The sequence below is a fragment of the Yoonia tamlensis genome, assembly GCF_900115105.1.
Classification (GTDB): Bacteria; Pseudomonadota; Alphaproteobacteria; order Rhodobacterales; family Rhodobacteraceae; genus Yoonia; species Yoonia tamlensis.
Map to the genome: position 1 here is coordinate 298,849 of NZ_FOYP01000001.1, position 110,873 is coordinate 409,721.

Sequence of the window (110,873 nt, forward strand, 5' to 3'; positions counted from 1 at the left end):
ACCGCGATCCGCGTCATCAATCCGGCGCCATAACTGTCGCTTTCGGCACCAAGCAGTGATGCATCCAGCGCGCGCGCCTCAAATCCGGCAAGTTCGAGCGTATCAATCAGCGCTTCGGTCGGGATCGGGGCATTCAGGCCGATAACCACCCGTTTCATCGACAGGTTCACCCGCGCATTGGCAACGCCGTCCATGCCACGCAAGGCCCGTTCAACCCCGTTGATACAGGCCACGCAGTGAATGGCCGGCAGCGCCAGCATCACTTCGCTGTTGCCGTTTGATGCGGCTTTTTCCAGCGTTGCTTCGGGCAGGCCGATACAGGCCGGACAGGCGGCGGCTTGGGTCATTTTGCGGTCAACTGTACCCGACGGCGAAACTGGGTGCCGTCTTCGGCCTCGAGCACGATGCGCAGGTTCCAATAGCCCGCGCCTGCATCGACATCGGCCCGCATCACGCCGTCAATGATCGTGAATTCCGGTGTCATGTCCTGCGCCACATTCGTGGCGCGGCCCAAGGTGGCGCTGATGATTTTGGGCGTCACGTGCGCACCTTGCGCGTCGGTGATCGCAAGCGACAATTGCGTATGTGTCAGTTGCGTGTCCAGCGTCCAACCCAGCGCATTTTGCGCCGCACGGTCGGCGTCAAAGCTTTGGCTGACGACATAGGAATTGCGGGTTTCCAGCCCGGGGAATGTTTTGACTGCATTATAGGCCAGCGTCAGGTTCACGGCGATAATTGTGCCAAACATCACAACCATAATCCCTAGCATGTGCCAGCCGGTAAATTCGCGCGTCATTGTGCTGCCCTTCCGTTAAAAATCGTATCTTTATAGGCGCGTTCGCCCGATGTCATGTCTTCGACCCAAAGCCGCAGGTCGGTCCGGTCAACGGTCGCAGCCGGATCGCTTGGCCGCGCGGATACATAGACCCGCTGCAGCAAGGTTTCATTGGCAGGCACGATGATCGTGCGCTCGGCTGTGCCTTCGAGTTCGATACGCAAGATTTCATCCGACACCAGTGACAGGTGAAACGTGCGGTCTTCGCCGTTTTTATTCAGCAGGCGCATATCATAGATATTGCGGATTGTCCCGTCAGAGAGGGTCACGAATGTCGGGTTGCGCACGGGCGACACCGTCATTTCGATGTCAGAGCGGATAAAGAGCGCAAAAACCAGACCGATCCCGATCAGCGCCCAAAGCGCCGTGTATATCACCGTGCGCAGGCGCAGCATGTGCTGCCAGACTTTCTTGGCGGGTTTGCCTTTTGATTCCGCTTCTTGGTCGGATAGCGCAAGATAGTCGATCAACCCGCGTGGTTTGCCGATCTTGGCCATGATGTCATCGCAGGCATCAATACAAAGCGCGCAAGTAATGCATTCCATCTGCTGGCCGTCACGGATGTCGATGCCTGCAGGGCAGACGTTCACGCAAGCCATGCAGTCGATACAGTCACCTGCATTGGCGTCGCGTTTCTTGCCGCGCGGCTCTCCGCGCCAGTCGCGGTAGGCAACGGTCAGGGTTTCGGGATCCATCATTGTGGCTTGGATGCGCGGCCAAGGGCACATGTAGTTGCAGACCTGTTCGCGCATGAACCCGCCAAAGATCATCGTTGTCGCAGCCAGCACCCCAATTGTGGCCCATGCGATTGATGGGGCCTCAAAGGTGACAAGTGCGACCGCAAGCGACGGCGCATCTGCAAAATAAAATACCCAAGCGCCGCCCGTTGCGACAGCGATCATAAACCACACCACCCATTTGATTATCCGAAGCCGCCATTTGCGCATATCCCATTTGGATTTCCACAGGCGCACACGCGCGTTGCGGTCGCCTTCGATCCAGCGTTCGACAAGGATAAACAGATCGGTCCAGACCGTTTGCGGGCAGGTGTAGCCACACCAGACCCGCCCCAGTGCCGAGGTGAACAAAAACAGCCCCAAGCCCGCCATGATCAGCAGACCCGCGACAAAATAGAATTCGTGCGACCAGATTTCGATCCAGAAGAAATAGAATCGGCGGTGTGCAAGATCGATCAATACGGCTTGGTCAGGCAGGTTCGGCCCGCGGTCCCATCTGATCCACGGTGTCAGGTAGTAAATTCCCAGCGTGACGGCCATCACCCACCATTTGAGCGTGCGATAATAACCTTTTACGCGCTTGGGAAAAATCGGTTCGCGCGCGGCATAAAGAGACTGCTGAGGTGTCGTTGACATGGGTTTTCCAATGAATTGGGTCTGTTCGCAGGGTCTCTTGTATGGCGTTTGCGAAATATATCCTTGATGTGGATCAAACACGAGCCTTGCGCCTGCGGTGGGGTGTCACAGCAACTGTGCGTCAACCGCGACTGATCTGTGCAAAGTGCTCTATCGCCAAAGCCTGTGATTGGGCGTAATGGTTTGCGCATGAAAATTATCCGTCTCGAAGATGCCCCCGCGTTGCCGGTCTGGCGCCGCCCTGCCGCCCTGCTGTTTTTGATGGCAATGGCCATGCCTGTCGCGTTTTCGACATGGCTTGCCTTGCTGAATAACTTTGTCATTGATGTCGCCGAATTTGACGGAAGCGACATCGGCTGGCTGCATACGGTGCGCGAAATTCCGGGGTTTCTGGCAATTGGCGTGATCGCGATTATCATGTTCATGCGCGAACAGGTCTTGGGCATGGTGGCGCTGACGATGCTGGGCGTGGCGACTGCGCTGACTGCGCAGTTCCCTACCATGGGCGGGATTCTCACGCTGACGATGCTGTCATCAATCGGGTTCCATTACTATGAAACGGTGAACCAGTCCTTGCAGCTGCAATGGATCGACAAGAAACGTGCGCCGCAAACGATTGGCTGGCTTATGGCGGCGGGATCGGGGGCAACGCTGGTTGCCTATATTCTGATTATTTCGACATGGCGCAGCTATGACCTGAGCTATAATTTTGTCTATATGGTGTCAGGCGGGTTTACGGCCATTGTCGCGCTGTTTTGCCTGTTCGCCTATCCACAGTTCGAAGCCCCGCACCCGCAATTGAAAACATTTGTGCTGCGCAAACGCTATTGGCTTTACTATGCGCTGCAATTCATGGCGGGCGCGCGGCGGCAGATTTTTGTCGTGTTTGCGGGCTTTATGATGGTCGAAAAATTCGGCTTCAAAGTGCATGAAATCACGGCGCTTTATACGATCAACCTCGTCGTCAATATTATTGTCGCGCCGCTGATGGGGAGGATCGTGCAGATCTTTGGTGAACGCCGTGCGCTATTGTTTGAATATGCGGGGTTGGTTGCGGTTTTTGTTGCTTATGGCGGGCTGTATTTCTTTGGCTGGGGGGTGGTTATTGCGGCCGCGCTCTATGTGATCGACCATATGCTGTTTGCACTGGCGCTAGCGCTGAAAACCTATTTCCAGAAAATCGCTGATCCGCAGGATATCGCGCCGACGGCGGCGGTGGCCTTTACAATTAACCATATCGCGGCGGTGTTTTTGCCGGCAGGGCTGGGATATTTGTGGCTGGTCTCGCCCGCAGCTGTGTTTATTGTGGCGGCATGTATGGCAGGCACGTCATTTGCGCTTGCGTTATTGATCCCGCGCCATCCCGGGGCCGGTCACGAAACCGTGTTTCAGGGTCGTCTTTTGGCGCCCGCAGAATAGATACCCAATAACCCCGCGATAAAGGAGACAGCCGATGTTTTTTGCCAACCGCGCCAAATCAGAAATGGTCGTACGCGATGCGGCCTTGCCCGGGCGCGCAACCGCGATGCCGATCTCGGCACCGCATTTCACCTTTGGCACGCCGCTTGTCACGGATGTTCCCGCGGGTATGGAGGCCGCCGTTTTTGGCATGGGTTGTTTTTGGGGTGTCGAGCGGCTGTTCTGGACGCTTGATGGCGTGATATCCACGATGGTTGGCTATGCTGCGGGCTATACGCCAAATCCGACCTACGAAGAGGTCTGCACCGGCAAAACCGGCCACAACGAAGTTGTCCGCGTTGTTTTTGACCCTGCAATCATCAGCTATGACCAGCTGCTGCAGGTGTTTTGGGAAAACCACGACCCGACACAAGGCATGCGCCAAGGCAATGACGCGGGCACACAGTATCGGTCCGGAATCTATGTTGCGACTGCTGCGCAGGAAGCCGCGGCAAAAGCGACCAAAGCCGTCTATGCTGCGCGTCTTGCACAGGCGGGGATTGGCGAAATCACAACCGAAATTTCTGCCGCCGGTGCGTTTTATTTTGCTGAAACCTACCACCAGCAATATCTGGCAAAGAACCCTGACGGCTATTGCGGGATCGGCGGCACAGGGGTGAGCTGCCCGATAGGCACCGGCGCCTAAGCATTGCTTGACGCGGCGGGGCACTGTGCCTAACTCGGGGGATTACCGGCAAAAGGGCTGCGGATATGACCACGTTTACGGCGTTAACTACGATCATGGGCGAAGACGCCGCCTATCAATTGTCCGAGGCGATCGAAGATCTGAACCCCGAACCCACCGGCGTTGGTGTGTTCGAGATCGAAGACGGGTCAGGCCTGTGGGAGGTCGCCGCCTATTTCCTTGAGGCACCCGACGCGGGCGCATTGGCGGTCTATTCGGCGCTTTTTAACGCCAAACCGTTCAACATTTCCGAAATCCCCGATCAGGACTGGGTGTCAAAGGTCCAGCGTGAACTGGCGCCTGTCGCAGCGGGCCGGTTTTTTGTCTATGGCAGCCATGATGCGGATAAGGTTCCTGCGGATAAGATCCCGCTGTTGATTGATGCGGCAATGGCCTTTGGCACAGGGCACCACGGAACAACCCTGGGTTGCTTGCAGGCGTTCGATTCGCTATGTCTGGCCGGATTTTCCGGCGGGCGTGTGGTGGATGTGGGCTGTGGAACCGCCGTTTTGGCGATGGCTGCCGCCAAGGTTATTCCGCAGGTCGTATTGGCCAGCGACATTGATCCCGTCGCCGTCGAAGTCGCCGCGGCAAATGTGGCAGCAAATGGGCTATCGGGACAGGTGGAGTGCGTGGTCGCCGCAGGATTTGATGCGCCTGAACTGGCGGCCGGCGCGCCTTACGATCTGATCTTTGCCAATATTCTAAAGGGGCCGCTGATCGGGCTTGCCCCTGCGATGGGGCGTAATGTTGCCGATGGCGGGCATGTGATTCTCTCGGGGATCCTGAATGAACAGGCCGAAGAAGTCATCGCGGTTTATGTCGAAAACGGGTTCAATCTGATCAAAAACAGTAGTATTGTTGAATGGACAACGTTAACACTAAGCAAGAAAATTCCAATTTGACGAATCATTAACGTGTTTCTTGTAATACGTATTGTTTCTGATCACGTTGGTTGCGAACCTATACGGAGTTAATCCGTGTAATTTTAGTTGGAGTTTAAGTATGGCACAGGCACATGTCCCGTTTGACAAGCGACTAAAGCGCATTGTGCGCCGTCATGAACGTATGGCCAATGGTGTTGTAAAGACCGTGACGGCGGACGGTTTGATTGTTGCGCGACCACGCGTCTATCGTCCGCGCTTTCCACTCAAAGGACTGTTGGCGCTTGTCGTCACCGGATTTCTGTTCAAGGGATTTCTTCTTGCCGCCCTTGGCGCCGAAGCCTATGCCGACCGTGTTGCAGGTTTGCGCGACGGGTCGTTCGTTGAAAAAGCAGGCGCATGGGTGATGCAGCCGGACGTTGCAACGATGCTGATTGCCGAACAAGTAAAGGTCATCATGCCTTAGCTGTTATCCGGATGGACAAAACGAAAAGGCCGCGCAAAACATGCGCGGCCTTTCGTGTTTGTAATCTGCGGTTCAGACTAGCGTGTTTTATGCGATGCAACGTCGTTAATATCGCCGAATGTCAGCCCGATATCGTCCAGCTCGCGTGCTGACAGTTTGGACAGGGACTTGCGTGTGATACGTGCGGCGTTCCACTGAACGACATTGTTCAGGGTTTGGTGGCAAAATGATGCAACCCGGCCTGCAAGGATGCTGGAGGTTGCAAGGTTCGTATGGACATTGGCCATGGGGCGTTCCTTGATTTCTTCTGCAATGCAGAAATGACTTGATGGGCCGCATCTAGGGGGGATTCGCGCGTAGCGGTAGCCCATTTTTTGCATAGCTCATATGAGTTTTCAGAATGCCTCATTTTTGTGCAGGGTGGCGCGCAGGCGCTTTGTTTTTAAGGAATTCCTAGCGCCCTGATTCAGCACAATATTTGCGGGCTTTTGGCAGGTCGCATGCAAAGATTGCTTACGCGTGCCGGAATGCTGCTTGGTTTTTGTTCGCGTTTTGTGCTAACCATTTTAGATAAAAATAACAATGAGGCGAGCAATGCGCGTTTTGGGAATCGATCCGGGCCTGCGGAATATGGGCTGGGGCGTGATCGAGGTCAGCGGATCAAGGCTGTCACATATCGCCAATGGCATCTGCCATTCAAAGGGCACGGACCTTGGCGACCGGCTTTTGTCGCTTCATATGCAGTTGACGGATGTGATCCATGCGTGGACCCCTGATGTTGCGGCAGTCGAACAGACGTTTGTGAACAAGGATGGCGTTGGCACGCTGAAACTCGGTCAGGCGCGCGGCATTGCGATGCTGGTGCCCGCGCAGGCAGGATTGGCGATTGGCGAATATGCCCCGAATGCTGTGAAAAAGGCCGTTGTCGGGGTGGGGCATGCCGAGAAACATCAGGTTGAACATATGGTAAAACTGCAATTGCCTGGCGTGAAGATTGCGGGCGCGGATGCGGCCGATGCGCTTGCGATTGCGATCTGTCATGCGCATCATCTGCAATCGGCGGGCACATTGGCCAAAGCATTGGCGAGGGCAGGGGCATGATTGGTAAAATCGCAGGACGACTGGAATACCGCAGTGCCGATCATGTGCTGATAGATGTGCGCGGCGTGGGCTATATTGTCTATGTATCGGACCGCGTGATGGCGTCGCTGCCCCGCAACGGCGAGGCTGTCGCGCTTTATACCGATCTGCTGGTGCGCGAAGATAATTTGCAATTGTTCGGCTTTACCACGTTGGTCGAAAAGGAATGGCATCGCTTGTTAATGTCGGTGCAGGGGATCGGTGCAAAGGCGTCACTGTCGATTTTGGGAACCTTGGGCGAAGACGGGGTCAGCCGCGCGATTGCGCTGGGCGACTGGAATGCCGTTGCCAAGGCCAAAGGGGTCGGCCCCAAGACCGCGCAAAAGGTGATTCTTGATCTGAAAGACAAGGCCCCAGGCGTGATGGCAATGGGCGGCACAGTTGCCGAAGCCTACGGCGACGAGGTGATCGAACCCGCGCAAGCAGCGCCTGTAAAACGCGCGCCTGCCAAAAAGGCGAACCCCGCGCAGGCCGAAACCCTGTCGGCGCTGGCCAATCTTGGCTATGGTCCGGGTGATGCGGCAAGCGCCGTGGCAGAGGCTGCAGGGGCCGATCCGGATGCGGATACATCGGCCCTGATCCGTGCGACCTTGAAGCTCTTGGCCCCGAAAGGGTAGGGGTATCACATGCATGAACCCGACCCGACATTGCGCCCCGCGCCCCAACCCGAAGACGCGGACCGCGCGCTGCGCCCGCAAACGCTTGATGAATTTATCGGGCAGGCGGATGCGCGTGCGAACCTGAAGGTGTTTATCGAAAGCGCCCGCCGCCGTGGCGAGGCAATGGACCACGCGCTGTTTCACGGCCCGCCCGGATTGGGCAAGACCACGCTTGCACAGATCATGGCGCGTGAACTGGGCGTGAATTTTCGCATGACTTCGGGGCCGGTTCTGGCGAAGGCGGGCGATCTGGCCGCGATTCTGACCAATCTTGAGGCCCGCGATGTGCTGTTCATTGACGAAATCCACCGGTTGAATCCTGCGGTCGAAGAGGTGCTATATCCCGCGCTCGAGGATTTCGAACTGGATTTGGTGATCGGCGAAGGCCCCGCTGCGCGCACGGTGCGGATTGAATTGCAGCCCTTTACACTTGTGGGCGCGACAACCCGCATGGGTCTGTTGACGACCCCGCTGCGCGACCGGTTCGGGATACCGACGCGGCTGGAGTTCTACACCGAAGATGAATTGCACCTGATCGTTACGCGCGGTGCGCGGTTGATGGGGGCGCCCGCGTCTGACGGCGGGGCGCGCGAAATTGCCCGCCGCGCCCGTGGCACCCCGCGCATCGCAGGGCGTTTGCTGCGCCGCGTCGTTGATTTTGCCATTGTCGAGGGTGACGGTACCGTGACCAAGGAAATCGCCGACCGCGCGCTGACCCGTCTGGGCGTTGATCATCTGGGGCTGGACAATGCCGATCGCCGCTATCTGCGCCTGATCGCTGAAAGCTATGGCGGTGGTCCGGTGGGCGTGGAAACCATGTCGGCGGCCCTGTCTGAAAGCCGTGACAGTCTGGAAGATGTGATTGAACCCTATCTGCTGCAAAAAGGGCTGATACAGCGGACACCGCGCGGGCGGATGCTTGCGCAGGCGGCATGGGCGCATTTGGGGCTGGCGGAACCAAAATCACGAGACGATTTATTTGGCTGAGTGGATTAGATCAAATTTCGCGAAATTTGATGGCCTCCGGCGGGAGTATTTGGAGCAAGATGATGTATGATGTCGCACCTTTGTTTACGCGCGCAGACGGGGAATATGTGTTTGCCCGCTGGGGCCGCCCGATTGTGCCAGTCGTCTTTGGCGTTGATGACGCGACTTTGGCCGTATTCAAAGGCGCGATCGAGGCTGTTGTGACCTTGGCGGGGCACAAGATGGACGAGACCGACATGGAGCTTGGCGCAAATCTGATGGTATTTTTCTGCCGCGATTGGGACGAGCTTTTGGCGGTGCCGCATCTTGATAAGATGTTACCTGAGCTTGGTGCTTTGGTCGGGCGCCTGAAGGCGGCGGAAGCAAACCAGTACCGGATTTTCCGCTTTGATGCGGCGGGGGCAATTCAGGCGGCTTTTGTGTTTATGCGCATGGATGAACAGTTGGCGCAGGCGCCTGCGGATACGCTTGCCCTGTCGCAGGCTGCGCAGGTGATCTTACTGTGGTCGGACAGGGCATTTGCCGAAGTGCCGCCATTGGCGATGATTGACGGCAATGTTGTGCTGCGCCCCGAGATTGGTGATGTGATCCGCGCCGCATATGATCCGGTATTGCCGGTTGCTGCCCGCGACGCCAGCCATGCTTTGCGGATCGGGGCGCGCATGCCATGACCCATGAATTTCCTGTACGTGTCTATTATGAAGACACCGATCTGGCGGGGATCGTCTATTATGCAAATTACCTGAAATTTATCGAACGCGCCCGATCCGAATGGGTCCGTGCTTTGGGCATTGATCAGGTCGCAATGAAAGCGGACGGCAGGGTGTTTGCCGTGCGCCGCGTTGAGGCGGATTATCTGTCGCCTGCGCATTTTGACGATAATTTGATCGTCCAGACCCGCGTTGCCCCTAGTTCCGGCGTCCGTCTTAAAGTCGTTCAGGATGTGAAACGCGGCGATACCACGCTGTTTTCTGCCGTTGTTACCATTATTTGTATGGATGCGGCGGGAAAACCCCAGCGTTTGCCTGCGCAAATGCGTGAAATCGGCGTTTAGCCACAGGTTTCGTTGATGTCATGCGGGTTTGATTGGCATTTCGTTTCGGCATGGGGTATGACTTTGCCCAATCAGAGCCCGAAATCGGGCCGTTAGGCAGAGCAGGCACAATGGAAGCAGCAACCGACTTCACAATGTGGGCGCTATTTGCGCGCGCAACAATTACCGTAAAAATCGTTATGATCTTGTTGATCGCGGCCTCCGTCTGGTGTTGGGCTGTGATTGTCGACAAGATCGTGCAATATCGCAAAGCCCGCGCCGAGGCGGATATTTTCGACCGGCAGTTCTGGTCGGGAGAGCCGCTTGACGCGCTGTTCGACCAGATTGGCGCGGAACCGCAAGGTCCGAGCGAGAAGATTTTTGCCGCCGGTATGTTAGAGTGGCGCCGGTCGCATCGTCAGGACGGCGGGCTGATTGCAGGGGCGACTGCCCGCATTGACCGGTCCATGGATGTCGCTATCGCCAAAGAAGCTGCGCGCCTGCAAAAGGGTCTGCCTGTTTTGGCCACGGTTGGATCAACTGCGCCGTTTGTTGGCCTTTTCGGGACCGTTTGGGGCATCATGAACGCCTTTATCGAAATCGCAGAGGCGCAAAATACCAACCTTGCCGTCGTTGCCCCCGGTATCGCCGAGGCGCTGCTTGCCACTGGGCTGGGCCTTTTGGCCGCGATTCCGGCGGTGATATTCTATAACAAGCTTTCGGCTGATAGTGACCACATCATTGCAGGCTACGAGGCATTTGCGGATGAGTTCGCGACGATCCTTAGCCGCCAGTTGGATAGCTGATCATGGGCGCAGGTGTAATGAAATCAGGCGGTGGCAGCGGACGACGCAGACGCCGCCGCAGCGGCGGGGCCAAACCGATGGCCGAAATCAACATCACCCCGTTTGTGGATGTGATGCTGGTGCTTTTGATCATCTTTATGGTGGCTGCCCCGCTGATGACCGTCGGCGTACCTGTTGATCTGCCCAAAACCGCCGCTGACGCGCTGCCCGGTGATGACGAAGAGCCGCTGACAGTCACGATAACCGCCGACGGCGTCGTGATGATCCAGGAGACCGAAACCGCGCCTGACGAATTGGTTGCGAAATTGCAGGCGATTGCGGCCGAGCGCACCAGCGACCGGATCTTCTTGCGCGCGGATGGTGCAAACCAGTGGAATGCTGTCGCCGAAATTATGGGCGCCTTGAACGCAGGCGGGTTTTCCAACATTGGCCTTGTGACCGATGTGGGTGGCCCGTCCTTTGCGGGGTCGGACGGTTAAGCGATGCAAACGCCGGGCACGTATATCTCTGCCACAGGCCACATTCTATTGATTGGCTGGCTGTTCTTTGGCTGGGGGTTTGATGCGGACCCGCTGGAATTTGACGCGATGGACGTGTCGGTGATCAGCGGCGAAGCCTTTGAGGAAATGTTGGCCGCCCGGACACCGGTTCCGGGGGATGCAAGTCCGACTGCGCCAATGCTGCCCGAAATCGTTGACACCCCGCCGCCGTTGCCCCCCGTCGCAAGCCCGGTTGCTCCCGCGCTGCCGCCTGAAACGGTTGACCAACCGGATGTAGAGCTGCCGCCACCCGCTGCGCCCGCACCTTTGGTGACCGAAGCCGAACCGACGCCGCCCGAGGCACCGGATACACCTGACGCCCCGCCGCCTTCGCCCAATGTTGATATCAATGCGCCGCCCGCACCGACACAGGCCGACCGCGTGGCATCCACGCCGACCGCACCGCCGCCCCCCGATGCGCAGGTTGATGATATCGTGCGCGAAGAAGTCGTGCCCGATGCAACCACCACGGCCGAAGTGGTGACCGAAGAAACAACGCCAACGGCGCCCGAAGAGACCGCGACCGAAATCGCCATTGAAAACGTAAAACCCTCTGGTCTGGTCGACACATCCTTGCGTCCGGTTTCGCGGCCCAGCCGTCCGACCCCGCCCGCGCCAGAGCCCGCAACGCCGACCCAAACGGCAGAGACACCAGCCGCACCAGAGCCCCCGAGCGACGATGCAGTTGAAGCAGCGCTTGCGGCGGCTTTGGCCGTTGAAACGCCGGCAGCGCCCGCAACCGCGGCTGCACCCGCAGTTGCCGCTGGCCCGCCAATGACCGGTGCCGAGCGCGACAGCTTCCGCTTGTCGGTGAACCGCTGCTGGAACGTCGACCCGGGATCGGTGGCATCGCGGGTGACTGTCGAAGTCGCGTTCGAGTTGGACCGCAACGGTCAGGTAATCGGCCAGCCCCGCCTTGTCAGTTCCGACGGCGACCAAAGTGCGGTGAACATCGCGTTTGAGGCCGCACGCCGCGCAATCTTGCGGTGCCAATCGGGTGGCTATCCGCTGCCTGCGGACAAATACGAACAATGGAAAGATGTCGTTTTCACCTTTGATCCCAGTGGAATGCGGCTACGGTAAAAAGAACACGCGCAGGTGAGGTGAAATGGTTTCACCGATCTGCTATGAAGAACAAGAGAGACGCAGATTAGGGGTAACCTGACGATGCGAAATGAGGCGTAGAAGATGAAAAAATTTCTGACACTTTTTATAGCGCTGATATTGGCCGGGCCAGTCGCTGCGCAAAACGGGCCGCTGCGGCTGACCATTACCGATGGTGTGATCGAGCCAATCACATTCGCGGCGCCTGTGTTCGAGGCCGAAAACGCCGAAGCCGTGCAGGTTGTCAATAACCTCAACCGTCTTGTCGCGCAGGATCTTGCGGGCACGGGCTTGTTTCGCGAAATTCCCGCGAACGCATATATTTCGCAGATCAGCTCTTTTGCGCAGCCGATTGCCTTTGCCGATTGGCGCGCAATCAATGCGCAGGCCTTGATCACAGGCGCTGTCGCGGTAAGCGGCAACCAGATGACGGTGAAATTCCGGCTCTATGATATCTATTCCGGCCAGGAACTGGGCGGTGGGCTCCAGCTTGCCGGCACCACTGCAGGCTGGCGGCGCATGGGCCATAAGGTTGCCGATGCGGTCTATAGCAGGATTACGGGCGAAGGCGGCTATTTCGACAGCCGCGTTGTATTTGTCGCGGAAAGCGGCCCCAAGGATAACCGCCAGATGCGGCTTGCGGTGATGGATTTTGACGGTGAGAACACCCAATATCTGACCGACAGCAGCACGATCGTTCTTGCGCCGCGGTTTTCGCCCAGCGGTGACCGGATCCTTTACACAACCTACGAAAGCGGTTTTCCACGGATCAATCTGCTGAATGTATCGAATGTCGGACGCCAGCAATTGCAGACCGCACCTGGTGAAATGGCGTTCAGTCCGCGGTTTTCGCGCGATGGCGGTTCGGTGATCTATAGCCTGTCCACTGGCGGGAACACAGATATCTACCGTTCAGATCTGGCAACAGGCCAATTTACGCGGCTGACCTCGGCCCCGTCGATCGAAACCGCACCCAGCCTGTCGCCCGACGGTTCGCAGATCGTGTTTGAAAGCGACCGTTCCGGCACGCAGCAGTTGTATATCATGTCCGCAAATGGCGGCGATGCACGGCGCATTTCCTTTGGCGAAGGGCGCTACTCCACCCCTGTCTGGTCGCCACGCGGTGATCTGGTGGCCTTTACCAAACAAAACGCGGGCCGGTTTCATATTGGCGTGATGCGCACCGACGGTTCCGAAGAGCGCCTGTTGACCGCGTCATTTCTTGACGAAGGCCCGACATGGTCACCCAACGGGCGTGTGATCATGTTCAGCCGTGAAACCCAAGGCGAGGCAGGCACATCGGCGCTGTATTCGATTGATATTTCGGGCCGCAATCTAAAGGCTGTTGCAGTGGCAGGGGCGGCTTCCGACCCGTCGTGGGGGCCGTTGCAACCGTGACATATGTGACATTCCCAGAACCGATCAGCCATGCTATGCTGGCGCAAACGAGCAGATAAAAACAGGATTGAATCTATGAACATGATGACAAAAGCGACAATGCTGCTTTTGGTATTGGGCACCGCAGCCTGTACCAACCCCAACCGTTTGGGCGGTGCCGCAGGCGCGGGGGCCGGCGGTGCGGGCGCAGGTGCCGGTTTTGACGGCGGTCTTGCCGGCTCGGCCAGCGATCCGACCAGCCCAGCCTATTTCAGCCAGGCCATTGGCGACCGCGTGTTGTTTGCGGTTGATACGTCAACCCTGACCCCCGAAGGTCAGCGCATTCTGGACGGCCAAGCCCAATGGTTGCTGACCAATGCCGATTACCGCGCCGTTGTCGAAGGCCATGCGGACGAACAAGGCACCCGTGAATACAACCTCGCGCTTGGTGCGCGCCGCGCAAATGCGGTACGCGAATATCTGGTGTCACGCGGTGTGCAATCATCACGTCTTGAGGTGATCAGCTATGGTAAATTGCGGCCGATTGAAGTTTGTTCGAACGAGGCATGCTATGCCCAAAACCGCCGCGCAGTGACCGTGCTGTCGTTCTCTGCAATCACGAGCTAATCTACCCGAAGGACCCCAAATGTTGCACCGTATCGCTGTTCTTTGTGCCGTATTGTTGTTGCCCCTGCCTGCCGTTGCCCAAGAGGAAACACTGGCAGACATCAGGCAGCAGCTCACTGCGCTTTATGTGGATGTGCAACGTTTGCGCCGTGAATTGTCAACGACCGGCGGGCTTGAAAGCGGCGTTGCGGGAAACACGCCGCTTGACCGGCTCAATGCGATCGAGGCCGAACTGCAACGGCTGACGTCAAAGACCGAGCAGCTAGAATTTCGGGTGAACCGGATCACGGTGGATGGCACCAACCGCGTTGGCGATCTTGAATTCCGTCTGTGCGAGTTGGAAGCGCATTGCGATATCAGCACGCTTGGCGATACGCCAAGCCTTGGCGGGGTGGATAACGGGGCCGATGTGCCTGCGCCGAATCTGCCGCCCGCAACGGGCGGCCCTGCGCTTGCCATTGGTGAACAGACAGATTTCGAGCGGGCGCGGGAGGCGCTCGCCAATCGTGACTTTCGCGGCGCCGTGGACCAGCTTGCGTCCTTTAACGCGTCCTACCCGGGAAGCCCGCTAGCAGCCCAGGCCAATTACCTGCGCGGTGAGGCGCTTGAGGGGCTTGGCCAGCCGACCGACGCCGCGCGCGCATTCCTTGAAGCATTCTCTGCCGATGCGACCGGTACGGTTGCGCCCTCGGCCCTGTATAAGCTGGGTGCGTCACTGGGCGCGATCGGACAGACCCAAGACGCCTGCCTGACATTGGCCGAAGTCAACGTGCGCTTTCCAGGCAATCCTGCGGTGAACGATGCGCAGTTTGCGATGCAGAATCTGGGATGTCAGTAACCAAAGCTTCTGCTGATCTCGCCGAACAATTTTCGCGTGCCCTGCATGAATTGGGCGTCGTCAAACCGCAATCCGTGATCGGCTTGGCCGTGTCCGGCGGCGGCGATTCAATAGCCATGATGCATATGGCCGCCCGCGCGGTTGATCCAAAACGTCTGCGCGCGGTTTCCGTGGACCACGGTCTGCGCCCCGAAGCCAGTACAGAAATCGCATTGGTTGTCGGTCAGGCGCAGGAACTGGGGATAGCCCATACCGCGTTGGGCTGGGATTGGGACCGCAAGGGCAACCTGCAAGGTGCTGCACGCCAAGGGCGTTGGGCCGCCATGCATGACTGGGCCGCGCAAACCGGTATTGATGCGCTGCTGATCGGCCACACCGAGGACGACCAGTTGGAAACCCTGCTGATGCGGCTGGCGCGCGGGTCCGGCATTGACGGGTTAACAGCTATGGCGCGGGTAGACTTGCGCGACGGGCTACGGGTCGGGCGGCCGCTTTTGGGGTTTGCGCGCGACGCGCTGCGCGATTGGCTGCGGGCCGAACAAATCGGCTGGTGCGATGATCCCAGCAATGACGACCCCCGTTTTGACAGGGTGCGGGCGCGCCAGATGTATGCGCAGCTGGAAACGCTTGGGCTGACCCGCAAACGGCTTTTGCAAACGATTGATCACATGCAGGCGGCGCAACGGTCATTGCGCGTTGCCGCCCGCGATTTCGCGCGGCTGCATGTCCGCCAAGACGCAGGCGATCTGATCTTTGATCCGGTCGCACTGGATTTGTCGAAAGACGACGCACCCCGCCGCGTGATGGCCGCCGCGATCTCATGGGTGGCCAGCCGCACCTACAAGCCCCGCTTTGAAAGCCTGATCGCGCGCGTCGAACAGCTGCGTAAGGGGCAAAAGGTGACATTGGCCGGTTGCGTTTTGCTGCCTTTGCGCGGCGGGGGCGCGCGGATCTTGCGCGAAGCGGCCGCAACCTTGCCTTATACACGCCCTACCGGCTGCACGCTTGCGTCCATGGGGATTCGCTGGGATCAGCGCTGGCACCTTGACGGACCGGTGAAGGACGGGCTGCGCGTGCAGGCTTTGGGTGATGCCGGTCTGCGCGATTGCCCCGACTGGCGACAGTGCGCAATGCCGCAGGTGTCGCTTTTGGCATCGCCGTCGGTCTGGTTGGGTGACAGATTAATCGCCGCTCCGCTGGCTGGGCTTTCCAACGGATGGTCTGCACAGATTGTCGCGGATTTTCATTCTGGGGCGTTTGGCATTGAAGATTAGGGATTAGCCTCTATTTTAGTACTAACGCTTGAAACGACTCTGTCGCTTTCATTCCCCGACTTCAAAGGAGCTCCCCTTGGGCAACGCGCGAAATATGGTCTTTTGGATCGTCTTGTTTTTGATGGTTCTCGGACTTTTCCAGATCTTTAGCGGCTCACCGCCGACTGCCCGTGGAAACGGCCAAACATACACAGATTTTGTGACAGCGGTCGAGGCCGGACAAGTCACCGAGGCAACGATTGACGGCGAAAATGTCCGCTATAAAATCGGCACAACAACCTATGCCACGATCAAGCCAGAAGACGCTGAAATCACACAGCTTTTGATCGCGGCCGATGTGCCTGTCACCGCGATTGGTCAGGAAACATCCCTGCTGCAATCCTTCTTGCTAAGCCTGCTGCCGTTTGCGCTGTTGATTGGTGTCTGGATCTATTTCATGAACCGGATGCAAGGCGGCGGCAAAGGCGGGGCGATGGGCTTTGGCAAATCCAAAGCCAAGCTTTTGACCGAAAAAAACGGCCGCGTCACATTTGATGACGTGGCTGGCATTGACGAGGCCAAAGAAGAACTGGAAGAAATCGTCGAATTCCTGCGCAACCCGCAAAAATTCAGCCGCCTTGGCGGGAAAATCCCCAAAGGTGCGCTGCTTGTCGGCCCTCCGGGGACGGGTAAAACGCTGCTTGCGCGCGCAATCGCAGGCGAGGCGGGCGTGCCGTTCTTTACAATTTCAGGCTCCGACTTTGTTGAAATGTTTGTCGGTGTCGGCGCGTCACGCGTGCGCGACATGTTCGAACAGGCAAAAAAGAACGCGCCTTGTATTGTGTTTATTGACGAAATCGACGCCGTCGGTCGCGCCCGTGGTGCAGGCCATGGCGGCGGCAACGACGAACGCGAACAGACGTTGAACCAGTTGCTGGTTGAAATGGACGGGTTTGAAGCAAACGAAGGCGTGATCATCGTCGCCGCGACCAACCGTCGTGACGTGCTTGACCCTGCGCTGCTACGTCCAGGCCGTTTTGACCGTCAGGTCACCGTGCCGAACCCCGATATCAAAGGCCGCGAGAAGATTCTGGGCGTGCATGCGCGCAAAATTCCGCTGGGTCCCGATGTTGATCTGCGGATTATCGCGCGCGGCTCGCCCGGATTTTCCGGTGCCGATCTCGCGAACCTCGTGAACGAGGCCGCGTTGATGGCGGCACGCGTTGGCCGCCGCTTTGTCACGATGATCGATTTTGAAAGTGCCAAGGATAAGGTCATGATGGGCGCAGAGCGCCGGTCAATGGTGATGACCGCGGAGCAAAAGGAAATGACCGCCTATCACGAAGCGGGCCACGCGATTGTGGGCATCAGCCTGCCGAAATGTGATCCGGTTTATAAGGCCACGATCATTCCGCGCGGCAGCGCATTGGGCATGGTCATGAGCCTGCCTGAAATGGACCGCCTGAACATGTTCAAGGATGAATGCCACCAGCGGCTCGCCATGACGATGGCAGGCAAGGCGGCCGAGATCATCAAATACGGTGAAGATCAGGTGTCGAATGGCCCCGCAGGCGATATCCAGCAGGCCAGCCAATTGGCCCGCGCGATGATCCTGCGCTGGGGCATGTCCGATAAGGTCGGCAATATCGACTATTCCGAAGCTCACGAAGGTTATCAGGGTAACACCGCAGGTCTGTCGGTTTCTGCCAACACCAAAGAACTGATCGAAAGCGAAGTGCGTGACTTTATCCAAGCCGGATACGAGCGGGCGCGCGAAATCCTGATCGAAAAGAACGACGAGTTTGAACGGCTGGCCCAAGGGTTGCTGGAATATGAAACCCTGACCGGCGCCGAAATCAAACGCGTCATGGCAGGAGATCCACCGCAAGCGGGCGAGGATGACGACGGCGATGCACCGGAAACCGCGACAACTTCGGTCACGGCGATCCCCAAGACCAAGCCGAAAAAACCGAAAACCCCTGATGCCGGACTAGAGCCCGAGCCGTCAGCGTAGATCAAGAAACGCCGCTCCCTTGGTGGCGGCGTTTTTGCTTGATCACACATGTCATAAATGCTGCATTCGGCGCAGTTGCATTGACCAAAGGAAATCCTGATGCCTGCTCTCAAACCGACCGAAATCACGGGTGAAGTTGTCTGGATCGGCCATGTTACTGACCGTGACGTGTCGCTTGCCGCGACCAGCCAGAACGAGGCCGAATTGACATTCGCAGGCATCCCCGGTGAAGCCCACGGTGGCGCATTGCGCCCGTCGTGTTCGCGGGTGGTTAGCCAGTACCCGCGCGGCACTGAAATCCGCAACGTGCGGCAATTGACTGTCCTTTCGGCCGAAGAGCTTGCGCAGATTGCGGCAGATTGCGGCGTGGACCAGTTTGATCCGGCGCTGGTCGGTGCCTCGATGGTGGTCAAGGGGATCCCCGATTTCACCCATCTCCCGCCGTCGTCGCGGCTGCAATTTGCCGATGGCTCCGCGATTGTGGTGGATATGGAAAACCGCCCCTGCAATTTGCCTGCCAAGGTCATCGCGCAAGAAAATCCCGAGGCCGGTCGCAAATTCAAGGCTGCGGCCGAAAACAAGCGCGGCGTGACAGCATGGGTCGAGCGCGAGGGCCGCGTGCAGGTCGGCGACAGCGTGCGTTTACATGTGCCTGACCAGCGCGCATGGCAGCCATAGGTTTCTGATCCGAAACCTGTTGCAGGTGAATGGGCCAAAAATGCAGATAATTTTCGGATTATTTGCACGCTGCTGCGGCTAAGTTGCTCAGATAGACGCAAGCCATTTGCGCCGCGCCGCATTTGCGGGTAGGGCAGCGCTGCCTTTAATTGCAATTTAGTTCCGGGATGACAAAACATGACTGCAACCGTGATTGATGGAAAAGCCTTTGCGGCGGATGTGCGCGCCAAGGTCGCCGAACATGTCACCCGCCTGAAAGAAGTGCACGGGATCACGCCGGGGCTGGCGGTGGTCTTGGTCGGTGAAGATCCGGCAAGTCAGGTCTATGTCCGCTCAAAGGGGAAGATGACCGTCGAGGTCGGCATGAACAGTTATGAACATAAACTGGATGCCGATACGTCCGAAGAGGTGCTGCTTGCGCTGATCGCGCAATTGAATGCCGATCCTGCTGTGCATGGTATTCTGGTGCAACTGCCGCTGCCTGCGCATCTGGACAGTGATCTGGTGATCAACAGCATTGATCCGGCCAAAGATGTGGACGGTTTCCATATTTCTAACGTGGGGCTTTTGGGCACAGGGCAGAAAAGCATGGTGCCTTGCACGCCGCTTGGCTGTCTGATGATGCTGCGCGCGCACCACGGGTCGCTGTCGGGACTGAATGCGGTTGTTGTGGGGCGCTCGAACATTGTTGGAAAACCGATGGCGCAGCTGCTGCTTGGTGATAGCTGCACCGTGACAATCGCGCATAGCCGGACCAAAGACCTGCCCGCCGTTGTGCAACAGGCGGATATCGTGGTGGCCGCCGTAGGCCGCGCACAAATGATCCCCGGTGAATGGATCAAACCAGGGGCCACGGTGATTGATGTGGGAATCAACCGGATCGACAAGCCTGAGGGCGGCACGCGGCTTGTTGGGGATGCGGATTACGATAGCTGCGCTGCAGTCGCAGGCGCGATTACCCCGGTGCCGGGCGGGGTCGGGCCGATGACGATCGCCTGTTTGCTTGCCAATACCGTGACGGCCTGTAGCCGCGCCAACGGCCTGAAAGAACCCGAAGGGCTGACCGCCTGAGGCACCTTGTAGGGTGGATCCGGATCCACCCTACGTTTTGCGGCGCGGTTGCAACTGCCTGATCGCGTTTTGCACAGCTTCGGGCAGGGCCGTTTGACCGTCCGGCGCAATATCAAGCGCCGCGCCGACATCTTTGGCCAGAATACCGATGCTATTGTCATTGCTGAAACCGTCGCGCGCAAATTCGATCTCGTCAAAGCCGGAGGCAAGCCAGTTTTGCCCCGATGCGGTGCCGATCAGTGCGAGCAATGTCGTCTCATCCATGCCTTGGGCATCGCCCCAGTCCAGCACCAGCCGCGTCATCGCTGTATGCGAGGCCGCAAGCAGGTTGTTCAGCACCTTCCCCGTCATGCCCGCGCCATAGGCACCCATCGGGTGGATTGCATCACCCATTGCCTGCAACAGGGGCAGGATGGGGGCGGGATCGCCGCCCACCATGAATGTTAGGGTGCCTGCGCGGGCGCGGACCTGTGCGCCGGACATGGGCGCGTCGATCAGGGTGATATGGTCGGGGACACGCGCCCGAAGCGATTTCACGTAATTGGGCGAAAGGGTCGAACAGATCACGATCCGGTGCAAATCCTTTGCGCGGCTGACCACCGCCTGATCATCAAACAGCAGCGCGTCGGTTTCGGCGGCATCGCGCACCACGGTAATAAGTGTGTTCAGCCCCGCGCAAAATGCATCAATATCGGTGCCAACGCCGGCTGCGGGGTTCGGATCATAGCCGAATGCGGCAAACCCTGCCTTTTGTAGATTGGCCAGCATCGGCCCGCCCATACGGCCACAGCCTGCGACCCCGACTTTATCTGACATATGCACACCACCAAAAAGAAAAAGACTTCCCTTTGGTTAAAGGGAAGCCAGTTGCATGGGAAATCAAAACGTCACTAGTGAATGATTTCTTCTTCTCTTACGAACATATTGGCCCAAGCCCGATCAATCAGCTCGGGGGTCATTTGATAGGGAATGCCTTCGAATTCGCAGATTGAGATCATCTGGTCAATCAGGAAAATCGGCTGGTAGTTGGCATAGACGTTGTCAATCTCGGGGTAGCGCGTGTTCAGCAGGTGCACCAGCGTTTCCTCGTCCAGCGGCATCTTGCGCTTGCGCGCAACCATCGCGAAAATCTTGAGAAAGTCTTCTTGGTGCGGGCCGTCGATTTTGATCTTATAGAAAATCCGGCGCAAAGCCGCCTTATCGAAGATCGCGTTCGGGTGGAAGTTGGTCGAGAAAATGACCAGCGTGTCAAACGGCACTTCGAACTTTTCACCCGATTGCAGGGCAAGAATATCCTTGTTTTCTTCAAGCGGAACAATCCAGCGGTTCACAAGCGTCTGCGGCGGTTCAGCCTGACGGCCAAGGTCGTCCACGATGAAGATGCCGCCAGTTGATTTCAACTGCAAAGGCGCCTGATAGGTCCGCGCGGTGGGGTTATAGACAAGATCAAGCATCGACAGTGACAATTCACCACCCGTGATCACGGTTGGCCGTTCACAGCGCACATAGCGCGTATCAAAGCGGCCAGAGGTCCGGCGCAGGCTGTTGGGGTCGTCCACATCATCTTCGGCAGCGGAATGCACAATCGGGTCATAGACGGTGATCACCTGACCGGAATATTCAATCGCGCGTGGCACGTAAATCTTGTCACCCAGCGCGTCGCGGATCCCGTTCGAGATTGATGATTTCCCATTACCTGGTGGGCCGTACATCAGGATCGACCGGCCGGCGCTAACCGCAGGGCCGAGGTTTGACAATAGCTCTGGCGGCAACACAAGATGCCCCATCGCAGTTGATAGCTGTTCGCGTGTGATCTGGATGTTGCGGATCGACTGGCGCTGAATCTGTTCGCGGTAAATATCCAAAGGCACAGGCATCGCGCCGTAATATTCCGACTGGCTCAGTGCATCTAGCGACCGCGCGCGGCCTGAATCGGTCAGCTGATAGCCCATTTCGTTGCCGCTATTGGCGTTCAACGTGCCGCGCGCCTCGAGCAGGAGCTGCCCGCGCGCCATATCAACCAATTCTTGCGTGACAGGCACCGGCAGGCAAATCGCACGGCTGATTGTTGAAACCTGATCAAGGTTCATACGGAACATTGTCTTGATCAAAATATCTCGCATCATCGCCATTGGCAGCAACATGCCATCAAGACTACGCGGCGCCGGAGGGGCCATTACACCAGAAGATTGCACGTTCATGACATTCTTGCCTATCGATAAGGATTCGAAATCCGCAGAATCTGCGGCGGTTTTAACTAAGATTGCAGCCTATTGTGGCGAAATCGTGAACAAACATGTGCCAGTTGGCGGCGAAGTGCAGCGTTAACGTTGTTTAGCGTGTTATTGCAACACCGAACAAGTAAAACAAAAGCGTCCCGCTTAGCGCGAGCCCCTTTGGAAAGCGGGCATTGTCCCAGCTTGCCCAATCAGGGGCTATCTTGCGCAACGGGCTGTGTTTTGCCAAACGGTGCGTGACAAGCGCGCCCAAAAGGCACGACGCATAGATCAACAAAAAGACCCGCAAATCTGCAAGCGCAACCATCGGGGCCGCTGCGGCCATAAATTTGACATCGCCGCCGCCGATCACGCCGGACATCCAGAACAGGATACCCACGGCCAGCACCACAAAGAAATGGGTCCAGTGCCACAGGTACAGCTCGAATGATCCCAGCGCAAAATAGCCAAGCACTGCATAGCTGGCCAACAAAAGATAGTTGGCCGCATTCGGGATTTTCATGACCCGCATATCGTTCCACGCCACATAGATAGCGATCGGGATCACGGCGGGTAGGAACCAATATGCGGCCTGTGCAGTTAATCCCATAGCTAGTTGGTCGCGTTATTTTCAAGAGCCTGCAACGCGCGCACGGCTTCTTCAAAGTGGCGTGGGTGGGTTTCGATCGCATCCGCCAAAAGCGATTTCCCGATCGACACATCGTTTTGTTTGATGGCCGCCAGCGCAAGCGTATACAGCAGCTGCGCACGTTCGATCTGGGTCATATCGACAACGGGTAACACATAGTTGCGTTGCGCACCACGCGCGAGAACAAGGTTGTTCTTGGCGGTAAAGAGCGTTGGATCATGCCGCAACGCATCGCCAAACAGCCGCTCTGCGCCGCGATAATCGCCGCGGGTCAGCTTTGAAAAGCCCCAGTTGTTATAGACAGAGGCAGGGCGCGTCGTAAGGCCGATAGCGGTTTGATAGAAACTGTCCGCTTTGTCCCATTGCTGGCGGCTGTCGGCGACCATGGCCTCATAGCGGTAGCGTTTGAACGTTTCATAGGTGGGCGGCACCGTGTTCAACGTGGCTGCCGCGTTATCCCATTCGCTCGCGCGGATATAGGCGCCTGCCAGTTCGACACGGTCTTCGTTTGTGGCTTCGGGGTGGGCAATCACGGTGTTCCATGCGGTAATGCCTTCGGGCACACGGCTGGCACGCACCAATGAAATCGCAAGCCCGCGTTGCAATTCAATGCTCTCGGGGTTGGTCCCAAGAGCCGCACTGAAATGCTGAACCGCGTCATTGGGGTCGCCCATCGTCATCATGACCTGATTAAGATTGGCCGCATCGCTTGCGTGAATATCGTTGATCGCTGCCTGAATTTCTTCTTCGGTTGATCTTGCGCAGGCGGACAGCGTCAGCGACGCAACGCAGAGCGAAAGAATAATTTTGTGGCGCATTTTAGCGTCCTTTTGCTGCTCTTACTCAGAGATCCGACATCAGTACAAAGTCACCTGCGCCGCGACGGATCAAATTAAAGTTCTGGTAGTCTTGTAGCACAGTATTGTCGTTGTTTTCCAACATTGCGAGCGCTAAGCGTAAATTGTCGCGGATTTCGTCCGAATTCCCGTTATCTGCGGCATAAGCGCGGCGGAACACCTCGCTTGCTTCTGCGATTTTACCGCGTTCCATCAATACGACGCCCAGATTATTCCACGCAGGCGGAAAGCTGGGGTCAAGTTCGACAGCTTCGCGCAGCCAGCGTTCGGCCTGTCCCAAACGCCCGATGTGCAAATTGGCCGACCCGATGGCCGACAATGTATCCACGTTCAAACCATGCTGAAGCGCCGCGCGGTTATAAGCCTTGAGCGCAAGTTCGTATTCACCGGCGGCCATCAAACGGTGCCCAACAATAAGCCCGTCAACGTTTCCGGCAGCGGCAACGCCAGGCGCAAATACACCGTCGCCCTGCCGGTCAATCCCATCCGCGGCGCAGCCTGCCACCGCGACAAGCACGATGACGGATAGCATTAGTTTGTGCATCATTGTGCGATTAGCCTAGGTCAAGTTCTTTACGATGGCATAGATTGACGGCCCGATCAAAATAGCCATCAACGGCGGCACGGTCAGCATCATCGTGGCCAGCGTCATCTTGGTTGGCAGCTTGTTCGCTTTCTCTTCGGCCCGCATCACGCGCTTGTCGCGCATTTCAAGCGAATAGACCCGCAACGCATCCGAAATTGACGTACCAAATTGCTGCGATTGCACCAGCACGGTAACAAAGCTGGTAATATCCGGAACACCACAGCGTTCGGCCATATCCTTGAGAACGGTTGTTTTGTCTTTGCCGGCCTTGGTTTCCTGGCCAACCATTTCGAATTCGTCGGAAATATCCGGAAAGCCGGAACGGAGCTCTTTTGAGACGCGCATGATGGACTGGTCCAGCGATTGCCCAGCCTCCACGCAGACCAGCATCAGATCAAGCGCATCGGGAAAGCCGTTTGTGATCGCTTCTTGCCGTACGGCCTGTCTGCGCGTGACCCAATATTTGGGAAACATGTAGCCCGTTCCGGCAGGGATAAGGATGGTCAACGCAAGCTCTTGGGTTTCGACGGTCCCTTGCGACATCTTGAAAACCGCGTACATGCCGCCGATCGCAAGCCCCAAAATCCCAAGCGTGAGTTGCAAGAAATTGTAGGTCCGGATGGCCGTTTTCCCGCGGTAACCCGCCTGCAAAAGCTTTAGCTTGACGGCTGAATATTCTTCTTCGTTTTGTGGCTCAAGGAAGCTCGAGTATTTCTCGAGCTTGTCCTTGCTGCTGGCCTGCCGCAGTTTATCACCTTTGGCGGTCTTTTTGTCCGCGACGTGGCCGCTTGATTTAAGCCTGTTAAGCGGGTCGTCGTCCTTTTTGAGAAGGATAGGCAGTGTGACAAGGACCAGAAAGATCCCGATCAGGCCCACAAGGATGATCAACGCGTTTGGACCTAGAAATTCAGTCAGCTGGGCTTGAATGTTTTCCATCGTTTGATCCTAAACTTTGATATTCACAAGCGCACGCATCACGATCACGTTGAGTACAAGAAACGCGCTGATGACAAAACATGCGGGGATAAATGCGGCGCTTTCCATTACTTCGTCAAAGTAGTCGGGCTTAACAAGTGTAATCAGGATAAGCGCGAGAACCGGAAATACGGATAGCAGGTTGCCGGACCATTTCGCCTCGGCTGTGATGGCGCTTACACGGCGGAAAAGCCGGAAGCGGGCGCGAATAACTTTGGCAAGACCGTCAAGAATTTCCGCAAGGTTACCACCTGATGTTTGCTGGATGCTCACCGCGACGGCCAAAAACCGCATATCCTGGTTATCCAGACGTTCGGCGACAGCTTTAAGAGTTTCACCCATATCACGGCCATAGGCGGCCTCATCCGAGATCATCCCGAATTCGGTGCCCAGCGGATCGGCAATTTCTGTCGCAACAATCTGGAGCGAGTTTGAAAACGGGTGGCCAACACGCAAGGATCGCACCATCAGTTCGACTGCCTCCGGCAGTTGCTCGGCAATCATCGACATGCGTTTGTTGGCCTTGCGGTTGATCCAGACATAGACCCCACCAACGCCCATAAGCACGGCAACGGCGGCGCGCACCGGCGCACCAAGATCCGTCAGGAACGTGAGCATAACGAAAGCCACAGCGCTGATGACGGCCATCAACACCATGATTTGCGGCGGCGTGAAGACGATGTTGGCCTTTTGTGCCTTGTTCGCCAGAATGGAATAGATCGGGATGCTTTGCGAACGCATGTGCTGCGACATTTCTTTGCGCAGCTGTTCAAGAACCTGTTCGCGATTCCCACCTTTATCAAGCATTTCCAGACGGCGGTTAACCTTGCCGTCCATGCTGATCGATTTGCCGAAAATCACAAGGTAAACACCCTGCACCATCGCCACGACGGCGATAAAAATCAGGATGTAAATTACTGGGGCAGCCGAAATCATGCGTCTTTACTCCGCAACCATTGGTTCAAAGATAGCAGGCGGCAAATCATACCCCCACAGTTTGAAACGGTCCGAGAAGTGGCTGCGCACGCCCGTCGCCGTAAAGTGACCGATAATCTTGTTGTCAGGTGTCAGGCCGACGCGCTGATAGCGAAAGATTTCCTGCATGGAAATAACATCGCCTTCCATGCCGGTGATTTCGGTAATGGAGGTCATGCGCCGCGAGCCATCTTGCAGACGCGACGCCTGCACGATGAGGTTCACCGCCGATGCGATCTGGCTGCGCATCGCCTTGAGCGGCATTTCGATCCCTGCCATCGCGATCATGTTCTCAAGACGCGAGACACCGTCGCGCGCCGAGTTGGCGTGGATCGTGGTCATTGATCCGTCGTGGCCGGTGTTCATCGCTTGCAACATGTCGATAACTTCTTCGCCACGTGTTTCCCCCACGATAATGCGGTCAGGGCGCATCCGCAGGGCGTTTTTCAGACAGTCACGCTGTGAAACACCGCCTTTGCCTTCGACGTTTGGCGGGCGGCTTTCCATTCGGCCAACATGGGTTTGTTGCAGCTGAAGTTCGGCCGTGTCTTCGATTGTCAGGATGCGTTCTGCGTTATCGATAAAGCCGGAAAGCGCGTTCAATGTGGTTGTCTTACCAGAACCGGTACCGCCCGATACGATGATATTCAGTCGCGTAGATACGGCGGCCTGCAAATAGGCGGCCATTTCTTCGGTGAACGCGCCAAATTTGACAAGCTCTTCGATGCCAAGCTTGTCTTTCTTGAATTTACGAATTGAAACCAGCGATCCGTCCACGGCGATTGGCGGGACCATGGCGTTAAAACGTGACCCGTCGGCAAGGCGGGCATCGACGTAAGGGTTGCTTTCGTCGACACGGCGACCCACGGCGGAAACGATCTTGTCGATGATCCGCAAAAGGTGCTTTTCATCCTTAAACGTTATGTCGGTCAGTTGCAGCCTGCCGTCACGTTCGACAAAGATCTGTTGCGGGCCGTTAACAAGAATATCGTTCACAGAATCGTCTTTGAGCAGCGTTTCAAGCGGCCCAAGTCCGGTGACCTCAAAGAACAGATCCTGATTGAGCGACTGGCGTTCATCGCGGTTCAGCACGATGCCCATTTCTTCGAGCGATTCATTGGCGATCGCGTTGATTTCGTTGCGCAGTTCCGTTTCAGAAGCAGATTCAAGCGCGGCAAGGTTCAGGTTGTCAAGCAAGGCCTTGTGCAGCTCGAGCTTGATCTCGCCCAGACGCTGTTTGCGGCGCTTGTCTTTATCGGCCGGTCCGGCCTCTGCGGCACGCCGTTCGGGCATCGCTTTCATTAGCGATTGCCGCGCTTCATCAACCTTCGGGGCCACGGTCGGGGTTACGTTGACCTTTGGGCGCGCGGCTGATGCTGCGGTGTCTTTGGGGGCGGTTGGTTTTTTATACTTCGAAAACATATTGGTGCCTCTTAAGCCCGGGCTTCTGCCTCAGCTAGGTTGACGTCATGCATTGACTTCGCAAATTTGGTGATTTCTTTGCGCAGCGGGTTTTTCGGTATATTTACGGCCATTGGCGCACCGTGGTCGGAACTTTGCATGACGGGTTTGCCGCCGTCAGGCATTAGCACATCAATCGAAATCCCAAGACTATCTGCCAGCCGCTTGACGCGGCTCTTGCCGTTCAAATCAGTGAAACCGGGCGCGCGGTTCAGGATAAACCGGATTTTATCGAAGGGCAGGTCTTCGGACTGCAAAGCGCGTTTGAGGCGCAGCGTATTTTGTGCAGAGCGCATATCCAGTTCGATCATCGCAAGATAGATATGTGCAAGCTCCAGAACAGTTTGCGACCATTCGACCATAACGGTCGGCATATCAATGATGATGTAGTCGAAATTGACCCGCGCAACTTCGAGAACCCGCGCGATATCCTCGGGGCCGATCATATCAAGCGGGATCATGTCGGTTGGTGCTGTCAACACATGGAGCTTTTCTTCATATGTCAGCAAGGATTGCATAAATGCTTCTGAATCCATCGATTCCGTATCTGTCAGCATTTCCAGCACGGCCTCGCGGCGTGGCAGGTCGAGATAGGTCGAAACCGACCCGAATTGAAAATCGAGATCAATCAGGCAGACTTTGGGCGGGTCCGCCTTGTCGATATTGGCAAGTTCCCACGCAAGGTTGACGGCGAACATCGTTGCACCCGTGCCGCCCGCAACGCCCTGCACAGGGACAATAACGCCGGAATGGTTGCCGGACGCGTTGAATTTTTTGGTGCCCTCGACCGGTTCTTCGACTTCTTGGGCGGTCAGCACACGCTCAATTGCACGTGCGAGTTCGTTTTCAGGAAGCGGGTAGGGGACAAATTCGTCGCCGCCTTCGCGCAGCAACTGGTGCAATGCGGTCGGGCTTACGTCTTCGGCAATAAGAATAACTTTGATCTTGGCGGCCTTGGCAACGGCGATGACCTCGGAAACCAGCGGCAGGTTGTCTTCGTCGTTGACGTCCATTGCGATGGTCACAAACTGTAGGCTGCGTGCCTCTTTCTGGCCGAGGAAAGCGACAGCATCTTCAAAGCTCAGGTCACCCCAAGCGTCGCCAAGTGCGGCTTCCATGTCTTCGATCAACAGATCAAAAATCTGTACATCGCGGCTGATGGTGCACGCTACAATTGGTGGCGTATCGTGCTGTACGGCCGAAGTGTCAGTCATGCGTTCTTGTCCTCATCGGTGTTGTGATTCCATCTTAGTCTACCAACAAGCGTAAGCGCTAGTGAGATAGAACATAAGGTGCACTGCATTACGCGCGCACAGGGGTCACGGACATATTATTATGTGTAATCGTGTCGAATTTTGGACCAAAGGGCTGAAATTCAGATCAATGTTGCAAAATCAGGACTAAATAAGTGTATCCACGCCAAACTTAGTCCGGCGTGGATATTTTTTGATAGGCTGCTATTCGCCGCCCAGACCAGTGAGAGCAGTCAGCGAAGTTGGCGGTACTGCGCGTGCGATATACTCGCGGTAGATCACTTGCGCATATTTACCTTCAAGCACCAGCGGATTGGTTTCAACGAAACCGGATACCTCGGTGACTGTGCGGCGATTGCGACGTTCGCGGCCTTCTGTTGCGATCAGCGGCTGTGTTTCGCCAAATGATGCAACCGCTTCCAGACGCTCACGTCCGATTCCTTGCGAAGCCAGATACGCCACGACCGCCTGAGCACGGCGCAGGCCGAGACCACGGTTATAGGCTTGGCTGCCGACAAGATCGGTATGGCCGTAAACCCGGAAACGTACTTCTGGGAACTGGCGGATCCAATCGGCCTGACGTGCAAGAACACGCTGGGCGTCAGCATCAAGAACAGTCGAGTTAAATTCGAATGTGACTGTTGAATCAATCTCGGATGCAAAGCGACGTGCTAGGTTAACACGATACTCTTCCGGAGCCGACTGAACCATCACGTTGTTCATCGTCGCGTTGCCAAATCCACCGCCGTCGATGACCGCCCCAGCTTCGTAGCCAAGCTGTGGGAAATCATCTGTGGTTGTGTCGCAGCCCGCAAGAAGCGCAGCGGCCATTGCTGTTGTCATAAGTTTTTTCATTGACCTGTGCTCCTATTCATTCGTCCATGACGTAGCCGTAAGACCCGCTAAAGTCCTGACGTGCTACTTCACCGGCGGCGCCGGGGATTTGGGTGCCGGCGGATGTTTTGCCAAGCAAGAACAGATCGGCTTCGCTAGGTAGCTGCACACGATCAGTCGGAAGTGACAAAGCAGCACCGCGTGTTGGTGATACAAGGTGCGGTGTGACAATGATCACAAGCTCTGTTTGCTCGCGCTCATAAGCCGCAGAGCGGAACAACGCGCCCAAGATAGGCACATCGCCAATCCAAGGAACCTGTTCGCTCAGGTCGTTAAAGTCATCCTGCAACAGGCCCGCAATCGCAAAGCTTTCGCCGTCGCGCATTTCGACCGTGGTCGATGTTTCACGCCGCGAGAACGCATTGATCGTAAAGCCGCCACCAGAAAACGCGTTGGTCGTGTCGACTGATGACACAGCAGCATGCAGTTCAATGTTGATGATATCGTCATCAATCACTGTCGGGATAAAGTTCAGTTCAACACCGAAGGGTTTGAATTCAACGGTGATTGTGTTTTCGTCCTGTGCAACAGGGATAGGATATTCCCCACCAGCCAGGAATGTTGCTTCTTGACCGCTAAGCGCGGTCAGGTTCGGTTCCGCCAATGTGCGGACAAGGCCACGTGTTTCAAGCGCTTCGAGCGTAAGTTCGACGTTCATGCTACCTGCACCAAAGCCGAATGTAGCAAAACCGTTATTTCCGCCGCCGGCAGACGGTGTTGTGCCTGCGTTGGTGGTCAGACCGCCGCCGCTGCCGCCAACCGTAAAGTTGGTGCCAAAGGATTTGCGTACGGAACGGTTCATTTCCGAGAAGCGTACCTGCAACATGACTTGCTGTGTGCCGCCGACAACCATCAGATTCGAAACCCGATCAGGGGCGTAACGGTTTGCCAATTCAAGCGCACGTTCAAGCCGCGCAATAGAGCTGACCTGACCGGAAAGCACGATACCGTCGTTGGCGGTGCGCACTTCGATGTTTTCACCGGGTAGAATTTGGGCAAGACGTTCTTTGAACTCGCCCATATCAGGGGTGACGTGGATTTCGACGTTGGTAATCAAGCGCCCATCAGCGCCTAATAGGGTAAGTGTGGTGCGCCCTGGTTCTTTGCCCAGAACATACAATGTACGGTCTGAAAGCGAAGAAATATCCGCGATGCCGGGGTTGGCGATCGAGACGTTTGTATAGGGTACGTCGCTTTCGACAACTACGGCCCGGTTCATTGGGACGTTTAATGCACTGGATGCCGCGCCGCGCAAGACGCGCAACGTTTCAGCTGGTGCCATTGTTGGTGCTGCCGCGGTTAGCGACAACGTTAAGCCTGTTAGTGCGGCTTTAATAAATCTGTCATACTTCATAAGTGACCTGCCTCTCCGATCACGCCTCGTTGCTAGGGTCTTGATGCCCGTGATGGAGCGACCATGCGTCAGGTGTGCATTTATTGCAATAATCAATAGGTTGTAAGGTAATGTGAATGTGGACATCGGGCAACACTTAGCCGCAGAACGCAAAAACGCCCGGGGTCACCGGGCGCTTTATTAACTGATTTATGAGACTTAGCAATTCTAGTCGCAGGGAATAACCGTGTCGGTCTGCACGCGTTCGGTGCCGCGCAAGACAAAGCTATAGCAGATTTTCTCTTCGACCGGTGCCTCTTCGACAACGACCTCTTCGATAATCTCGCCGGTGACAGCAAGGTCGTCTGCGGAAATAGCTGTATCAACGACAATCGTGTCACCCGATCCAACCAGCGAGATAGTCAGGTTGCCGCTTGATTGGGCTTGGGTCAGCACAGCAACTTCTTGGGGTGTGACCTGCACAATCACATTGTTGATTCCGGTGTTAAGATCTTCGTCGGGAACCGCAATGATTTGCAGGCTTGATTTCAAAAGCTGTGTGACACTGCGGCCCGAGGCAAGCCGCCCGCTCCAGTACAGGTCGATGCGGTCGTCGGGGCGCAATGTGCCGAATCCGCCGGTTACACGTGCTTGAATGGGGAATGCGCGCATGCCTGGATCAACCAGCGCAGTTAGGCCACGGGTCGCGCCGGGGGCAGCAAGGCGGCCTTGGGTCAGCGGTTCGTTCGGAATGATCGGCAGGATAACAACGCGCGATTTGGCGGGTTGTTCTGGTGGGAAAAGCGTTTCTTCGTTGCGCACAATGCCTTCTGGCAGCGAATCGCGGGCATATTTCATCAAAACCACGTCATCCGCCGTCAGAACCTCACCATAGGTGAATGCTTTGTTCACGGTATAAACGTCAACGGTTTGCACAGCACCATCACGTTGCGCCTGGGCTGCGCGCAACTGGCTTTCTGTCTGTTCGATTTGTTGGTTCACCATATAGACGGCAAAGCCCGCGAGCCCCATGCCGATCAGTAAAACCAGTGCAAAAACTCCGCGCATCGTCGAATCCTTTAATTCTGGAACGTCATACAAGTTTAGGGCTACCTCTAACGGCAACCCATTCCCCTGCCAAGCCAATAGCTTTGCACAGTTTTAGACCAATATGATGAAGAACTTCAATGCACACGCTGCGCAATCAGAGATGCTTGCGTGCAACAGTGTTCAATTGTCACAGGTTGAGGCTGTGCGCCTATTCAGCGTTCACGTTATCCATGGACGCTTCAATGCGGTTTGCAAGCCCGGTCGCACCAGGAGCAAACGCAGTTACGACAACAAATCCAAGCATTGTTATCGCCGCAGTAAGAACGACAAAGTCAACCGTTACTGCACCATCTTCGTCAGTAATGAAATCTGTAAATGGATTTAACATCGCGTTCCCTTCAAGGATTCACCCAGCCAATTATCAGGTTCGGCTAGAGCTTGGACAATTCCAGGGACGCGATATGCGGCCTCGTGAATAGTCTTAAAAAAAACGCGCTGCATGAATGCAGCGCGTTTTTGCGTACGCAGGTCCGGCTTGCAGATCCCTGCGTACGGCTAATATTATGTACCGTCTGCGTTCATGCTGTCCAGTGAGTTTTCGATACGGTTGGCAAGGTCTTCTGCGCCTGAAGACACAGCAGCGCCAACAGCCAGACCCAGAACAACGATCGCAGCAGTCAGAACAACGAAGTCAACTGTTACAGCACCGTCTTCGTCGTTGCGGAAGTTTTTGATAAAGTTAAGCATTGAATTCCCTCCTCAGGGTATCGTGGGGTTAATTTCGTACCTCGCCAGACCAGCACTACAATGGTGTGTAGCAATGACCCCGCGTTGGATGACTCTATATAGCCAGCAGATTGGGGCGGGAGTTTGACATCATTGGTTTTTTTTCTGAGAGACCGCCTAATTCTAAGAAACATCACCTAAACACCTGTTTTTTAACGATATGTAAGTTTTGCATCGGTTGCGTCTTCCTGCCTTGCGTTGCTAAAAAGTCGGCAATGGGGCCTAAATGACATAATTGTTTTCTGTAAAATTGATTCTTGGCGGTTTTCTGCCATGGTGATTGCAATAAAAACACGTGTGGCAGGACAGTTCATGAATCGATTGATTCCACTTGTGGTGGTTTTTGGCCTTGCGGCGGGGGGATCGCCTGTTTCCGCAGAGGTTGAAAGGCTCCAGCCGGATTTTACGTTTCGCATGGTATCTGTTCCGGCAGCGGGAACGATCAATCTAGTGCAGATTGATCCAAACGCGCCGCGCCTTGGCCCTGTCTATGCCGAAGAACCCCCCGAAGAAGTGACCGCTGCCGCTATGGGCGTTCCGCAATCCGCGGGCACCGACTGGTTCTGGAATAATGTGTCTTTCGGGATCAATGATTCGTCGCCGGCGCGGCTGGAAACGGCCCTGCACCAAATAAATAACCCGCCAGCCGGTGAAGGTGTTTCCGCGCCGCGCCTGCAAAGCCTGCAAGACATCGCAAATGCGCATGGTCTGGCAATTCTGTCGGAAACGGTGGGAACAGATGTATCGCCTGCATTGGTTCTGGCTGTTATTTCCGTCGAAAGCGCTGGGCGCACGGATGCGGTCAGCAGTGCGGGTGCCACCGGATTGATGCAGCTTATGCCTGCGACCGCTGCGCGCTTTGGCGTCACAGACAGCACCGACGGCGCACAGAATATCAAAGGTGGCGTCGCCTATCTGGATTGGCTGCTGGACGAGTTCGGGCATGATCCGGTGCTGGCGCTTGCCGGCTATAATGCGGGCGAAGGCAATGTCTTGCGCTATGCAGGGGTGCCGCCGTTTTCGGAAACCCGCGCCTATGTGCCAAAAGTGCTGGCCGCGTGGCAGGTCGCAAAGGGTCTGTGCTCAACGCCGCCCGAACTGATCACGGATGGCTGCGTATTTAACGTAAACGGGATTTAGCAGGCAGGGCGACACCCGTAATCAAATATCGCCCCGATGATCAAACGATTGTTGCTTCGGTCGCGGCGCGCAGTTCTGCCTCGGTCACGCCATCAGCGCATTCGACGATTTTTAGCCCGCCCTCGACCACGTCAAGCACACCAAGGTTGGTGATAATCCGGTCGACCACGGCCTTGCCCGTTAGCGGCAAGGTGCAGGATTTGAGCAATTTGCTGTCGCCGTGTTTGGATGTGTGGTCCATCACAACGATCACGCGGCCAACGCCGGCCACCAGATCCATCGCGCCGCCCATGCCTTTGACAAGCTTGCCCGGAATCATCCAGTTCGCCAGATCGCCGTTTTCGGCAACTTCCATTGCGCCAAGAATCGCGGCTGCGATCTTGCCGCCGCGGATCATGCCAAATGACTGCGCAGAATCGAAATAGGCCGTTTGCGGCAGTTCGGTAATGGTCTGCTTGCCCGCGTTAATCAGATCGGCGTCAATCTTGTCTTCGGTCGGAAAGGGGCCCATGCCCAGCATGCCGTTTTCCGACTGCAGGGTCACTTCGACGCCTTCGGGTATATAGTTGGACACAAGTGTCGGGATGCCGATGCCCAGATTCACATATGTGCCGTCTTCAAGTTCAAGCGCCGCACGCGCGGCCATCTGATTGCGATCCCACATTATGTGCGCTCCCGTACTGTGCGTTGTTCAATGCGTTTTTCGTGATCGCCTTGAATGATGCGATGCACATAGATGCCAGGCAGGTGGATGTGATCGGGGTCAAGGCTGCCTGTCGGCACGATTTCTTCGACTTCGGCGATACAGATCTTGCCACACATCGCGGCGGGCGGGTTAAAGTTGCGGGCGGTCTTGCGGAAAATCAGGTTGCCGGTTTCATCGGCTTTCCACGCCTTTACAATGGCCATATCGGCAAAAATGCCTTCTTCCATAATATAGGTTTCGCCGTTGAAATCCTTGTGTTCTTTGCCTTCGGCAATCACGGTGCCCACACCGGTTTTTGTATAGAAACCGGGGATACCACAGCCGCCGGCACGCATACGTTCGGCCAATGTACCTTGGGGGTTGAATTCCAGTTCAAGCTCGCCAGACAAATACTGGCGCATGAATTCCGCGTTCTCGCCAACATAAGACGAGATCATCTTTTTGACCTGACGGGTCTGCAATAAAATCCCGATGCCAAAATCATCAACGCCCGCATTGTTAGAGGCAAACGTCAGATCCTTGGTGCCAGCATCCTTGATCGCGTCCAGCAACAATTCAGGGATACCGCAAAGGCCAAAGCCGCCGGCGGCAATAAACATGCCGTCAAACAGCAACCCGTCCAGGGCGGCGGCGGCATTCGGATAAATTTTCTTCATAGATAGGCTTCCCCCGTTTCGCGATTGGCAAAGCGTGACCCGCGAAACGGGGAAAGTCAACGAAATTGCTGCGCCGCAGCAGTGCTATTTCTTGGGCGCGGCTTTCTTCTTTGCAGCCGGTTTTTTGGCCGCGGGTTTCTTTTTCGCGGGCGCTTTTTTCTTGGCCGCCGGCTTTTTCTTGCCGGATTTTGCGGCGCGTTCATCAATCAGATGCACGGCTTGGGCCATTGTCAGTTCGGCGGGGGGGATGTCTTCGGGGATCGTGGCGTTGATCTTTTCCCATTTGACATAGGGGCCATATTTCCCGTCGTAGACATTGACGGGGCCGCCGGCTTCCGGGTGTTCGCCAAGCTCATGGATCGGAAGCGCCGCTTTGCCCCGTTGGCCACGGCTTGCGACCTTTTCGGCAAGCAATTGCACGGCGTGGTTCATGCCTACGGTCCAGACATCTTCGATATTTTCAAGGTTTGCGTTGGTGCCGCCCTTGAATGATGTGTTTTCAGCGTGCTTGAGATAGGGGCCATAGCGGCCAAGGTTTGCCCAGACGTTTATGCCATCTTCGGGATGCGTGCCGATCAGGCGGGGCAGTTCCAGCAGACGCAATGCATCCGCCAGCCCGATTTCTTCGGGGTTCCAGCCCTCGGGGACACCCTGACGGGGCGGTTTCTTGTTGTCCTCGGTCACTTCGCCGCGCTGCACATAAGGGCCAAAGCGCCCCTTGAAGACACGAATTTCATCGCCCGCATCATTGCCCAAAAGTTTCCCGTCGGGGGGAATTGCGGATGCTTCGGCCTCTGGATTTGGTGGGCCGAACGGGCGCGTGTATTTGCATTCCGGATAACTCGAGCATCCGATAAACGCGCCACCCGAACGGGCCGTGCGCATGGACAGGCGCCCCTTGCCGCAATTTGGGCAAAGGCGCGGGTCGCTGCCGTCCTCTGTGGGGGGGAATAGATGCGGTTCCAGCACTTCGTTAATTTTTTCAAGCACTTCGGTGATCCGCAGATCAGCCGTTTCCGCGATCGCCGCAGAAAAATCGCGCCAGAAACGTTCAAGAACCTTCTTGTATTCGGCGTCACCTGCGCTGACCGCGTCAAGCTGGTTTTCCAGATCGGCAGTGAAATCATAGCCGATATATTTCAGGAAATAATTCGTCAAAAACGCGGTGACCAAGCGGCCCTTGTCCTGCGGAATCAGGCGGTTTTTGTCTTTTTCGACATAGCCGCGGTCCTGAATTGTGGTCACGATGGACGCATAGGTTGACGGGCGGCCAATGCCCAATTCTTCCATGCGTTTGACCAGCGTCGCCTCGGTGTAGCGGGGCGGCGGCTGGGTGAAATGCTGTTCTGGCGTGACGGATTGTTTGGCGGCGGCTTCGCCCTCGGTCAGTTGTGGCAGGCGCTTGTCGTCCTCATCAACAACAGCGTCGTCTTTGCCTTCTTCATAGATCGCGATAAAGCCGTCAAAGACCATGACCTGCCCGTTGGCGCGCAAGATCACCTGTTCGTCCGCGCTGGCAATATCAACCGTAGTGCGTTCAAAACGGGCCGCAGACATCTGGCTGGCAAGGGTGCGTTTATAGATCAGATCATAAAGCTTGCGCTGATCGGCGTCTTTGATATCCGCCGTATCCGCGCCCAGCATCATATCCGTCGGGCGGATACATTCGTGGGCTTCTTGCGCGTTCTTGGCCTTGTTTTTATAGACGCGCGCGGATTCCGGCATGTATTTATCGCCGAATTTTGTCTTGATTGCGTCGCGCGCGCCGGTCACGGCTTCGGGGGCCATGTCGATGCCGTCAGTCCGCATATAGGTGATCAATCCGGCCTCGTACAAACGTTGTGCTACGCTCATGGTTTGGCGTGCGCCCATGCCGAATTTACGGCTGGCTTCTTGTTGCAGGGTCGATGTCATAAATGGTGGGGACGGGTTGCGGGTGCCGGGTTTTGCCTCGACCGATTTGATGGTCAGGTCGCGCGAATTGATTGCCTGCACGGCCATTTCGGCCTGCGTTTCATTGCCCAGATCGAATTTATCAAGCTTCTTGCCGGCAAGCGTGGTCAGCCGCGCCTCGAACGATTGGCCGCGCGGCGAATTCAAAAGCGCCTTGATGGTCCAGTATTCCTGATTGCGAAACGCTTCGATTTCCATTTCACGTTCGCAAATCAGGCGCAGGGTTACCGATTGCACGCGGCCTGCGGATTTTGCGCCTGGCAGTTTGCGCCACAAAACCGGCGACAGGTTGAAACCGACAAGATAATCCAGCGCGCGGCGGGCAAGGTAGGCTTCGACCAATGGCGCATCGACCTGGCGGGGGTGCTTCATCGCCTCGAGGATCGCGGTTTTGGTGATCGCGTTGAACACAACGCGGCTGACGGGCGTGTCCTCTTTGATCGCTTTGCGGGCGGTCAAGGCTTCGGTCAGGTGCCAGCTGATCGCTTCGCCCTCGCGGTCGGGGTCGGTCGCGAGGATCAGTTCGTTGTCGTTTTTGAGCGCGTCGATAATCGCTTTGATATGCTTTTTGCTATCGCTCGCGATCTCCCATTTCATGTCGAAATCTTCGTCGGGCAGGACCGATCCGTTCTTGGGCGGCAGGTCACGAACGTGCCCGTATGATGCCAGAACGGTATAGCCTTTACCAAGATAACCTTCGATTTTCTTGGCTTTGGCCGGTGATTCGACGACGACAACTGGCATGAGAATCCTTTGGGCGGATGGGCTGCGGTTTAGGTGCGCAAGATGTGGTGCGTCACGCCGGATTGTCAATGCGCCCATTACAAAGGATAGATTCCGACGCGTTTAGTTCACCACAGCCGCCCATAATCCGCCAGGCTGGCGCGTGATCCGCCCGTCAAGTTCGAGATCCACCAAAACCGGTGCCACCGCCGCCGCCGGAGAGGCCACATCGCGCAGCAACTGGTCCTCGGCAATCGGGGTTGGGCCAAGCCGCGCAAGGATTTCATCATGCAGCTTTGCGGTTTCGCGCAAGGGGCGCGGCGCGGGTGGCGGTGTCAGGTCCAGTTCGGGGGCTGCGGGTGTGACAGGGGTGATCGCCTCAATCACGTCATGCGCGTTGCGGATCAGCGTGGCCCCGTCGCGTAGCAACATGTTGCAGCCCGCCGCGCGCGCATCAAACGGATGGCCGGGCACTGCAAACACATCACGCGCCTGATCCAATGCATTGCGCGCGGTGATCAGACTGCCCGATTTTGCCGCCGCTTCGACAACAATCACGGCCTGCGCCATGCCCGAAATGATCCGGTTGCGCGCCGGAAAATGGCGCGCCTGCGGCTGCATACCCATCGGCATTTCGGACAGGCGCACGCCTTTTGCGGCGATATCATGGGCAAGTTGCGTGTTTTCAACCGGATAAATTGTATCAACCCCGCCAGCCTGCACCGCCGCTGTACCGCCGTCCAGTGCGGCCAGATGCGCGGCGGTGTCGATCCCGCGCGCAAGCCCAGAGACAATGACAAACCCCGCGTCGGTCAGATCGGCGGCCAGTTTTTTCGCCATACGGGTGCCCAGCGAAGACGCATTGCGTGCGCCCACAAGCGCGATCATCGGTCGCGCAAGCAGGGCTGCATCACCCAAAACCCACAAAAGCGGCGGCGCATCGTCGATGTCGCGCAGATTGGCCGGATAGCGTGGATCATCATCCGTGATCAGCAAAGCACCAGCAGCGTGACCCGCGCCAAGTTCCGCGCGCGCCACGCCAACTGGGCATGTTTCATATCCGTTTACACCCGCTTCACGGGCGATCTCGGGCAGGGCATCCAGCGCGTTTTGCGCGGTGCCGTTTTCGGCCATCAACCGCCGGTAGGTCGCAATGCCCACGCGGCGTGATCGCAATAGACGAAGCCGGTCAACCAGATCACCTTCCGTGGTGGGTAGGAGTGGGGGGTGATTGGAAGTTATGCGTTTTCCGGTCATCCTGATTCTCCGCCTATTGCACCGTCAGTTTTATGCCCGCGTAGTTAACGAGAAGTGAATCGCACTGCGGTTTCACAGTTTTCAAAGCCTAATCATCTTTTTCAGGCCGGCAAAGTTGCGCGCAATACCAAAGTGCCCCAGCGAAAATCATGCCTGGCAGTGATGTGATGACGGTTAAGCCGAGGTCATAGGCCGCCTCTTTCTGGCCAAAGGCCAGGAGAAAAATAGTATGGTTGACAATTGCGCCCGCGAAAAGCGCAAGCATCCAGCCGCCATACCCGATCATCAAAAGCCCCACCGCTAACGGAGACACAGCAATTGAGATTGCAAGCGCACTACCGAACACCATAATGACAGGCGCTTTGTCCGGTGAGACCGCAGTATTGCTTGGACCTAGCGACAAAAAGTAAGTTAGCAACGCCCATGTCGCGAGCAGGACCATTGGAAATATCAATTCGACGATGAGTATCGCAATCCCCACCATCTTGAGCGCTTCACGCAATCGGACAGGCGCGGAGCGAAACAAATTACGCTGCCGCCCCGCCAATCGTTAGCCCGCCGATTAGCAGGCTGGGTTGGCCGACGCCGACCGGCACCCATTGCCCGGCTTTGCCGCAATTGCCGATGCCCGGATCAAGCTGCATGTCGTTGCCGATTCCGCGGATTTGTTTCAGCGCGGTGGCGCCGTCCCCGATCAGGGTTGCCCCTTTGACAGGGGCACCGACCACGCCGTTTTTGACGCGGTAGGCCTCGGTGCAGGAAAACACGAATTTTCCGTTGGTAATGTCAACCTGACCGCCGCCAAACCCGACCGCATATATCCCGTCCTTGAGGTCCGCGACAAGGCTCTCGGGCGCGGTATCGCCGCCCAGCATATAGGTGTTGGTCATGCGCGGCATCGGCGCATGGGCATAGCTTTCGCGGCGCCCGTTGCCTGTGGGGGCAACTCCCATAAGGCGCGCATTTTGGCGGTCTTGCATATAGCCGACCAGCACGCCGTCCTCGATCAGGGTGTTCTTGGCACTGGGCGTACCTTCGTCATCAACGGTGATCGACCCGCGCCGATCGGGGATTGTGCCGTCATCCAATACGGTTACGCCTTTGGCGGCAATCTGCTGGCCCATCAGCCCCGCAAAAGCGGATGATCCCTTGCGGTTGAAATCGCCCTCAAGCCCGTGGCCGATAGCCTCGTGCAGCAAGATACCGGGCCAGCCGGGCCCAAGCACGACATCCATCACACCCGCGGGGGCAGGTTCAGCGTCAAGGTTGACCAGCGCGATGCGCAGGGCCTCTTTGACTACAGGTTCCCAATGGTCGCGGCCAATCAGGCCGATCAGCCCCGCGCGGCCTCCGCCGCCCATTGATCCGCTTTCGCGCTTGCCGTTTTCTTCAACGATGACGCTGATATTAAGCCGCGACATCGGGCGGGTATCGGTCACTAGCGTGCCTTCGGGGCGCAAGATCAGCACCTCTTGGTGCGATGCGGCAAGGGTGGCGGAAACCTGCACAACGCGCGAATCAAGCGCGCGGGCATATGCATCAATTTCGCGCAGCACGTCGATCTTAGCGGGGAATGTGGCCTGCAACATCGGGTCAGCATCTGAATAGAGCTTTTGATTGGTCCCCATCGGACCCGCGGCCATCACGCCGCCACCGTCACCCACGGCAAGGCGTGCCGTGGCCACCGCCCGCTGCAGCGCATGTTCATCAAGCGTGGTGGAATGCGCGTATCCGGCTGTTTCACCGCGCACCGCACGCAGGCCGAATCCTTCGGATGCGTCATAGCTGGCGGTCTTTACACGCCCGTCATCAAACGACAGAACCTCTGATTTGCGGCGTTCGAGAAAAAGTTCGCCGTCATCCGCGCCAAGGGTCGCGTCGCGTAGCAAAGCCAGCGCACGGTCCTGATCGAGGTTGGTTTCAAAGGGGCGAAATGGATCAGTGGACATGGGAAATTCCTTGGTCAGGCGCAAATTATCTGCAAAAGCGGCCCTTTGCCGCAACAGCAGTTCTTGAGTTGTGGATCAAGATATGGGACATGGACGGTCAGATACAACGGGAATCCAACGGATGCCCCGTTCCAGACGCGCCTGAGGCGCAACGATGTTAGGGTAGAATATGCGACTGAAAACCTTTGCGACCTCATTTTTGTCTAGCGCCGGCTTGCTCATGGCCGGAGCCGCTGCGACAGCGCAGGAAGTTAGCCAAGAGCTGGAAATTATCGGGATGCCGGTTGATGGCGCGACAGGGTTCCAACCCGCCGCGACCGAACTTGCACGTGACGTGCATGGGCTGGACCACCTTCTGCTTGTCATTATTACAGTGATCACGCTCTTTGTGACGGGGCTGCTGGCATGGGTCCTGATCCGCTATAACCAAAAACGCCAGCCGACACCTGCCGGGTTTACACATAATTCGCCGCTTGAAGTCGCCTGGACCGTGATCCCGATCATTATCCTTGTGGTTATCGGCTCTTTCTCGCTGCCAGTATTGTTCAAACAGCAGATCATCCCCGAAGGCGAGATTAACATCAAGGTAACCGGCTACCAATGGTACTGGGGCTATGAATATGTTGACGAAGGCGTGAGCTTTGACAGCTTTATGCTGGGCCGCGACGAGCTGGAAGAATTTGGCTATAGCCAGGACGAATACCTGCTTGCGACCAACACATCTGTTGTTGTGCCTGTGAACACCACCGTTGTGATGCAGCTGACCGGCGCTGATGTGATCCACTCGTGGACCGTGCCAGCCTTTGGCGTGAAGCAAGACGCCGTGCCTGGCCGTCTTTCACAGCTTTGGTTCTCGGCCGAGCGTGAGGGCATCTATTTCGGGCAATGTTCCGAACTTTGCGGCAAGGACCACGCCTATATGCCAATCACCGTGAAAGTCGTCAGCCAGGAAACATATGATGCCTGGCTAGCTGCAGCCAAGTCCTAAGCGGGGTAGGTGGGTCAAGATCCACCCTACGCCAGATACACCCCGTAGGGTGGATCTTGATCCACCCATTCCGGAAAGACCTGAAATGAGCGATATCAGCATGCAAGACAGCCGCTATGAGGCAAACATGGGCGATTATTTTGCCCTGCTCAAGCCGCGCGTGATGTCGCTGGTGGTGTTTACAGCACTTGTCGGCCTTTTGGTCGCGCCAGTACCCGTGCACCCGTTCATCGGCTTTGTCGCAATCTTGTGCATCGCTGTTGGGGCCGGTGCATCTGCCGCGCTGAACATGTGGTGGGACGCCGATATCGACCGGCTGATGAAACGCACCGCAACACGGCCCATTCCGTCGGGCCGGGTTGAACCGGGTGAGGCGCTGGGCATCGGGATGGCGCTTTCCGGGTTTGCGGTAGTGCTTTTGTGGCTAGCGACCAATTTCCTGGCGGCCTTCCTTTTGGCTTTCACGATCTTCTTTTACGCCGTCGTCTATTCGATGTACCTCAAGCGCTCAACACCGCATAATATCGTGATTGGCGGGGCGGCGGGTGCGTTCCCTCCGATGATCGGCTGGGCTGTTGCGACCGGTGGGGTCAGCATCGAAAGCATTTTGATGTTTGGGTTGATCTTTATGTGGACGCCGCCGCATTTCTGGGCGCTCGCGCTGTTTGTGAAATCCGACTATGGCCGCGCTGGCGTGCCGATGCTGACCGAAACACATGGGCGGGACGCTACGCGCCGCCAAGTGCTGATCTATACGATCGCTTTGGTGCCTGTGGCGCTCGGGCTTGGATTTACCTCTATTGGCGGGCCGGTTTATCTGGCGGTCGCTGTGGTGATGAACCTTTGGTTCCTCAAAGGGGCCATTGATATTTCGCGCCGCGATGATGCCGCCTGCGAAGCAGATAAGCACAAGGTCGAAATCAACGTCTTCAAAGTATCGCTTTATTACCTGTTCGCGCATTTCCTTGCGCTTTTGCTCGAGGCGGCCTTGCGCCAATACGGGATTGGAGGCTGGTGATGGCAATCAGAGTCGAACATGAGGTCCACGGGCGTCGCAAGAACCGCAACTACGGTGTCTTGATGCTTTTGCTCGCGTTTATCGCCATTGTTTTCGGGCTGACCGTGGTCAAGGTTTTGCAATTGGGCGACCTGCGCGAATTCGAGACATTTGACCACGTTGCGCGGCCGCAGATTGTGCCGCAGGATGGAAGCGAATGAAGCTGTTTTCAAATCTCTCAGGGCCGCACCGGACCGCGTTGATGGCCTGCAGTGTTGTGCTGACAATGGGCGGATTGGCCTATGCATCGGTGCCGTTCTACGACTGGTTCTGCCGGGTTACGGGGTTTGGTGGGGCGACAAATGTCGCGGATGCGGGCAGCGATATCGTTCTGGATCAGACGATCACCGTGCGCTTTGACGCGTCACTTGATCGCGACATGCCGTGGACATTTGCGCCCGAAGTGCGCGAGATGGAGCTGCGGATCGGCGAAACTGGATTGGCCTATTACGAAGCACACAATCCGCTTGATGTGCCGATTGCGGGGCAGGCAGCGTATAATGTCACCCCTTACGAGGCTGGCGCGTTTTTCGACAAGATTGACTGTTTTTGCTTTACCGAACAGGTTTTGCAGCCGGGGGAAACGGTGATGATGCCGGTCAGCTTCTTTGTTGACCCCGCGATTGTTGACGACCGCGAAGGCAAATACGTGCATACAATCACGCTCAGCTATACATTCTACGAAATCGACCTGCCCGAGGACGTTGTGCAAGCCGCACTGCCGCCCTCGACTTTGACATTGGCGCCGCAAGACGCCATAGAATTGAACTAACGATAAGCCGATAGGGACGCACCACATGGCGCATGAAAAGAATCACGATTATCACATCCTGCCACCTTCAATCTGGCCGCTTCTGGGCGGTTTGGGCGGCTTTATTATGCTGTTCGGCTCCGTGCTGTGGATGCCAAAACAGGGCGGCGGACCCTATATGTTCCTGATCGGCCTCGCGTTGGTCCTTTATGTGATGTACGCATGGTGGGCCGATGTTGTTGCCGAAAGCCGTGTCGGCGACCACACACCTGTCGTGCGGATCGGCCTGCGCTACGGGTTCATCATGTTCATCATGTCCGAGGTCATGTTCTTTGCGGCATGGTTCTGGTCATTCTTCAAACATGCGATGTACCCGATGGGCCCGATGAGCCCGATTCAGGATGGTGTTTGGCCGCCTGTCGGGATCGAAACATTCGACCCTTGGCACCTGCCGCTGATCAACACGCTGATCCTGCTGTGTTCCGGTGCCGCCGCAACATGGGCACACCACGCGCTGGTGCATGAAAACAACCGCGAAGACATGAAGTGGGGCCTGATCCTTGCCGTGGTGCTGGGCGCGATCTTTACGGTCTTCCAGGCCTACGAATATAGCCACGCAGCCTTTGGCTTTGGCGGCAATATCTATGGCGCGAACTTCTTTATGGCGACAGGGTTCCACGGGTTCCACGTATTTATCGGGACCATCTTCCTGCTGGTCTGTCTGATCCGTCTGCAAAAGGGTGACTTCACCCCTGAAAAGCACATCGGGTTCGAGGCCGCCGCATGGTACTGGCACTTTGTGGATGTGGTCTGGTTGTTCTTGTTTGCAGCCGTTTACGTCTGGGGCGGCTAAGCCCGCTCAGGTCCGTAGGGTGGATCTTGATCCACCACCCCTGATCATAAGCGCGCGGGGTTTTCTCGCGCGTTTTTTCCTTTAAGGGCGCAAAATGCTGCGTAAACTGATTTTTCCAATCCTGCTTGGGGTCGCCGGCTGCGGGGTGCTTGTCAGCCTCGGGGTCTGGCAGGTGCAGCGGCTTGCATGGAAAGAAAACATCCTGACCGAACTTGATGCGCGGCTTAGCGGTGCGCCGACTCCGTTCAGCACAGCCGCGACCGAAGATGCAGATGAATATACGCGGGTCACGCTGTCAGGCACGCCCGCAGGCGATGAACTGCATGTGCTGACATCCGGCACCGCTGGCGGGACAGGCTACCGCGTGATTTCCAAATTCATGCTGGATGACGGCACCGCGATCCTTGTTGATCTGGGGCTTCTGCCGCTTGACGCCAAAGAAGCAGCACCGCTGGTTGCGCCGATGCAGATCACGGGGACATTGCTGTGGCCTGATGATCAAAACTCCAGCACACCTGATCCCGATCTTGCCAAAAACATCTGGTTTGCGCGCAATACCGTGGCAATGGCGGATGTGCTGGGAACTGAATCTTTTATGGTTGTAGCCAGCACAGCAACCCCCTCCGATCCGCGCCTGACACCGCTGCCGGTGGAAACATCCGGCATCAAGAACGATCACCTTGAATATGCGATCACATGGTTTTCACTGGCCTTCGTTTGGGCCATTATGACGCTCTTTCTTATTTTCCGCACGACCCGCCAAAAGGACGCCTGACAATGCGCTATATCTCTACCCGTGGCACCGCCCCCGCGCTGACATTCGAAGAGGCCATGCTGACCGGGCTTGCCCGTGACGGCGGGCTTTATGTGCCGGAAAACATCCCCACGCTGACCGCCGCGCAAATCGCCGATATGGCGGGCAAATCCTACGAAGACGTTGCCTTTGCCGTGATGCGCCCGTTTATTGGCGACACTTTCAGCGATGCGCAATTCCGCGAATTGATCGCCAAAGCCTATGCCGGTTTTGGTCATGCCGCGCGCGCGCCGCTGGTGCAACTGGCACCAAATCATTTCCTGCTGGAATTGTTCCACGGCCCAACGCTCGCGTTCAAAGATTTCGCGATGCAGCTGATCGGGCAGATGTTCCAAGCGGCCCTGTCACGCTCGGGGGACCGCGTAACGATTGTTGGCGCGACTTCGGGCGACACCGGATCAGCCGCGATCGAAGCCTTCCGCGGGCTTTCAAACGTCGATGTGTTTATCCTGTTCCCGCATGGCCGCGTGTCCGAGGTGCAGCGCCGCCAGATGACAACACCTTCTGAATCCAACGTGCATGCGCTGGCCGTGGATGGTGATTTTGACGACTGTCAGGCCGCCGTAAAAGACATGTTCAACGATTTTGCGTTCCGCGAGGACGTGAAACTCGCTGGCGTCAATTCCATCAACTGGGGCCGCGTGCTGGCGCAGGTGGTTTACTATTTCACAGCCGCTGTCAGCCTTGGTGCGCCGCACCGCGAGGTCAGCTTTACCGTGCCAACCGGCAATTTCGGCGACATCTTTGCAGGCTACATTGCCAAGAAGATGGGCCTGCCGATTGCCGATCTGGTTGTCGCGACCAACCGCAATGACATCCTGCACCGCACGCTTGAAACCGGCGCCTATACCAAAGAAGGCGTAACCCCGACCATCAGCCCGTCGATGGATATTCAGGTCAGTTCCAACTTTGAACGCGCGCTGTTTTACGCCTACGGCGGTGATGGCGCGACCGTGGCCGCACAGATGGATGATCTGAAGAGCGGCGGCTTTGAAATTTCCCAAGGTGCCTATCAGATGCTGCAAGACACGTTCAAATCGGGCCGCGCATCCGAGGAAGACACAAAGGCGATGATCAAATCCTGCCGCGCGGACAGCGGGGAACTTTTGTGCCCGCATTCCGCCGTCGGCGTGCATGTGGCGCAGGCGCATCTGGGCGCAACACCGATGGTCACATTGGCCACCGCGCACCCTGCAAAATTCCCTGATGCAGTAAAGGACGCATCGGGTGTTGTTGCCCCGCTGCCGCCACGCATGGCCGATCTATATGACCGCCCAGAACGGGTGACACGTGTGGCCAATGATCTGGCGGCGCTGCAAGCCGTCATCAAAGAACGGATCTGATTTTGACAATTCAATTGCACACCCTGTCCAACGGTTTCCGGATCGTGACAGAGCATATGCCAACCCTGAAATCCGCAAGCATCGGCATCTGGGTCGAAGCCGGCGGTCGCCACGAAAAGCCCGAACAAAACGGTATTGCGCATTTTCTGGAACATATGGCGTTCAAGGGCACGCAAAAGCGGACCGCGCTGCAAATTGCCGAATGCATCGAAGACGTGGGCGGCTATATCAACGCCTATACCAGCCGCGAAGCGACCGCCTATTACGTGCGTGTGCTGGAAAACGATGTGCCGCTGGGTCTTGATGTGATTGCGGATATCCTGCTGAATCCGGTTTTCACCGCCGAAGATATCGAAATCGAGCGCGGCGTGATCTTGCAAGAAATCGGTATGACAATCGACACGCCCGACGAAATGGTTTTCGACTGGCTGCAAGAGGTGTCCTATCCCGATCAGGCGCTTGGTCGCACGATCCTTGGCCCTTCAGAGCGGGTCAGCGCATTTACGCGCGACGATCTTGAACGGTTTGTTAGCCAGCATTACGGCCCCAACCAGATGATCCTTGCGGCTGCAGGTGCAGTTGATCACGACACAATTGTCGCCCAGGCCGAGACCCTGTTCGGCCATTTGCCCGCACTTGATCGCGGGGCGGATCTGATCCAGCCTGCGCGGTTCGGCGGCGGTGAAATCCGCAAGATCAAGGACCTTGAGCAGGTGCATTTCGCGCTGGGGCTTGAAGGGCCGAACTACCGTGATCCGCTGATCTATACCGCGCAGATTTATAGTTCGGTTATGGGCGGCGGTGTGTCGTCGCGGCTGTTTCAGGAAATCCGCGAAAAGCGCGGGCTGTGCTATTCGATATTTGCGCAGACCGGCGCCTATGAGGACACAGGGCTGACCACGATTTATGCCGGCACCAGCGCTGCACAAATCGCGGAACTGGCCACCGTGACAATTGACGAGATGAAACGCGCCGCTGACGATATGACCGCATCCGAGGTCGCCCGCGCCCGCGCGCAGATGAAAGCAGGGCTGTTGATGGGGCTGGAAAGCCCGTCAAACCGCGCGGAACGGCTGGCGCGGCTGCTGCAAATCTGGGGCCGTATCCCAAGCCTTGATGAAACAATCGCGCAGATTGATGCGGTGACCACGGGGGATGTGAAATCCTTTGCGGCGCAGATGGCGGGGCAAACGGGCGCGGGGCTAGCGCTTTATGGGCCGGCGGACGCGGCACCGACGCTTAATGCGCTGAAAGAACGGCTGGCGGCGTGATGCTAGGGGCCAAACGCAAGGTCCGGATCGAAACCGAACGGCTGGTCCTGCGCCCGCCCGCACATGGGGATTACCGCGCGTGGTCGGCACTGCGCTATGACAGTGCTGCCTTTCTGACCCCGTGGGAGCCGACATGGGCATCCGACCATTTGACCCGCAAGGCCTTTACCAATCGGGTCTATTGGGCGCAGCGGTCTATCGCGAACGGGTCGGCCTTGCCGCTGTTTTTGGTGCGCCGCAACGATCAGGGGCTGATTGGCGCAATCACATTGGATAATATCCGGCGCGGGCCTGCGCAGGCGGGCACGACAGGCTATTGGATTGGCGAACCTTTTGCGCGCCAAGGCTATATGCGCGAGGCGCTGCAAGCCGTGGTCAACCACGCATTCACCAAAATGGATCTTAGCCGCGTCGAGGCAGGCTGCCTGCCCGAAAACAACCCTTCGCGCCGCTTGCTTGAACAATGCGGCTATAAATACGAGGGCGTCGCCCAAAGTTATTTGCAGATCAACGGGCGTTGGCGCAACCATGTGCTTTATGCCAATTTGCGCCATGATCGGCGCGGCAAAACCGACGTCGGATAGGTCAAAGGATCGCATCATGCTCAACCCCGTCACCCCCGCATTCGAAGACCAGCTGCGCAGCCTGCTGCCTGCCGTTGCCTTCAAAGAAGATACAGCCCCCTATATGTCAGAGCCGCGCGGACGCCATGCGGGCACGGGCATCGTCGTGGCGCCCGCGTCAACCGAAGAGGTCGCCGCACTGGTGAAGGCCTGCGCCGCCGCGTCGGTGGGCATTATCCCTTATGGCGGCGGCACTGGGCTTGTCGGTGGGCAGCTAAGTGACCAAGGCCCCAAACCCGTTGTTCTGTCTCTGGAACGGATGAACAAAGTCCGTGCCGTGTATCCGACCGAAAATGTGCTTGTCTGTGACGCGGGCGTGATTTTGGCCGATGTGCAAAAGGCGGCCGAAGATGCGGACCGACTGTTTCCGCTGTCGCTTGCCTCCGAGGGGTCGGCACGGATCGGCGGGGTGCTTTCGACCAATGCGGGCGGTGTGAATGTGCTGCGTTATGGCAACGCGCGCGCGCTGTGTCTGGGGCTAGAGGTCGTGCGCCCAGATGGCACGATCTGGCATGGGCTAACGCGGCTGCGCAAGGACAACACCGGCTATGATCTGCGCGATCTGATCATCGGGGCCGAAGGCACGCTCGGGGTGATTACCGGTGCCGCGCTGAAACTGTCGCCACGCCCTGTCGGGATCGGCGCCGCGCTGATGGCGGTGTCATCGCCACAAGCGGCGCTGGACCTTCTGGCGCTGGCGGGAGCGCGTATTGGCGACGGCATTTCGGCATTTGAGATCATGCACCGCCAAGGCATGGATTTTCTGGCGGAAGTCGGGCCAAAACAACGCGAACCGCTTGATGAAATCCCCGAATGGTCCGTGCTGATTGATGTGGGCCTGCCCGCAGGGCTTAGCCCCGACGCGGCGCTGGAGGGTGTGTTCGAGGACGGGTTCGAACAGGGGCTTGTCACGGATGGCGTTATCGCGCAAAGCCGCGCGCAACGGCAGGAATTGTGGGATATCCGCGAAAACATCCCCGAAGCCAATCGCCGGATCGGGTCGATCAGTTCGCATGATGTGGCGCTGCCGCTAAGCGTGATCCCTGCGTTTATCGAACAGGCTGGGGCCGCGCTGGCTGCATTGGGCGATTTTCGGATCAACTGTTTTGGGCATTTGGGCGACGGGAACCTGCACTACAACGTGTTCCCCGCCAAAGGCCGTAGCCGCGATGACTATGACGGGCAGGCGGCGGATGTGAAACGCATTGTGCATGATCTTGTCGCGCAGATGGACGGATCTGTCAGCGCCGAACACGGGATCGGGCGGCTTAAGGTTGCCGATCTGGAAAAATATGGCGACCCCGTCAAGCTCGCGATGCTGCGCGCCGTAAAAGATGCGCTTGATCCCAAAGGTATTATGAATCCGGGCGCAGTAATTGAAGCAAAACCGGCCCAATAGTAATTTCGTACAGAAAAGAAAATGGCAGCTTTGAGCCCAAAGGTGCCGTTTCTCCAATGACTTGAATCCAGCAGAATGGTTATTACTTCGTAGCCAACCACGTGTGAGGTGTGTCTTTGACTAATAGTTTTTTGCTACTGCTATTCTTCTTACTTGTGGTTTCCGCGACGACATATGCTGACAAGCAAATCATGGCTGCCGAGTTGGTCACTTGCGTCAATTCAACAAATGGCTATCTCGACGGAATAGATGGTAAATCATGGGAGCCAGCGCAAGCAGTTCTCGGAATTCCATATGACTATGAACGTACCCGATTAGCCCCTGATTATTACTTTGTTTACGGTAGGAAGCTGGGTTGGCACGGCACTTGGGCATCGCTTCTTTACCTCGGCACGGATGGATGGATGGCATTCGAGGCCCGCGCCGAAGACGATAGACTGGATGTGTTTGCCGCAAGTTTTGTTCCGGTTAGAGTTGTCGAAGCGTTCGCCGTGTGTGGTGTCGAATGGGGCGGTTTTTGGGATGACGAATACCCTTTAATTGAGGTTGCACCGGTGCAGCAGACCGTCGCGCCTTTGTCGCTCAGACCGCTTTGGAATGGTGAAGACTTACTACCGCCCAAGCCGAATGATTGATCAGCAAATTCGATTGACTTAACAGCAGCTTCGTCCCGCAAAGCCGCCATCCAGCCTATTATTTATTCCCCGTCAAACGCACATAGCGCGTGCACAGCCATCCCCATTTTTTCCAGCTTTTTGCGCCCGCCCAGATCGGGCAGGTCGATAACAAAGGCGCAGCCGACGACTTCGGCGCCCATACGTTCGATCAGCTTGATACCTGCCTCGGCTGTGCCGCCAGTGGCCAGAAGGTCATCAACCAGCAGAACCTTTTCACCGGCTTGCAGGGCGTCGTCGTGGACCTCCATAACGGCTTCGCCGTATTCCAGCGTATAGGCTTGTTCGATGGTTTTGCCGGGCAGTTTGCCTTTTTTGCGGATCGGCACGAAACCTTTGCCCAGCTGATGCGCAATCGCGCCGCCAAGGATAAATCCGCGCGCCTCGAGACCGACAACCTTGTCGATGTTCTGGCCGGCATAGGGATGCAGTAGCTGATCAATTGCGATCCGGAACCCGCGTGGATCGCTGAACAGGGTTGTGACGTCGCGAAACATGATCCCTTCGTGGGGGAAATCGGGGATGGTGCGGATGTAGTCTTGGACGGTTTTCATGGGGGGCTTTCTAAAGGACGCGGCCAGCGACGGCGTCAAGTTTGGCAACCAGCGCAGGGTCGCGTTTGTCTGGGGCGGTCATAACCGCGTATTCAAGCGCGCGGTCGCAGCCGTGCGGACATGGGGCGCGCATCGTCCCGAGCAAAGCGGGCAGTCGCGCGACAAGATCGCGGGCTTTGGTGCCATTGCCTTGTAATGTTGCGATAATTTCGGTGATATCCACCGCACCATGATCCGGATGCCAGCTGTCATAATCGGTGATCATCGCGACAGAGGCATAGCAAATCTCGGCCTCGCGGGCGAGCTTGGCCTCGGGCATATTGGTCATCCCGATCACATCGCAACCCCAGGACCGGTACATTTTGCTTTCGGCAATCGACGAAAACTGCGGCCCTTCCATCGCCAGATAGGTGCCGCCGCGGTGGATGGTAATGCCGGCGTCGCGGCCTGCGGCCTCGCAGGCGTCGGACAGACGTTCGCAGGTGGGGTGGGCCACGCTGACATGGGCCACACAGCCGGTGCCAAAGAATGATTTTTCGCGCGCGAATGTCCGGTCGATGAACTGGTCGACGATCACAAAATCACCCGGTGCGCGGTCTTCGCGGAATGACCCGCAGGCGCTGATACTGATGATATCGGTCACGCCCAGCCGTTTGAGCGCGTCAATATTCGCGCGGTAGGGTACGGTGGTCGGCGAATGCACATGGCCCCGCCCGTGACGCGGCAGAAACGCCATATCAACCCCGCCCAATGTGCCTGTCAGGATCGCGTCTGATGGCGCGCCCCAAGGGCTGTCAACATTGACCCAAGCGGCGTTTTCGAGCCCGTCCATTTCATAGATTCCCGAGCCGCCGATAATTCCGATTTTTGTTTGCATTCTTAACCACCTGCGCCGAATCCGCTTGCGTAACCTTGGCGCGGATCAGGGTAAATGTGAACCCCGCGCCAGTGCCCTTGTCGCAACAATAGCGGGCGCGCGCGCCCCAAGGGGTGACAATTGCGCGCAGGTCCGGTAGGGCAGGCTCAACATCCCTATAATGACTGGAATTCCCATGCCCCGCGCTCTTTTAGCGAGTTTCGCAGACAGTTTATCAATCAGCGACCCGAACGCGCCACTGACACCCAAACAGTTGCGCATTGATGTGCTGTCGGGTCTGACCGTTGCCTTGGCATTGGTCCCAGAAGCGGTGGCATTTGCCTTTGTCGCGGGCGTACAGCCTTTGGTCGGGCTTTATGCCGCGTTTATCGTCGGGTTGATCACGGCCATCTTTGGCGGCCGTCCAGGCATGATTTCAGGTGCCACAGGCGCGCTGGCCGTTGTGATGGTCAGCCTTGTGGCACAGCACGGCGTTGAATATCTGTTTGCGACTGTTGTGTTGATGGGGCTGATCCAGATTTTTGTCGGCGTGATGCGTTGGGGCAAATTCATCCGGCTGGTCCCGCATCCAGTGATGCTTGGCTTTGTGAACGGGCTGGCGATTGTGATTTTCTTGGCCCAGCTTGGTCAATTTAAGGTGCCCGGCACCGCAGAGGCATCCGGCCACGGGATGGGCGGCGGCGAATGGCTGTCTGGCGGGCCATTGGCGTTGATGCTGGGGCTGGTGGTGCTGACAATGGCGATCATCTATTTCATTCCGCGTCTGACCAATGCGATCCCCGCGCCGCTTGCCGGTATCGGGATTGTCGCGGCGATTGTGATCGGTTTCGGGCTTGATGTGCCTTTGGTTGGCGATCTGGCCAGTATTGAGGGCGGGCTGCCGCCGTTCCATATCCCGATGGTGCCGATGACATGGGAAACGCTTGAGATCATCGGGCCATATGCGGTGATTCTGGCGGCGATCGGCCTGATCGAAAGCCTGCTGACGCTGAACCTTGTCGGGGAAATGACCGGCAACCGTGGTGGTGCAAGCCAAGAATGCATCGCCCAAGGTGCGGCCAATACTGTGACCGGCTTCTTTGGTGGTATGGGCGGTTGTGCGATGATCGGGCAATCCATGATCAACGTGAAATCCGGCGGACGCACCCGCGTGGCGGGCATTGCGGCGGCACTGTTTTTGCTGGCGTTTATCCTGTTCGCAAGCGGACTGATCGAACAGATCCCGTTGGCCGCATTGGTGGGCGTGATGTTCATGGTGGTGATCGGCACCTTCGCTTGGAACTCGCTCACGATTTTGCGCAAAGTGCCGCGTATGGACGCGTTTGTGACGATCCTTGTGACGGTTGTGACTGTGGCGACAGACCTTGCGACCGCCGTGGTTGTTGGTGTGATCGTATCCGCGCTGGCCTATGCGTGGAACAACGCCAGCCGCATCCACGCCAAGACACATGAAACCCCCGAAGGCGCCAAGGTCTATCAGGTCCAAGGCCCGCTTTTCTTTGGATCGTCCGAGGGGTTTACCGAACTTTTTGACGTCGAAGCCGACCCGTCTTTGGTGATCATCGACTTTGCCGACAGCCGCGTGGTCGACCAATCGGCGCTGCAAGCCATCGAAGCCATTGCCGGCAAATATGAAAAGGCGGGCAAGCGGATTCAGTTGCGTCACATCAGCCATGATTGCCATAAGCTGTTGTCAAAGGCGGGGCATTTGATCGTCGACAGCGATGACGACCCCGATTACGCGCTGGCCGTTGATTATGGCGTCAAGATTGGCATTCTGGGCGGGCACTAAGCTCTTGAAATCGGGCGCGCAGCACCACAGATGTTGTTGCGCGCCCCTTGGGCCGGCGGCGCCGCAATTTGCGCGTTTGGCTTTGGGCATTTTTCTATGATCATTGATTTCGGACTTGTTGCACTGGGGCTTGTGGCCCTGGTTTTTTGTGGTGACGTGCTGGTGCGGGGGGCGGTCGGCGTGGCGCAACGCGCGGGGCTATCGCCTTTTGTGATCGGGCTGACGCTTGTTGGCTTTGGTACGTCGATGCCCGAATTAATGACCAGCCTAATCGCAGCCAATCAAGGCGCGCCCGGCATTGCCTTGGGGAATGTCGTCGGAAGCAATATCGCAAATATTCTTTTGATCCTTGGTATCACCGCGGCAATGGGGGCTATTCCGGGTCGTGCCCTGCTGGAACGTGACGGCATGGTGATGATCGGGGCAACGGTGGTTTGCAGTGTTCTGATCCTGTCGGGGCATGTCGGGCGGATTGCTGGCTTGGCCTGTATTGCGGCGCTGGTGACCTATTTGGTCGTGACCTTGCGCAGTGGTAAACCGGATCAAGATGATACAAATGCCGCGGAACCGATGTCTCTGCTTGCCGGTTTGGGCATCTTTCTGGCGGGTTTGGTCGGCGTGATGATCGGGGCCAAGCTGCTGGTACAGGGCGCGTCCGAAATTGCCCGCGCTTTTGCGGTATCAGAGGCCGTGATCGGGCTGACAGTTGTGGCCGTTGGCACATCGCTGCCAGAGCTGGTGACATCCGTTATGGCTGCGCGCAAGGGGCAGGGCGCCTTGGCGATCGGCAACGTGATCGGATCGAATATCTTTAACATCTTGGGCATTTTGGGTGTAACCGCCGCGATCTACCCGCTTGCCGTGCCTGCCGATATGCAAGGGATCACCTTGTGGGTGTTTATCCTTGCCGCCTTGCTGCCAATAGGCTTTGCGCTTGTGCGCGGCCTGATCCCGCGCTGGGCGGGGTTCGGCTTTGTCGCGGGCTACGCGGCCTATGTGGTTGCGATTGTTGCTTGAACGGTGAATTCGGTTTAGGGTCCGGCTGTCACACGCCGGGTCCACGGCGGACATTACCGAGACATTTTCTAAATGACATTGATGACATTTGCCGCTTATGAGCAGCAATTGAAATGGGTCGCATTTGTGCTGGGCGTTGCCAGCACAATTTGCGTTGTGCAGGGCTATCATCTGGGGGCAATGCTGTTCAGCCTGCCGTTTTGCCTGATCTGGATGTATTGCGCATGGCTGCGGCGCGAACCGCAGTTGAAATACATCAACATGCTGTTCACCGCGCTTTATATCTACGGGATCGGGCGTTATTTCTGGATTGCGGGCTAGTCAGGGCGTTTGAGCGTGAAAACATCGCGTACAACCGCATAATCCTGATAGCCCATCCGCGCGAGCATCCCAAAAGCGGCTACATCAAATTTGCCGTCGATGATGCAATCGTCGCGCAGGTGTACGCCTGTGACCTCGCCAAAGACGGCAAATCCTGTCGGGCCTGCAAGCGGCACAATTTGTGTGACTTTGCATTCAAGCGTCGCAGGCGCATCCGCAACGCGGGCGCAGTTGATGGTTTCGCAGGCCGCCTTGGCCAGATTCGCCTGCGCGAATTCATCGACGCTCTTGTCATAAGCCCCCGAAGTGACATTCATAGCCGCGCGGGCCGCATATTCAACGATATTGACCGCAAATACGCCCGTTTCGCGGATTTGTGCCACGGAATCCTTGGTGCCATTGCGGTCTGCCTTGGCGCTGGTTGATGAAAACATCACTTGCGGCGGCTCGTAGGCGACAGCGTTAAAGAACGAATAGGGCGCAAGGTTATCATGCCCATCGCTGCCGCGTGTTGAAATCCAACCAATCGGGCGCGGTGAGACCACAGCATTAAACGGGTTATGGGGCAGGCCGTGCCCATTTTCTGGTTGATAAAACATCGCGTTGCCTTTTCCTTGGGTTTGCTTACGGGTATCTTGCACGCACCCAGTTGGCCAGATGAAAGAACCATGCAGCAATTCGCACTGACAATGGCCGAAGAAACGGCGCAAGACTGGTGGGAGATCGAGGCGCTATTTGACTTGTGCTTTGCGCCCGGACGGTCGGCACTGTCGTCTTACCGATTACGTGATGGGGTCCCCCCGATTTCTCCGCTTTGCCTGACGGCCCGCGATGAAAACGGGGTTCTGGCGGGGGCGGTGCGCAACTGGCCAGTCCGTGTGGGCGGGCATATGGCTGTGCTGCTCGGTCCGATTGCTGTGCACCCGACCCGCCAAGGCGAAGGGGTTGCAGCCATTTTGATGCGCGCATGTCTTGAACGTGCGACCCAGCATGGCTGGGAGCGCGTGATGCTTGTCGGGGATGCGCCCTATTATTCGCGTTTCGGCTTTGAAAAGCTGGAAGGCGTTGAAATGCCACCGCCAACAAACCCCGACCGCGTGCTGGGGCTTGGGGATTGGGCCGGTGTTACGGGCGAAGTGACCAAGGCCTCGGATTGCAATTGATATCCTGCCACCCCATCTTAGGGGTATGACCATACCTGATGACCACGCACTTGTCGCGCAAACATGCCAGCCGCTTGATGCCGTAGCCAGCGCCGAGCTGCGCGCATTGGCGTTGCGACAGCGCCGTGCGCGCGGCATTTTGATCACGGCGATCAGCTATGTCGGCGGTCAGGTCGAAGACAGCATAAAGCTACTGCCCAAACCCGTGGCGCGCCAAATTGACGAAATAACGCGCAAGGCGCTGTTGCGCAGCTTTGATCTGGCAGCAAAATCGCGCGGCGGGATGGGAAAATCGATCGGCTCTGACAGGGTGCATCGGGCGATGGGCACCTTGACGGGTGCCCTTGGCGGGGTTGGCGGCCTGCCGACGGCGCTGGCGGAATTACCGGTAGCAACCACAGTGATTTTTCGCGCGGTTTTGCATGTCGCCGAAACCTATGGCGAAGACCCGCAATCCGTAGAAACACGCATGCAATGCCTTGCCGTATTTGGCGCAGGCGGCCCCGGTAGCGAAGATGACGGGATCAACACGGCGTTTTTCGGGGCGCGACTTGGCCTGTCGGGCGCGGCGGTTCAAGGGCTGATCAGCAAGGTTGCCCCGAAATTCGCCGCCGTGATGTCGCAAAAACTGGCCACGCAAACTGTACCAATATTAGGCGCGGCGGCCGGGGCCGGGACCAATTACGCCTTTGTGGACTACTATGTCGCGCTTGCGCATGTGCATTTTGGCCTGCGCAAACTGGCCCGCGCGCACGGTGAAACAGCGGTGGCCGAGGCGTTTCACGCCGCACTTGCAGATCAGACCTGATAGACCAGCCAATCGGCGACAGAGCGCCGCACGGAATGATCGCCGCGCGCGACGGATTCGTCCATAATCGCGCGCACCTCGTTCAGATCGACACGGCGCAGCAAATGTTTGACCGGCCCCACAGAGGCGGGACGCATCGACAAGGACCGCAATCCCAAAGCCGCAAAGCACAATGCCTCGACAGGGCGGCCCGCGTCTTCGCCGCAAAACGACACTGGCGTGCCCGATTCCGCGCAACGTGCGATCACATGCTGCAAGAACTGCAAAAAGCTAGCGTTCAGCGTATCATAGCGTTTGCGAACACGTTCGTTTTCGCGGTCAGCGGCGAAAAAGAACTGCTTAAGATCATTGCCGCCGATCGAGATAAAATCGACCTCTTCGAAGAATGCTTTGGGGGCATAGGCCAGCGATGGTGTTTCCAGCATCGCGCCAACTTCCAGTTTCGAGGGCAGAATATGGCCAAGGATTTTTTCGCGTGCGATGGCCTTGTCCATTTCGGCTTTGGCGGCACGGAATTCCGCGTATTCGGCAATAAACGGGAACATCACCGACAAAGGCCCGCCATCGGCCGCGCGCAACAGCGCCTGAAGCTGCATACGCAGCACGCCCGGCTTGTCCAGACCCACCCTGATCGCGCGCCAACCCATGGCAGGGTTGGGTTCGTCGTTGGGTTTCATATAGGGCAGCACCTTGTCCGAGCCGATATCAAGCGTGCGAAATGCGATCCGCTTGCCCTTGGCCGATTTCACAACCCGCGAATATAACGCGGAAAGTTCGGCACGCCGTGGCATTTGATTGCGGATCAGGAACTGCAATTCAGTACGAAACAGGCCCACACCTTCGGCGCCCGACCCTTCGAGCGACGGCAGGTCGGCGATAAGCCCCGCATTCATCTGCAAGGATATTGTCGTGCCGCATTTTGTCGTTGCCGGCAGGTCGCGGATGGACGCATAGCGTTCCTGGGCGCGGGTTTGCATCGCCAGTTTGTCGCGAAAGGCGCTATGCACTGTTTCGTCGGGGCGCAAATGTGCGATGCCCTGATCACCATCGACCAGAATCGGATCGCCGTTCAGGGCCTCTGTGGTGACGCCTTTGGCGTTGATCACCAGCGGAATGGCCCATGCGCGCGCGACAATGGCGGCATGGCTACCGACAGAGCCCTCCTCGAGAACAATCCCCTTGAGAGCCTTGCCGTATTCGAGCAATTCGCCGGGTCCGATGTTGCGCGCCACAAGAATCGGATTTTCAGGCATATCGGCGCGGGCAGCCGCCCCTTGTCCGGTCAGGATCCGCAAAAGACGGTTCGACAGATCATCCAGATCATGCAGCCGGTCACGCAAATATGGATCAGCGGCCATGTTCATGCGGGTGCGCGCATGTGACTGTTCTTTTTCGACAGCGGCCTCGGCGGACAGCCCGTTTGACACGTCTGCCTCCATCCGGCGCATCCAGCTGGTGGAATTGGCGAACATGCGGTAGGCCTCAAAGACTTGGGCCTGATCGGCATCGTTGGCGCGCGCCCCAGAGAGCATTGTGTCGACGGAAATACGCAGCTTTTCGACGCCGTCACGCAGGCGCGAAAGTTCCACGTCGGGGTCGTCGGATATCGGATTGGTCACCACAACGCGCGGCTCGTGCAGGAATACCAGCCCTTCGCTTGCGCCTTCCTGGCCGACAGACCCGCGCAGCAGCACGTGTTGCTGATGGCGCGCGGAAAGTGCGGCACCTTCGCCCAGAAACGCGCCAAGCTCTGTCATTTCGGCCAGCACCATCGCCACGATTTCGAGCGCATAGATTTCATCCGCGGTGAATTCGCGGGCGGCTTTGGATTGCACAACAAGAACGCCCAGCGCTTCGCCCAGCCGTTGAATCGGGACACCGCAGAACGACGAATACCGTTCTTCGCCCGTTTCGGGCATATACCGAAAACCCTTTTCGGAGGGCGCGTCGGCGGTGTTGATCACGCTGCGGCTTTTGGCAGTACGCCCGACAAGACCTTCGCCAAGGCGCATCCGCGTTTGATGGACGGCTTCGGCTTGCAAGCCTTTGGTCGCGCACAGCTCGAGCGTTTCCGCGTCACGGAACAGATAGATCGAACACACTTCGGTCATCATCGACGTCGCAATTAGGTCCACGACCTCGTCTAGGCGTGTCTGGCCTTCGTTGTTCGAGGCAAGCGCCTCTCGGAGGCGGCCAAGTAACTTGCGGCTTTCGGTTTCAATCCGTTCTGGCATTGGTCCCCCAAAATGACGAACCGATCACATTTGATCAGCCAGCCTTTTCCAATTCGAATGCATCATGCAGGGCTTGTACGGCAAGTTCCATGTATTTTCGATCAATCAGTACGGAAATTTTGATCTCTGAGGTTGTAATGACTTTGATGTTTACACCTTCAGAGGACAAAACCTTGAACATTTTGGCCGCAACACCTGTGTGGCTGCGCATGCCGATGCCCACAACCGACACCTTTGCGACGCCTTCATCGGCAACCAGATCATGATAGTTGATCGCGCCTTTTTCTTTGGCATCCTGCATCGCAACTTCTGCGCGCTTGACCTGATCCACAGGGCAAGAGAACGTCATGTCGGTGCGCCCTTCTTCAGAGATGTTTTGCACGATCATATCGACGTTTACGCCAGCGTCGGAAAGCGGGCCAAAGATCGCAGCAGCGATGCCTGGACGGTCGGCGACCGAAATCAGGGTCATTTTTGCTTCGTCGCGGGAATAGGCCACACCGGCCACAACGTTGGATTCCATGATTTCCTCCTCATCGCAGACAAGCGTTCCAGCCGCGTCCGATGGTTCTTCAAAAGATGATAGCACGCGCAGGCGTACTTTATAACGCATTGCCAGTTCGACAGACCGGGTTTGCAATACCTTTGCGCCGAGTGACGCAAGTTCCAGCATTTCTTCGAATGCGATCTTGTCAAGTTTGCGCGCTTTGCTCGTGATGCGCGGATCTGTGGTATAGACACCGTCTACATCGGTATAAATGTCGCAGCGTTCCGCACCAAATGCAGCAGCAAAGGCCACAGCCGTTGTATCTGACCCACCGCGCCCCAATGTGGTGATGCGGCCATCAGGGCTGACCCCTTGGAAGCCCGCGACCACGGCAACTTTCATACCTTCGCCGAATTTGGCGTTGATGTTGTCGGTGGGGATTTCTTCGATGCGCGCGTTTGAATGCGCAGAGGTGGTTTTGACCGGCACTTGCCAGCCCTGCCAGCTGCGCGCGGGGATTTCCATTTCTTGCAGGCGCAGGGCCATCAGACCGGCGGTTACGTTTTCACCTGACGAAACGATTGAATCATATTCGCGCGCGTCATACAGCGGTGCAGTATCATTGACCCAGCCGACCAGTTCGTTGGTTTTCCCCGACATCGCCGAAACGATGACGATCACGTCATAGCCGTTGGCAACTTCGACAGCGACGCGTTTGGCGGCGCGTGCGATCCGGTCCAGATTGGCAACTGACGTGCCGCCAAATTTCATAACAAGCGTTGGCATGATCGTATCCCCGGGGGTGTCGCACCCCTATAGCAATTCCGCAGGTCTCTTAATGTGCTGCGCGCCCAAGAGCAATGCGCAACCGACATGGATCTCTCGCGTCAATTGGTCTTTTTGCGCGGAATAAACGGCAAAGGGACAACGGGAATACCATCATCAACCAGTTTCTTTGCATCGGCGATCTTGGCCTCGCCGTAAATCGGCCGCTCGGGGATGATGCCGTCATGCATATCGCGCGCCTGTTTTACGAAACTGTCACCGACATAATCCGAGTTCTTTTCGACCGTATCGCGCAATTTTTCGATAGGGTTTTCAACGGCTTTTGGCGAAGCAATTGCCGATGACGTGCTGACAGCCGGTGCCATCACGGATTTTGTTACCGCAGCTGATCCACATGTATCACAGATAATCATGCCCGCGCGGCAAAGCTTGTCAAAGGCTTCGCCGGATTGAAACCAGCTTTCAAAAGCATGGTTCTGGTCACATTTGAGATGAAAGCGGATCATGCGTTGTAAATAGGCAAATTGCGCGCGCTTGCAAGCATCCGTTAATGCAGAATCGTCTGTGGCTTGAAGCTGGCGACAATCTGTTGAAGCGCGGGTTCTTGCAATTTCTTCGCGGCTTTCTTGGGGCTGAACCATTTGCGTTTACGTTGCCCGCGTTCGGGCCATTTGCGCAGCTCTTTGCGCACCCGCACCGGATAGACCATCACAATAATAGGTGCTTCACCTGATTTCAGTGGTTTGACATAGCTATAGGCCCCCAGGCAGCGGTCGATCGCATCGCCCCTGATTCCGGCTTCTTCATATGCTTCGATGGCCGCCGAATCCGCGGGGGTTTGTTTGTGGATCGGCCAGCCTTTGGGCAAAATCCAGCGCCCCGAATTGCGTGTAGTTACAAGGCAGATTTCGACATTGCCATCGCGCAGGCGCCAGCACAGGGCCGCAAATTGCGCGCGCACATCGGTTTTGCGTCCGGCGCGCAGTTTGATCGGAAGCTGTTGCATCGGGTCTTTTGCCATGGTGCCTGTCGAAAATTGGGGTAAACCCCCGATTATGGCCGACGATACGCATGCCCCCGTTGCACAAGCAACCCCTTTCCCGCGCTTTATCGGGTCCGAGATTTATCGCAGTTCAAGCTATGGTGCATGGCATCCGCTGCGCGTGCCGCGTGTGTCGACGGTGATGGATCTGTCGCGCGCGATGGGTTGGTTGCCTGCCGCGCAATTCGTCACCAGCCCGCGCGCCAAACCTGCCGCGCTGACCGGATTTCATACGCCCCGCTATATTGCCGCCCTGCAAGCCGCCGAAGCAGCGCAGGGTGTTTCCGCTGAAACCCGCGCGCGGCATGCGCTGGGCACACCGTCGAATCCGGTTTTCAAAGAAATGTACCGCCGCCCCGCAACCAGCGCTGGCGCGTCTTTGCTTGCGGGCGAACTGCTGGCCAAAGGCGGGGTGATCTATTCGCCCGCAGGCGGCACCCACCACGGTATGCCCGACCGCGCCAACGGGTTTTGCTATCTCAATGATCCGGTGCTGGCGATCCAGTCTTTGCGGCGCAACGGCGCGCGCCGGATCGCCTATGTCGATATTGATGCGCATCATGCGGACGGGGTTGAACACGCCTTTGTGCATGACCCTGACACGCTGCTGATTTCGGTGCACGAGGCCAACCGCTGGCCGCGCACGGGCGCGCTGACGGATAGCGGCGCGGGGCAGGTCTATAACCTGCCGGTGCCTGCGGGGCTGCATGATGATGAAATGGCGCTGATCGCGGATGCGCTGATCCTGCCTTTGGTCGCGGGGTTTCGCCCTGACGCAATCGTGCTGCAATGCGGGGCGGATGCCGTGCTTGAGGATCCGCAATCGCGCCTGACCCTGTCAAACAATGCGCATTGGGCGATTGTGGCCGCGCTGCGCGATCTGTCCCCGCGCTATCTGGTTTTGGGCGGGGGCGGGTATAATCCTTGGTCGGTCGGGCGTTTGTGGACAGGGGTTTGGGCGACATTGCAAGGGGCCGAGATTCCCGATCGCATCCCGCAAGAAGCGCAAGATGTCTTGCGGGCGCTGACATGGGAAACCCCGCAAAAGCGCCGCACGCCCGCGCCGCATTGGATCACAACCCTGCGCGATGCCCCGCGCGGTGGGCCAATCAGCGAAGAAACGCGCAGCGGCGTGCAATACCTGATGCGCCGCGCGCGTCGCTGGGTCTGACCCTTGCGCCGCTTTGCGAAGAGCCCGATACTTGGGCGCATGATATTTCGGGTTCTTCTGACATGGGTCTTCTTTGCTACGGCTGCGTCTGCGCAGGTTGTGGTCTTTGCCTCGGCCAGTCTCAAGGAACCAGTGGACCGGATCGCGGCGCAATTTCCCGATGTTGTCGTATCCTACGGCGCGAGCAGCACGCTTGCGCGGCAAATCAGCCAAGGCGCTCCGGCGGATATTGTGCTGCTCGCGCATGTGGATTGGATGGATTACCTGCGCAGTGGCGGGTTTGTGCAGCCGCAGACAATTGCGGATTTCGCAAGCAACCAACTGGTGATGATCGGCGGGGCTGGCAGCGATGAAATCGCGCTGACACAGCCCGCTATTACTGCGGCCTTGGGGCAGGGGCGCATTGCGACGGGGATCACCGCGGCTGTCCCCGCAGGCATCTATGCCAAAGAGGCGCTGATCCATCTAGGGCTATGGGACCACTTTGTCGCTGATCTGGCAGAGGTCGACAATGTCCGTGCCGCCTTGGTGCTGGTTGCGCGCGGGCAGGCGCCACTGGGGATTGTTTATGCCACCGATGCGCAGGCCACGGATGCGGTGCAGGTTGTTGCGGTCTTTCCTGCAGATAGCCACGCGCCGATCCGCTATACCGGCGCACTGACCGCGCATGCTGATGCGGGTGCGGCGGATTTCCTGACCTATCTGAACGGGCCGCAAGGGCGGCGCATTTTGCAAGAGGCGGGTTTCCTGCCTCCGGTGACGCGGTAATGGGTGCGCTGGGGCCAAATGAATGGGCGGCGATTACGCTGTCGCTGCGGGTCTCGCTTGTCGCTGTGATTTGCGCACTGCCCTTTGCGATTGCTATCGCCTATGTCTTGGCGCGCAAGCAATTTGTCGGGCGGCAATTGCTGAATGTCGTGGTACATTTGCCGCTGGTGATGCCCCCCGTGGTGACAGGCTATTTGTTGCTGGTGATATTTGGTGCCCAAGGCCCTGCAGGGCGCATTCTTGACCAATGGTTCGGGATCACGTTGGGGTTTCGCTGGACCGGTGCCGCCTTGGCTGCGGCCGTGATGGCGTTTCCGCTGATGGTGCGCGCAATCCGGCTGGGGTTCGAAGCCATTGATCCGGGATTAGAGGACGCCGCCGCAACCTTGGGCGCGACCCGCTGGCGTATCTACGCCACGGTGACCTTGCCTTTGGCGTTGCCCGGCATTTTTGCAGGCGTGGTGTTGGGGTTTGCCAAAGCGCTGGGCGAATTTGGCGCAACGATCACATTTGTCGCCGCGATCCCCGGTCAAACCCAAACAATCCCGTCAGCGATTTACGGGCTTTTGCAGGTGCCAAATAGCGGGGCTGCGGTGGTCAGCTTGGTCGTGGTGTCGATCATTCTGGCGATGGGGGCGCTGCTGCTGTCCGAAGTTCTGGCACAGCGCATGGCGCGCAAGGTGGGCCGCTGATGTTGCAGATTTGCGTGCAAAAGCAGATGGGTGAATTCAGCCTTGATGCGCAGTTTGATGCCCCCGCTGGCGTGACGGCGATTTTTGGCAAATCTGGGTCCGGTAAAACCACGCTGATAAACGCGATTGCGGGGCTGGTGCAGCCGGATGCGGGCCGCATTGCGGTTGATGACAGGGTGCTTTTTGATCAATCCGCGCGGGTCAATGTGCCGGTTGCAGGGCGGCGTGTGGGCTATGTTTTCCAAGATGCGCGGCTGTTCCCGCATCTGGATGTGCAGCGCAATCTGACTTATGGCGGCAATCATAACGCCGCGCAGGTGATTGATATGTTGGGTCTGGGGTCATTGCTTGGCCGTCGGCCCGCGGGTCTGTCGGGTGGTGAACGCCAACGCGTGGCGCTGGGGCGGGCATTGATGTGTGATCCGCAGATATTGCTGATGGATGAACCGCTTGCCGCACTGGACGCGCCGCGCAAGGCTGAAATCCTGCCCTATGTGGAACGGTTGCGCGACCGGACCCGCGTGCCGATTATCTACGTCAGCCATGACGTGTCAGAGGTCGCGCGCCTTGCAACAACGCTTGTGGTGCTTGACGCGGGGCGCGTGGCGGTTGCGGGGCCTGTGGGGCATGTTTTGTCACGGCCCGAAGTCGTGCCGTTTTTGGGCACCCGCGCGGCCGGTGCCGTGATTGAAACAAGGGTCGCGGGGCGGCTGCTCGATGATGATCTGACCGAGTTGCAATTTTCCGGCGGGCGGCTGTTGATGCCCGGATATCTGGGTGAAATCGGGCAAAAGCTGCGCCTGCGCATTCCGGCCCAAGATGTGATCTTGGCGCGCACCGCACCAACTGGGATCAGCGCGCTGAACGTGCTGCCGGTCACGATCACCGATATTGTGCCCGGGCGCGGGCCGGGGGTCGCGGTCGGGCTGCGCGCGGGCGATGATCAACTGCTTGCGCGGATCACACGGCGCAGTCTTGGGCGCATGGAACTGGCCGTGGGCATGCAGGTTTTTGCAATCATCAAAGCCACCGCCGTCGGCCCCGAAGATATCGGCAGCTAAAGCGCGCGATCAATCGCTGCCAGCGTCCGTGCAACCCCGCCCGCATGATCATCATAAAACTGCGTAATCTGCGCGTCGGTGACAGGGGCAGGGTGGATTACGGCCGCGCATAGCTCTGTGGGCGTTTGCACGTTGTGACAGACACCTGCGGCGATGGCTTCTTGCGCGGGATAGGCAATTGTCCAGATATGCGGGCCGACGATGACAGGTTTTTTTAGCGCCAGCGGTTCAATGATATTATGCGCGCCCTTGGGCACAAAGCCGCCGCCTACAATGGCGCGGTCGGCAAGGCTCAGGTAGAAATACATCTCGCCCATGCTGTCGCCCAAAAGCACGTCGATATCAGGGGCAGCGCCGTTCAACCCTAACGCGGCATCAAAAATGTCCGAACGCCGCGCAAATCGGATACCGGCGTCAACCAGCATCTGCGCAACTTCGTCAAACCGTTCAGGCGCGCGGGGTACATAGGTGAAAAACACCCCCGGCGATTGCTTGATCATGTCGATATAGATCGGGTCTTCGCCTTCGACGACCGATGTCAGGGTAAAGCTCGGGCGCCCATTGGTGAGCGCTGCGCGCGCGGTTTTGCCCGCATCCAGATGCGCCTGCGGGATCGGTTGATCAAACCGCAACTCGCCCGTGATATGAATATTGGTCATGCCCGCCGCGGCAAAGCGGGCGCGCTGGTCTTGGGATTTCACGAACCCGCCCGCAAACCCCGCCAGAAGGGAAGCGCGCAACCCCAGCCCTTTGATATCCTTGTCATAGCTTTTTTGCGGATATTGCGCGTTGCACATGAACAAAGGCACGCCATGTTTACGGCAGGCCATGATCATGCGCGGCCAAATCTCGATCTCCATGACCAGCCCGTATTTTGGGGTAAACCGGCGCAAAAAGCGGCGGTAAGCAAAGCCGAGCTCGAACGGCACCCAGATGGTTTGCAGCTGTCCTGTCGCAATCTCAGCTGCGAATTCGCGCTGGGCCTCGCGCCGTCCGGCGGGGGTGAAATGCGTGGTTAAAACCACCTCTCCACGGGCCAGAAGCGCACGGATCAGCGGGGTCGCAGAGCGCATTTCACCAAGCGACACAGCATGCACCCAAACGGGGTTCTTGATGCAGCTTTGATAGGCCCCGAAACGTTCCGCAATATGCTGCGCGTATTCAGGGTCTTTTGCCCCGCGCTTGCGCAGATACAGCAGTGCAAAGGGCAGGATCAGCCACCAAAGCAGCCCATAAACCACCATCGCAATGCGCAGTTTAAGCGGCGGAAAACGGGTCATGGCGCGGCCTTTGCGATGTTAAGCAGATCGGTGGCCAGTTGCGCGATTTGCGTGTTTGCGGCTTGCCGGCACTTATCCGCGCGCTGTGCTTGCGCCCGCAAACTATCGCTGCAAATAAAGGCGGCCAGTTGCGCGGCATCTGCAACCTGTGTGGCCGCATTTGCGACGTGAAGCTGCGCATAATCGTGCGCAAAATTGGCGACTTGTGGACCGTGGCAAATCGCTGATTGCAGGGCTGCGGCCTCCCACGGATTATGGCCTTCGGTGACGTCATTTGTGCCGCCAATCAATACTGCCGCCGCGACCCTGTAGATCAGCCCCAGATCGCCAAAAGTGTCACAAAGCCAGATCGGATCATCCGTATCAGGGAACTGCCCCAATGATTTGCGCGGGATATGCGCCGCGAACGCGTCGCGCCGGTCCGGAAAGCGCGGTGCGATGATCAAGAGCGCATCGGCGTGCAACTTGCGCACAATGTCATGGGCGGCAATCGCGATATCTTTGTCGGCTGGATGCGATGGCGCAACCGCCCAAGTGAACCGATCCTTCAGCTGCGTTTGTAATGTTTCAAACGTATCCGCGTCGCAGATCAGGGCAGGGGCGCTTGGCTTGAGCGATCCTGATACGCGCGCGTTTGCCCCCAGCTTGTGCAGGTGGCCGGCGGTGGTCTCATCTTGGGCCGTGTGCAATGCCATTGCGCCATAAAGGTCGCGGTAAAGCCCCTTGGCCTTTGCGTGCGATTGATAGGACTTATCACCCATGCGCGCCGCGACCACGGCCTGCGGGATACCGCGCCTGTCAAGATCGCTCACAAATCCGGGCCAGATATCCTGTTCGGCCCAAATGCACAGATCAGGTTGGAAGTGATCCAGAAACCTGCGGCGAAAGGGCGGCGCATCAAGTGGCAAAAACTGGTGGATCGTGCGCGGCGGCAGGTTGCGGGCAAAAACATCGGCCGATGCGCGTGTGGTCGAGGTCACCAAGAAACTGGCGTCCGGTGCCTGGTCTGCCAAGCGCAAGATCAGCCCGCGCAGCGATAACACCTCGCCCAAGCCAACGGCATGCAGCCAGATCAGCGGGCCATCGGGGCGCGGCGCAAGCCCGCGCGCCTGCTTTTCAATCCAGCGGCTGGGGTGTTCCTTGCCGCGCGCCAGCCGTTTGCGCAAAATGCGACCCGCCACTGGCGCAATCAGATAGCTGGCCGCAAGATAGGCCCGCAGCAACCCGCCGCGCCGCATCTTATTCATGGAACGTCTTTTGCAAATCGCTGGCCCAGAAGGCTTCGGACTGAATGACAGCGGCAAAACGGTCCGCCGCACTGCCGCCGCCAAATCCATCATCGCGCGGATAGGATTTGCCCCAAGCATCGGTCAAGAACGCGGCGATCTTGGCCGTTTCAAAGGCATCCGCAAAAAACACCGATGGCGATTTGGCGCGGTTGGTCTGGCGGGTGCCGATATCAAGCGAGGGGATGCCGATAAACGGGGCCTCGCGCACGCCAGCCGATGAATTGCCGACCATTGCGCTGGCGTTCTTCATCAGTTCCGAAAAATGTGCGAACCGCATCGACGGCAGCACCCGAAAACGATCCGCTGGCAGACGGTCAATCGCCGCAAAAATATCTGCTGAACCGGGGTCGTTATTGGGCGCGATCACAACAAAATTCTTGCCCGACGCCTCCAGCGCACCAAAAAGCGCATCCGCCTGCGCGCCCATCGTCGCAGCCTCGGATGTTACAGGGTGGAAAACACAGATGCCAAAATCATCAAACGGCAGACCGTAACGCGCTTTGACATCGGCAATGCTGACGCCTGAAGGGCCTGCGTGAAAATCCAGCTCGGGCGACCCGATCGCGTGAATATCCGCTGCGGCCTCGCCCAATGACTTCACGCGCCGCGCGGCATCGTCCGAGGAAACAAAATGGCTGCTCGCCAGCTTGCTGTTACAATGGCGGTAGATTTCATCAATGGTGCCAGACACTTCGCCACCCTCGATATGGGCGCAGCGCACGTAATTTGTGGCACAAACCAGCGCACAGGCAAGCGCCTCTACACGGTCACCATGGATCACCACCAGATCGGGCGCATGTTCCTTGATGAAATCCGAAAACCCGATGACGGTTTTGGCCAAAATCATATCCTGCGGATCGCCCGCACGTTGGTTCAAGAATTCATGCACTTGCACGCCGGAGGTGCGGTGAACCTCGACCTTGGTCAGCCCGTAGCGTTCAAGCATATGCATGCCGGTCACAAAAAACGACACCGCAAACCCCGCATCACGCGCCGCAATCGCAAGCGGTTCAAGCTTGCCGAAATCAGCGCGGGTTCCGGTTACAAACAATAGCGAACGCGACATGCATAGGTCCAAATCAATCAGGGTCTGATCCGCAGACTACCGCCGCAAAGGGCGAAAGGAAACGGGCAAGCGCAACAGGTTTTTCAATAGAATTGCGGTGATTTCCACGCGCGCCCCTATATCCGCTTGACGACACCAGCCGCAATCCTTAGTGAACCGCCTCAGGTAGGCGAGTTGGTAGAGTGGTTATGCAGCGGATTGCAAATCCGTGTACACCGGTTCGATTCCGGTACTCGCCTCCAAATAATTTCAATGACTTAGGCGATATCTACACCGAACTTCAGGTGTCGTTTACAGGATGCGGCTGTTTTTGCGTTTCAAACAGAAGAAGTGGTCCATAGAAAAGCCCGCAAAAATCCCTTCTCGAGTAACATCAGTGCGCTTGTTTCGAAACCATCTTGGTGGTTGCCAGCATACTTCCACAAATATTCCATGCGCGGCTAAGGTCAACTTTGAGCCCATTTTGACCAGACACAAACTTCCTTTGATTGTAGGAGTTCGGTCTATTTCCAACCAATCACAACATTAACGGCATCCGGGTAAACAATCTGATCTCCGACGACAGAGCCTCTCAATGTATCGGAAACGTCAGCAATGAGTGCTTCTTTTTCTTCATTAGGAAGGCTTTGAAAAGCGTTGGCTATTGGCATCGATCCGAGGTGCAATGGAACGAACTCTGTGGCCAAAGGAACTTGGATCGCCAATTCTTGGCGAGCTACAGTAACATTGCGAAATCCGGCTTCGGAGACACTCTCGATCAACCTATCTGCTGACGGTGTTTCTCTTTGGCCGCGTTGTTTCTTTGCTATCTCAGGCGAGATAAACTTTTCGACCGCTGAGCAGAGGGCTTTGGTATAGGCACTGTGGCCATCCCAAATCGACATCGCGATGCGCCCCGACGGAGCAAGCACGCGGTGGAACTCTCTTAAAGCAGCAGGTTGATCAGGAAAATAGTGGTAGCCATGCTGGGATATTACGGCGTTAAAACTGTCCTCTGGCAATCCTGTCTCGATGACATCACTTTCTATCCAAATGATATCCATGTCGGCGGCCAGTTCACGTGCCTTCGCAAGCATGCCGGCATTGATATCCAAGCCAGTTACGCGTCCGTCGCTGCCGACATCCCGTTTGGCTATCCGAGTGGTGACGCCAGTGCCGCAAGCAACGTCTAGAACTGTTTCGCCGGTTTCTAAGGACACGGAATTCAGAAGGGTTTCGGCCCAACGCCCAAACCACAACGGCACCATAGTATTCTCATATATTTCTGGAGCGCTACCGGAGAGTTGAAATGACATAAGACCTTCCCCTTGCCCATCTTCTCTGACCCCATGGTGCAGTAAGAAGGTACACTTGCAAGGTTACGCAGTCGGATCACCCTACGTCAACTTTGTCCGCTTGGCCGACCTTCTGATCTTTTAGTGGTTGCCTGCTCAGGGACGACCATGGCCGCCACGGAGCCCACAAGTCACCTTCGCAAGAGGCCATTGCGTTCAGAACACCGCCCAGAGGCTGCATCCACCACACGGATCGCGGGTCTCAATACTGTTCTCATGACTATCAGAAAATCCTGCACCAGCACGGGTTCAAGGTGTCAATGTCTGGCAAAGGTAATTGCTACGATAATGCGGCTGTTGAGACGTTCTTCAAGACGATCAAGGCAGAGCTGACTTGGCAGCATCCTTGGGAGACACGACGCAAGGCTGAGATGGCAATCTTCGAATACATCAACGGCTCGTACAATCCCCGCCGCCGACACTCAGCACCGGGCTGGAAAGCCCCGTCGCTTTCAAACGCAAGCTGGCTTATACGAGCGCTTGGAGCAGCACAAAAGCGCGACAGGTCCATTCATGAAATCTTTGGGTCCTATGCGGCTGAGACGTCAAAAGCCTCAGCTAACTTTATAGCCTTGGCTCCAGACACCGCGGAGAAGAGGTGTTTTACCGATTTGGCACACTCGCAGAACATCACCGCGCAATCCTGTCTTCAAAGCACCACGGTCATGCAACTGCACGGCGCTCGCGGGGTTGCTGGTCACGGTAGCAATTGCGCGGGGCAAATCATTCCAGATGTCAGCAAGGCGGAAGGCCGACAAAAGCAGCGCCGAGGGTACATAGTCCGACGAGACAATGTCGAGAAGATCGGCTTTTGCGAGGGTCTCTGCTGCAACATTGCCGGAGTGGGATCCGCCGCGGATCAGGTTGGGTGCGCCCATCATCACAGCAATTCCGTGCACGCGACAGGCGGCTGCGGCCTCAACTGTTGTGGGAAACTCGGCAAACCCCACACCGTTCACTGCAGAGGTTACGACATGATCGGCCGTGGTATCATCATGGCTGGCCAGAACTGCACCCAGACGGCGGGCTTCTTTCACTGCGCCCACCTCGTGCTTTGCCCCGAGGCGTTTTTGCAGACCCAACAGGGTCTCAACATGTTCGGCAAATTCTGCGTCGTTCATCCCGCGTTTCTTGGCGACATAGGTTTTCAGCGCGGTTAGGTCACGGAACTGGCGTTGGCCCGGGGTGTGATCCATCAGGCTGACGATGCCGACCCTGTCTGACGATCCGAACGCCGCCAGTTCCTCAAGCAGCGTCTCTGAACAGATTTCGGCCCGTAGATGGAGGAAATGACTGATCTTGAAATACCCTTGAGCGCGCGCTGCCAAGAGTTCATCCGCCAGCTTTCGGGCGTAGTCGATGTAGCGCCCCTTGCCGCTGTGGATGGACCCGACCCGCATGGCGTCAAACACCGTTGTGATGCCAGTGGACGCCAGTTCTGCATCGTGCGCGATCAGGGCGGGCAAAAGTGGCCAGTCCACTTCTGGGCGCGGTTCGATATGGCGTTCGACATTGTCTGTATGCAGTTCGACAAGACCGGGTATAACGAGATCACCGGCACAATCCAGGGCACCGGTTGGGACATGATCCCCTTCAGTAATGTCACAAATGACGCCTTGTTCTATTGTCACCGCACCAGTGAGGACCTGATCTTCCAACACAAGCTGCGCATTGGCGAGACATAGGTCGTTTGACACATCGTTGTCACAAGTCTTTGACAAAGAGGCCGCGGGAAAAGGGGAATTCATGTCATACTCTCGATTTGCAATTTACTATGTGCCGCCGGTAGGGCCCTTGGCCGATTTCGGTGCTTCTTGGCTTGGTTGGGATGTGTTGCGTGGCCGTGAAACACCCCAGCCAGATATGTCGGGTTTGGATGACATCACGATGACACCGCGCAAATACGGGTTTCATGCGACTTTGAAACCGCCATTTCGTCTGGCCGTAGGGCAAAATGTGCCGGCGTTGGAAGCTGCCGCATCTGACCTTGCTGTCAACCTTGCGCCGGCCATATGTGATGGCTTGGAATTGACGACTTTGGGCGGTTTTCTGGCGCTGACTCCGCAAGGCGATATGCATGCTGTGCGCCGGGTTGCCGGGGCCTGTGTGCGAGAGCTTGATCTGTTTCGCGCACCGGCTTCCGAGGCAGAACTCGCGCGCCGTCGCAAAGCCGGTCTGAGCTTGCCGCAAGAAGCGCTTTTGGCGCAATGGGGCTATCCTTACGTGATGGAGGAATTTCGGTTCCACATGACCCTGACGGCGCGGTTGCCGCGGGATGATATCGCCGTATGGTCGGCTGCTGTGCGGCGTCATTTGCCGGATCTGCCCAGCCTTTTTGTGTTGGATCAGATCGCATTGTGCGGTGAGCGGGAAGATGGCCGGTTCGAGGTGATCCATCGCTACAAACTCACCGGCTGAAGCAGTGCCGCGCCCAGGGCGATTGTCTGGAACAGCGGACCATCGTTGGCGAGGCTGATCACCTCGAGCCCAGCCGGTAAGGGCTTGTCAGCCACGGCAAGGCGTTTGCTGATCTCTTCGTCCGTCTCGCGGGCTCGCGCGGCCAGACGGTGTGCAAGCGTTTCCGGTTTCGCTGTGATATTGAGAACGACGAAGCGCGGGAAAATCTCGGCCGCTTGGGTCAGGGCCTTGCGGGAGAAATTGACAAGGCAATCGGTGCCCTTGCCAAGTTGGTATTTGACGGTGATCGGAATGCCGTAATGCAGCCCGTGCGCGCGCCAATGCACGGCAAAAGCCCCATCTTCGACCATGGTTTCAAATTGTGAAACGGACACCGCATCGTAATCCTCGCCACCCAATTCGGGCGCACGGGTGATCACGCGGCGCACCAGATGCAAATCCGGTATTGCTTCGTGTAGACCTGCCATTACGCTGTCCTTGCCAACACCCGATGGGCCGACAACCGCGATGAGGCGTCCCCCAGACTTTGAGGCAAGCGTCATGCCGCCATCCCGGGGGTAAAGCGGCCGACATCAATTTCGCGGTCGCATACACGGGTACGGGCTGCCTCGTCATGGAAAATACCGATAATGGCCGCGCCGCGCGCTTTGGCGTCCTCGATCAAGGAGAGCACCACCTCGCGGTTCGCAGCGTCGAGGCTCGCGGTCGGTTCATCAAGTAGCATCGCAGGGTAGCTGTGGGCAAAACCACGTGCAATATTGACCCGCTGTTGCTCGCCGCCCGAGAAGGTTGTGGGGGACAAGGACCACAGCCTTTCGGGGATGTTTAATTGGGTCAGAAGCGCCGATGCGCGGTCCCGCGCTTCGTCTGTCGGTACTCCCAAAGCGCGCAGAGGCTCTGCAACCACATCGAGGGTTGGCACGCGCGGCACCACACGCAGGAACTGGCTAACATAGCCCAGCACATCACGGCGCAACTTGATGATGTCGCGCGGCTCGGACCGCACGACGTCCAAACCGCCAATGCGAATTTCACCTGCCTGCGTCAGGTAATTGCCGTAGATCATCCGCATCAGCGTGGATTTACCAGCACCAGAGGCCCCAGTGAGCGCCACGCATTCACCGGGGGCAACTGCGAAGGACACATTGCTGATCACTTCGATTACGGCACTTCCCTGATTGTGCAGGGTAAAAGTCTTGGAGACGTCTTTGAGTTCAATCATGGTTCATACCTGCAATACAGAGCTGACAAGAAGCTGGCTATAGGCGTGCTGCGGATCGTCCAGTACCTGATCTGTCAGGCCCGCTTCTACCACTCGGCCTGATTTCATGACCATAAGGCGGTCCGCCAGCAGGCGAACCACGGCCAGGTCATGGGTGACGATGATCGCGGACAGTCCCATGTCACGCACAAGCCCCCGCAGCAGATCCAGTAGGCGTGCCTGAACCGAAACATCTAGACCACCTGTGGGTTCATCCATGAACACCAGACGCGGGCCAGTCACGAGGTTGCGCGCTATCTGCAAGCGTTGCTGCATCCCGCCCGAGAATGTTGTAGGTCGATCATCGACACGGGACGCATCAATCTCAACCCGCCCGAGCCAGTCCGTGGCCTTGTCGCGGATGTCGCCATAGTTGCGCTCGCCTACTGCCATCAACCGCTCGCCTACATTGCCACCGGCGCTGACGCCCATGCGCAGCCCGTCGCGGGCGTGTTGGTGGACAAAGGCCCAGTCAGTGCGACCGAGCATCCGCCGCTCCGGCTCTGACATGGTGATTGTGTCGCGGGGGCCGTTCGTGCGCGTGTCGAATACCACCTGTCCCGCATCGGGGGTCAGATGCCCTGCCATGCAATTGAGCAAGGTGGATTTACCCGACCCGCTTTCGCCAACGATCCCCATAACCTCACCGGGATACAGGTCAAAAGACACATCGGCGCAACCAATATGCGCACCATATCGCTTAGTGATGCCCTGAACGGAAAGCAAAGGTGTCATGCTGCGTCCTTTCCTTTGTGGCCCGCTGTTTGGCGCGCTTCGCAATAATCGGTGTCAGAACAGACAAACATCCGCCCCCCTGCGTCATCGATGATCAACTCATCCAGATAGCTGTCTGTCGCACCGCACATTCCGCAGGGGTGATCAGCTTTGGACGCTTCGAACGGATGATCCTCAAAGTCGAGGCTGACCACTTGGGTATAAGGGGGCAGCGCGTAAATACGTTGCTCGCGGCCCGCGCCAAAAAGCTGGATTGCGGCCATATCGCCCAGTTTGGGGTTGTCGAATTTGGGGATTGGCGAGGGATCCATCACATAGCGCCCTTCGACCTTGACCGGATAGGCGTACGAGGTCGCGATATGACCGTGGCGGCTGATATCTTCGTAGAGTTTCACATGCATCAGCCCATATTCTTCAAGACTGTGCATCTTGCGGGTCTCGCTTTCACGGGGTTCGAGAAAGCGCAGCGGTTCGGGAATCGGCACCTGATAGACAAGGATTTGACCCTCGTGCAGCGGTTCTTCGGGGATGCGGTGCCGGGTCTGGATCACAGTGGCATCACTTGTCGCCGTGGTCGTCGCAACACCTGCTGTCCGTTGAAAGAAAGTCCGAATTGAAACGGCGTTTGTTGTGTCATCGGCCCCTTGGTCGATCACCTTGAACATGTCCTTGGGCGTCAGCACCGCAGCCGACACCTGCACGCCGCCTGTACCCCAGCCATAGGGCATTGGCATCTCGCGAGAGGCGAAAGGGACCTGATAGCCGGGAATGGCAAGCCCCTTAAGGATTGCGCGGCGGATCATCCGCTTGGTCTGTTCGTCCAAATAGGCGAAGTTGTACTCGGTCATTCCGCTGCCTCCTGCACCTGTTGCGCACCCGCTTCGCGACGGAGCTTGCGCACGAGTTCCAATTCAGACTGAAAATCGACGTAATGGGGCAGTTTGATATGCTCTAGGAACCCCGTCGCCTGAATGTTGTCGGCGTGATACAAAACGAATTCAGCGTCCTGTGCGGGTGCACCAACGTTATCCTCGCCCAATTCTTCCCAGCGTAGCGCGCGATCGACCAAGGCCATGGAGATTGCCTTGCGCTCGGTTTGGCCAAAGACGAGCCCATAGCCACGCGTGAACTGCGGCAGCTCGGTTTTCGAGCCGGTGAATTGGTTGACCGTCTCGCATTCGGTCAGGGTCACTTCGCCGATCTCAACAGCAAATCCCAGTTCGGGAATGTCCATCTCGACCGGCACCGACCCGATCCTTAGCTCGCCCACAAAGGCATGGTTGCGCCCGTAGCCGCGCTGCGTAGAGTAGGCGAGGCCAAGCGTAAAACCTTCGTCCGCGCGGGTCAGCGCTTGCAGGCGCAGGGCGCGGTCGGCGGGCATTTCCAGCGGTTCGCGGGTCAGGTCTGGGGGTGGCGTATCGTCATGGGGGGCCTCTTCGATCAGCCCTTCGCGGTTCAGGAATGCGGTGACATGCGGGACAGTGCCCGTCTCGGCGTCACGAGATGGAGCCTTGGGCACCTCGCCATCAGCGGCCAGTTTGAAATCAAGCAAACGGTGCGTGTAGTCAAATGTTGGGCCAAGGACCTGCCCGCCGGGCAAGTCCTTGAACGTGGCCGAGATCCGCCTGTCGCAGGCCATAATGCCGGTATCGACAGGCTCGGACGCACCAAAGCGCGGCAGAGTGGTGCGATAGGCGCGAATGAGGAAAATCGCTTCGATCAGATCGCCACGCGCCTGCTTGATTGCAAGTGCCGCAAGGTCCGGATCATAAAGCGACCCTTCGGCCATGACGCGATTGACGGCTAGACTTAATTGCTCGCGGATTTGCGCAATGCTGAGCTCCGCGACATCTGTGTTACCGCGGCGTTCTTCGGCGAGCCAGGCATGGGCATTCTCGATTGCCCGCTCTCCGCCTTTGACTGCTACATACATGTCAGGATGCTCCTACCTGCGTTATCGCTTCGCTACTTGAGCGCGTAACTTCGGTTGATCGGGGCAAAGCCGCGAGACGTTCGCCACAAGTGAAAATGAAATCCAGCCCCAACGGGAACAGGGTTCGGTTGGCCTGAAACGCATCCAGTTCTGGCAAGGAAAGCGTTGCCGTTTCCTTGATACCGGGACCCGTCAATGTTGCACCCGAGGCGGCAAGCTCTGAACATTCGACGATGAGCGTGGCCGAGCGGTCAGGGTACTCGGACGTGCCGATCGGGTAGACCGCGAGCGGCGCGAGCGCGTCCCACTTGCCAACCGCAAACATACAATGCGCGGGGCCAACCAAAGGGGCACCTGTGTGAAAGGCCAGCCACGCCCGCACCGCTTGGCAATCCATGTCGCCAGCCAGATAAACCGGTGTTTGCGTATCGCAAAGCGTCAGCAGAACGGCACCCATCGCGGGCGACAGCGGGGCTGGGGGTGCAGCCCCGTGGATGTCCTGAATTGCGCCGGGGCGCGCCATGGCCTCCATCACACTGCGAAATGCGTGGGCTGACTGTGTGGCTGGATCGGTAAAGCCGCCGGACAGGGTGTTTGCCTGCATCAGTCTTCTCCTCGGGTCATGGTAAAGAAATCAACCTTTGTCGCGGCTGCCTTGGCCGCGCGGGCGGCTTTCATGGTGGCCAATCCTGCTTCCAGCGGCTCAAGGACCGCCTCGCGCAGCCTATTTGCCATTCCCGTCTGCATCAGCGCATCAACGAGAGCGGCGACCTCGGCATCTGCTTTGCGGCGCCCTTGAATATAGCTGTGCCCGACTTCGCCGGTTTCCAGCGTCAAGGCGCAGCGGGTTATCGTCATTTCGCCCAGATTGAAGGGTGCGCCAGTGGCACCAGCGCGCGCGCGGACCATCGTGCTGCCAATTTCTGGCGCACGCAGCCACGTAAAGGCAGGACGCGATATTTCAGCATCCAACAGTGCGGCCACACGGCCTTCGGGCGCTTTGGCCAGCAGACCCATCCACGCCTTACGGGGATTATTTTCGTTCACAGTGTCTTTCATCTCGACAACTTGTCTCTTTCCTATACAACTATACATATCTTATCATTTTGACGTCCTCATGACAGAAGAGTTTTGTGAAATTTGCGTGACAGTTCTGACAAGACCCCGATCTGGAAGGCGATCGCTAACGCTTTGCGCAGCGATTTGGCCGAAGGGCGCTATAACCCCGGTGACAAGCTGCCGACCGAGGCAACGCTGGCAGACCGCTTTGGCGTGAACCGCCACACAGTACGCCATGGGATTTCTGTATTGGTCGAAGAAGGGCTGGTGCGCACCCGTCGCGGAGCAGGGGCCTTTGTCGCGGCCACGCCGACCGACTATCCGATTGGCCAGCGCGTGCGGTTCCATGAAAACCTGATCGCCGCAGGCCGCAGGCCCGAAAAGCGCAAGCTTGCGTTGGACGAGCGCGCAGCAACGATCGGCGAGGCTCAGGCGTTGCAGATCGAGGCCGGCGATCCGGTTTGTGTCTATCACGGGCTTTCGTTGGCTGATGGCCAACCGGTTGCTGTATTCGAAAGCTTGTTTCCACTGGCGCGACTAGTAGGCATCACCACTGCGCTGAAGGAATCAAGCAGCGTGACTGAAGCGTTGAGTGTTGTGGGCATCGACGACTATACGCGTGCCTCAACCCGCCTGACGGCAGTCCGCGCTACGGCAACCCACGCGCTGCTGTTGCATGTTGCCGAAGGCGATCCGTTGCTGAGATCCTCGAATCTAAATCATTGCAAGGATGGGCTGCCCGTAGAATACGGTCGCACTTGGTTTGCCGGTGACCGGGTAACGTTGACACTTGAAACGTGAGGCCTGCGCGTCAGCACAGAACCCGTATCCATCTACTTTGAACCTAATGATAAGCTTGTCTTTTCCTAGCGGCGCAACGCGACAACCTTGTGACGTCTGGTGTCAGCTCGTGCCTTCGTGGTGCTCCAGAAATTCCTCTGCACTGAGGTTGCGAAAATCATCAAGCGCGCTGCGCAGGCGTGCGTGCGGCCAATCCCACCATGCAAGCTGCATAAGCCTGTCAACAATCCGTGGTGCGAAACGAGGACGCATCGGGACAGCAGGGATGCCTGCCACGATCATGTAGGGAGGCACATCCTTTGTCACAATTGCACCGCCTGCGATAACTGCCCCGTGGCCGATATTCACTTCGGGCCGGACCTGCGCGCCATGGCCAAGCCATGTATCATGACCAATCACCGTGCGACGGCTGCGCCTGTGGGCGAACCAAGCGTCATCGTGATCTGCATCTTCGAAATAATCGGCCGAGCGATAGTGAAAGTGATGCAAACTTGCTTTTTCCATCGGGTGATCCGTGGCACCGATCCGTACGAAGGCTGCAATATTCGAGAACTTGCCCACGGAGGCATTGGCAATGTCGGCAAACCGGTCGCAGTATGAATAGTCATCCATATGGGAGTGCGCCAAGCGGCTACCGCGTCCGATTTCCACATACTGTCCGAATGTTGCATCGGTGATCTCGCAATCGGGATGAATAAAGGGGACATCCGGTTTCAATCTGGGCGTACTCAAACCGCGCGCTCCTCGCCATTCCACCGAAAGTACTTGCCGGATCGCGCAAGAGCGAGACCTTCTGCTAATGTGATAATCCCTGCCGCGACCCGATCTTTGTGCGTGGTCGGTCTGTCCGGTCGGTGAGAGCCTGCGTGCGTGATGACACGATCACCCGTATGGTGAAGTGAAGTGATCAGAATGCGTACCATCAGGTTTTGCGCCCGATCAGCTTGGCGCGCAGCCAGCCCGAAAACCAATCCATTAACATCACCATGGCGATGATCAGGATGATATAATAGGCGACTTCTTCCCAGTCTTTCTGGGTCTGGATTGCTTGGGTCAGCATAAGGCCGATGCCACCGCCTGTGATCGCGCCGATGATGGTGGCAGAGCGGGTGTTGGATTCAAGGAAGTAAAAGATTTGGGCCAGAAGCACCGGAACAATCTGCGGTATGACGCCAAAGCGATAGCGTTGCAGCGGTTTGGCTCCGGTCGAGGCGACGCCCTCGATTTGCTTTTGATCCACGTTTTCCAATGCCTCCGAGAAGATTTTGCCAAAGGTGCCGGTATCTGTGATCAGGATTGCCAATGCGCCAGTAAGCGGGCCCGGACCGAAGGCACGGGCTAGGACCACCGTCCAGATCAGCGCATCGACACCGCGTAAAAAATCGAACAGGCGGCGGGTGGCCGCGCGCAACAACATCAACGGCGAGAACCGTTTGGCTGCGAGAAAGCCCAACGGCAGGGCGATGAGGGCTGCCCCCATCGTGCCAAGGAAGGCCATCAGGATCGTCTCGCCAATGGCCCAAGCCACATCCTTGTGCCGCCACATGGTGTTGTTCCACCAATCAGAGACTGCGCCAGTGATATTGCCGCGCGCAGGGTCGATTTGGTCGCCAAACAGGATCGTGGCCAAGGACTGTCCGTAGTAGGGGCTGTCGAGCGTGAACCAGAACAGCTCCCAACCGGGGAAATAATTGAAAACCTCGGTCCGAGCGCCCGTCAAGGTAATGCGACCTTCGGGTGTGGTGATGCCAACGCGGCGGTCCGAGGCGGAAATCCAATCGGGCAGATCATCGGGCAGGTTGGTCGTGACGGTGCGCCCCTCGGCCTGCGCCTCGATCAGTTGGAAGCCGGGAATTTCGATCTCGGTCCGGTTGTCTGGCAAATAGCGCACAATGATGTCACCGCCCAGATCGATGGTGATGACTTCATCCCCCCTCACCCAATCGGGGCGCTGGCCCTCTGGGTAGGTACCCTTGCGTTCGCCTTCGACGGCATAGGTTACATTTCCCGATCGGTTGTCCCGGGTGGCATGCACCTTGTAGGACCAACTGTCGGAAGCCAGCGTCACGGCGTTTTCCATATTGGCGCGTCCGGCAAGACCAGGCAGGTCAAACGCGAAGAAGATATAGACGAAATAGACTGCGATGACCGAAGGGATGCCAAAGCCAATCAAGCGTTTGCGCGCAAATAGCTTTTCGGCCTCAAACTTGGTCGCGTCCAGATCAATAGTGGTCATTGGCCCTGTCCTTCAGTCAAACGATTGCGGTAGCGGCTGGACACTTGATCGAAGAATACGATTGTGCCGAACAGAAGGATAAAAATCGCGGCGGCTTCATCAAAACGTCCTGGCCCCCAGGCCATAGCGTTTCGCAACTCATAACCAAGCCCACCGGCGCCGACGAATCCAAGTATTGCCGAGGCACGGATGTTGATTTCAAATCGCAACAGCGTGTAGCTCACGTAGTTCGGTGCAACCTGCGGCAACACACCCAGAAGCATTCGCTGCGACCAGGTCGCACCTGTGGAGGCAAGTCCGTCTACAGCTTTCAAGTCGGTGTTTTCGGAAACTTCGGAAAACATCTTGGCCAGTGCACCGGCCGTATGGATGGCAATTGCGATCATTGCGGGAACGGGCCCACCACCGAGCACAAAGATCAGAACCAGTGCGATGACGATTTCAGGCACGGCGCGCATGATATCCGAAATGCGGCGGAACAAAGGGATCAGACGCGGCCATTTCGCCAATCCGCGCGTGCCGAGCAGCGACAGGAACAAGCCGCCGATTGCACCGATCAGGGTCGAGACCGCGGCGATGTTGATGGTCTCCACCAAGGCGGGGAAATACTTGACGATCAAGGCGGGCAGATCGGCGCGCTTATCCCACGCTTCAGATAGAACATCTGCTGGGTAATCGCCGATCTGATGCAGCCCATCCCAGAAACCTCCAGCGTTGCGGTCATCTGCGACATTGAACCCGGAAACCATCAGAACGACGAAAATCAGAAGAGTAAGACCGCCATAGAGCCTGCGGCGCTGTACCTGCGCCATATAGCTGGCTTGAATGCCGTCTACGTGGTGTTGCGCGCCACTCAGTGAAATATCTGCCATCCTGACCTCCGGACAAAGAAATACCGGCAGCCCCAAAGGGCTACCGGATGCGTCATAAAAATTGTCTTAGTTTCCAATTACGGACTGGCGTGCCGCAACAATGCTTTCGTACATCGCGTGCGTGACTGGCTGGAAACCCAGCGTTTCGCCTGCAGCGACGCCGTAGGCACATTCAGGGTCCGCTTCGTAAAGGCCATCTACCAGTGCAACCATTGTAGCTTTGACATCGTCCGGCAAAGCTTGACGCAGAACGACCGGGCCTTCGGGAATTACGTTGGATTGCCAGATTTGAACCATGTCGTTCATGTCGACGAGACCTGCATCAACCGCTTTGCGCAGCGCGCCGGAATTGTAGCCGTCTTCCCAGTTTCCCTGACCATCGGCCCACGTCACGCCGCCGTCGATATCGCCGTTGTTTACTGCGACGATAGTCTGCTCATGACCGCCTGTGAATCTGACTTCATCAAAGTACTCGCCGGACTCCATGGTGATGCCGTCTTTGTACTGCGGGATCTCGATGGAAGGGATAAGGTAGCCAGATGTGGAGTTCGGATCACCGAAACCAAACACCTTGCCTTCCATGTCATCCAGCGATGTGATGCCGCTATCGATGCGGGCAAAGCCGATAGAATGATAACCGACTGAACCATCAAGGTTGACCTTGATCAGGACAGGCTCAACCGCGTCCGGATCCTGTAGGAATGTTGCGGCATAGGAAGATGCGCCCAACCATGCCATGTCGATGGTGCCACCCAGAAGGCCCTGGATGACGCCATTATAGTCGGCTGGGGCGAAAAGCTTGGTTTCGACGCCGAGCGCTGCGGTCGTGTAATCCGCCAGACACTGGTAGCTGTTCATCCGGTCCTGCGCGTTTTCGCCGCCGAGGATACCGATGCGGAATTCGGTGATCTCTTGGGCAAAAGCGCCCGTGCTGAGAGCTGTGGTGGCGGCAAGCGCCAGTGCGAGGGTCTTTGTCATTGTTATCTCCGTGGTTTGTTGCCCTACCGCGTTGCGGCTAATTGAGGGCAGGTTGATTAGGGTGGCCTGCCGCAGATGCGCAGGCTGATATTGGCTCAGGCGTAGGCTTTCTCTTCGCGGACCTCTGACCTGCCCAGTGTTTCGATTTCGGTGGAAGTGGCGGCTTCGGAAAAATCCGCGCCAGCCCCGTAGATGTCACGTGCGACCCCGACGGTCAGCTGCTCTGGCGTGCCATCAAAGACGATCCGCCCATCGCGCATCCCGATTACGCGATCGCAATAGCGTCGCGCAGTATCAAGCGTGTGCAGGTTTGCGATGACCATGCGCCCGTCTTCTTCGTGAATGCGGCGCAGGGCTTGCATGACTACTTGCGCATTCATCGGATCAAGGCTTGCGATCGGTTCATCAGCAAGGATGATTTTCGGATCCTGCATCAAAGCGCGCGCAATCGCCACGCGCTGTTGCTGGCCGCCTGATAGTGCCTCGGCCCGCTTCGGGGCCTGTTCGGCAATACCGAGCCGGTCAAGGATTTCAATGGCGCGGTGGATATCAGATTGCGGGTAAAGGTTGAACATTGTCGCAAAGGTCGACCGCTTGTTCAGGGTGCCGTGCAGCACGTTTGAAACGACATCCATGCGGGGGACGAGGTTGAACTGCTGGAAAATCATGGCGCATCGCGATTGCCAATTGCGTCGCGCAGATCCCCGCAGCCCGGTGATATCTTCACCCTCAAAGGTAATCGTGCCCTGCGAGGCATCGCTTAGACAATTGACCATCCGCAAGAGCGTTGACTTACCCGCACCAGAACGGCCAATGATCCCAATCATCGACGGTTTTTCCACCAGGATGTTTGCAGCATCTACAGCCGTTTTATCCCCGAAACGCTTGGTCAGCTTATCAATCTTCAGCATATCGCCCCCATGTTTGGTGAGGGCGTAATCGCCTGACGCTACGGTTTGATGACGGTTTTGATTCAGTTTCTTTACATAAAAGTAATAGAAAAATGACACGTCCAAGTGAGGTAACGCGCAAGCTTTTGCGATGATTGGGGCATATTGCCTTGCGATGAATACCGGCTGCTAAGTGGCGAGGTCGCGCGCGCTTTTTGTTGGGTTTGCGTCAAACAATGGCGGATCATTGCGACTTTGCTGCTTTTGGCCGCAGCAGGCTTGCGCCGTAGGTCAGCACGAACCCTGCAAACGCGGCTATCCACAAGATGCCGGTCGCAATGATCAGATCGGGGAATAGGCCCGAAAGCCACCGTGCGCCTGTCGATGCAAGCACGCACAGATATATGACAACCGTTGCCTTGTTTGCATGCAATGCCTGCCCTGTGTGGCCCAGTGTCGCGCGCGTCATCACCGCGAGCGTCATCGTGCCGATTGCTCCGGCCATCCAGATATGTTGTGCCGCTGCAAGATTATGCGCGCCTGTCAGTACATCGACAGACAGTGCAAATGCGCCAAGCGGGACGAACAGATAGGCCAGATGCAAGATCCAGACCAACGGGTCCGGCAATGTGTGGTGTCCTTGCCAGCGCATGATCCGGACCGTATGGAGCACACCAAAGGCCATCAGGCCAATCGCTGACACAGATGCGCCCGGGGCCAGAATCCACGTCACGAGAACGGGCAGGCTGGCCAGCAATGCCAGCTTGTCAAAGCGCTGCATCGGCGGGGCCGGGCGTGCGGGGTTTGCGCTTTTTGCCAGCCAGTTTCGTGTGAACGACGGAATGATCCGCCCGCCGATGACAGTAATCATCATGATCGCCGTCCCAAGCCCGAGCCGCAGACCATAGCCCTGCGCCGCATATGCGCCACGCGATGCTTCGAAATGGAAAATACCATTGGCAAGGGTGAAAACCACGAGCAGTGCAAAAACAACCAGATTGCGCCAGTTCTTGCCGGCGATAATTTCTTGCAAGATGAACCCGCCCAACAGTAGCGGAAAAGCAAGGTCAACGACCGGCGCGACCCCGACAGGCAGTTGCGCCGAGAAAAAAATCGCGACCCGTCCCAGACACCACAGCGCAAATAGCGCGGCAAGCTTCCAACCCACCATAGGCAGGCGCCCCGTCCAGTTGGGCACCGCCGTGAGCAAAAAGCCCGCGACAATAGCGCCAAGGTATCCGAACAGGAATGCATGCGCGTGCCATGACACCGGATCAAGCCGCGATGGAATGGTAAAGCTGCCCGACACCGCAAGAATCCAGACAGTCATTGCAACCGCAACCCACGCCGAACCGAACAAAAAGAACGGCCGGAACCCGAAACTGAATAGTGCAGGCCCTGACCATGCACGCAATTGTTCTGCGGTGGATTGTTTCATCTTCTTGGTCCTGCGTTTTGCGGATAGGGCTGTTTTGTGCGGCGGTTACGTTGCAGATTGTTTGTCTGCGGTGGTCATCAAATGGCGGATATGGCGCGCGAAATACCATGTGGCGGGCAGGCCGATCACACAGCCAAGCCCGATCGACCATCCCGTCGATGCAACAGGCCCGCCAACCCAGCTAAAAATCAGCGATGCAAAGAACACGTTAACTGCCGCAGCACCCGCGCCGAACGGATAAAGGACCAAGGCGATTTTGCGCGTGGACCAGCCTTGTTCGGTCATGATCTGGCAACCAGTCGCTGCACCAGCACCAGCGCTGCGATCAACGCGAGGCTGCCCAAGGCGAACCAGAATTCGGCTGTGGCAGATTGCGCCTGCGGGATCGGTCTGTCGAATTCGGCGGCCAAACCTGTGGTGGAGAACAGGCAAAAAAGCCCCGAGAGAGTAGTAAGAAAGCGCATTTTATGGCTCCTGTGTGAGATTGCGATAGATATCTGGCAAAGCACGGATCAACCGGTTGGCATCCGGCAGCAACGTAAAACCACCGCGCCCGAAGATACGCGCAAACCAGTCTTGCCCGTCCTCGTCGATGACGATGCCGTGCAGCGAAAGACCGGCCCTGCGGGCTTCGCGGACGGCCATGTGGCTGTCTTCGATACCGTGTTGCCCTTCGTAGTGGTCCAGATCGTTGGGTTTGCCGTCGGTCAGCACAATCAGCAGTTTGCGCGCGCTTGGTTCTTGCGAAAGCTGCGCGCTGACATGGCGGATCGCCGCCCCCAGTCGGGTATAGTGACCGGGTCGTAGCGCGCCGATGTTGGCGATTGTTTCGGCTGATACCGGATCGTCGAAATTCTTGCAGCGGGTGACGAATACGCGGTCGCGGCGCAAGGACGAAAACCCCCAAATGCCAAGCCGGTCGCCAGCGGCATCAATACCGGTGGCAAGGGCGGCCATGGTGTGGCGCGCGACATCGATAATGGTCGTTTCGCCAATTGCGGCCTCGGTTGATCGCGAATTGTCGATCAGGAATGCAACGGATAGATCGCGTTCCGTTTGGCGCGCAGACTGCCAGATCCGGTCCGAACCGCGCCCCGTTGCCCGCAGATCGGCCTGCGAGGTCAGCAAGGCATCCAGATCAAGCTCGGTGCCGTCAACCTGACGCGGCTGCAAGATACGCCGCGGGCGCAGGGCTTCGAACTGGCGGCGCACTTCGCGGGTGCGTCGCGGGTCGGGCACAAAGGCTGTGCCGTCGGGTTGCGCGGGCGCATCCAGCACCCGACAATGGTCAGCCATATAGCTGCGGCTGCGATGGTTCCATTCGGGATAGGTGTGAATGCCTGCCAAGGCCTCGTGATCGGCATCGGCAGGGGACAGGTCAAGGTGCAGGCGCAAACGGGTTGCTGCCTTGCGGTCATGCTTGGATATCGTGATTTCATCCTGATCATCCGCCGCTTTTTGGGCGTTTTCGTCATCGTCGTCATCGACGCTGCGATTGATGTTCATTGATTCAACCCAAGACAGGATTGATTCAAAACGGTGGATGATAAAACTGTCTTTGCGATTGTTTTGTTCGTGGTCCTTACGCGCGCCCAGCTTGCGGCTGGTATGGGCTGCATTTGCTGGCGGCGCTGCGGGATCGGATGTTTCTTCGGCAGCGGGGGCGCCAGACGCGGGCAGGCGGAACCGCAACCAGATCGGCACCGGCGCAAAGGGCATGTAGCCGCGCGATGCCTGATGGTCCAAATCGCTGCTGGCAATGCCGCAAAGCTGGTTGCGGATCGCGTCTTCCATACATGCTTCGCCTTGCGGGCGTTGCACTTGCGGGCGGTGCTGCGCGCTATAGTCGGCCATGCGGGCATAGCCATCGCGCAAACCCGGACAGGCCCGATATGCTGCATCGCAAGCGGCGGCATTCAGCTGGATCTGGCAGCAGTCGAAAGCGGGGCCTTCGGGTGGCAATGCCAGATCCGCAAGATCGCAGGTTGCGGCAATTGCGGTCAGCCAGAAATAGGCCGCCCGATTGAGCGCAGCGTCCGGAAACGCGGCGATCATCGGGGGCAGGTGCAATCGTTCCCCGTCAAAGCTGGCAATCCATTCCCGATCCTGATCCGCTGCCAGTTTGCGCCGCAAGGGGCGGCGGTGGCGCATCAGCGTCGCCGGGGCCTCGGCAAGTTCGACACCGGATGCACCGCCAAGCGCGCGAAACAGAACCGCAAGACTGGGGCGCACCGTCGCAAGCGCGACACCGGCGTCGGGGTGGCACGCATCGGCGCCAATTCCCTGCGCCATGTCATGCCAGAGGTTCCCGACAGTTTCTTCCGGTTCCATGAGATCAAGAAGGCGCATGATACCTATCCGTAGATTGTGCTGATAAGATCGCGCAATGACTGCTGCACGTCGGGTTCATCGCTCAGCGGTTCGATCACCGCAGCCTCGAGCGCTGCGTTTACGCCCATGCCGCCCGCCATCAATGTGGCTGCATAAATCAGCAGGCGGGTTGATACGCCTTCTTCAAGATCCATGCCCGACAGGTTGCGGATATGCCCCGCAAGGCGCACCAGCGGCGCGACGCGTCCAGCCTCAAGGCGGCTTTCGCGGCTGACCACTTTGATCTCTGTTTCCGCATCGGGGAAATCAAACGAGATCGACAAGAACCGTTGTCGCGTCGAAGGCTTGAGCCGCTTAAGCACGTTCTGGTAGCCCGGGTTGTAGCTTGCAACCAACATGAATTCGGGTGGCGCGACCAGTTCTTCGCCGGTGCGGTCGATCATCAGCGTGCGGCGTGTGTCGGTCAGCGGGTGCAAGACAACTGTGACGTCCTTGCGCGCTTCGACGACCTCGTCAAGATAGCAGATGCCGCCTTCGCGCACGGCGCGGGTCAACGGGCCGTCAACCCAAACCGTTTCACCACCTTTCAGCAAATAGCGCCCGATAAGGTCAGCCGCCGAAAGATCGTCGTGGCAGGCCACTGTGTATAGCGGCTTTCCAAGGGTCGCTGCCATATGTTCGACAAAACGGGTTTTGCCGCAGCCGGTCGGCCCCTTCAATAGAAGGGGCAAACCGTTGTTTAGTGCCATTTCGAACAGGTCGCATTCAGATCCGGTCGGTTGATAATATGGCAAGGTTGGAAGTGTTGCGATATTCATTGCTTATTCTCCTGGAACTGGATTTTCTGGACCGCGCGCGATGACTTCGTCCTTGTGCACGATCAACAGCGAATAGATGAACAAGAGCGCACCGATAACAACAGCCGCACCCGCGCCGAACCGCATCATGTAGAAGATCGCAAGATCGTCCTGAACGGTCATGTAGTAGTCACCAAGAACGCGCTGCATATGTGTCTGGATGGTGCCTGCAAATGTCAGCACGAATGTCATGAACGCCATGCCGCCTGTCATCAGCCAGAACGACACCATATTGAGCACCTGATTATACGGCGCACGTTCACGCAGCATCGGCATCGCATAGGTGAATATCGCAAGGTTCAGCGCGACATAGGCCCCGTAAAAGGCAAGGTGACCATGCGCGGCGGTGATCTGTGTGCCGTGGCTGTAAAAGTTCACACCGTGCAAAGTGTGCAAGAAGCCCCAGACGCCTGCGCCAAAGAAGGCAACCGTGCTGGACCCCAGCGACCACAGCAGCGCGGCCTTGTTGGGGTGGTTCTTGCGGCCCTTCCAGACCATGACAAATGCGAATGACATCATCAGGAAGAACGGGATCACTTCGAAAGTCGAGAAAATAGATCCGATCCACTGCCAGTAACCGGGAAGCCCGATCCAGTAGAAATGGTGGCCGGTGCCCAGAATGCCGCTGAAAAGCGCTGTTGCGACGATCACATAAAGCCATTTTTCAACGACTTCGCGGTCCACGCCTGTCAGCTTGAGCAGCAAGAAAGCAAGGATTGCGGCCATGACCAGTTCCCAGGTTGCCTCGACCCACAGGTGCACAACAAACCACCAGTACATTTTGTCCAAAGACAGGTTGTCAGGGTTGATAAAGGCGAAAACCCAAAGCAGCGACAACAACCAAAGGCCCATCAGCAAGACATTTGTGATGGCGGTCTTTTTACCGGCCAGAACCGTCATCGAGATGTTCAAAAGAAAGATCAGCGCCGCGACCAGAATCCCGAACTTAACCCAAAGCGGTTGCTCTAGGAATTCGCGACCTCCGTGGATACCGACCAGATAGGATCCCACCGCGCCCAAAGTGCCGACAAGAAGAATGATCAACTGGATGTAAGCCAGCTTTGGCGACCATATCTCGCGTTCGGATTCTTCGGGGATCAGGAAATATGCCGCGCCAAAGAACCCCAGCAACAGCCAGACAATCAGCGCGTTGGTGTGGATCATGCGGATGACGTTAAAGGGTAGGATTTCGGAAAGAAAGTTGGGCGAAACATAGATCCAGCCCGCCAACAGCCCGCCCAGTACCTGGATTCCGAACAGCGCCATGGCTGCAAGAAAATACCAGTAGGCTACTTTTTGTGTTTGATATTTCATTTGAATGTCTCCTTAACCGGCGTCGGTGGGCGGCCAGCCCTGTGTGTCAGTCTGATCTGCCCAACGCAGAAATTCTGATAGCCCGCGTATTTCTTCATCTGTGAATTCATAGCGCGGCATCTGGCGGCGACCTTCGATCCCGCTTGGCTGGGCTTCGATCCAGCCCTTAAGCGTTTCAAACGCGGCTTGCGGGTCTTCTTGGACGCCCCAGCGGGTCATCACGTTGCCGACTTCGGGTGCGAAATAGGCGCCTTCGCCGTGCAATGAATGGCAGTTGATGCAGGATGCGGCTTCCCACACATGTTTGCCTTTGACGACCTCTTCGGTCAGCGGCATGCCAGCGGTTGACGTGTTCACCACGTATTTGTGCGAATGGACAGTCATCCCAATAAAGACGACGACAAAGAAAATCGAGCCTCCATAAAAGATGTTGCGCGCCCGCGATTTGGTCAGAAATTCAGCCATTTTGTTGGATCTCCTTGGGCTTCAGTTGGCGCAAGGATACGAGAGCACACCGTGGCAAAGTTTGTGCCAGCGCAAAGTTCGGGCAGTTTCGCAGGCTAAGATTGCCCCCGGAGGAGCCAAAATGGGTATGCCGAGATTAGATGATCCTGATCTGCCGCTGGCAGACATTATGTCCTACTGGCCGGAAACGATTCCGGTGTTCCTACGTCATAAGATGTTGTGTGTGGGTTGCCTTGTTGGCCCGTTCCACACAATCGTTGACGCCTGCGCCGAATACCATCTTGATCAGGAACGTTTTATGGGAGAGTTGATTTCCGCGGTCGCGGGGCGCAGCTAGACGTTGCTAATCAGCACCAGCGCATGGGGATCGGTGACAATGATCCGCTTGCGTTTGCTGCTGACAATTCCCTGCTTTTCCCACTTGCTAAGCAGCCTGCTGACCGTGTGCAGTGTCGTCGCGGTAAGTTCGGAAAGATCCTGCCGTGTAATCGGGAAATCGACCTCGATTCCTTTGCTGGTCTTTCGGCCGGATTGGTTGATCAGCCGCAGCAACGCGCAGGCGATCCGTTGTTCTACCTGCTGTGTCGCCATTTCGACGATTCTTGTGTTCATTTCCCCGACACGCTTGCCGACTGCTTTATATGTCTCGGTTGCGAACCCTTCATATTCCGCAACAAAACTGTCCCAAAGACGCATTGGCCAGCTTAGGACAATCGCTTCGGAAGCGGTGATCGCGGTCGCGGGGTATGTATCCCTGCCAAGCGCTTTGGCAATCCCCATCAGCTGCCCTGCCGGAATATGGAGCGATGTGACCTGATCGCCCGTTGCGGTAATGCGCACAACACGGACATAGCCGTCCAATAGCATATAGAAACGATCCGCGTCGGCGCCTTCATCGAATATCGCAACGCCGGCATCATAGCGCCGCGATGTGGCCTGATCCAACACGTTGCGAATCTGTGTTTTCGCCAGCTTTGAAAACGGCGGCAAATGCGTCAGCAGGCTTTCGTCCAGTCGCGCAAACGGTTTTTCAGTCATCACTTTGTCCATGCCAACATCCTGCCACAGTTAACGAAACTGCGCCAACTTAACCAAAGCGCAAAACCGTATCGAAGTTTGACCTAGCACAATGTTCGCGCCCGCGCATGCCTTAAGATTGGAAGCAAGACGAAACAAGATTGAGAAGGAAAAACAACATGATTCGTAAACTTGTAGCCGGCCTCGCAGTTTCAGCCCTGATGGGCAGCGCAGCTTTTGCCGAAACATTCGAAGTTCAAATGCTGAATGTCGGCTCTGACGGCGAGCGCATGGTTTTTGAACCAGCCTTTGTGCACGCAGCCGCCGGTGACACAATCAAGTTTGTCGCCACAGACCGTGGCCACAACGCCGAACTGAATGACGGGATGTTCCCTGAAGGTGCCGAACAGTTCGCAGGCAGTATCAACGAAGAATTCGAAGTCACACTGGACGTCGAAGGCGTCTATGGCGTGATCTGCAAACCGCACTTTTCCATGGGGATGGTGATGGTCATCGCAGTCGGTGATGTCGACGCCCCTGACACATTCCTTGAAGGCCGCGTACCACGTGGCGCCAAGGCCCGCTTTGAGACCCTTCTGGGCAATCTCTAACACTTTCCAACTGTGCGGGGCATGAGGCCCCGCGCGTATCAGTCACATGGAGGAAACCATGGCTAAATTCATCAACCCCGGTCTTATGCCAACCAATCGCCGCAATGTGTTGCGGGGCAGCGTTCTTGCCGGTGCGGCAGCCCTTACAGGTTCTGCGGTCAAAGCATCACCGCGCGCACCACGCATCACTGCAATCAATGAAACATCCAAGAACCTTTACCGCGTTGCGGGTCAACAAGAGGCCGACAGCACAGCAGAACCAGCCGATCTGTCCGGTTACACACGCGTAAAGCAAGAGCTTGTCGCGCCGCCTTTTGCACCAGTGCATGAACAGGTCGCAACCGGTGGGCCAAAAATCATCGAGATCACTTTGGAAACAACCGAAGTCTTGATGACTGTGGACGAAGACACCGGCGCAGAAGTCTGGGCGCTTACATACAACGGGTCTGTGCCCGGTCCGCTAATCATCTGCCATCAGGGCGATATGGTCGAACTGACACTGCGCAACCCTGTCTCTAGCATGATGGAACATAACATCGACTTTCACGCATCAACAGGTGCGCTGGGCGGTGGCGGGCTGACCCATGTCTACCCTGGCGAAGAAACTGTGCTGCGCTGGAAAGCAACCAAACCGGGTTGTTTCACCTATCACTGTGCCCCTGGTGGCGCGATGATCCCCTACCACGTCACCCATGGGATGAACGGCGCGGTAATGGTGCTGCCTCGCGATGGTCTGAAAGACGCCGACGGCAACCTGCTGACCTATGACAGCATCGCCTATATCGGCGAACAGGACTACTATTTGCCAAAAGACGAAAACGGCGACTACCGTGTCTACGAAGCAGCCGGCGATGACTATGCAGACAGCCTCGAAGCCATGCGCGGTTTGATCCCGACCCACTCCGTCTTTAACGGTGCAGTTGGTGCGCTAACAGGTGAAAACGCGCTCAAGGCGAATGTTGGCGAAACTGTCCTGATGATCCACAATCAGGCGAACCGCGACAGCCGTCCGCACCTGATCGGTGGTCACGGGAATTATGTCTGGGAGTCTTCTTTCACAGATCCGCCACTGCGTGATATGGAAACCTGGTTTGTGCGCGGCGGGAGCGCTGTCGCAGCGATGTACACATTCGAACAGCCAGGTGTCTATGCCTACGTCAACCACAACCTGATCGAGGGTGTGTTGCTTGGGGCGACTGCGCATTTTGTCGTCGATGGCAAATGGGACAATAACCTGATGGAACAGGTCGTCGCCCCGCGTGAATTCGAAACCTAAGTTGAAAGTCTGAAACCATGTTTGCCGCCCTGCGCACTGTCATGTCGAACCGCCGATCAGTCGGGTTTGCAGTGACAGCTATTGTCGGGGCGGCACTCTTGCTCGGGGCCGCGTATGAATCGCGTGGCCCCGATCTTGCATTTGCCCCTGAAATGGCGCCGAGGGCTGTCGATCTGCCCGACGGGCGCGCCTTGTTTGTCCAGCGTTACGAGGTCACGGTCGCGGAATGGAACCTTTGCTTTGAACAGGGCGGATGTTCAATGGCGCTGCGCGCACGCCCTGATCAGGATGCGGCCCTTATTCCGGCAACAGGGCTTAACTACATGGATGTGCAGGAATATGTGCGCTGGTTAAGCGATGTAACCCGCCATGAATGGCGTTTGCCAACATCGCAGGAATGGGCATTTATGGCCCGGCCCGTGTTGCCAAAAGAGCCCGACCCGATCTTCACCGATCCGGAACTGTCTTGGGCGTCCTCCTATCTGGTCGAAGGTCTTTCTTCGCGCGCGCTCATGCCGCAAGGCAGCTTTGCTGCGACCCCCGAAGGGATCAGTGACCTTAGCGGCAGCGTTTGGGAATGGACCGATGACTGCTATTCGGGCGAAGCCGATACAGGCCGATGCCCTGCCTATTATGTCGGTGGCGAACATGTCGCCGCGGTTCCGTTTCTGGTGCGTGATCCTGCGCGCGGGGGCTGCGCCGCCGGATCGCCGCCAGCCCATCTTGGCATGCGGCTTGTTACCGACCGCAGCCTTTGAAAGGGCTGCAAACCCGTCGTTTTGGTGTGCGAGCGGCTACGCCACCGGCCAATTCAGGGTAACGCGTAGCCCACCCATCGGCGCCCGCCCAAGCACAAGCGTGCAGCCGTGACTTTGCGCCATATCCTGCACAATACTAAGCCCGAGCCCCGTGCCCGGTTTATCGGCATCAAGACGGCCGCCACGTTCAAGCACAGTTGCGCGCGCGGCCTCCGGTATGCCCGGACCATCATCATCGACCGTCAGAAATGCAGCGCCATCGGATTGCGCCGCGCGGATAGTAATCTGGGTATCGGCCCATTTTACAGCGTTATCAAACAGATTGCCCAAAAGTTCGGTCAGGTCGAATTCATCAAAGGGCGCGCGCATCTGCGCGGCAACGTCGATTTTCCAGCTGATATGATCGACACCAGGCTGACGGCCGAGCGCGTCTTGAAGACGCTTCGCGATGGGCAAGATTGCGCTGCGTTGCTTGCTTTGGTGGCTGTCGCGGCTGCGGGCAAGTTCGCGTTCAACAATATAGGCGATGCTTGCGGCTTCATTGTGCAATTCATCGGCAATCACATCTTGCGCCGCGTGGCGTAGCTTGCGTTCGATCCCGTGGATAATTGTCAGCGGGGTCTTGATCCCATGCGCGAGGTTCGCCGCCCCCGCGCGCACACGCGCCAGCGTCGCGTCATTGGTATCAAGCAACTGGTTCACCTCATCGGCAAGCGGCAGAATTTCATCAGGATAGTCTTGCGACAGCCGGTCGGTAGCTGAATTGCGGATGCGTGCAAGATCGGCGCGCACCTTATCCAAAGGTTTGAGCCCCAGACGCACCTGAACCCAGCTTGCCATTAGCAACAGTGCGCCCAGAAGCGTCAGCGCGATGGCCGAGTTTGTGAAAAAACCCGCAACCGATGCATCAAGTCCGGTCCGGTCGATCGCGACGGCCAGAAATACCTTTTGGCGCGTGTCATCCGCGCCTGTTGTGATCACCCAGCTTGCCACAGCGACCGTTTCGCCCGTGCCCATCGTGACGTTTTCATAGGTGATGTGACCAGCTGTCAGGGGCGGATCAAGCGCCAGCGGTGCCGCCCAGAACGATGGCGATAGAATGGGCGGGTCATCATCTATCTGGATCTGCCAGAAATAGCCGGAGAGCGCCTGTTCGAAACGCGGATCCGCCAGCGGCGCAACCACGACTTCGCCTTGCGCGTCGACGCCCACATTCGCGCTCAGCACCAAAAGATAGGCCTCCAGCTCGGCGTTGACGCGTTCCTCGAAATACATGCGAAACAAGAAATTCAGCACAAAGGCGGTCGCAATCAGGCCAAGCACCGTTGTCACGGTGGCCGCCCATATCAGGCGCAGGCTAAGCGAAGATTTCACGGATTATCCTCGGCAATTATATAGCCAAAGCCGCGGCGCGTCTGGATGATATCGCCCCCGATTTTCCGGCGCAGTCGGCCGACCAATACCTCTACGGCGTTGCTGTCAGGGGCCTGATCGCGAAAATAGATGTTTTCCACCAGTTCTTCCTGCCCGATGACCTGCCCGCGGTTGTGCATCAGGTAGTTCAGCAACCGGTATTCAAGCGGGGTGATCTTTATCGGGCGCCCGTCCATTGATACCCGCATCTGGCGCAGGTCCACCCGCAATGGTCCCGCCGTCAGCGTTGTTGTTTTCTGCCCCTGTGTTCTGCGCAGCAAGGCGCGCAGACGCGCGACAAGTTCTTCCATCTGGAACGGTTTTCCCAAATAATCATCGGCGCCCGCATCAATGCCTGCGACGCGTTCGTTCCAGTTCACGCGGGCGGTCAACAAAATGACGGGCAGCGCAAGGCCCTCGTCACGCCAGTTACGCAACACCGAAAGCCCGTCACGCTTGGGCAGTCCGACATCAAGAATGGCCGCGGCGTATTTTTCGGTGCTGCCCAGAAACCAGCCTTGCTCGCCGTCGGTGGCGATTTCGGGGATCATCCCTTCAGCGGCTAGCACATCTGCAATCAGTTCTGCGATCTTGGGTTCGTCTTCGACAATTAATATTCGCATCTAACAGTTCTGCACATTGGTTATCTGACCCGATCCAGCGTCAACCGTGACCGAAATAATCGCGCCACGGCTGTTTACAATCACAACCCGATAGGCGGGGCGGCCAGCGTTTGGCGCATAGCCAACCCGCAAAAGTTGACCGGGATGCTGGCTTTGTACATTTGTCAGAACCTCGCGCAGCGGGCGGGCATCGCCACGCGCAATTGCGGCTTGGGCCTCGGCGTATTCGGCGCGCGTGATCTGGCCGCCGTTGAGCAGCGGCGGGTGCTGGCATGATCCGGCACTGCTTGGCCCGCTTGCACGCGTCGGGCTTGGCTGCGATGGACCGCTTGGGGTACTGGGAGGTGTCGGCGGGCTTGGTGCAGTGGGGTCCGAAGCGGGGCTCGGGTTGCTCGCTGCGCTTGGCGCTGTCGCGCTCGAGGCGGCATGTGCCTTGCTGAGCCCCAAGAATGCGGGCGACATATATGCGGCGGCTGTCCCCAACCCAAGACGGGCAAGCGCGGCACGGCGTGTGATGTGGTGGTCTTTGGTCATGACGCCCTGGCCCTGGCGCTGTGTGGCACAACAAGCCGCGCAGCAACAAGCTGGCGCAAAAGCGTCTCGCAATCGGAGGCAATTTGCACTGGATCGGCATCCACGAAGGCGGCAGTCAGGATTTCGATGATTTCTGCAAGGCTGGCTGGTTTTGCAAGTACACGCCAGATTGCCACCGAACCGGCATTCATCCGGAATATAGCCAAGCCGTTGCCATCTGCCAGAAAATGATCTTCGCCGACTTGCGTGGCCGTGACCGCTTGGGCCTGCATGTAGCGCGCAGCGGGCATAAATTCGGGCGCGGGTTGCTGTTGGCGATCCAATGGCGCGCGGCTGGCTTGGGTCGGCAGCCGCGTGCTGACGGCTGCGGGAAGCCCGTCGAATGCGCTGTGGCCGGACAAATAGGCGGCGGCCTGTTCGGCGCAATGATAAGTCAACCGGAACACCGGTAGATCGGCGACCAGCGCACCCAAGGTTGCAAGAATATCGCCTGATAACTGGGTGCGCGCGAAATTCTGGGTAATCAGGCGGGTCAGGGCATCTTCGCGTGAGATCGGTGCAAGCTGTGGCGCAACTTCGGATTCGCTGCGGTCAAGCACCACCATCGCGCCCATCGGCATTGTTGTGCCATGTGCGGCAATCGGGGTGCCGCAGATATATTTATACTGGTCGTTTGACGGACCCGCGTCTTTTGTAACCCAATCTATGAATCCGGCGCTAAAGCTTTCGGGCAGCGGCAGGCGCACCCGCGCGATCGCGCCGTTTGCAATGCCACTGAATTCATGCGTGTCAGGCGTTATGCGCATTGGCAGATAGTCATCGGTAAACAACTGGTGCCCCTGCCGCCCTAAGGCCACAGCAAGGGTTGATTTTCCGGCGCGGCGCACATCGGGAAAAACGACCAGTCGCCCGGAAAATGCAACAGCAGCCGCATGCAGACACAAAAGCGCCGGATCACTGCGCAGCCGTTCCCACGCCATTTCCGCAAGCAGGTCGCAAATTGCGTTGACCGCATCCCAAATGCGCGGTTTTGCACCTGTCTGCGCAAGCTGGAGTTCCCATTGACCGGCGGCAAGCGGCCGCAAGCAAACAAATGCCGAAATGGTGCTATGGTGGCTTGTCCGGTATGGCCAACCAGCAAGGACATCCGCAATGATTGGCATCAACGCGGCCGCATCTGTCAGTGCTACGGGATGCGCAAGCCCTTCAAAATGCAAAAATACGGTTTCAGTCACGAGGCGTCCTTGTCGGTTACGCGCAAGACTAGCAAAAAAGCGGCCACACGTCAGCATAATTGCCCTGACTGCGCTGTTTCGTGCAGTCAGAGCGTACCAGCGTGCGGCCTAATGCGCGCAGGGTTAGGACAGGCCAACGCACCGCATTGTGCCGTCGGTTTCATTGACCTCGACTTGGCCGCCTGCCGCTTCACATTGTTCGGGCGTCATGACTTGTGGCCCGCTTGGCCCGCTGGAAACCGATGCGCCGCTTGGGCTGGAAACGCCACTTGCGCCTGATGCACTGCTCGCACCTGATGAACCGCTTGCACCTGATGCACTGCTCGCGCCTGATGAACCGCTGGCACCTGATGTGCCGCTCGGGCTGGATGCATTGCTGGCAGATGATGCCGCATGCGCTGCAGAAAGCGTTGTAAACGCAGGCACCGTATAGGCCGCAATTGCGACCCCGCCGATCCGTGCGAGCGCCTTGCGGCGTGAAAGTTTGTTGTCGTTCTCGATGGTCATATGCTGTTCCCCTCTCAAATTATGCGGCACTGAAACTTGCCCGCTAAATGATCTAGCGCAGACCGGCGTGCAGCGCCCTGAACCTGAATGTCAGCGGATTGTCAGCTTTGTGAACGGGCACCGCGCATCTGTCGGCGCCCGTCTGTCGTGATTTGCGCAACCTATGCGTCGGTGTAGCTGTCCATTGGGGGGCAGGTGCAGTTCAAATTGCGATCCCCCCACGCATTGTCGACCCGATTGACCGGCGGCCAGTATTTATCGACGCGGAATGCACCCGGCGGGAAACAGCCGGTTTCGCGGCTATAGGGACGGTCCCAGTCTTTCACGAGGTCCTCCATCGTGTGCGGCGCATTCTTGAGCGGGTTGTTCTGCGCATCCAGTGACCCGTCTTCGATCGCCTTGATCTCGGCGCGGATGGCCAGCATCGCGTCGCAGAACCGGTCGAGCTCGGCTTTGTTTTCTGATTCGGTCGGTTCGATCATCAATGTGCCCGCGACTGGCCAGCTCATGGTGGGGGCGTGGAAACCGCAATCGATCAAGCGTTTTGCAATGTCGTCCACAGTCACGCCCGCGCTATCGGCATAGGGGCGCGTGTCGATGATACATTCATGGGCCACGCGGCCTGTCGGCCCTTTGTAAAGCACGTCAAACGCCCCTTCGAGCCGCTTTGCGATGTAGTTGGCGTTCAAAATCGCCACGCGTGTGGCTTGAGTCAGCCCTTCGCCACCCATCATCAGACAATAGGCCCACGATATTGGCAGCAAGGACGGTGACCCGAAGGCGGCCGCCGAAACAGCCCCTTCACCGCTTGTGGGGTCGCCTGGCAGATGGGCGATCAGATGGCTTTTGACCCCGATTGGCCCCATGCCGGGGCCGCCGCCGCCGTGTGGAATGCAGAATGTCTTGTGCAGGTTCAGGTGGCTGACGTCGCCACCCAGATCGCCGGGCCGCGAAAGCCCCACCATCGCGTTCATATTGGCCCCGTCGATATAGACCTGCCCGCCGTGGTCATGCACGATCTTGCAGACGTCAATCACGGTTTCTTCGAACACCCCGTGGGTCGACGGGTAAGTGATCATGCAGGCCGCAAGGTTATCGGCATGTTCCACCGCCTTGGCGCGGAAATCGGCAAGGTCGATATCACCGTTTGTGGCGGATTTCACCGGAATGACTTTCCAGCCGACCATCTGCGCTGATGCGGGGTTTGTCCCGTGTGCAGACATCGGGATCAGACAGATATTGCGGTGATCCTGCCCGTTGGCACGGTGATAACCCACGATGCTCAGCAGCCCCGCATATTCGCCTTGCGCGCCGGAATTGGGCTGCATGGAAATCGCGTCATAGCCGGTGACATCGCACAGCTTGGCGGAAAGATCATCGATCATTTCCATATAACCCGCCGCCTGATCGCGCGGGATATAAGGGTGGAGCAGCGAAAATTCATCCCAAGACACGGGCATCATTTCAGCGGCCGAATTCAGCTTCATCGTACAAGACCCGAGCGGGATCATCGCGCGGTCCAGCGCCAGATCGCGGTCCGCCAAGCGGCGCATATAGCGCATCATTTCGGTTTCGGACCGGTTCATGTGGAACACGGGGTGAGTCATGAAATCCGAAGCGCGGATCAGCTTTTCGGGCATATTGTAATGCGGGGTGTAATCCTTGTCCTCGCGGTCGATGCCAAAGGCGCGCCAGACGGCCTCGATGGTGCGCGATCTTGTGCGTTCATCCAGCGTGATGCCGATTTTTGTGGTGCCAACCTTGCGCAGGTTGATGCCTTCGTCGACGGCAGATTTCATTACGGCCGCTTGCAGCGGGCCAACCTCGACGGTGATCGTGTCAAAAAAGGCGGCAGGGTGAATTTCAAAACCTGCGGATTTCAGCCCTTCGACAAGGCGCGCAGTTTTGCGGTGGATGCGCTGGGCAATCGCGCGCAGGCCCACAGGCCCGTGGAACACGCCATAAAACCCTGCCATCACAGCCAAAAGCGCCTGCGCGGTACAAACGTTTGATGTCGCTTTTTCGCGGCGGATATGTTGTTCGCGGGTTTGCAATGACAGCCGGTAGGCGCGGTTGCCGTGGCTGTCGATGGACACGCCAACAATGCGACCCGGCATTGAACGCGCATAGTTTTTCTTGGTCGCCATATAGGCGGCATGTGGGCCACCATAGCCGATTGGCACGCCAAAACGCTGCGTGCTGCCAACGGCAATATCAGCCCCCATTGCACCCGGTTCCTTGAGCAATGTCAGTGACATCGGGTCGGCCGCGATAATCCCGATCGCATTGGCCGCGTGCAGTTTTTCAATCTCGGGGGTGAAATCGCGCAGGTGACCGTATGTGCCCGGAAACTGGAAGATTGCGCCGAACACGGCGTTCGCATCCAGATCATCAGGATTGCCGATAATGATCTTGATCCCCAAAGGGGCGGCGCGGGTTTTTATCACCGCGATGTTCTGCGGGTGGCAGTTTTCGTCGACAAAGAAACCAGTCGCTTTGGTCTTGGCGACGCGCTGCGCCATTGTCATGGCTTCGGCGCAGGCGGTTGCCTCGTCCAAAAGTGACGCGTTTGCGATTTCAAGCCCTGTCAGGTCCGACACCATGGTTTGAAAGTTCAAAAGCGCCTCGAGCCGGCCTTGGGAAATTTCGGGCTGATAAGGGGTATACGCCGTATACCACGCCGGATTTTCCAAGATATTGCGCTGGATCGCGGGCGGCGTGACCGTCCCGTGATACCCTTGGCCGATCAGCGAAACGAGCACCTTGTTCTTGGATGCGGTGACTTTCATATGGTGCAGCAATTCGCGTTCTGACAAAGGCTTGCCGAACTCAAGCGGCTTTTCCTGCCGGATCTTGGCGGGCACCGTGTCCGCGATCAGCGCGTCAAGGCTTTCAGCCCCCACGACTTGCAGCATGTCCTCCATTTCAGCCGGAGAGGGGCCGATATGGCGTCGGTTGGCAAAATCATAAGGCAGATAGTCAGTGGGGGTGAAGGTCATGACAGGGTCCGTGGTTAAGAAATCAGGGAATTATAGGCGGCTTCGTCCATGTAGCCGTCCAATTGTGATGGATCAGATGGTTTGATCTTAAAGAACCAGCCGGCCCCCAGCGCGTCTTCGTTCACGAGGCTCGGGTTATCGCCCAAAGCTTCGTTGACTTCGACAATTTCGCCATCAATCGGGGCCATAATATCGGATGCGGCTTTGACGCTTTCGATCACGACAACCTCGTCGTCTTTGGCGACTGTGGTGCCTGTTTCGGGCAGTTCGACAAAAACGATGTCGCCCAGCTGTGTGGTGGCGTGTTCAGTGATGCCGACAACGATGATATCGCCCTCAGCGCGTAGCCATTCGTGTTCTTGGGTATATTTCATAGTCTTCTCCGGTGGTGGTTAGCGTTTGAAATTTGCAGGGGTAAAGGGCATTGGCGCGACCGTCAGCGGCAGGCGTTTGCCGCGCAGTTCGCCGTAAACTGTGGTGCCGTTGCTGGCCAAATCAGTGGGCAAATAGCCCATCGCAACAGGCCCGCCGACAGTGGGGCCAAAGCCGCCAGATGTGATCGTGCCAATCGGGGTGGCGCCGGTTTCGTCGGCAAACAATGCAATACCTTCGCGCATCGGTGCGCGGCCTTGCGGCAAAAGACCGACCCGTTTTGTTGTGGCGCCGCCTGCGAGTTCTGCCAGTATAGTATCCGCGCCCGGAAAACCGCCCGCGCGGTCGCCACCGGTGCGCCGCACCTTCTGGATCGCCCAGTTCAGCGCGGCGGTTGTTGGCGTTGTCTGCGTATCGATGTCATGCCCGTAAAGGCACAAGCCCCCCTCAAGCCGCAGGCTGTCGCGCGCGCCCAATCCGATGGGCGCGACATCCTCATGCGCCAATAGCTGTTTTGCCAATGCGGTGGCATTTGCAGCAGGGGCAGAGATTTCATAGCCGTCTTCGCCGGTATAGCCGGACCGCGACACCCAGCATTCTACGCCAGCGAGTGTCAGCGTGGCGACATCCATAAACCGCATTTCGGCGGCCTTGGGGTCAAGTGCGGCGAGCACGGTTTCCGCGGCTGGCCCTTGCAGCGCAAGCAGCGCGCGGTCGGTGATTTCCGTGACGGTCACGCCCGTCAGATTTGCCTGCATATGCGCGATATCAGCTGCCTTGCACGCGGCGTTGACCACCACAAAAACATGATCTCCGCGATTGGCCAGCATCAGATCGTCCATCATCCCGCCCGCGTCATTGGTAAAAAACCCGTATCGCTGCCGATCGGACCCAAGCCCGAGAATATCGACAGGGATCAGGGTTTCCAGCGCCAGCGCCGCAGCATCATAGCTATCGCCTTGAACGATGACCTGCCCCATATGGCTGACGTCAAACAATCCGGCTTTTGCGCGGGTGTGAAGATGTTCTTGCATCACGCCCATCGGGTATTGCACGGGCATTGCATAGCCCGCAAAAGGGACCATCTTGGCCCCAAGTTCAACATGCAAATCATATAGCGCAGTGTGTAGCAGTTCTGACATTGACGACCCTTTCCCATCGGCCGCGCAGATATCGAAAATCTGTCGGCACCACTTTGATGCAAAGCTTGCGCCCTGCGTGTGATGCCCCCTCTGTCCATCTGCCTGAGAATGCTATCCCTTCGGCGGGCACGATACGTACCACTCTCCAGAGTCTTCGAAACGACAGCGGTCCTTTGGCCTGAGAGTTTCCGGGGCGGTTGCTCCTTCGGCACCAGTGAACTGGTTCTCCCGATGTCGTTGTTGCTTCATGCACTGTCGCAGTAGCCCGATCAAGATTTTATTTCACGTTGCGTCGATAATCGTGATGCGAGAACCTGGGCGCATAGAAAAATGGCACAAGGCGGCATATGCCGCGCAAGCGGAGAACAAAAATGAAGAAAATCGCATTGGTCACAGGTGGCGGGTCAGGAATCGGGCGGGCCTGTGCGGTTGCATTGGCGCAAAACGGATTCGATGTGATCGTGACAGGCCGCAAGATGGACCCGCTAAACGAGACAGTACAGTTGATGCAAGGTGGCGCTGCGATCGCCTGCGATATCACTGATGCCGATGCGGTTGATGCGCTGTTTGCGCAGATAGATCGCGACTATGGCCGGTTGGATCTTTTGTTCAATAATGCAGGCAATAATGTGAAAGCCGCCCCCATCGGCGACATCCCCCCCGAAGATTTTCTGACGGTGATCAATGTAAACCTATACGGCGCGTTTCTTGCGGCGCGCGGGGCATTCAATCTGATGCGCAAACAACAGCCCCAAGGCGGGCGGATCATCAACAACGGGTCGATTTCAGCGGCGGTCCCGCGCCCCGGATCGGCGCCCTACACCGCGTCAAAACATGCGATCACGGGGATGACGCGGTCGATTTCACTGGACGGGCGTCCCTATGATATTGTCTGCGGCCAGATTGATATCGGCAATGCGGCGTCAGATATGACCACACAAATTGCCAAAGGCGTCCCGCAAGCGGATCTGTCGATCAAGGCGGAACCGGTGATGGATGTAAAACACGTGGCCGACACATTGGTGCATATGGCCAATTTGCCGCTGTCTGCGAATGTGCAGTTTGTGACCGTCATGGCGTCAACCATGCCGTTTATCGGTCGCGGATAGCGCGCCCCACCTGTGGCAGGGCGCGCCATCTGTGGGTTATCCCTGCTTGAGCTGCTCGGCGAAATAGTCCAGCAGTTCAGGCACCATTGCGTCACCGTGTCCGCCTTCTGTGGCGCCGCGCAGCGCACCAAGCGCGCCGCCGACCATGATTGACGGGGTGCCCGCATCGCGCGTCATCTGATCGTAATAGCCGACATCCTTGGCCGCGTTCTGGATCGAGAACGCCAGTTTGTTCGGGTTGCCTTCAAGCGCGTAGGCCGACCAAAGTTCCATGAACGGTGACCCTAAAGGTCCGGCAAAAATGACGTCATACAATTGACGGCGGTCGATGCCCATCACATCACCCATGGTAAAGGCTTCGGCCAATGCAGCGCCGGTGGTCTGCCCAAAGAAGTTGTTGATCAACTTCATTGCGTGCCCATTGCCGAGCTGCCCAAGGTGAAACACGTTTTCCGCCAGATCGTTCAGCACGGGCAGCACCTTGTCAAAAGCGTCCTTGTCGCCTGCGCACATCAGGTTCAGCTTGCCTTCAAGCGCCTGCGTTGGTGTGCGGCCGATTGGGGCATCCAGATAGATACCGCCAGCGGCTGCGACCTCTGCACCCAATGTGCGGGTTGATCCGGGCAGCGATGTTCCGAAGTCGATCACGATCTGACCGGGTTTGATGCCGGCAATCACGCCATCGTCGCCACGCATCCGGCCTTCGACATGCGCGGATGTGCCCATGCACAGCATGACAATATCGGTGGTTTCAGCAACGTTGCGCGCTGATGCGGCTTCGGTCGCGCCCCGCGCGATCGCCTTGTCAATTTCAGTCCGGTCGCGGTTGCCCAGAACAGCGACATCATATTCTTTGTCTTGTAGCCGCGACACCATCGCGCCGCCCATCAAGCCAAGCCCGATAAATCCGATTTTTGGTTGCGTCATGGTTTTCTCCCAGTATGCCATTTGGTAATGAGGTAACGATCTTGGATCGCGAAAGCAACAGGGTTACTAGTATACGTGCTTGACGGCGCGACACTCAAGCCGCTTGCGCCGGTCCGCGCGGTATGGCCAAACTGCGCAACCTGCCTAGACCCGCAAAGGAAACCAGTGATGTCGGAACTTCTGATACTTAGCACTATTACGCCGCATATGCGTGCGCGGATTGACGCTGCATTTACGGCGACGATGCTTGCGGATGTCGACCGCGCAAGCTGGCTTGCCGAACATGGTGCTGCGGTGCGGTTTATCTTGACCGACGGGCACTTAGGCGTGCCTGCGGATATTTTTGCGCAGCTTCCGAATGCCGAAATCATCAGTAGCAACGGGGTCGGCTATGACGGAGTGGATACCGCCGCGGCCACCGCACGCGGGGTGCCTGTCTGCCATACGCCAAACGTGCTTAACCAAGAAGTCGCAACATCCGCGCTTTTGCTTTATCTTGCAGCGATGCGCAATTTTGAGGCCGAAATGGCAAATGCGCGCTCGGGCCGCTGGGAAAGCGCAGGCAATCTGCCTTTGGCGCGTTCGGCGGATAAGCGGACAATCGGAATCGTGGGGCTAGGGCGCATCGGCAAGGCGATAGCCGCCAAGCTTGCCCCTTTTGATCCGGCGATTGTCTACTACGGGCGGTCCAGACAGGATGTGCCCTTTGCCTATTACGACGATCTGGTTGCAATGGCGCGCGACTGCGAGGCGCTGATCTGTGTGGCGCCCGGGGGCGCGGCAACCCATCACCTGATCAATCGCGCGGTGATTGATGCGCTTGGTCCTGACGGGGTTTTGGTCAATGTCGGGCGCGGATCGGTCGTGGATGAGGCGGCGCTAATCGCAGCCTTGCAGGACGGGCGGCTGGGCGCGGCGGCGCTTGATGTCTTTGAAGCAGAGCCGCATATTCCCGAGGCGCTGCGCGCGTTGCCCAATGTGATCCTGACACCGCATATTGGCAGCGCCACCGTTGAAACGCGCCGCGCCATGGGGGATTTGGCGATTGATAATCTGATCGCATGGAAAAACGGCGAAAAGCTGATCACCCCTGTCCCCGAAAGCGCAGGCTTGCTGTCGCGCGCCGCCGTCTAGCAGCCGATATCGCGCAATAGCCCCCAGCCAAATCTGGGGTCATGGCCCGGATCGCCCAGATCAACCGCATGCGCGCGCAGCCGGTTGCGCACCGTGGCCGCCGAATTGCCGCCAACGCGCGCGGCAAGCGCCGTAACGATCGGTGCGGCGTAGGATGTTCCCGTTGCATAGGCGCCGCCATCGGGACGCGCCACATAGAGATCAACGCCAGGCGCGGCAAAGGCGATGTGATCCCCCCAATTTGCCGACCGGTAGCGGCGCATGGCCGCGTCAACCGCGGTGACTGCAATGACTGCGGGGGATACGGCGGGCAATGTATCAGCGTCACGGCCGCCATTCCCGGCGGCCGCAATCATGACCGCGCCCGCCCGTTCGGCCTGCAACAGCAGGTCCTCAAGCACGTGATTTGGGGGACCTGCAAAGGACATATTGATCAGCCGCACATCATTGGACAGCATCCAAGACAGCGACGCCCCGATCCGGTCAACATCGGCCGCAACGCCGCTATGTTCGCCGGCAAAAGCGTTGATTGCAAACAGACGCGCGCCCGGGGCATAGCCCGATAACGCGCCGCCCGCATCTTCGCCGACAATAAGCGCGGCAACCGCCGTGCCATGTTCCGTGCCAGACGGGCGCTGATCGCCAAAAAGCGCGGTTTCTGTAATTATCGCCGCCTGGCGCAGCGCCGGATGGTTCACGTCAACGGGGCCGTCTATCAGGCCTATTCTCCGGCTTGGGCTTAACCGGCAGGCGCCATTGTCACCAATCAGGTTAGAAGCATAAAGCCGCGGTGCGCCCTGCGCAAAGCGGTACAGATGGTTGATATCCACACGAAAATCCGGCGCGGTTTGCCCCAGTAACCGCCGCGCCAGCCCAAGATCAAGCTGCCGCCCCAGATCAAACAGCATCACACGCCGGTTGAGCGGTGCCAAATCGCGCGTGGTCAGTATCACAGCGCCTGCGTCTTGCAGCGATGAAACGGCCGCCGGCGCGCTGCTGATCGGGCCGCTGACCACATATTCGACCCGCCCGACAGAAAGATAGGCCGCATCGGCGTCGCGTTGCGGGATTGGCCTTTCTTCGCGTTCGGACGTGGAAGGGGGCGGCGCGGTGGTTTGCGCCGCCGCAATATCTGGCGCGCCAATCATCAATAACGCCAATCCTGCGATCAGCATCATTCGCAAGATAAGGTAATTGTGCATCAAGGTTTTCATGGCTTATGGCACCGCATCAAGCGAGGCAATAATTCCGGAGGCGGCTTGCAAGCGCGCGCGCGCGGCTTGCGCATCCGCCCCCTCAAGCAGTGCCAAGCCGTAAAGCCCCAATGCCGATGGCCCCGAGACGATTTCAACCTCAGCCGCCAGCAAAAGCGCGCGCAAATCGGATTCGGCGGTGTCCGGATGCACCGTAATCGTGAACTGCGCGCCCGTATCGCCCGCCAGCTCATAACCCTGTCCTGACGGGTCTGTTTGTGTCAGCAAAACCGTTTGCCCGACAGCGACCGCCAGCAATATCGCGGCAGCAATCTGCCAGATGCGCGCGCGCGGGGCCGTGGATTGCTGGTGCGGTGCATCAATGTCGCGCATCAGTCGCGCAAGCCCCAATTCACCGGGGCTATAGGCGGTATCATCTGCCTGCATCGTCGCGCGCATATTTTCCAGCGCCGCCAGTTCCGCGGCAAGTGCGGGGTCTTGATCTACGGCGGCCTGAACCTGTGCCAGTTCTTCGCCCTCGAGCGTGCCATTGGCCAAAAACGGCAGAAGAAGTACGGCGTCTTGGGATGATAGGCTCATGATGTCACCTCTGGCCCGAATGCCGACAGGCAGCGCATCAGCAGTTTCTTGGCGTGGAAAATCCGCGTTTTGATTGTGCCTTCGGCGGTGTCACAGACTTTGGCTATCTCGCGGTAGCTCATGTCTTCCCAAAAGGCCAAGGCAATCGCGCTGCGGTGTTCGTCGCTGAGCCCGTCCATGCAGTGGCGGACCTGTGCCGCATCCTGACTGGCGACAATGCAGGTTTCGGCGCTGTCTGTATCGTCGATAACCTCTGGCGGGGTATCGGTAAGACTTGTGCGGCCGGCCTTGCGGTGCCGGTCGATGACCTTGCGGTAGGCGATGCCAAATATCCACGTCTGCACTTTTGATCTCCCTTCAAAACGGCTGGCTGAACGCCAGATTTCGATAAACACGTCATGAAGTAAGTCGGATGACTCGTGCGGATCGTTCAATCTTGATAGAATAAATCTGTAAACGGGCTTTTCCAACGCGCGGTAAAGGGCCGCCAATGCCGAGCGATCGCCATCAGCGATCTGGCGCATAAGCTGTGCATATTGGTCCAAAATCCACCTCGTCGATCTGCGCGGTTAAGCATTGATACTGCACGATAACCATTTTGGCCAAGCCAATTGCCCCGCGCTGGACGCAAATCTTGATGCATGTACCGAACGGATGTTTCAGCCTGTCGTCTGTCTGCGCCTTAGTCGGGCGCACCAAATTTTGCATAAAGTGCTGCGCGGTCGGTCTTTGACAGCATGTTGATTGGCACGCCGCGCGTCAGCAGCGCGAGCTTGGCGGTTTCTTCCAACTCTTCAATCGCATAGGTCGCGGCCCAGATATCCTTGCCCGCAACCACCGGCCCGTGATTGGCCAAAAGCACGGCCGAACGTTTACCGGCAAGCCCGCGCACGGCCTCGCCCATTTGCGGATCGCCCGGCAGGAAGAAGGGCAGCAATTGCACCTTGCCCAGTTTCATCACCGCATAGGGGGTCAAAAGCGGCAGGACATCATTGGCCTCGACCTCGGGCATCATTGACCACGCAACCGAATGTGTTGAATGCAAATGCACCACAGCGCCCGTGGTCGCGCGGGTTTCATAGAATGCCGCGTGCAGCGGGATTTCTTTGGTGGGTGCGTCGCCGGATAACAATCGCCCCGTGGCGTCCAGATGACTGATGCGCGCGGGGTCAAGGAACCCCATCGACGATCCGGTCGGTGTCACCAAAAGCGTGCCATCATCCAGCCGTGCCGAAATATTCCCAGATGATCCGCAGGTCAGCCCGCGATCAAACAGCGATTTGGCAATGCGGCAAATATCTTCGCGCAGGCGGGTTTGCTGACTCATGTCGGGGTCTCCATTCTGGTCAGTGCCTCGGCAAAGAAATCAGGCCCGCCGAAATTTCCCGATTTCAGTGCAAGGCACAAAGGGGCCGCGCCCGCGACCCGCACCACAGGCACGCCAGCCGCCAAACGTGGCCCGATTTCAAGCGTATGCGCGCCCAAACCGGACACCACAGCCCCCGAGGTTTCACCGCCCGCAACCACGATCCGCGTCACCCCGCGCTGCGCCAATATGGCGGCCAGATCGGCAAACAGGGTTTCAATCGCATGGGCGGCGCGGGTGGTGCCAAACTGGGCCTGGGCTGCGCGCACCACATCGGGATCGGCCGAGGAATAGACCAGCGGTGCGCCTGTTTGGGCCATGGCCCAATCGGCTATGCTGGCGGCGGTCACCTTGCCGTCAATGACATCTGCAGCGGCGATTTCAAACGATGCGGCAAGGGATTTATAGGTCGCAACCTGCGCGCGGGTGGCACGGCTGCATGATCCTGAAATCACCACGGCTGGCCCGCAGATCCCCGCCCAATCTGGCGTGGCAGGGGTTGCGCCGAAATTTGCAGGCAGCCCCAGCGCGATCCCTGATCCACCGCATATAAACGGCAGGTCCTTGCTTGCCGTCCCAATCGCCATCAGGTCCGCATTGTGGATTGCATCCACGATCACATGACCCTTTGTCCGGGACAGCGCATCACGAATGGCCGTGGCACCAGCCGCGACTGTCATCGCCGGAATATGACCTATTTCGCGCGCGGTTTGTGCGGCCAGAACCCTGCGCAAATCGGGATCTGTCATCGGTGTCAGCGGGTGGTCTTGCATCCCGCTTTCGTTCAAAAGCCTGTCAAAAACGAACAGGTGCCCCTGATAGACCGACCGCCCGTTTTCGGGGAATGCGGGGCAGACAAGCGTGCGGTCAACACCCAGATCATCCGCCAAAGCATCCAGAACGGGGCCGATATTGCCCTGATCGGTGCTGTCGAAAGTTGAACAGACTTTGAAAATAATCTGTTCCGCCCCTTGTGCGCGCAACCATTTGCCGGCGGCACGCGATGCTTTGACCGCATCCGCAACAGGTTCGGTCCGCGATTTTAACGCGACAACGCCCGCGCCAAGATCCGGATCGGCATCCGTTTCCGGCACGCCGATAAATTGCGCGACACGCATGCCCGCTTCGGCCAAAGTAAGCGCAATATCGGACGCTCCGGTGAAATCATCGGCAATGACACCAATTTTCATTGTGGCACCTTGCCCATGGGGCCTTGGTCAAGGCGGGTGATATGATCGGCAACGCCGCGCGGAAACAGGGTGGTCACCAGCGGGTCATGCCCCGGCACAATCAACCCCGGCGCGCTGGCCAGCGTTTGCAGCCGGTCGAACCCGTCCAGCATATCTTGCAGGTCCACAACAATCGGGAAGGGTTTGCGCGCCCAGAGGTTTTCGTAATAATGCGCCGCATCCGACGCCAGCACGAGCCAGCCCGCATCGGTACGCACCCGCACGGCTTGCAACCCGCGGCTATGCCCGCCGATACAATGCACGGTCACACCGTCTGCGACCTCGGCGTCACCGTCATGAAACACCAGTTTGCCCGCATAAAGCCGTTTGACTGCCTCGCAAATATGATCCGCTGTAAAGGGCGCGCGCAGCGGGTCGTGGCACATGCAAGGACCGGTGGCGAAAGCCATTTCCGCCGCTTGTAGGTGCAGCTGCGCATTAGGAAACAAGTGCAGCCCGCCCGCATGATCATAGTGCAA

119 protein-coding genes, 1 tRNA gene, 1 pseudogene and 1 riboswitch (2 of these 122 only partly in view) are annotated in these 110,873 nt (G+C 57.6%); of the genes and pseudogenes, 51 read left to right on the forward strand and 70 right to left on the reverse strand.

Annotated features, from left to right (window positions below; all coding sequences use genetic code 11):
* The 3 genes in view from BM320_RS01510 to ccoG are tightly spaced (each overlapping or abutting the next) and all read right to left on the reverse strand, a layout consistent with a single transcriptional unit that may run on beyond the window.
* Nucleotides 1–347 carry the 5' portion of a heavy metal translocating P-type ATPase gene (locus tag BM320_RS01510; RefSeq protein WP_090195543.1) on the reverse strand. It extends 1,801 nt beyond the left edge of the window, so 347 of the gene's 2,148 nt are visible here — the first part of the coding sequence; it begins with the start codon at nt 345–347; the stop codon falls past the left edge of the window.
* Nucleotides 344–796 carry a FixH family protein gene (locus tag BM320_RS01515; protein ID WP_090195546.1) on the reverse strand — a complete coding sequence of 151 codons (453 nt, stop codon included), beginning with the start codon at nt 794–796 and terminating at the stop codon, nt 344–346. Before BM320_RS01515 ends, BM320_RS01510 begins: the two co-directional genes overlap by 4 nt.
* Nucleotides 793–2,208, reverse strand: coding sequence for a cytochrome c oxidase accessory protein CcoG (gene ccoG, locus BM320_RS01520; protein ID WP_090195549.1), 1,416 nt, complete (start codon nt 2,206–2,208; stop codon nt 793–795). The genes BM320_RS01515 and ccoG overlap by 4 nt, the downstream gene beginning before the upstream one ends.
* A 189-nt stretch (nt 2,209–2,397) precedes the next feature.
* Between ccoG and BM320_RS01525 the strand changes: the two genes are divergently transcribed.
* The 4 genes from BM320_RS01525 to BM320_RS01540 all read left to right on the forward strand — a co-directional run bounded on the left by BM320_RS01525 (nt 2,398) and on the right by BM320_RS01540 (nt 5,701).
* On the forward strand, nt 2,398–3,627 hold the full coding sequence (locus BM320_RS01525) for an MFS transporter (protein ID WP_090195551.1): 1,230 nt from the start codon (nt 2,398–2,400) through the stop codon (nt 3,625–3,627).
* A 34-nt stretch (nt 3,628–3,661) separates the two neighbouring features.
* Nucleotides 3,662–4,312, forward strand: a complete 651-nt coding sequence (gene msrA / locus BM320_RS01530; RefSeq protein WP_090195553.1) for a peptide-methionine (S)-S-oxide reductase MsrA — start codon at nt 3,662–3,664, stop codon at nt 4,310–4,312.
* 65 nt (nt 4,313–4,377) lie between these two features.
* Complete coding sequence (locus BM320_RS01535; protein WP_090195556.1) at nt 4,378–5,256, forward strand: 50S ribosomal protein L11 methyltransferase; 879 nt, start codon at nt 4,378–4,380, stop codon at nt 5,254–5,256.
* 100 nt (nt 5,257–5,356) lie between these two features.
* Nucleotides 5,357–5,701, forward strand: coding sequence for a hypothetical protein (locus BM320_RS01540; protein ID WP_090195558.1), 345 nt, complete (start codon nt 5,357–5,359; stop codon nt 5,699–5,701).
* A gap of 77 nt (nt 5,702–5,778) precedes the next feature.
* Here BM320_RS01540 and BM320_RS01545 read toward each other — a convergent pair whose 3' ends face one another.
* Nucleotides 5,779–5,988 carry a DUF1127 domain-containing protein gene (locus BM320_RS01545; protein WP_090200227.1) on the reverse strand — a complete coding sequence of 70 codons (210 nt, stop codon included), beginning with the start codon at nt 5,986–5,988 and terminating at the stop codon, nt 5,779–5,781.
* 307 nt (nt 5,989–6,295) lie between these two features.
* On the opposite strand from BM320_RS01545, the gene ruvC reads away from it, so the two are divergent.
* The 15 genes from ruvC (at nt 6,296) to folD (ending at nt 19,827) form a co-directional block, all read left to right on the forward strand.
* Nucleotides 6,296–6,802 (forward strand): crossover junction endodeoxyribonuclease RuvC, encoded by a 507-nt coding sequence (ruvC, locus tag BM320_RS01550; protein ID WP_090195561.1) that lies wholly within the window; start codon nt 6,296–6,298, stop codon nt 6,800–6,802.
* A complete protein-coding gene (ruvA, locus tag BM320_RS01555) occupies nt 6,799–7,458 on the forward strand; it encodes a Holliday junction branch migration protein RuvA (RefSeq protein ID WP_090195564.1) in 660 nt (219 codons plus the stop codon). The genes ruvC and ruvA overlap by 4 nt, the downstream gene beginning before the upstream one ends.
* Nucleotides 7,459–7,467: 9 nt before the next feature.
* Entirely contained in the window at nt 7,468–8,487 is a 1,020-nt protein-coding gene (gene ruvB / locus BM320_RS01560) for a Holliday junction branch migration DNA helicase RuvB (RefSeq protein WP_090195567.1), read from the forward strand.
* 62 nt (nt 8,488–8,549) lie between these two features.
* Nucleotides 8,550–9,158, forward strand: a complete 609-nt coding sequence (locus BM320_RS01565) for a hypothetical protein (RefSeq protein WP_090195570.1) — start codon at nt 8,550–8,552, stop codon at nt 9,156–9,158.
* The gene (ybgC, locus tag BM320_RS01570) at nt 9,155–9,541 is read left to right on the forward strand and encodes a tol-pal system-associated acyl-CoA thioesterase (protein WP_090195573.1); all 387 of its coding nucleotides are present in this window, start codon (nt 9,155–9,157) and stop codon (nt 9,539–9,541) included. The genes BM320_RS01565 and ybgC overlap by 4 nt, the downstream gene beginning before the upstream one ends.
* A 110-nt stretch (nt 9,542–9,651) precedes the next feature.
* Nucleotides 9,652–10,326, forward strand: coding sequence for a protein TolQ (gene tolQ, locus BM320_RS01575; RefSeq protein WP_207496883.1), 675 nt, complete (start codon nt 9,652–9,654; stop codon nt 10,324–10,326).
* A 2-nt stretch (nt 10,327–10,328) separates the two neighbouring features.
* Nucleotides 10,329–10,805: an ExbD/TolR family protein gene (locus BM320_RS01580; RefSeq protein WP_090195577.1), complete on the forward strand. Its 477-nt coding sequence runs from the start codon at nt 10,329–10,331 to the stop codon at nt 10,803–10,805.
* A gap of 3 nt (nt 10,806–10,808) precedes the next feature.
* Nucleotides 10,809–11,948, forward strand: a complete 1,140-nt coding sequence (tolA, locus tag BM320_RS01585) for a cell envelope integrity protein TolA (RefSeq protein ID WP_090195580.1) — start codon at nt 10,809–10,811, stop codon at nt 11,946–11,948.
* 105 nt (nt 11,949–12,053) lie between these two features.
* The gene (gene tolB, locus BM320_RS01590; RefSeq protein WP_090195583.1) at nt 12,054–13,367 is read left to right on the forward strand and encodes a Tol-Pal system beta propeller repeat protein TolB; all 1,314 of its coding nucleotides are present in this window, start codon (nt 12,054–12,056) and stop codon (nt 13,365–13,367) included.
* 75 nt (nt 13,368–13,442) lie between these two features.
* The gene (pal, locus tag BM320_RS01595) at nt 13,443–13,973 is read left to right on the forward strand and encodes a peptidoglycan-associated lipoprotein Pal (RefSeq protein WP_090195586.1); all 531 of its coding nucleotides are present in this window, start codon (nt 13,443–13,445) and stop codon (nt 13,971–13,973) included.
* Nucleotides 13,974–13,992: 19 nt separating this feature from the next.
* Nucleotides 13,993–14,811, forward strand: coding sequence for a tol-pal system protein YbgF (gene ybgF, locus BM320_RS01600; protein ID WP_090195589.1), 819 nt, complete (start codon nt 13,993–13,995; stop codon nt 14,809–14,811).
* Complete coding sequence (tilS, locus tag BM320_RS01605) at nt 14,802–16,085, forward strand: tRNA lysidine(34) synthetase TilS (protein WP_090195593.1); 1,284 nt, start codon at nt 14,802–14,804, stop codon at nt 16,083–16,085. The genes ybgF and tilS overlap by 10 nt, the downstream gene beginning before the upstream one ends.
* A gap of 76 nt (nt 16,086–16,161) precedes the next feature.
* Entirely contained in the window at nt 16,162–18,078 is a 1,917-nt protein-coding gene (gene ftsH, locus BM320_RS01610; protein ID WP_090195596.1) for an ATP-dependent zinc metalloprotease FtsH, read from the forward strand.
* Nucleotides 18,079–18,177: 99 nt separating this feature from the next.
* Nucleotides 18,178–18,756, forward strand: coding sequence for an MOSC domain-containing protein (locus BM320_RS01615; protein ID WP_090195599.1), 579 nt, complete (start codon nt 18,178–18,180; stop codon nt 18,754–18,756).
* A gap of 177 nt (nt 18,757–18,933) precedes the next feature.
* The gene (gene folD / locus BM320_RS01620) at nt 18,934–19,827 is read left to right on the forward strand and encodes a bifunctional methylenetetrahydrofolate dehydrogenase/methenyltetrahydrofolate cyclohydrolase FolD (protein ID WP_090195602.1); all 894 of its coding nucleotides are present in this window, start codon (nt 18,934–18,936) and stop codon (nt 19,825–19,827) included.
* 30 nt (nt 19,828–19,857) lie between these two features.
* Here folD and BM320_RS01625 read toward each other — a convergent pair whose 3' ends face one another.
* The 14 genes from BM320_RS01625 to BM320_RS01690 form a co-directional block, all read right to left on the reverse strand.
* The gene (locus BM320_RS01625) at nt 19,858–20,643 is read right to left on the reverse strand and encodes an NAD(P)-dependent oxidoreductase (protein ID WP_090195605.1); all 786 of its coding nucleotides are present in this window, start codon (nt 20,641–20,643) and stop codon (nt 19,858–19,860) included.
* A gap of 74 nt (nt 20,644–20,717) precedes the next feature.
* On the reverse strand, nt 20,718–22,028 hold the full coding sequence (locus tag BM320_RS01630) for a DUF8689 domain-containing protein (protein ID WP_090195608.1): 1,311 nt from the start codon (nt 22,026–22,028) through the stop codon (nt 20,718–20,720).
* Between the two features lie 133 nt (nt 22,029–22,161).
* Entirely contained in the window at nt 22,162–22,653 is a 492-nt protein-coding gene (locus BM320_RS01635) for a prepilin peptidase (RefSeq protein WP_090195611.1), read from the reverse strand.
* 2 nt (nt 22,654–22,655) lie between these two features.
* Nucleotides 22,656–23,510 carry a tetratricopeptide repeat protein gene (locus BM320_RS01640; RefSeq protein ID WP_090195614.1) on the reverse strand — a complete coding sequence of 285 codons (855 nt, stop codon included), beginning with the start codon at nt 23,508–23,510 and terminating at the stop codon, nt 22,656–22,658.
* Between the two features lie 25 nt (nt 23,511–23,535).
* Nucleotides 23,536–24,096 (reverse strand): tetratricopeptide repeat protein, encoded by a 561-nt coding sequence (locus BM320_RS01645; protein ID WP_242650930.1) that lies wholly within the window; start codon nt 24,094–24,096, stop codon nt 23,536–23,538.
* Between the two features lie 12 nt (nt 24,097–24,108).
* On the reverse strand, nt 24,109–25,071 hold the full coding sequence (locus tag BM320_RS01650; protein WP_090195617.1) for a type II secretion system F family protein: 963 nt from the start codon (nt 25,069–25,071) through the stop codon (nt 24,109–24,111).
* Between the two features lie 9 nt (nt 25,072–25,080).
* The gene (locus BM320_RS01655; protein ID WP_090195620.1) at nt 25,081–26,046 is read right to left on the reverse strand and encodes a type II secretion system F family protein; all 966 of its coding nucleotides are present in this window, start codon (nt 26,044–26,046) and stop codon (nt 25,081–25,083) included.
* Nucleotides 26,047–26,052: 6 nt separating this feature from the next.
* Entirely contained in the window at nt 26,053–27,507 is a 1,455-nt protein-coding gene (locus BM320_RS01660) for a TadA family conjugal transfer-associated ATPase (protein WP_090195623.1), read from the reverse strand.
* Between the two features lie 11 nt (nt 27,508–27,518).
* Complete coding sequence (locus tag BM320_RS01665; RefSeq protein WP_090195625.1) at nt 27,519–28,760, reverse strand: CpaE/TadZ family protein; 1,242 nt, start codon at nt 28,758–28,760, stop codon at nt 27,519–27,521.
* Between the two features lie 243 nt (nt 28,761–29,003).
* Complete coding sequence (locus BM320_RS01670) at nt 29,004–29,654, reverse strand: OmpA family protein (RefSeq protein ID WP_090195628.1); 651 nt, start codon at nt 29,652–29,654, stop codon at nt 29,004–29,006.
* Nucleotides 29,655–29,670: 16 nt separating this feature from the next.
* A complete protein-coding gene (locus BM320_RS01675; protein ID WP_090195630.1) occupies nt 29,671–31,047 on the reverse strand; it encodes a type II and III secretion system protein family protein in 1,377 nt (458 codons plus the stop codon).
* A gap of 207 nt (nt 31,048–31,254) precedes the next feature.
* A complete protein-coding gene (gene cpaB / locus BM320_RS01680) occupies nt 31,255–32,094 on the reverse strand; it encodes a Flp pilus assembly protein CpaB (RefSeq protein WP_090195632.1) in 840 nt (279 codons plus the stop codon).
* Between the two features lie 190 nt (nt 32,095–32,284).
* On the reverse strand, nt 32,285–32,464 hold the full coding sequence (locus BM320_RS01685) for a hypothetical protein (protein WP_090195634.1): 180 nt from the start codon (nt 32,462–32,464) through the stop codon (nt 32,285–32,287).
* Nucleotides 32,465–32,637: 173 nt separating this feature from the next.
* A complete protein-coding gene (locus tag BM320_RS01690; RefSeq protein WP_090195637.1) occupies nt 32,638–32,823 on the reverse strand; it encodes a Flp family type IVb pilin in 186 nt (61 codons plus the stop codon).
* Nucleotides 32,824–33,174: 351 nt separating this feature from the next.
* Here BM320_RS01690 and BM320_RS01695 point away from each other — a divergent pair, with 351 nt between their 5' ends.
* Nucleotides 33,175–34,002: a lytic transglycosylase domain-containing protein gene (locus BM320_RS01695; RefSeq protein ID WP_090195640.1), complete on the forward strand. Its 828-nt coding sequence runs from the start codon at nt 33,175–33,177 to the stop codon at nt 34,000–34,002.
* Nucleotides 34,003–34,042: 40 nt separating this feature from the next.
* Here the strand turns inward: BM320_RS01695 and BM320_RS01700 are convergent, their stop codons facing one another.
* The 6 genes from BM320_RS01700 to tldD form a co-directional block, all read right to left on the reverse strand.
* Nucleotides 34,043–34,669, reverse strand: a complete 627-nt coding sequence (locus BM320_RS01700; protein WP_090195642.1) for a CoA transferase subunit B — start codon at nt 34,667–34,669, stop codon at nt 34,043–34,045.
* The gene (locus BM320_RS01705) at nt 34,666–35,364 is read right to left on the reverse strand and encodes a CoA transferase subunit A (RefSeq protein ID WP_090195645.1); all 699 of its coding nucleotides are present in this window, start codon (nt 35,362–35,364) and stop codon (nt 34,666–34,668) included. The genes BM320_RS01700 and BM320_RS01705 overlap by 4 nt, the downstream gene beginning before the upstream one ends.
* Nucleotides 35,365–35,448: 84 nt before the next feature.
* Nucleotides 35,449–38,061: a type I DNA topoisomerase gene (gene topA / locus BM320_RS01710; protein WP_090200233.1), complete on the reverse strand. Its 2,613-nt coding sequence runs from the start codon at nt 38,059–38,061 to the stop codon at nt 35,449–35,451.
* 102 nt (nt 38,062–38,163) lie between these two features.
* Nucleotides 38,164–39,297 carry a DNA-processing protein DprA gene (gene dprA, locus BM320_RS01715; protein ID WP_207496835.1) on the reverse strand — a complete coding sequence of 378 codons (1,134 nt, stop codon included), beginning with the start codon at nt 39,295–39,297 and terminating at the stop codon, nt 38,164–38,166.
* A gap of 88 nt (nt 39,298–39,385) precedes the next feature.
* Nucleotides 39,386–39,781 (reverse strand): hypothetical protein, encoded by a 396-nt coding sequence (locus tag BM320_RS01720; protein ID WP_165614968.1) that lies wholly within the window; start codon nt 39,779–39,781, stop codon nt 39,386–39,388.
* 43 nt (nt 39,782–39,824) lie between these two features.
* Nucleotides 39,825–41,246, reverse strand: a complete 1,422-nt coding sequence (gene tldD / locus BM320_RS01725) for a metalloprotease TldD (protein ID WP_090200236.1) — start codon at nt 41,244–41,246, stop codon at nt 39,825–39,827.
* 220 nt (nt 41,247–41,466) lie between these two features.
* Between tldD and coxB the strand changes: the two genes are divergently transcribed.
* The 11 genes from coxB to BM320_RS01780 all read left to right on the forward strand — a co-directional run bounded on the left by coxB (nt 41,467) and on the right by BM320_RS01780 (nt 50,980).
* Entirely contained in the window at nt 41,467–42,234 is a 768-nt protein-coding gene (gene coxB / locus BM320_RS01730) for a cytochrome c oxidase subunit II (RefSeq protein WP_242650931.1), read from the forward strand.
* Nucleotides 42,235–42,319: 85 nt separating this feature from the next.
* Nucleotides 42,320–43,252, forward strand: coding sequence for a heme o synthase (cyoE, locus tag BM320_RS01735; RefSeq protein WP_090195654.1), 933 nt, complete (start codon nt 42,320–42,322; stop codon nt 43,250–43,252).
* Nucleotides 43,252–43,452 (forward strand): cytochrome c oxidase system small membrane protein, encoded by a 201-nt coding sequence (locus tag BM320_RS01740; protein WP_090195656.1) that lies wholly within the window; start codon nt 43,252–43,254, stop codon nt 43,450–43,452. Before cyoE ends, BM320_RS01740 begins: the two co-directional genes overlap by 1 nt.
* On the forward strand, nt 43,449–44,063 hold the full coding sequence (locus tag BM320_RS01745) for a cytochrome c oxidase assembly protein (RefSeq protein WP_090195659.1): 615 nt from the start codon (nt 43,449–43,451) through the stop codon (nt 44,061–44,063). Before BM320_RS01740 ends, BM320_RS01745 begins: the two co-directional genes overlap by 4 nt.
* Nucleotides 44,064–44,088: 25 nt before the next feature.
* Entirely contained in the window at nt 44,089–44,895 is an 807-nt protein-coding gene (locus BM320_RS01750) for a cytochrome c oxidase subunit 3 (protein WP_090195662.1), read from the forward strand.
* Nucleotides 44,896–44,989: 94 nt separating this feature from the next.
* Nucleotides 44,990–45,670, forward strand: a complete 681-nt coding sequence (locus BM320_RS01755) for an SURF1 family protein (RefSeq protein WP_090195665.1) — start codon at nt 44,990–44,992, stop codon at nt 45,668–45,670.
* Between the two features lie 2 nt (nt 45,671–45,672).
* Nucleotides 45,673–47,052, forward strand: coding sequence for a threonine synthase (gene thrC, locus BM320_RS01760; protein WP_090195668.1), 1,380 nt, complete (start codon nt 45,673–45,675; stop codon nt 47,050–47,052).
* Nucleotides 47,053–47,054: 2 nt separating this feature from the next.
* Nucleotides 47,055–48,323, forward strand: a complete 1,269-nt coding sequence (locus BM320_RS01765; RefSeq protein ID WP_090195671.1) for a M16 family metallopeptidase — start codon at nt 47,055–47,057, stop codon at nt 48,321–48,323.
* Nucleotides 48,323–48,907: a GNAT family N-acetyltransferase gene (locus BM320_RS01770; protein ID WP_090195674.1), complete on the forward strand. Its 585-nt coding sequence runs from the start codon at nt 48,323–48,325 to the stop codon at nt 48,905–48,907. The genes BM320_RS01765 and BM320_RS01770 overlap by 1 nt, the downstream gene beginning before the upstream one ends.
* 16 nt (nt 48,908–48,923) lie before the next feature.
* Complete coding sequence (locus BM320_RS01775; RefSeq protein WP_090200237.1) at nt 48,924–50,345, forward strand: FAD-binding oxidoreductase; 1,422 nt, start codon at nt 48,924–48,926, stop codon at nt 50,343–50,345.
* A gap of 116 nt (nt 50,346–50,461) precedes the next feature.
* Nucleotides 50,462–50,980, forward strand: coding sequence for a hypothetical protein (locus BM320_RS01780; RefSeq protein WP_090195677.1), 519 nt, complete (start codon nt 50,462–50,464; stop codon nt 50,978–50,980).
* A 62-nt stretch (nt 50,981–51,042) separates the two neighbouring features.
* On the opposite strand, the gene BM320_RS01785 is transcribed toward BM320_RS01780, so the two are convergent.
* Together BM320_RS01785 and BM320_RS01790 are read right to left on the reverse strand one after the other, a co-directional pair.
* On the reverse strand, nt 51,043–51,573 hold the full coding sequence (locus BM320_RS01785) for an adenine phosphoribosyltransferase (RefSeq protein ID WP_090195679.1): 531 nt from the start codon (nt 51,571–51,573) through the stop codon (nt 51,043–51,045).
* Nucleotides 51,574–51,583: 10 nt separating this feature from the next.
* Nucleotides 51,584–52,450, reverse strand: a complete 867-nt coding sequence (locus BM320_RS01790) for an S-methyl-5'-thioadenosine phosphorylase (protein WP_090195681.1) — start codon at nt 52,448–52,450, stop codon at nt 51,584–51,586.
* Nucleotides 52,451–52,625: 175 nt separating this feature from the next.
* Between BM320_RS01790 and BM320_RS01795 the strand changes: the two genes are divergently transcribed.
* The 3 genes from BM320_RS01795 (at nt 52,626) to BM320_RS01805 (ending at nt 55,580) form a co-directional block, all read left to right on the forward strand.
* Nucleotides 52,626–54,242, forward strand: a complete 1,617-nt coding sequence (locus tag BM320_RS01795) for a SulP family inorganic anion transporter (RefSeq protein ID WP_090195683.1) — start codon at nt 52,626–52,628, stop codon at nt 54,240–54,242.
* Nucleotides 54,243–54,338: 96 nt separating this feature from the next.
* Nucleotides 54,339–55,259, forward strand: a complete 921-nt coding sequence (locus tag BM320_RS01800; RefSeq protein WP_090200239.1) for a calcium/sodium antiporter — start codon at nt 54,339–54,341, stop codon at nt 55,257–55,259.
* A gap of 72 nt (nt 55,260–55,331) precedes the next feature.
* Nucleotides 55,332–55,580: a peptidase gene (locus BM320_RS01805; RefSeq protein WP_207496836.1), complete on the forward strand. Its 249-nt coding sequence runs from the start codon at nt 55,332–55,334 to the stop codon at nt 55,578–55,580.
* On the opposite strand, the gene BM320_RS01810 is transcribed toward BM320_RS01805, so the two are convergent.
* Nucleotides 55,577–56,179: a flavin reductase family protein gene (locus tag BM320_RS01810; RefSeq protein WP_090195686.1), complete on the reverse strand. Its 603-nt coding sequence runs from the start codon at nt 56,177–56,179 to the stop codon at nt 55,577–55,579. The two genes, BM320_RS01805 and BM320_RS01810, sit on opposite strands and share 4 nt — an antisense overlap.
* A 69-nt stretch (nt 56,180–56,248) precedes the next feature.
* Here BM320_RS01810 and BM320_RS01815 point away from each other — a divergent pair, with 69 nt between their 5' ends.
* Complete coding sequence (locus BM320_RS01815; protein ID WP_090195696.1) at nt 56,249–56,743, forward strand: GNAT family N-acetyltransferase; 495 nt, start codon at nt 56,249–56,251, stop codon at nt 56,741–56,743.
* A 25-nt stretch (nt 56,744–56,768) separates the two neighbouring features.
* Nucleotides 56,769–57,551 carry an EcsC family protein gene (locus BM320_RS01820; protein WP_090195707.1) on the forward strand — a complete coding sequence of 261 codons (783 nt, stop codon included), beginning with the start codon at nt 56,769–56,771 and terminating at the stop codon, nt 57,549–57,551.
* On the opposite strand, the gene ptsP is transcribed toward BM320_RS01820, so the two are convergent.
* From ptsP to BM320_RS01840, 4 genes are all read right to left on the reverse strand, one after another.
* Nucleotides 57,542–59,785 carry a phosphoenolpyruvate--protein phosphotransferase gene (gene ptsP, locus BM320_RS01825; RefSeq protein WP_090195710.1) on the reverse strand — a complete coding sequence of 748 codons (2,244 nt, stop codon included), beginning with the start codon at nt 59,783–59,785 and terminating at the stop codon, nt 57,542–57,544. The two genes, BM320_RS01820 and ptsP, sit on opposite strands and share 10 nt — an antisense overlap.
* A 34-nt stretch (nt 59,786–59,819) precedes the next feature.
* On the reverse strand, nt 59,820–61,058 hold the full coding sequence (locus BM320_RS01830) for an aspartate kinase (RefSeq protein ID WP_090195725.1): 1,239 nt from the start codon (nt 61,056–61,058) through the stop codon (nt 59,820–59,822).
* A gap of 101 nt (nt 61,059–61,159) precedes the next feature.
* Nucleotides 61,160–61,564 (reverse strand): DUF1178 family protein, encoded by a 405-nt coding sequence (locus BM320_RS01835; protein WP_090195727.1) that lies wholly within the window; start codon nt 61,562–61,564, stop codon nt 61,160–61,162.
* Between the two features lie 41 nt (nt 61,565–61,605).
* The gene (locus BM320_RS01840; RefSeq protein WP_090195731.1) at nt 61,606–62,079 is read right to left on the reverse strand and encodes an NUDIX hydrolase; all 474 of its coding nucleotides are present in this window, start codon (nt 62,077–62,079) and stop codon (nt 61,606–61,608) included.
* Nucleotides 62,080–62,113: 34 nt separating this feature from the next.
* Between BM320_RS01840 and BM320_RS01845 the strand changes: the two genes are divergently transcribed.
* Genes BM320_RS01845 through modC form a run of 4 tightly spaced genes read left to right on the forward strand, consistent with a single transcriptional unit; the run spans nt 62,114 to nt 65,792 of the window.
* Complete coding sequence (locus tag BM320_RS01845) at nt 62,114–63,271, forward strand: acetoin utilization protein AcuC (protein ID WP_090200243.1); 1,158 nt, start codon at nt 62,114–62,116, stop codon at nt 63,269–63,271.
* Between the two features lie 39 nt (nt 63,272–63,310).
* The gene (modA, locus tag BM320_RS01850) at nt 63,311–64,039 is read left to right on the forward strand and encodes a molybdate ABC transporter substrate-binding protein (protein ID WP_090195734.1); all 729 of its coding nucleotides are present in this window, start codon (nt 63,311–63,313) and stop codon (nt 64,037–64,039) included.
* On the forward strand, nt 64,039–64,731 hold the full coding sequence (modB, locus tag BM320_RS01855; RefSeq protein ID WP_090195737.1) for a molybdate ABC transporter permease subunit: 693 nt from the start codon (nt 64,039–64,041) through the stop codon (nt 64,729–64,731). The genes modA and modB overlap by 1 nt, the downstream gene beginning before the upstream one ends.
* Nucleotides 64,731–65,792 (forward strand): molybdenum ABC transporter ATP-binding protein, encoded by a 1,062-nt coding sequence (gene modC / locus BM320_RS01860; protein ID WP_090195740.1) that lies wholly within the window; start codon nt 64,731–64,733, stop codon nt 65,790–65,792. Before modB ends, modC begins: the two co-directional genes overlap by 1 nt.
* On the opposite strand, the gene BM320_RS01865 is transcribed toward modC, so the two are convergent.
* The 3 genes from BM320_RS01865 to neuC are packed head-to-tail and all read right to left on the reverse strand — an operon-like array spanning nt 65,789 to nt 69,427.
* The gene (locus BM320_RS01865) at nt 65,789–67,072 is read right to left on the reverse strand and encodes a 3-deoxy-D-manno-octulosonic acid transferase (RefSeq protein WP_090195743.1); all 1,284 of its coding nucleotides are present in this window, start codon (nt 67,070–67,072) and stop codon (nt 65,789–65,791) included. The two genes, modC and BM320_RS01865, sit on opposite strands and share 4 nt — an antisense overlap.
* Nucleotides 67,069–68,319 (reverse strand): 3-deoxy-D-manno-octulosonic acid transferase, encoded by a 1,251-nt coding sequence (locus BM320_RS01870; RefSeq protein WP_090195744.1) that lies wholly within the window; start codon nt 68,317–68,319, stop codon nt 67,069–67,071. The genes BM320_RS01865 and BM320_RS01870 overlap by 4 nt, the downstream gene beginning before the upstream one ends.
* Nucleotides 68,312–69,427: a UDP-N-acetylglucosamine 2-epimerase gene (gene neuC / locus BM320_RS01875; protein ID WP_090195745.1), complete on the reverse strand. Its 1,116-nt coding sequence runs from the start codon at nt 69,425–69,427 to the stop codon at nt 68,312–68,314. Before neuC ends, BM320_RS01870 begins: the two co-directional genes overlap by 8 nt.
* 168 nt (nt 69,428–69,595) lie before the next feature.
* Between neuC and BM320_RS01880 the strand changes: the two genes are divergently transcribed.
* Nucleotides 69,596–69,669: transfer RNA gene (locus BM320_RS01880), tRNA-Cys, on the forward strand.
* A gap of 261 nt (nt 69,670–69,930) precedes the next feature.
* Here the strand turns inward: BM320_RS01880 and BM320_RS01885 are convergent.
* Nucleotides 69,931–70,722, reverse strand: a complete 792-nt coding sequence (locus BM320_RS01885) for a methyltransferase domain-containing protein (RefSeq protein ID WP_090195748.1) — start codon at nt 70,720–70,722, stop codon at nt 69,931–69,933.
* Between the two features lie 185 nt (nt 70,723–70,907).
* On the opposite strand from BM320_RS01885, the pseudogene BM320_RS01890 reads away from it, so the two are divergent.
* Nucleotides 70,908–71,278: pseudogene (locus BM320_RS01890) on the forward strand (DDE-type integrase/transposase/recombinase); the annotation flags it as partial.
* A 37-nt stretch (nt 71,279–71,315) separates the two neighbouring features.
* On the opposite strand, the gene BM320_RS01895 reads toward BM320_RS01890, so the two are convergent.
* Complete coding sequence (locus tag BM320_RS01895) at nt 71,316–72,509, reverse strand: alpha-D-ribose 1-methylphosphonate 5-triphosphate diphosphatase (RefSeq protein WP_207496837.1); 1,194 nt, start codon at nt 72,507–72,509, stop codon at nt 71,316–71,318.
* Here BM320_RS01895 and BM320_RS01900 point away from each other — a divergent pair.
* Nucleotides 72,508–73,179 (forward strand): DUF1045 domain-containing protein, encoded by a 672-nt coding sequence (locus BM320_RS01900; RefSeq protein WP_090195751.1) that lies wholly within the window; start codon nt 72,508–72,510, stop codon nt 73,177–73,179. The genes BM320_RS01895 and BM320_RS01900 overlap by 2 nt on opposite strands.
* Here the strand turns inward: BM320_RS01900 and phnN are convergent.
* The 7 genes from phnN to phnG are packed head-to-tail and all read right to left on the reverse strand — an operon-like array spanning nt 73,161 to nt 78,167.
* Nucleotides 73,161–73,721: a phosphonate metabolism protein/1,5-bisphosphokinase (PRPP-forming) PhnN gene (gene phnN / locus BM320_RS01905; protein WP_090195755.1), complete on the reverse strand. Its 561-nt coding sequence runs from the start codon at nt 73,719–73,721 to the stop codon at nt 73,161–73,163. The genes BM320_RS01900 and phnN overlap by 19 nt on opposite strands.
* On the reverse strand, nt 73,718–74,401 hold the full coding sequence (phnL, locus tag BM320_RS01910) for a phosphonate C-P lyase system protein PhnL (RefSeq protein ID WP_090195757.1): 684 nt from the start codon (nt 74,399–74,401) through the stop codon (nt 73,718–73,720). Before phnL ends, phnN begins: the two co-directional genes overlap by 4 nt.
* 3 nt (nt 74,402–74,404) lie before the next feature.
* Nucleotides 74,405–75,175 carry a phosphonate C-P lyase system protein PhnK gene (phnK, locus tag BM320_RS01915; RefSeq protein ID WP_090195759.1) on the reverse strand — a complete coding sequence of 257 codons (771 nt, stop codon included), beginning with the start codon at nt 75,173–75,175 and terminating at the stop codon, nt 74,405–74,407.
* Complete coding sequence (locus BM320_RS01920; RefSeq protein ID WP_090195762.1) at nt 75,172–76,023, reverse strand: alpha-D-ribose 1-methylphosphonate 5-phosphate C-P-lyase PhnJ; 852 nt, start codon at nt 76,021–76,023, stop codon at nt 75,172–75,174. Before BM320_RS01920 ends, phnK begins: the two co-directional genes overlap by 4 nt.
* On the reverse strand, nt 76,020–77,108 hold the full coding sequence (locus BM320_RS01925; protein ID WP_090195764.1) for a carbon-phosphorus lyase complex subunit: 1,089 nt from the start codon (nt 77,106–77,108) through the stop codon (nt 76,020–76,022). Before BM320_RS01925 ends, BM320_RS01920 begins: the two co-directional genes overlap by 4 nt.
* Nucleotide 77,109: 1 nt before the next feature.
* A complete protein-coding gene (gene phnH, locus BM320_RS01930; protein ID WP_090195767.1) occupies nt 77,110–77,712 on the reverse strand; it encodes a phosphonate C-P lyase system protein PhnH in 603 nt (200 codons plus the stop codon).
* Nucleotides 77,712–78,167 carry a phosphonate C-P lyase system protein PhnG gene (phnG, locus tag BM320_RS01935; RefSeq protein ID WP_090195770.1) on the reverse strand — a complete coding sequence of 152 codons (456 nt, stop codon included), beginning with the start codon at nt 78,165–78,167 and terminating at the stop codon, nt 77,712–77,714. The genes phnH and phnG overlap by 1 nt, the downstream gene beginning before the upstream one ends.
* A gap of 81 nt (nt 78,168–78,248) precedes the next feature.
* Between phnG and phnF the strand changes: the two genes are divergently transcribed.
* A complete protein-coding gene (phnF, locus tag BM320_RS01940) occupies nt 78,249–78,968 on the forward strand; it encodes a phosphonate metabolism transcriptional regulator PhnF (protein WP_090195772.1) in 720 nt (239 codons plus the stop codon).
* A 102-nt stretch (nt 78,969–79,070) separates the two neighbouring features.
* Here the strand turns inward: phnF and BM320_RS01945 are convergent, their stop codons facing one another.
* The 12 genes from BM320_RS01945 to BM320_RS02005 all read right to left on the reverse strand — a co-directional run bounded on the left by BM320_RS01945 (nt 79,071) and on the right by BM320_RS02005 (nt 90,349).
* Nucleotides 79,071–79,700, reverse strand: coding sequence for an LbetaH domain-containing protein (locus tag BM320_RS01945; RefSeq protein WP_090195777.1), 630 nt, complete (start codon nt 79,698–79,700; stop codon nt 79,071–79,073).
* A gap of 190 nt (nt 79,701–79,890) precedes the next feature.
* Nucleotides 79,891–81,204 (reverse strand): phosphonate ABC transporter, permease protein PhnE, encoded by a 1,314-nt coding sequence (gene phnE / locus BM320_RS01955; protein ID WP_090195782.1) that lies wholly within the window; start codon nt 81,202–81,204, stop codon nt 79,891–79,893.
* Nucleotides 81,201–82,076 (reverse strand): phosphonate ABC transporter, permease protein PhnE, encoded by an 876-nt coding sequence (gene phnE, locus BM320_RS01960; protein WP_090200246.1) that lies wholly within the window; start codon nt 82,074–82,076, stop codon nt 81,201–81,203. Before phnE (BM320_RS01960) ends, phnE (BM320_RS01955) begins: the two co-directional genes overlap by 4 nt.
* 66 nt (nt 82,077–82,142) lie before the next feature.
* Nucleotides 82,143–83,054 (reverse strand): phosphonate ABC transporter substrate-binding protein, encoded by a 912-nt coding sequence (gene phnD, locus BM320_RS01965; protein ID WP_090195785.1) that lies wholly within the window; start codon nt 83,052–83,054, stop codon nt 82,143–82,145.
* Between the two features lie 95 nt (nt 83,055–83,149).
* Nucleotides 83,150–83,965: a phosphonate ABC transporter ATP-binding protein gene (phnC, locus tag BM320_RS01970; protein WP_090200248.1), complete on the reverse strand. Its 816-nt coding sequence runs from the start codon at nt 83,963–83,965 to the stop codon at nt 83,150–83,152.
* A 223-nt stretch (nt 83,966–84,188) separates the two neighbouring features.
* A complete protein-coding gene (locus BM320_RS01975) occupies nt 84,189–85,382 on the reverse strand; it encodes an NnrS family protein (protein ID WP_090195788.1) in 1,194 nt (397 codons plus the stop codon).
* 45 nt (nt 85,383–85,427) lie between these two features.
* Nucleotides 85,428–85,667, reverse strand: coding sequence for an NnrT protein (locus BM320_RS01980; protein ID WP_090195791.1), 240 nt, complete (start codon nt 85,665–85,667; stop codon nt 85,428–85,430).
* Nucleotides 85,664–85,846, reverse strand: a complete 183-nt coding sequence (locus BM320_RS01985; RefSeq protein WP_165614969.1) for a protein NnrT — start codon at nt 85,844–85,846, stop codon at nt 85,664–85,666. The genes BM320_RS01980 and BM320_RS01985 overlap by 4 nt, the downstream gene beginning before the upstream one ends.
* 1 nt (nt 85,847) lies before the next feature.
* Nucleotides 85,848–87,731, reverse strand: coding sequence for a nitric oxide reductase activation protein NorD (locus BM320_RS01990; RefSeq protein ID WP_090195793.1), 1,884 nt, complete (start codon nt 87,729–87,731; stop codon nt 85,848–85,850).
* A gap of 5 nt (nt 87,732–87,736) precedes the next feature.
* Nucleotides 87,737–88,531, reverse strand: coding sequence for a CbbQ/NirQ/NorQ/GpvN family protein (locus BM320_RS01995; RefSeq protein ID WP_090195796.1), 795 nt, complete (start codon nt 88,529–88,531; stop codon nt 87,737–87,739).
* A gap of 3 nt (nt 88,532–88,534) precedes the next feature.
* Nucleotides 88,535–89,884 (reverse strand): cbb3-type cytochrome c oxidase subunit I, encoded by a 1,350-nt coding sequence (locus BM320_RS02000; protein ID WP_090195798.1) that lies wholly within the window; start codon nt 89,882–89,884, stop codon nt 88,535–88,537.
* A gap of 12 nt (nt 89,885–89,896) precedes the next feature.
* On the reverse strand, nt 89,897–90,349 hold the full coding sequence (locus BM320_RS02005; RefSeq protein ID WP_090195802.1) for a c-type cytochrome: 453 nt from the start codon (nt 90,347–90,349) through the stop codon (nt 89,897–89,899).
* Between the two features lie 121 nt (nt 90,350–90,470).
* Here BM320_RS02005 and BM320_RS02010 point away from each other — a divergent pair, with 121 nt between their 5' ends.
* Nucleotides 90,471–90,686 (forward strand): DUF1858 domain-containing protein, encoded by a 216-nt coding sequence (locus BM320_RS02010; protein ID WP_090200252.1) that lies wholly within the window; start codon nt 90,471–90,473, stop codon nt 90,684–90,686.
* Here BM320_RS02010 and BM320_RS02015 read toward each other — a convergent pair.
* Complete coding sequence (locus tag BM320_RS02015) at nt 90,683–91,399, reverse strand: Crp/Fnr family transcriptional regulator (protein WP_242650932.1); 717 nt, start codon at nt 91,397–91,399, stop codon at nt 90,683–90,685. The genes BM320_RS02010 and BM320_RS02015 overlap by 4 nt on opposite strands.
* Nucleotides 91,400–91,545: 146 nt before the next feature.
* On the opposite strand from BM320_RS02015, the gene BM320_RS02020 reads away from it, so the two are divergent.
* Genes BM320_RS02020 through BM320_RS02030 form a run of 3 tightly spaced genes read left to right on the forward strand, consistent with a single transcriptional unit; the run spans nt 91,546 to nt 94,011 of the window.
* A complete protein-coding gene (locus tag BM320_RS02020; protein ID WP_090195804.1) occupies nt 91,546–91,977 on the forward strand; it encodes a pseudoazurin in 432 nt (143 codons plus the stop codon).
* A 58-nt stretch (nt 91,978–92,035) separates the two neighbouring features.
* A complete protein-coding gene (gene nirK, locus BM320_RS02025; protein ID WP_090200255.1) occupies nt 92,036–93,253 on the forward strand; it encodes a copper-containing nitrite reductase in 1,218 nt (405 codons plus the stop codon).
* A 17-nt stretch (nt 93,254–93,270) separates the two neighbouring features.
* Entirely contained in the window at nt 93,271–94,011 is a 741-nt protein-coding gene (locus BM320_RS02030) for a formylglycine-generating enzyme family protein (protein WP_242650933.1), read from the forward strand.
* Between the two features lie 36 nt (nt 94,012–94,047).
* On the opposite strand, the gene BM320_RS02035 is transcribed toward BM320_RS02030, so the two are convergent.
* Genes BM320_RS02035 through BM320_RS02050 form a run of 4 tightly spaced genes read right to left on the reverse strand, consistent with a single transcriptional unit; the run spans nt 94,048 to nt 97,816 of the window.
* Nucleotides 94,048–95,385: an ATP-binding protein gene (locus tag BM320_RS02035; RefSeq protein WP_090195807.1), complete on the reverse strand. Its 1,338-nt coding sequence runs from the start codon at nt 95,383–95,385 to the stop codon at nt 94,048–94,050.
* On the reverse strand, nt 95,382–96,047 hold the full coding sequence (locus BM320_RS02040; RefSeq protein ID WP_090195810.1) for a response regulator transcription factor: 666 nt from the start codon (nt 96,045–96,047) through the stop codon (nt 95,382–95,384). The genes BM320_RS02035 and BM320_RS02040 overlap by 4 nt, the downstream gene beginning before the upstream one ends.
* Nucleotides 96,048–96,581 carry a PepSY domain-containing protein gene (locus BM320_RS02045; RefSeq protein ID WP_090195815.1) on the reverse strand — a complete coding sequence of 178 codons (534 nt, stop codon included), beginning with the start codon at nt 96,579–96,581 and terminating at the stop codon, nt 96,048–96,050.
* The gene (locus tag BM320_RS02050; RefSeq protein WP_165614970.1) at nt 96,578–97,816 is read right to left on the reverse strand and encodes a PqqD family peptide modification chaperone; all 1,239 of its coding nucleotides are present in this window, start codon (nt 97,814–97,816) and stop codon (nt 96,578–96,580) included. Before BM320_RS02050 ends, BM320_RS02045 begins: the two co-directional genes overlap by 4 nt.
* Before the next feature lie 163 nt (nt 97,817–97,979).
* On the opposite strand from BM320_RS02050, the gene BM320_RS16335 reads away from it, so the two are divergent.
* Nucleotides 97,980–98,249, forward strand: coding sequence for a hypothetical protein (locus tag BM320_RS16335; protein WP_165614971.1), 270 nt, complete (start codon nt 97,980–97,982; stop codon nt 98,247–98,249).
* A gap of 235 nt (nt 98,250–98,484) precedes the next feature.
* Here the strand turns inward: BM320_RS16335 and gcvP are convergent, their stop codons facing one another.
* From gcvP to gcvT, 3 genes are read right to left on the reverse strand one after another with little or no spacing between them, the layout of a single operon-like run.
* Entirely contained in the window at nt 98,485–101,322 is a 2,838-nt protein-coding gene (gene gcvP, locus BM320_RS02060; protein WP_090195823.1) for an aminomethyl-transferring glycine dehydrogenase, read from the reverse strand.
* 14 nt (nt 101,323–101,336) lie between these two features.
* Nucleotides 101,337–101,696: a glycine cleavage system protein GcvH gene (gene gcvH, locus BM320_RS02065; protein WP_090195826.1), complete on the reverse strand. Its 360-nt coding sequence runs from the start codon at nt 101,694–101,696 to the stop codon at nt 101,337–101,339.
* An 18-nt stretch (nt 101,697–101,714) separates the two neighbouring features.
* A complete protein-coding gene (gcvT, locus tag BM320_RS02070; protein ID WP_090195829.1) occupies nt 101,715–102,836 on the reverse strand; it encodes a glycine cleavage system aminomethyltransferase GcvT in 1,122 nt (373 codons plus the stop codon).
* Between the two features lie 156 nt (nt 102,837–102,992).
* Nucleotides 102,993–103,077: riboswitch (glycine riboswitch) on the reverse strand.
* A gap of 130 nt (nt 103,078–103,207) precedes the next feature.
* Between gcvT and BM320_RS02075 the strand changes: the two genes are divergently transcribed.
* A complete protein-coding gene (locus tag BM320_RS02075; protein ID WP_090195832.1) occupies nt 103,208–103,945 on the forward strand; it encodes an SDR family oxidoreductase in 738 nt (245 codons plus the stop codon).
* Nucleotides 103,946–103,981: 36 nt separating this feature from the next.
* Here the strand turns inward: BM320_RS02075 and BM320_RS02080 are convergent, their stop codons facing one another.
* Nucleotides 103,982–104,872 carry an NAD(P)-dependent oxidoreductase gene (locus tag BM320_RS02080; RefSeq protein ID WP_090195835.1) on the reverse strand — a complete coding sequence of 297 codons (891 nt, stop codon included), beginning with the start codon at nt 104,870–104,872 and terminating at the stop codon, nt 103,982–103,984.
* 168 nt (nt 104,873–105,040) lie between these two features.
* Here BM320_RS02080 and BM320_RS02085 point away from each other — a divergent pair, with 168 nt between their 5' ends.
* Nucleotides 105,041–106,006 carry a 2-hydroxyacid dehydrogenase gene (locus BM320_RS02085; protein ID WP_090195838.1) on the forward strand — a complete coding sequence of 322 codons (966 nt, stop codon included), beginning with the start codon at nt 105,041–105,043 and terminating at the stop codon, nt 106,004–106,006.
* Here the strand turns inward: BM320_RS02085 and BM320_RS02090 are convergent.
* The 6 genes from BM320_RS02090 to BM320_RS02115 all read right to left on the reverse strand — a co-directional run.
* A complete protein-coding gene (locus BM320_RS02090; RefSeq protein WP_165614972.1) occupies nt 106,003–107,208 on the reverse strand; it encodes a S8 family serine peptidase in 1,206 nt (401 codons plus the stop codon). The two genes, BM320_RS02085 and BM320_RS02090, sit on opposite strands and share 4 nt — an antisense overlap.
* A gap of 15 nt (nt 107,209–107,223) precedes the next feature.
* Complete coding sequence (locus BM320_RS02095) at nt 107,224–107,799, reverse strand: hypothetical protein (protein ID WP_090195843.1); 576 nt, start codon at nt 107,797–107,799, stop codon at nt 107,224–107,226.
* The gene (locus BM320_RS02100; RefSeq protein WP_090195846.1) at nt 107,796–108,323 is read right to left on the reverse strand and encodes an RNA polymerase sigma factor; all 528 of its coding nucleotides are present in this window, start codon (nt 108,321–108,323) and stop codon (nt 107,796–107,798) included. The genes BM320_RS02095 and BM320_RS02100 overlap by 4 nt, the downstream gene beginning before the upstream one ends.
* A 158-nt stretch (nt 108,324–108,481) precedes the next feature.
* Nucleotides 108,482–109,126, reverse strand: coding sequence for a 3-oxo-tetronate 4-phosphate decarboxylase (gene otnC / locus BM320_RS02105; RefSeq protein ID WP_090195848.1), 645 nt, complete (start codon nt 109,124–109,126; stop codon nt 108,482–108,484).
* A complete protein-coding gene (gene otnK, locus BM320_RS02110; RefSeq protein WP_090195850.1) occupies nt 109,123–110,355 on the reverse strand; it encodes a 3-oxo-tetronate kinase in 1,233 nt (410 codons plus the stop codon). Before otnK ends, otnC begins: the two co-directional genes overlap by 4 nt.
* Nucleotides 110,352–110,873 carry the 3' portion of an N-acyl homoserine lactonase family protein gene (locus BM320_RS02115; protein WP_090195853.1) on the reverse strand. Its footprint extends 276 nt past the window's final position, so 522 of the gene's 798 nt are visible here — the last part of the coding sequence; its start codon lies beyond the right edge, outside the window — the gene reads right to left on this strand; its stop codon occupies nt 110,352–110,354. The genes otnK and BM320_RS02115 overlap by 4 nt, the downstream gene beginning before the upstream one ends.

Excerpts from the sequence above, each read along its gene's own strand:
- BM320_RS01515 (WP_090195546.1), bottom strand. The coding sequence starts at position 796 with ATGACGCGCGAATTTACCGGCTGGCACATGCTAGGGATTATGGTTGTG.
- ccoG (WP_090195549.1), bottom strand. The coding sequence starts at position 2,208 with ATGTCAACGACACCTCAGCAGTCTCTTTATGCCGCGCGCGAACCGATT.
- BM320_RS01525 (WP_090195551.1), top strand. The coding sequence starts at position 2,398 with ATGAAAATTATCCGTCTCGAAGATGCCCCCGCGTTGCCGGTCTGGCGC.
- msrA (WP_090195553.1), top strand. The coding sequence starts at position 3,662 with ATGTTTTTTGCCAACCGCGCCAAATCAGAAATGGTCGTACGCGATGCG.
- BM320_RS01535 (WP_090195556.1), top strand. The coding sequence starts at position 4,378 with ATGACCACGTTTACGGCGTTAACTACGATCATGGGCGAAGACGCCGCC.
- BM320_RS01540 (WP_090195558.1), top strand. The coding sequence starts at position 5,357 with ATGGCACAGGCACATGTCCCGTTTGACAAGCGACTAAAGCGCATTGTG.
- BM320_RS01545 (WP_090200227.1), bottom strand. The coding sequence starts at position 5,988 with ATGGCCAATGTCCATACGAACCTTGCAACCTCCAGCATCCTTGCAGGC.
- ruvC (WP_090195561.1), top strand. The coding sequence starts at position 6,296 with ATGCGCGTTTTGGGAATCGATCCGGGCCTGCGGAATATGGGCTGGGGC.
- ruvA (WP_090195564.1), top strand. The coding sequence starts at position 6,799 with ATGATTGGTAAAATCGCAGGACGACTGGAATACCGCAGTGCCGATCAT.
- ruvB (WP_090195567.1), top strand. The coding sequence starts at position 7,468 with ATGCATGAACCCGACCCGACATTGCGCCCCGCGCCCCAACCCGAAGAC.
- BM320_RS01565 (WP_090195570.1), top strand. The coding sequence starts at position 8,550 with ATGTATGATGTCGCACCTTTGTTTACGCGCGCAGACGGGGAATATGTG.
- ybgC (WP_090195573.1), top strand. The coding sequence starts at position 9,155 with ATGACCCATGAATTTCCTGTACGTGTCTATTATGAAGACACCGATCTG.
- tolQ (WP_207496883.1), top strand. The coding sequence starts at position 9,652 with ATGGAAGCAGCAACCGACTTCACAATGTGGGCGCTATTTGCGCGCGCA.
- BM320_RS01580 (WP_090195577.1), top strand. The coding sequence starts at position 10,329 with ATGGGCGCAGGTGTAATGAAATCAGGCGGTGGCAGCGGACGACGCAGA.
- tolA (WP_090195580.1), top strand. The coding sequence starts at position 10,809 with ATGCAAACGCCGGGCACGTATATCTCTGCCACAGGCCACATTCTATTG.
- tolB (WP_090195583.1), top strand. The coding sequence starts at position 12,054 with ATGAAAAAATTTCTGACACTTTTTATAGCGCTGATATTGGCCGGGCCA.
- pal (WP_090195586.1), top strand. The coding sequence starts at position 13,443 with ATGAACATGATGACAAAAGCGACAATGCTGCTTTTGGTATTGGGCACC.
- ybgF (WP_090195589.1), top strand. The coding sequence starts at position 13,993 with ATGTTGCACCGTATCGCTGTTCTTTGTGCCGTATTGTTGTTGCCCCTG.
- tilS (WP_090195593.1), top strand. The coding sequence starts at position 14,802 with ATGTCAGTAACCAAAGCTTCTGCTGATCTCGCCGAACAATTTTCGCGT.
- BM320_RS01615 (WP_090195599.1), top strand. The coding sequence starts at position 18,178 with ATGCCTGCTCTCAAACCGACCGAAATCACGGGTGAAGTTGTCTGGATC.
- folD (WP_090195602.1), top strand. The coding sequence starts at position 18,934 with ATGACTGCAACCGTGATTGATGGAAAAGCCTTTGCGGCGGATGTGCGC.
- BM320_RS01625 (WP_090195605.1), bottom strand. The coding sequence starts at position 20,643 with ATGTCAGATAAAGTCGGGGTCGCAGGCTGTGGCCGTATGGGCGGGCCG.
- BM320_RS01630 (WP_090195608.1), bottom strand. The coding sequence starts at position 22,028 with ATGAACGTGCAATCTTCTGGTGTAATGGCCCCTCCGGCGCCGCGTAGT.
- BM320_RS01635 (WP_090195611.1), bottom strand. The coding sequence starts at position 22,653 with ATGGGATTAACTGCACAGGCCGCATATTGGTTCCTACCCGCCGTGATC.
- BM320_RS01640 (WP_090195614.1), bottom strand. The coding sequence starts at position 23,510 with ATGCGCCACAAAATTATTCTTTCGCTCTGCGTTGCGTCGCTGACGCTG.
- BM320_RS01645 (WP_242650930.1), bottom strand. The coding sequence starts at position 24,096 with ATGATGCACAAACTAATGCTATCCGTCATCGTGCTTGTCGCGGTGGCA.
- BM320_RS01650 (WP_090195617.1), bottom strand. The coding sequence starts at position 25,071 with ATGGAAAACATTCAAGCCCAGCTGACTGAATTTCTAGGTCCAAACGCG.
- BM320_RS01655 (WP_090195620.1), bottom strand. The coding sequence starts at position 26,046 with ATGATTTCGGCTGCCCCAGTAATTTACATCCTGATTTTTATCGCCGTC.
- BM320_RS01660 (WP_090195623.1), bottom strand. The coding sequence starts at position 27,507 with ATGTTTTCGAAGTATAAAAAACCAACCGCCCCCAAAGACACCGCAGCA.
- BM320_RS01665 (WP_090195625.1), bottom strand. The coding sequence starts at position 28,760 with ATGACTGACACTTCGGCCGTACAGCACGATACGCCACCAATTGTAGCG.
- BM320_RS01670 (WP_090195628.1), bottom strand. The coding sequence starts at position 29,654 with ATGAAAAAACTTATGACAACAGCAATGGCCGCTGCGCTTCTTGCGGGC.
- BM320_RS01675 (WP_090195630.1), bottom strand. The coding sequence starts at position 31,047 with ATGAAGTATGACAGATTTATTAAAGCCGCACTAACAGGCTTAACGTTG.
- cpaB (WP_090195632.1), bottom strand. The coding sequence starts at position 32,094 with ATGCGCGGAGTTTTTGCACTGGTTTTACTGATCGGCATGGGGCTCGCG.
- BM320_RS01685 (WP_090195634.1), bottom strand. The coding sequence starts at position 32,464 with ATGTTAAATCCATTTACAGATTTCATTACTGACGAAGATGGTGCAGTA.
- BM320_RS01690 (WP_090195637.1), bottom strand. The coding sequence starts at position 32,823 with ATGCTTAACTTTATCAAAAACTTCCGCAACGACGAAGACGGTGCTGTA.
- BM320_RS01695 (WP_090195640.1), top strand. The coding sequence starts at position 33,175 with ATGAATCGATTGATTCCACTTGTGGTGGTTTTTGGCCTTGCGGCGGGG.
- BM320_RS01705 (WP_090195645.1), bottom strand. The coding sequence starts at position 35,364 with ATGAAGAAAATTTATCCGAATGCCGCCGCCGCCCTGGACGGGTTGCTG.
- topA (WP_090200233.1), bottom strand. The coding sequence starts at position 38,061 with ATGCCAGTTGTCGTCGTCGAATCACCGGCCAAAGCCAAGAAAATCGAA.
- dprA (WP_207496835.1), bottom strand. The coding sequence starts at position 39,297 with ATGACCGGAAAACGCATAACTTCCAATCACCCCCCACTCCTACCCACC.
- BM320_RS01720 (WP_165614968.1), bottom strand. The coding sequence starts at position 39,781 with ATGGTGGGGATTGCGATACTCATCGTCGAATTGATATTTCCAATGGTC.
- tldD (WP_090200236.1), bottom strand. The coding sequence starts at position 41,246 with ATGTCCACTGATCCATTTCGCCCCTTTGAAACCAACCTCGATCAGGAC.
- coxB (WP_242650931.1), top strand. The coding sequence starts at position 41,467 with ATGGCCGGAGCCGCTGCGACAGCGCAGGAAGTTAGCCAAGAGCTGGAA.
- cyoE (WP_090195654.1), top strand. The coding sequence starts at position 42,320 with ATGAGCGATATCAGCATGCAAGACAGCCGCTATGAGGCAAACATGGGC.
- BM320_RS01740 (WP_090195656.1), top strand. The coding sequence starts at position 43,252 with ATGGCAATCAGAGTCGAACATGAGGTCCACGGGCGTCGCAAGAACCGC.
- BM320_RS01745 (WP_090195659.1), top strand. The coding sequence starts at position 43,449 with ATGAAGCTGTTTTCAAATCTCTCAGGGCCGCACCGGACCGCGTTGATG.
- BM320_RS01750 (WP_090195662.1), top strand. The coding sequence starts at position 44,089 with ATGGCGCATGAAAAGAATCACGATTATCACATCCTGCCACCTTCAATC.
- BM320_RS01755 (WP_090195665.1), top strand. The coding sequence starts at position 44,990 with ATGCTGCGTAAACTGATTTTTCCAATCCTGCTTGGGGTCGCCGGCTGC.
- thrC (WP_090195668.1), top strand. The coding sequence starts at position 45,673 with ATGCGCTATATCTCTACCCGTGGCACCGCCCCCGCGCTGACATTCGAA.
- BM320_RS01770 (WP_090195674.1), top strand. The coding sequence starts at position 48,323 with ATGCTAGGGGCCAAACGCAAGGTCCGGATCGAAACCGAACGGCTGGTC.
- BM320_RS01775 (WP_090200237.1), top strand. The coding sequence starts at position 48,924 with ATGCTCAACCCCGTCACCCCCGCATTCGAAGACCAGCTGCGCAGCCTG.
- BM320_RS01785 (WP_090195679.1), bottom strand. The coding sequence starts at position 51,573 with ATGAAAACCGTCCAAGACTACATCCGCACCATCCCCGATTTCCCCCAC.
- BM320_RS01790 (WP_090195681.1), bottom strand. The coding sequence starts at position 52,450 with ATGCAAACAAAAATCGGAATTATCGGCGGCTCGGGAATCTATGAAATG.
- BM320_RS01795 (WP_090195683.1), top strand. The coding sequence starts at position 52,626 with ATGCCCCGCGCTCTTTTAGCGAGTTTCGCAGACAGTTTATCAATCAGC.
- BM320_RS01800 (WP_090200239.1), top strand. The coding sequence starts at position 54,339 with ATGATCATTGATTTCGGACTTGTTGCACTGGGGCTTGTGGCCCTGGTT.
- BM320_RS01805 (WP_207496836.1), top strand. The coding sequence starts at position 55,332 with ATGACATTGATGACATTTGCCGCTTATGAGCAGCAATTGAAATGGGTC.
- BM320_RS01810 (WP_090195686.1), bottom strand. The coding sequence starts at position 56,179 with ATGTTTTATCAACCAGAAAATGGGCACGGCCTGCCCCATAACCCGTTT.
- BM320_RS01815 (WP_090195696.1), top strand. The coding sequence starts at position 56,249 with ATGCAGCAATTCGCACTGACAATGGCCGAAGAAACGGCGCAAGACTGG.
- BM320_RS01820 (WP_090195707.1), top strand. The coding sequence starts at position 56,769 with ATGACCATACCTGATGACCACGCACTTGTCGCGCAAACATGCCAGCCG.
- ptsP (WP_090195710.1), bottom strand. The coding sequence starts at position 59,785 with ATGCCAGAACGGATTGAAACCGAAAGCCGCAAGTTACTTGGCCGCCTC.
- BM320_RS01830 (WP_090195725.1), bottom strand. The coding sequence starts at position 61,058 with ATGCCAACGCTTGTTATGAAATTTGGCGGCACGTCAGTTGCCAATCTG.
- BM320_RS01835 (WP_090195727.1), bottom strand. The coding sequence starts at position 61,564 with ATGATCCGCTTTCATCTCAAATGTGACCAGAACCATGCTTTTGAAAGC.
- BM320_RS01840 (WP_090195731.1), bottom strand. The coding sequence starts at position 62,079 with ATGGCAAAAGACCCGATGCAACAGCTTCCGATCAAACTGCGCGCCGGA.
- BM320_RS01845 (WP_090200243.1), top strand. The coding sequence starts at position 62,114 with ATGGCCGACGATACGCATGCCCCCGTTGCACAAGCAACCCCTTTCCCG.
- modA (WP_090195734.1), top strand. The coding sequence starts at position 63,311 with ATGATATTTCGGGTTCTTCTGACATGGGTCTTCTTTGCTACGGCTGCG.
- modB (WP_090195737.1), top strand. The coding sequence starts at position 64,039 with ATGGGTGCGCTGGGGCCAAATGAATGGGCGGCGATTACGCTGTCGCTG.
- modC (WP_090195740.1), top strand. The coding sequence starts at position 64,731 with ATGTTGCAGATTTGCGTGCAAAAGCAGATGGGTGAATTCAGCCTTGAT.
- BM320_RS01865 (WP_090195743.1), bottom strand. The coding sequence starts at position 67,072 with ATGACCCGTTTTCCGCCGCTTAAACTGCGCATTGCGATGGTGGTTTAT.
- BM320_RS01870 (WP_090195744.1), bottom strand. The coding sequence starts at position 68,319 with ATGAATAAGATGCGGCGCGGCGGGTTGCTGCGGGCCTATCTTGCGGCC.
- neuC (WP_090195745.1), bottom strand. The coding sequence starts at position 69,427 with ATGTCGCGTTCGCTATTGTTTGTAACCGGAACCCGCGCTGATTTCGGC.
- BM320_RS01885 (WP_090195748.1), bottom strand. The coding sequence starts at position 70,722 with ATGTCATTTCAACTCTCCGGTAGCGCTCCAGAAATATATGAGAATACT.
- BM320_RS01900 (WP_090195751.1), top strand. The coding sequence starts at position 72,508 with ATGTCATACTCTCGATTTGCAATTTACTATGTGCCGCCGGTAGGGCCC.
- BM320_RS01895 (WP_207496837.1), bottom strand. The coding sequence starts at position 72,509 with ATGAATTCCCCTTTTCCCGCGGCCTCTTTGTCAAAGACTTGTGACAAC.
- phnN (WP_090195755.1), bottom strand. The coding sequence starts at position 73,721 with ATGACGCTTGCCTCAAAGTCTGGGGGACGCCTCATCGCGGTTGTCGGC.
- phnL (WP_090195757.1), bottom strand. The coding sequence starts at position 74,401 with ATGATTGAACTCAAAGACGTCTCCAAGACTTTTACCCTGCACAATCAG.
- phnK (WP_090195759.1), bottom strand. The coding sequence starts at position 75,175 with ATGACACCTTTGCTTTCCGTTCAGGGCATCACTAAGCGATATGGTGCG.
- BM320_RS01920 (WP_090195762.1), bottom strand. The coding sequence starts at position 76,023 with ATGACCGAGTACAACTTCGCCTATTTGGACGAACAGACCAAGCGGATG.
- BM320_RS01925 (WP_090195764.1), bottom strand. The coding sequence starts at position 77,108 with ATGTATGTAGCAGTCAAAGGCGGAGAGCGGGCAATCGAGAATGCCCAT.
- phnH (WP_090195767.1), bottom strand. The coding sequence starts at position 77,712 with ATGCAGGCAAACACCCTGTCCGGCGGCTTTACCGATCCAGCCACACAG.
- phnG (WP_090195770.1), bottom strand. The coding sequence starts at position 78,167 with ATGAAAGACACTGTGAACGAAAATAATCCCCGTAAGGCGTGGATGGGT.
- phnE (WP_090195782.1), bottom strand. The coding sequence starts at position 81,204 with ATGACCACTATTGATCTGGACGCGACCAAGTTTGAGGCCGAAAAGCTA.
- phnE (WP_090200246.1), bottom strand. The coding sequence starts at position 82,076 with ATGGCAGATATTTCACTGAGTGGCGCGCAACACCACGTAGACGGCATT.
- phnD (WP_090195785.1), bottom strand. The coding sequence starts at position 83,054 with ATGACAAAGACCCTCGCACTGGCGCTTGCCGCCACCACAGCTCTCAGC.
- phnC (WP_090200248.1), bottom strand. The coding sequence starts at position 83,965 with ATGCTGAAGATTGATAAGCTGACCAAGCGTTTCGGGGATAAAACGGCT.
- BM320_RS01975 (WP_090195788.1), bottom strand. The coding sequence starts at position 85,382 with ATGAAACAATCCACCGCAGAACAATTGCGTGCATGGTCAGGGCCTGCA.
- BM320_RS01980 (WP_090195791.1), bottom strand. The coding sequence starts at position 85,667 with ATGACCGAACAAGGCTGGTCCACGCGCAAAATCGCCTTGGTCCTTTAT.
- BM320_RS01985 (WP_165614969.1), bottom strand. The coding sequence starts at position 85,846 with ATGCGCTTTCTTACTACTCTCTCGGGGCTTTTTTGCCTGTTCTCCACC.
- BM320_RS01990 (WP_090195793.1), bottom strand. The coding sequence starts at position 87,731 with ATGCGCCTTCTTGATCTCATGGAACCGGAAGAAACTGTCGGGAACCTC.
- BM320_RS01995 (WP_090195796.1), bottom strand. The coding sequence starts at position 88,531 with ATGAATATCGCAACACTTCCAACCTTGCCATATTATCAACCGACCGGA.
- BM320_RS02000 (WP_090195798.1), bottom strand. The coding sequence starts at position 89,884 with ATGAAATATCAAACACAAAAAGTAGCCTACTGGTATTTTCTTGCAGCC.
- BM320_RS02005 (WP_090195802.1), bottom strand. The coding sequence starts at position 90,349 with ATGGCTGAATTTCTGACCAAATCGCGGGCGCGCAACATCTTTTATGGA.
- BM320_RS02010 (WP_090200252.1), top strand. The coding sequence starts at position 90,471 with ATGGGTATGCCGAGATTAGATGATCCTGATCTGCCGCTGGCAGACATT.
- BM320_RS02015 (WP_242650932.1), bottom strand. The coding sequence starts at position 91,399 with ATGGACAAAGTGATGACTGAAAAACCGTTTGCGCGACTGGACGAAAGC.
- BM320_RS02020 (WP_090195804.1), top strand. The coding sequence starts at position 91,546 with ATGATTCGTAAACTTGTAGCCGGCCTCGCAGTTTCAGCCCTGATGGGC.
- nirK (WP_090200255.1), top strand. The coding sequence starts at position 92,036 with ATGGCTAAATTCATCAACCCCGGTCTTATGCCAACCAATCGCCGCAAT.
- BM320_RS02030 (WP_242650933.1), top strand. The coding sequence starts at position 93,271 with ATGTTTGCCGCCCTGCGCACTGTCATGTCGAACCGCCGATCAGTCGGG.
- BM320_RS02040 (WP_090195810.1), bottom strand. The coding sequence starts at position 96,047 with ATGCGAATATTAATTGTCGAAGACGAACCCAAGATCGCAGAACTGATT.
- BM320_RS02045 (WP_090195815.1), bottom strand. The coding sequence starts at position 96,581 with ATGACCAAAGACCACCACATCACACGCCGTGCCGCGCTTGCCCGTCTT.
- gcvP (WP_090195823.1), bottom strand. The coding sequence starts at position 101,322 with ATGACCTTCACCCCCACTGACTATCTGCCTTATGATTTTGCCAACCGA.
- gcvH (WP_090195826.1), bottom strand. The coding sequence starts at position 101,696 with ATGAAATATACCCAAGAACACGAATGGCTACGCGCTGAGGGCGATATC.
- gcvT (WP_090195829.1), bottom strand. The coding sequence starts at position 102,836 with ATGTCAGAACTGCTACACACTGCGCTATATGATTTGCATGTTGAACTT.
- BM320_RS02075 (WP_090195832.1), top strand. The coding sequence starts at position 103,208 with ATGAAGAAAATCGCATTGGTCACAGGTGGCGGGTCAGGAATCGGGCGG.
- BM320_RS02080 (WP_090195835.1), bottom strand. The coding sequence starts at position 104,872 with ATGACGCAACCAAAAATCGGATTTATCGGGCTTGGCTTGATGGGCGGC.
- BM320_RS02085 (WP_090195838.1), top strand. The coding sequence starts at position 105,041 with ATGTCGGAACTTCTGATACTTAGCACTATTACGCCGCATATGCGTGCG.
- BM320_RS02090 (WP_165614972.1), bottom strand. The coding sequence starts at position 107,208 with ATGCACAATTACCTTATCTTGCGAATGATGCTGATCGCAGGATTGGCG.
- BM320_RS02095 (WP_090195843.1), bottom strand. The coding sequence starts at position 107,799 with ATGAGCCTATCATCCCAAGACGCCGTACTTCTTCTGCCGTTTTTGGCC.
- BM320_RS02100 (WP_090195846.1), bottom strand. The coding sequence starts at position 108,323 with ATGCGCCAGATCGCTGATGGCGATCGCTCGGCATTGGCGGCCCTTTAC.
- otnC (WP_090195848.1), bottom strand. The coding sequence starts at position 109,126 with ATGAGTCAGCAAACCCGCCTGCGCGAAGATATTTGCCGCATTGCCAAA.
- otnK (WP_090195850.1), bottom strand. The coding sequence starts at position 110,355 with ATGAAAATTGGTGTCATTGCCGATGATTTCACCGGAGCGTCCGATATT.